This window comes from Pseudomonas fluorescens, assembly GCF_002837185.1.
Lineage (GTDB): Bacteria > Pseudomonadota > Gammaproteobacteria > Pseudomonadales > Pseudomonadaceae > Aquipseudomonas > Aquipseudomonas fluorescens_AM.
This window is the reverse complement of record NZ_KZ477999.1, coordinates 1-110,910: the sequence shown is the minus strand read 5'-3', so window position 1 is coordinate 110,910 and position 110,910 is coordinate 1. Positions and strand designations below refer to the sequence as shown.

Below are 110,910 nucleotides of genomic sequence, written 5' to 3'. Positions count from 1 at the left end.
CATCGAAAGCAGCGCGGTCATCGTGCCGTCGATCCGCTTCTCATCGCAAATGGTTGCACCGCCGCGGGGCAAGAGTCAGCCGGAGCCCGTGCCGACGCCTGTGGATGAAGTGTTAGTTGAAGAGCCGCCTCATTTGCCGGTCACGGTGCCCGAGGTGCCGCGCGAGCCCGTCGAATCCAGCGCGCCGATCGCTCAGGCAGAGCCCATCGAAATGCCGTCGCAACCCCACGCTCCAAAGGAGAAGACCTCCATTCTCGAGATAGACAGCACGCTGAGCAATCTGGCCAGGGTTGCCCAGGAACTCACACAGAAAAAACAGGCGGTCATTGAGCGCGAAGAGATGCTCGAACAGTGGCAGGCTCGACTGCAGCAACAGCAGAATCAGCAGGATGAAAGAAGCCGAGCGTTGGACCAGCACCATTCGCGCCTGCAGGAACAAGAGCTGGAGGTGAGCCAAAGGACCGAAAAAATGGTGCTGATGATGTCGCAGTTATCGCTGATGCGACAACGCCTGCAAGGCACGCTCGTTGAACTCGACCAGGTCCTCGACGGGCAGGGCTGAGTCACTGTCGGGCTGGCTACTTTGCGCCGTTGATTTATGATCGATCCCCGCCAGCCGACGCCAGGGTATGATGCCGTGGTCTGTCGACACTATTGGACATTGCCTGGGGATGTACGCGTTTGAGTACCAAGCTGATTACCAAAGAAGGCCATGAAGCGCTGAAAAAAGAGCTGGATTACCTTTGGCGTGAAAAGCGCCCGGACACCACGCGCAAGGTGACGTGGGCAGCCTCCCTGGGAGATCGCAGCGAAAACGCGGATTACCAGTACAACAAGAAGCTGTTGCGTGAGATCGATCGGCGGGTGCGCTACCTGCGCAAACGTCTGGAAGATATGCGCGTGGTGGAATACATGCCCGAGCAGGAGGGCAAGGTGTTTTTTGGTGCGTGGGTCGATGTCGAAAACGAGCAGGGCGAGACCAAGCGTTTTCGCATTGTGGGTTATGACGAGATCTACGACCGGATGGATTACATTTCTATCGACTCCCCCATGGCACGTGCACTGCTGCGCAAAGAGGTGGACGATGAAGCCATCGTACAGACCCCCGGCGGTGAGGTGTGCTGGTGGATTACCCGGATTGAATATGTGAAATAGCAACTGAGGGCCCTTGCTGGAGCAAGGGCCTTCAGCGTTTCAGCCCTCGCGCAGTACCGTCAGCGGGCTGGCGTTGAGCGCACGACGCGTGCCGAACACCCCGGCGGCACCGATCAGCGCCGCACCGATCACCGGCAACAGCAATAGCCAGGGGTGAGGGTGCCAGGTCAGGTCAAAGGCGTAGCGGTACAGCGCCCAGGTCACCAGTTCCGTGCCCAGTGCCGCCAGCAAACCACTGACCGCCCCCAGCAGGCCGAACTCGATGCGCCGGGCCTTGACCAGCAGCCTGCGCTCGGCGCCCAGCGCACGCAGCAGCGCACCTTGGCGGATCCGCTCATCCAACGTGGCCTGCAAGCCGGAAAACAGCACGGCCATGCCTGCAGCGAGCACGAACAGCAGCACGTATTCCACCGCCAGCGTCACCTGGGCAAGGATGCTGCGCAGCTGTTCCAGCAGTGCCTCGACCTGCAGGATAGTGACCGCCGGGAAGGCTCGGGACAGGTCGACGATCTGCTGGTCATGCCCGGGCGCCAGGTAGAAGCTGGTCAGGTAGGTGGTCGGCAAATCCTTCAAGGTGCCCGGTTGGAAGATCATGAAGAAGTTGGGCTGGAAGTTGTCCCAGTTGATGGTCCGAAGGCTGGTGACTCGTGCCTCGCGATTCTCCCCGCCAATGGTGAAGACCAGATGGTCGTTGAGCTTGAGTTTCAGGCTTTCAGCCACCTTGGCTTCCACCGAGACCCCAGGCATGCCATCGCCCGGTTGCGCCGTCCACCAGGTGCCCGCCGTCAGTACGTTACCCTGGGGTAAATCGGCGGCCCAGGTCAGGCTCAAGTCCCGTTGCACCGCGCGATCACCGCTGGAGTCCTTGCTGACGATCTCTTGTACGGGCTCGCCGTTGATGCTGATCAGCCGGCCGGGTACGACGGGATAAAGCGGTGCCGATTGCGCCTGAACTTCCAGAAGACGGGCGCCAAACGCCTCTTTGTCGGCCGGCAGGATATTCAGCGCGAAATAGTTGGGCGCATCCTTGGGCAACTGGTTCTGCCAGGTGTCGAGCAACTCGCCGCGCAACAGGGCGATCAAGCCCATGGACAGCAGGATCAAGCCAAACGCCAGGGACTGGCCGGCTGCCGCCAATGGGTGGCGCAGTAACTGGCCCAGGCCCAGGCGCCACGGCAGGGAGGCCCGTGCGAGTAACCGGCGCAGGCTTTGCAGTAACAACAGCAGTAAGCCACCGAGGATCAATGCCGCCACCACGCCGCCGCCCAGTAATGCGAAGGTCAACACCAGATCAAGGCTCAGGCGCCACATGATCAGGCCCAGGGCAAAGAGCGCCGCGCCGTAAACCATCCAGGTGCTCGAAGGGATCGGCAGCAGGTCGCGACGCAATACCCGCAATGGCGGCACCCGGCCCAGCGCTGCCAGGGGCGGGAGCGCGAAGCCGGCGAGGGCGACGAGCCCGGTACCGATACCGGCAACGGCCGGCAACAGCCCGCCGGGTGGCACGTCCGCCGGCAACAGATCGTGCAGGAAGTAGAACAGCCCGAATTGTGCGAGCCAGCCGAGGAGGGCGCCGGTCAGGCTCGCCAACAGGCCCAGTACGCTCAGTTGCAGACTGAACAGCAACATGGCTTCGCGGCGTGACAGCCCCAGGCAGCGCAGCAGGGCGCTGGCATCGAAGCGACGACTGGCAAAGCGGTTGGCCGACAGCGCCACGGCCACACCGGCCAGCAATACCGCCACCAGGCTGGCCATATTCAGGTAACGCTCGGCCTTGCCCAGGGCGCCGCCAATCTGTTGGTTGCCATCGCGCGAGTCCTGCAGGCGCTGGTTGGCCGCCAGGCCCGGCTTGACCAGGTCGCGGTAGGTTTGCAGCGACGTACTGCCGGGTGGGGCGCGCCACAGTTCGCGATAGCTTACGCGGCTGCCAGGCTGGAGCACGCCGGTGGCGTCCAGGTCCGCCAGGTTGATCATCACCCTGGGCGTGAGGCTGTAGAAATTGCCGGCGCGGTCGGGTTCATAGGTCAGTATGCGAGCCAGGCGCAGGGTTTTCATGCCGACGTCGATGCTGTCGCCGACCTTCAGGTCCAGTGCTGTCAGCAGCCGTGCTTCCACCCAGGCTTCGCCGGGTTTGGGGCCACCGCCTGGGGTTTCGGCACCAAAGGGCTCCCCCGTACTTTTGAGCTCGCCCCGCAGCGGGTACTGCTCGTTGACCGCCTTGATACTGGAGAGCTGGATGCCGTTGTCGGCCGCAATAACACTGGAGAATTCCACGATGCGCGCATGATCCAGGCCCAGTTCGGTGCCGGATCGGATTTGCTCGGGACGGGCCGGCGAGCTGCCTTCGAGTACCAGGTCCGCGCCCAGGAACTCGGTGGCGCGCAATAGCATGGCGCCGTTGAGGCGTGCGCCGAAATACCCGATAGCAGTGCTGGCGGCCACCGCCACCAGCAGAGCGAAGAACAACACGCGCAATTCGCCAGCGCGGGCATCGCGCAGTAATTGGCGCATGGCAAGACTGAACAGACGTAACAGCGGCAGGCGTGCCATCAAGGCTCCAGGGGCGCGACCATCAGGCCGGCTTCAAGGCGGATCAGGCGTCGGCAGCGATGGGCCAGGCGCTCGTCGTGGGTGACCAATACCAGGGTCGTGCCGCTCTCTTTATTGAGTTCGAACAGCAGGTCGCTGATGCGCTCGCCGGTATGGCTGTCGAGGTTGCCGGTGGGTTCGTCGGCAAACAGCACGTCCGGCTCGGCGGCAAACGCGCGGGCAATCGCCACGCGTTGCTGCTCGCCGCCGGAAAGCTGGCGTGGCGAATGGGTCAGGCGCTTGCCGAGGCCGACGCGCTCGAGCAGGTGCGTGGCGCGCTCGCGGGCATCTTTGCGGCCGTCGAGCTCCAGCGGCAGCATGACGTTTTCCAGCGCATTGAGGCTGTCGAGCAACTGAAAGGACTGGAATACGAAACCCACGTGTTCAGCACGGATACGCGCGCGTTGGTCCTCGTCGAGACTGCTCAGGGCTTGACCTGCCAGGGTGACTTCACCGCTGCTGGGCAGGTCAAGCCCGGCCAGCAGGCCGAGGAGGGTGGATTTGCCGGAACCGGAACTGCCGACGATAGCCAGGCTGTCGCCCTTGTTCAGTTCCAGGCTCAGTTCGTGCAGGATAGTCAGTTCACCTTCCGCGCTGGGAACCACTTTGCTGAGGTTCCGCGCGGTGAGAATACTTGCGCCCATGGAGAATCCGATGCGAATGTGGTTTTTGAGTGCTGGCCTGGCCTTGATGTGCATGGCCCAGAACGCAGCGGCGGGTACAGTCCTGATCGTTGGCGATAGTATCAGTGCCGGTTTCGGCCTGGATACCCGCAAAGGGTGGGTTGCCCTGTTGGAGCAACGGCTCAAGCAGGAGGGTTTTGACGATAAAGTGGTCAATGCGTCGATCAGTGGCGACACCAGTGCCGGGGGCCTGGCGCGGCTGCCGGCGGCACTTGCAGCGCATAAGCCGGAAGTGGTGGTGATCGAGCTGGGCGGCAACGACGGGCTGCGGGGTCAGCCGCCGGCGCAATTGAAACAAAATCTTGCCTCGATGATTCAGGCGTCCCAGGACAGCGGTGCCAAGGTGTTGTTGCTGGGCATGCAGATTCCACCCAACTATGGCAAGCGTTACGTCGACGCGTTCGCCAAGGTGTTCGGCGAGGTGGCAGAGGAAAAAAAGGTGCCTTTGGTGCCGTTTTTCCTGGAGGGAGTGGGTGGGCATCCTGACTTGATGCAAGCGGACGGCCTGCACCCGGCAGTCGCCGCCCAGGGCAAGTTGCTGGAAAATGTCTGGCCGACGCTCAAACCGCTGTTATGACGCTTTTCTACCGGCAGGCTTTCGGCTAAGGTGGCGCCCCCCCGATTTGGAGCCCCTGATGTCGCGTCCTGCCTGGTCCCTGTTTAACTACCAACTGATCGAGCCGGACGAGCAGCTGGATCTGTTCGCCTGCCAGGAAGTGCGAGTGCATCTGGTAGCGCGTCAACTGGAGTTGGGCGGCTCGATTGATCGCACGCTCTGCGGCACGTTATTGCCGGCGCAACCGCTCTGGTCGTCGGTGGACCGTTCGATCTTCCAGGATCAGCGGCTGTGCCCGTTATGCAGGGCAATTCTGGAGTCGCAAAAGCGCGGCACACCGCCGATCTGGCCGGAGCTGCGCTTCGAGCTCTAGCGCGGCCGGCTTGATGCCAGGCACTCGCTTCACGTATACAATCAGTTTTTTCCTACCGTCGTTCTGCGAAGGATTTTCCGGATGTTGTCGCGCCTTTCCGTCGTTACCTGCTGCCTGTCTTTCGCTGCGCTCTGTGCGGCCGGTCCGGCGTTAGCCTTGCAGTTGCCCTTGCCGCCGCCCGGTGAGGACATCGTCGGTCAGGTCCAGGTGATCAAGGCCAAATACGAAGACACGTTTGCCGACCTGGGCACCACGTATGACCTGGGCTATTCGGAAATGGTCGCCGCCAACCCGGGCGTCGATGCCTGGTTGCCAGGGGCGGGCACGGATATTGTGCTGCCGACACGGTTCATCCTGCCGCCGGGCCCGCGCGAAGGCATTGTGATCAACCTTGCCGAATATCGGCTCTACTATTACCCCAAGGGGCAGAATGTGGTTTACACCTTCCCGTTGGGGATTGGTCGTGAAGGCTGGGGGTCGCCCATTGCCCATACCAGCATCATCGCGAAGACGCCGAACCCCACCTGGACACCCCCGGCCTCGATCAAGGCCGAACATGCCGCCAATGGTGACCCGCTGCCCAACGTGGTACCTGCCGGCCCCGACAACCCGTTGGGCCCGTTCAAGTTCACTCTGGGCACGCCGGGTTATCTGATTCATGGCTCCAACATGAAATTCGGTATCGGTACGCGCACCAGCCACGGTTGCTTCCGCATGTTCAACAACAACGTGTTGGAAATGGCCAGCATGGTGCCGGTCGGCACGTCGGTGCGTATCATCAACGATGCCTATAAGTTCGGCAGCGCCGGCGGCAAGGTCTACCTCGAAGCCCATACACCGTTGAACGACGATGGCACGCCGTCGGTGGTCGACAAGCACACGGCGGTGATCAACGCCCTGCTCAAGCGTGAAGACCTGGCCAACAGCCTGCGGGTGAACTGGGATCAGGTGCGTGACGTGGTGGCGGCGGAGGATGGTCTGCCGACTGAAATCGGTGTGCCGGGTGGCGCGCCAGTGGCGGTGAGCACCCCCATCGATTTGCAGCAATAAACCCGATGTGAGTCCAGAAGCTTGCACGGGAGTTTCAGGCAAAAAAAAGCCGACCCATAAATGGATCGGCTTGATAACAACCCCGAAGGATTATTACTTGCGGCTTGCTTTTTCAAGCATGCGCAGAGCGCGCTCGTTAGCTTCGTCAGCAGTCTGTTGTGCTTTTTGAGCAGCAGCCAGCGCTTCATCAGCTTTACGGTAGGCTTCGTCTGCACGAGCCTGGGAGCGAGCTGCTGCATCTTCCGTTGCAGTCAGACGAGCTTCGGTTTCTTTGGAGACGCTGCTGCAACCGGTAGCCAGAACTGCGGCCAGAGCCAGAGCAGAGAATTTCAGAACGTTGTTCATCGTGTTCCCCTTCAAGGACTTTCTATTAGATGGCTACTGCCTCAGAGTGAGCAAATAGCCGGCGTACATACTACCCATTACTTGTAGTAAGTAAACTGACGTTGCGCAAGAAGCAAAAAAAATTCTTGTACCGAATCTGTTTTGGCTAATCTTTGGGAGGTTTGTATAAAAAGCAGCCGGCTTTTTTCATCCCGCTGAAGATTGGATCCAGGCTGAAAGGGCCGGCCCGCATGCCTCGAGCTTTGTAGATAGATGAAATTTTATATATCCAAGCGGGCACTTGCGTTGCGTCTGCGCGAGCCGCACCGGGTATCTTTTGCTCATCTAGAGGTGACTTTAACAGCGCCAGTTCGTCTCAAGCTGCAACTGCCGGCAATGTTCAGGCGTTCGGTCATCGGTTGATCGAGGCCCTTTCTAATAATCCACCCGTGGCAGGGGATGACGAGTGTGCCTTGAGCAATTGCTGAATGGGTGCCTACTATTCCCTACGTGCAGGTGTGAGCGCTCAGGGTTTTCTCGTTGTCGAAACCGGCACGGGGTGGCGTAGATGTTCCTTCGCCGGAAAAACAGCGGTAAGGTAGGGTCAATATTCAAGACCCGCGAGGAGTAGTGATGAGCGAGGCGTTGTCCATCCACCATGACCAGGCTGGTCATCAGTTCGAGACCAATGTGGACGGTCATCGTGCTTATCTGACCTATATGGACCTCGGGAAGCAGACCCTGGATATCTATCGCACGTTCGTGCCCAACGCGTTGCGTGGGCGTGGCATTGCGGCCGCGTTGACCGAAGAGGCGTTGAAGTTCGCCGAAGAGTCAGGCTATACGGTCATTCCGTCCTGCTCCTATGTGGAACGCTACATGGAGCGCCACCAGCGCCATGCCGCGAAGCTGTGAACGAACAGCCATAAAAAAACGCCGGGTTTAGCCCGGCGTTTTTGTGTGTGCCTGATTCAAAGACACGTGCGGCTTCAGGTGCGTTTGCGTTTGGGCAATACGTCCTTGAGCTTGGCGTGCATGCTGCGCAGGGTATTCTCGGTAGCGGCCCAGTCGATGCACGCGTCGGTGATTGACACACCGTACTGCAAGTCGGCCAGGTCTTTTGGAATGGCCTGGCAACCCCAGTTCAGGTGGCTCTCGACCATCAAGCCGATGATCGACTGATTACCTTCGAGGATCTGGTTGGCGACGTTTTCCATCACCAGCGGCTGCAAGGCCGGGTCCTTGTTGGAGTTGGCATGGCTGCAGTCGACCATGATATTTGGCTTGATGCCGGCCTTGTTCAACGCCTGTTCGCAGAGTGCGACGCTGACCGAATCATAGTTGGGCTTGCCATTGCCGCCGCGCAGCACGACGTGACCGTAGGCGTTGCCCTTGGTGGTGACGATGGACACGCCGCCTTCCTGGTTGATGCCCAGGAAGCGGTGAGGGCTGGAGACCGATTGCAATGCGTTGATCGCCACGGTCAAGCCGCCGTCGGTGCCGTTCTTGAAGCCCACGGCCGAGGACAGGCCGGAGGCCATCTCGCGGTGCGTCTGGGATTCGGTGGTACGCGCGCCGATGGCCGACCAACTGATCAGGTCCTGCAGGTACTGCGGGGAGATCGGGTCCAGCGCTTCGGTCGCGGTGGGCAGGCCCATTTCCGCCAGGTCCAGCAGCAGTTGACGACCGATATGCAAGCCGTCCTGGATCTTGAACGAGTCGTCCAGGTACGGGTCGTTGATCAAGCCTTTCCAGCCGACGGTTGTACGCGGCTTCTCGAAATAGACGCGCATCACCAGGTACAAGCTGTCGGACACTTCTGCGGCCAGCACCTTCAGGCGCTCGGCGTATTCGTGAGCAGCCTTGAGGTCGTGGATCGAGCAAGGCCCGATAACAACGAAGAGGCGGTGGTCGGTGCCGTCGAGAATGTCACGGATGACTTCGCGGCCCTTGGTGACGGTCTGCAGGGCAGCGTCGCTCAGGGGAATTTCGCGCTTGAGCTGATCGGGCGTGATCAGGGTCTCGTTGGATTCAACGTTAAGGTCATTGATCGGTAAATCAGCCATCGTGTTACTCGTCAGGGTCACGGGTGCCGGCCGCCAGCCATCCCCGTGCGGCGGAGCACAGCATAATTTGGATGCAGGGGGGAGGAACCTTAGCGCGTATTACGGGCTCGCGACAATGGGCAAAGGCCGCTTTAATCCAGCACTGGCTGCACAACTGCCTCGTGGGAGAACTCGCCGGCGTGGCGCGACACCCAATCGCGGGCCAGGGCTTCGAGTTGCTGGGGCGTGGGCTCGGCGGTTTCGTGCAGGCGGCAGTAGCGTTCGATCTGGCACACTTGCTCACCCATGCGCGCGCCGAACAGGGCATGTTCATCGGTAAAACTGATGCCGATGCGATAGCCCGCTTCTCCTTTGCGGCACCACGCGACATAGCCCGGATAGCGGGCGCTGGCGCCCAGGGAGGGGATAGACAGGTCGACCGCCGTGCCAGGACGCCAGGCACGCGGACAGTTGCAGGCGATGCCGCCGCGGCCGATAGTGCGCAGGCGTTGGCGAGGCAAGGGAGGAGACGGACGTTGGATCAATTCGACAGCGACATCATCAGGGTGAGGTAAAAAACGACCCATGTACACGGACTCCGAACACCGTCCCATGGACGGCAGTGGCAGCAGTATAGTGAAGGAACTGGAACTGACCGACCTGGATATCGACCAGCAATTGCTGGGATTGCCCGGGTGTTCGCTGGTAGTGTTTACCAGTGTCGGTTGTTCCAGTTGCCGCTGGGCGCGCCAGCAGTTGCCGAGCTGGCGCTTGCCGGTGGACCGACTGTGCTGGGTGGATGCCGGGCACAACGGCGGCGCGGTCGAACGTTACCAGATCTTTCATTTGCCCGCGCTGTTCCTCGTGTGCGAGGGTCAATTCTACGGGCAATTACAGACACGTCTTACGCAACCAGACCTGACCGACGCGGTAAACCACGCACTGACCCGTACCCCAGAGGATTTGCCATGACCGCCACTGCACACCCTTCGCCACGTATCGGCATCATTGGCACCGGCGCCATTGGCGGGTTTTATGGCCTGATGCTGGCGCGTGCCGGGTTCGATGTGCATTTTCTGTTGCGCAGCGAGTACGCGGTGGTCAGCAAACAGGGTCTGCGCCTCAACAGTAATGTGCACGGCAACCTGCACCTGCATCCGGTGCAGGCATATGCCCAGGCTGCGGATATGCCGCCGTGCGATTGGCTGCTGGTGGGTACCAAATCCACCGGCAATGCCGATCTGGCCCCGACCATCGCCCAGGTTGCGGCGCCGGATGCCAGGGTGGTGCTGTTGCAAAACGGACTGGATGTCGAGGACAGCCTGCGTGAACACCTGCCGGCGTCGCTGCACTTGCTGGGCGGCCTTTGCTACATCGGCGTGCATCGCGCCGCGCCGGGCGTCGTCGAGCATCAGGCGCTGGGGCGGGTCAACCTGGGCTATCACAGTGGTAGCGCGGCCAACGATGAAGCGCGGCAGCAGGCGATTGTCGAAGAAGGAGCCGGGCTGTTTCATCAAGCGGGTATCGAGTCTCAGGCCATGGCCAGCGTGCATCAGGCCCGTTGGCATAAACTGGTGTGGAATGTGCCGTTTAACGGCCTCTCGGTTTTGCTCGGCACCGGGACCCGCGCGCTGATGGCGGATGAATCCAGCCGTGCGCTGATTCAGGCGCTGATGGCCGAAGTGGTGCAGGGCGCTCACGCCTGTGGTCATGACATTGCTGCGAGCTACGCCGGGCAGATGTTTGCCATGACCGAAACCATGGACGACTACCTGCCCAGCATGTATCACGACCACGTGCACAAGCGTGCGTTGGAACTGGCGGCCATCTATGCGCGACCGTTGGCCGCCGCCAAAGCGGCCGGCTGCGAATTGCCGCGCATGCAGGCGCTTTACCAGGCCTTGTGTTTTATTGATCGGCACAATCGCTGATTCGGAGGCACTGACATGGTGAAGGGATTGAGCGACAAACTGGTGCTGGCGATTTCATCGCGAGCCTTGTTCGATTTGAGCGAGAGCCACAAGGTCTACCTCGCCGAAGGGGTGGAGCCGTATCGCCAATACCAGATCGAGCACGAGGAGGAAATCCTTGAACCCGGCGACGCCTTCCCGCTGGTCAAGAAACTGCTGAGCCTCAACGCCAGCCTCGGGCGGGCCCGTGTCGAGGTGGTATTGGTGTCGCGCAACAGCGCCGATACCGGTCTGCGAGTGTTCAACTCGATCCAGCATTACGGCCTGGACATTTCCCGCGCCGCTTTCGTTGGAGGGCGTAGTCCCTATCCGTATTTGGCCGCCTTTGGTTGCCATCTGTTTCTGTCGACCCATGCAGAAGATGTGCGCAGTGCGCTCGATGCCGGTTTTGCCGCGGCGACGATCCTCTCGGGTGGGGCGCGCCGGGCATCGAGCGAGGAACTGCGGATCGCGTTCGACGGCGATGCGGTGCTGTTCTCCGACGAGTCAGAGCGCGTCTATCAGGCCGGCGGGTTGGAAGCGTTCCAGGCCAGCGAACGAGAGTCGGCGCGCCAGCCGTTGCACGGTGGCCCGTTCAAGGGCTTCCTGGCGGCGCTCAACCTGTTGCAGCGTGAGTTCACCGACGAGGCATGCCCGATTCGCACGGCACTGGTCACCGCGCGCTCGGCGCCGTCCCACGAGCGGGTCATCCGTACCTTGCGCGAATGGGATATCCGCCTGGATGAATCGCTGTTCCTGGGTGGCCTGGATAAATCCGCGTTCCTGGAAGCATTCGCCGCCGATGTGTTCTTCGATGACCAGGCCGGCCATTGTGAGAGAGCCAGGGAGGTGGTGGCCACCGGGCATGTGCCCCATGGCATCAGTAATGAGTTGAAAATCCAGAGCCAGAGCTGAGCCGAACTGCTCGAGGCGCTGCTAAGCTCATCTAATCTCCGCCAGCCTGGCAACCCAGGGGGTTCTATGATTCGTTCGATGCTGTACGCCACGGATCTTGGCCTGTATGCACCGTATGTCATGCAACATGCCCTGGCGTTGGCGCGAACGTTCAAGGCGGATTTATATGTGATTCATGTGGTGGAGCCCATCGGGCTGTTCGCTGAATCGGTGTTGCAGAGCTACCTTGATGAAAAGGCCCTCAGCGAATGGCAGCGCCAGGGGTTGACCACGGTCATGGCGACGATCGAGCAGCGAGTGCTCGACAGCTTTCGCGAGGAACTGGGGGAAGGGGAGCAGGACCTGAAGTTGATTCGTTCGGTACGGGTGATCCAGGGGGACCCCTGCGAGGTGATTCTCGACCAACTGCATAAACTTTCCGTCGACCTGTTGATCGTAGGCAGTCATAGCCATGCAAGCGCAGCGGCTACACCGCTGGGACGTACCGCCGCGCGCTTGTTACAGCTGGCGAGCGTGCCGGTTTACCTGGTGCCATCGCTGCAACGTCGGCGCAGTGATGATATTGAGCGGTAAAAACGATAAAAAGTTCTAGATTTCTATATCTTACCTTTAATATAGTTATATACCGTCGCTGATACCCGTGGCGTCTATCTGCTTTGAGGGATTCATATGAAGCTTCAACAACTGCGCTACATCTGGGAAGTGGCGCACCACGACCTCAACGTTTCCGCTACCGCTCAAAGCCTCTACACGTCGCAACCCGGTATCAGCAAGCAGATCCGCCTGCTCGAAGACGAGCTGGGCGTGGAAGTATTCGCGCGCAGCGGCAAGCACTTGACCCGCGTCACTCCGGCGGGCGAGCGCATCATCACCACGGCCGGCGAGATCCTGCGCAAGGTCGAGAGCATCAAGCAGATCGCCCAGGAATTCTCCAACGAGAAGAAGGGCACCCTGTCGATCGCCACCACTCACACCCAGGCACGCTATGCCTTGCCGCCGGTGATCCGCGATTTTATCAAGCAGTACCCCGACGTGGCGTTGCACATGCACCAGGGCTCGCCGATGCAGATCGCCGAGATGGCCGCTGATGGCACCGTCGATTTCGCTATCGCCACCGAAGCCCTGGAGCTGTTCGGTGATCTGGTCATGATGCCGTGCTACCGCTGGAACCGTTGCGTGGTGGTGCCGCAGGGACACCCCTTGGCCAAGTTGCCAAAGCTGACCCTGGAAGCCTTGGCCGAATACCCGATCGTGACCTACGTCTTCGGTTTCACCGGCCGTTCCAAGCTTGACGAAGCCTTCAGCCACCGCGGCCTTACGCCGAAAGTGGTGTTTACCGCAGCCGATGCCGATGTGATCAAGACTTACGTGCGCCTGGGCCTGGGCGTGGGCATCGTCGCCAAGATGGCAGTCGACACTCAGCTCGATAAAGACCTGGTGGTGCTCGATGCCAGCGAGCTGTTCGAATCCAGCGTGACCAAGATCGGTTTCCGGCGTGGCACGTTCCTGCGCGGCTTCATGTGCGATTTCATCGAGAAATTTGCACCGCACCTCACCCGCGAAGTGATGGCCAAGGCGATCCAGTGCCATAACAAGCAGGAACTGGAAGAATTGTTCGACGGCGTTGAGTTGCCGGTTCACTAAACTGGCTCAGCGGGCCTCGGTCACGGTGAAATGCTGCCGGGTGCCCGCCACCAGAATCTCCACCTCGTCATCGACACGCTTGCCCAGCAGGCTTTTGCCCAGGGGTGAGCGCGGGGTGATGACGGTGACCGGTTGCCCGACCACATCGACCTTCAATCCCGCCGCATCCGGCGCCAGGAACAGCCATTGCTGGCGATCGTTCTCGTCTTGCAGGCCTAGCAGCGTACCGACTTCGATCCCGCGCTGATCATCGTAGGCGCGCAACGCCACGTTCTGGCACAGCGTCAGCGACTGCTTGATCTCTTCGACCCGCCTGGCCTGGCCGGCCGCCAGATAAGAAGCCTCCAACCCCAAGGTGTCGTACTTGTTTTCCGCGATGTTCTCTTCGTGTGTCGCGGTCTCGTAGGCGGTCTGCGCGGCGCGTTGAGCGATGTCGAGGTCGGCGCTGAGTTTTTCCAGGACCAACTGGAGGACGGCGTGTTTATTCATGATCTTCAATCACAGAATTGCAGGACATTGGCTTTGGACTTTTCATTCGGGGCGTTCTGGTCCTGTTGCAGCCAGAACTGGCATTTGGGGTTGGACAGGTTGCGCGCATTGTTTCGCGCCTGCTCCAGGGCTTGTTGCTGCTCCTGCTTCTGCAGGTTCTGCTGGTACTGCTCAAACATACGGTTAGGCGGCTGCGGTGCAGCAACCGGCGGTTTGCCCAACTGTTGAACCGCCTGGGCCACCGGCGCCAGGCTCTGCGGGAACAGGTAGCGCGAGGCCAGCCAGGTGGTCAGCGCGATGGCGATAAACCCCAGCCACACGCCTGCGGCAATGGCGATGCACAGTTTGAACAGCGACATCGGACGGTCAGACATGGGGGCCTCCTGGCTAGCATTGATGGCAAGTTGGCGATTGTCGCACAGCCACTGTGCAGAATAATCGTGATCAAGCCTTCTGCATCGGTGCATTTATGCGGACAATCGAGCCTTTGAGCACTGGAGCCCGGAATGAAAGCCCGCTGGGATATTTTTTGCAGCGTCGTCGACAACTACGGCGACATTGGCGTGACCTGGCGACTGGCCCGGCAATTGGTAGCCGAGCATGCGTGCGATGTGCGCCTGTGGGTCGATGACCTGCGCGCTTTCGAGCGCATGTGCCCGCAGATCGATGTCAGCCTGGAGCAGCAGTGGCAAGAGGGCGTCGATGTGCGCCACTGGCCGTGCGAATGGGCGCCAACCCCTGCGGCCGATGTGGTGGTTGCCGCGTTCGCTTGCCAACTGCCGGCTGACTATATGGAAGCCATGGCCGCGCGCGCGCGCACGCCGTTGTGGATGAACCTGGATTACCTCAGTGCCGAGGACTGGGTGGTGGGCTGCCACCGCCTGCCGTCGGTGAAGTTCAAAGGGGTGCAGAAGTACTTCTTTTTTCCTGGGTTTCGCCCAGGCACCGGCGGGCTGTTGCGTGAAGCAGGGTTACTGCAGCAGCGCCAGGCGTTTGAGCAGGATGCTAATGCGCAGCGCCAATTCCTGCAGACCCTGGGCGTGTTTCCGGTAGCCGATGCGCGGCTGATCTCGCTGTTCGCCTACGAAAACGCCGGGCTGGGCAGTTGGCTGGACGTGTTGTCGACAGACGCCCGTGCCACTCATCTGTTGGTGCCGGAAGGGCGCATCCTGGGCGATGTGCAACGCTGGCTGGGCGAGGAGGGGCTGACGGCGGGGGCGATTCATCAACGCGGGGCCTTGACCGTGCAGGTGCTGCCGTTCATGCGCCAGACTCAATACGACCTATTGCTGTGGTGCTGTGACCTGAATGCCGTGCGTGGCGAGGATTCGTTCGTGCGCGCCCAGTGGGCCGGGCGCCCGTTGCTGTGGCACATCTATCGTCAGGACGAAGACATTCACCTGGACAAGCTCGATGCCTTCCTCGAGCTGTACACCGCAGCCTTGTCGCCGGCGGCCAAGGCCGCACTGGTTACACTCTGGCAAGCCTGGAACACCGAGGGCGATATGGCCCAGCCGTGGAAAATGCTGCTGGAACACTGGCCGGAACTCAACAGGCATGCGCAAACCTGGTGTCTGGAACAGGCCTTGCAGGCCGATCTTGCGACGGCGCTGGTACAGTTTTATGAAAGTTGGATATGATACGCCACCTTGATTTTTGTAAATCCCATCCAAATTTCGGATATATGCAATGAAAACTGGTAAAGAACTGAAACCCGGTACAGTGATCCGTCTCGAAAACGACCCTTGGCTGGTTCAGAAAGCTGAGTTCACCAAGTCCGGTCGTAACAGCGCCATCATGAAGACCAAGCTGAAAAACCTGCTGACCGGTTACAAGACCGAGATCGTCTACAGCGCCGATGACAAACTGGACGACGTGATCCTCGACCGCAAGGAAGCGACCCTGTCCTTCATCAGCGGCGACACCTACACGTTCATGGACACCACCGACTACACCATGTACGAGCTGAACGCTGAAGATATCGAAGCCGTTCTGCCGTTCATCGAAGAAGGCATGGAAGACGTCTGCGAAGCTATTTTCTTCGAAGAGCGCCTGGTTTCCGTAGAGCTGCCGACCACGATCGTGCGTAAAGTTGCCTACACCGAAGGTTCCGCTCGCGGTGACACTTCCGGCAAGGTAATGAAGCCTGCCAAGCTGAGCAATGGTACCGAGCTGCAAGTGGCCGACTTCATCGAAATCGACGACATGATCGAGATCGACACCCGTGAAGGTGGTTCGTACAAAGGTCGCGCCAAGAAGTAATTCCTGCGCCGCGATACGAACGGAAAAGCCCGACCCTGTGTCGGGCTTTTTTATGCGTGCAGTGTTTACTTCAGGTGTTGCTTGAGTTCATCCGACGCTTGCAGCAAGGCAGAACGTACAGCGGGCACCTGGCTGACCACGTTGAGCAAACCGTAGTCGTGGATCATGCCGTTGTAGCGCACGGCAGTGACCGGCACACCGGCCTGATCCAGTTTGCGGGCGTAGGCTTCACCTTCGTCACGCAGTACATCGGCACCGGCGGTTTGCACCATCGCAGGGGGCAAGCCCTTGAGTTGATCGGTGGTGGCCCGCAGTGGCGAGGCATAGATCTCGGCGCGCTGGTTGGCATCAGTGGTGTAATTGTCCCAGAACCATTTCATCATGTTCCTGGTGAGGAAGTGCCCTTCGGCGTACTGGTTGTAGGAACCCGTATCGAAGTTGGCATCGGTCACCGGCCACAGCAGCAACTGGAACTTGATCGCCGGCGTGCCCTTGTCCTTGGCCATCAGGCTGACCACTGCGGCCATGTTGCCGCCGACACTGTTGCCTGCGACTGCCAGGCGCTTGCCATCGACGTTGATGTCCTTGCCGTGCTCTGCCACCCACTTTGTTGCGCCGTACGCTTGGTTGATCGCCACCGGGTAATGCGCTTGTGGTGATGGGGTGTAGTTGACGAAGACCGCCACCGCCCCCGAACCCACCACCAGGTCCCGCACCAGGCGTTCATGGGTCGGGTAATCCCCCAGCACCCAGCCACCGCCGTGGAAGAACATGAACACTGGCAACGTACCCTTGACCCCGGCCGGACGCACAATGGTCAGGTCCAGCGGCTGGCCGTCGACCTGAATGGTCTTCTGGCTCACATCCGCCTTTGGCAGGCTCAGCTTCACTGCGGCCTGGGCACCGGTCAGCACCGCGCGGGCCTGCTGGGGCGTCAACTGCTCCATCGGCTTGCCGGTGCCGGCGTTCAGTGCATCCAGGAACCCCTGGGTGGTGTGCTCCACGTCACCGGTGGCGGCGAAGGCCGTGCTGATGGACAGGGCGAGCAGGCTGCCGGTGAGCGCTTTGGCAAATGTGTTCATGTTCTTCTCCGATCAGGGCGGCAGTGGTTAGACGGTTACGTGCAGACGCACATCGACGTTGCCGCGAGTGGCGTTGGAGTACGGGCAGACTTGGTGAGCGGCGTCGACCAGCGTTTGCGCATCATCCTGGGCCAGGCCTGGCAGGCTGATGTGCAGGTCGATGTCCAGGCCGAAGCCGCCAGGGATCTGGCCGATGCCTACGTGGGCGGTGATCGCAGCGTCATCCGGGATTTTGCGTTTGGTCTGGCCGGCGACGAATTTCAGGGCACCGATAAAGCAGGCCGAGTAGCCGGCGGCGAACAGTTGCTCAGGATTGGTGGCCTGGCCGCCAGCACCGCCCAATTCCTTGGGCGTGGAGAGCTTGACGTCGAGGATGTTGTCACTGGAAACAGCGCGACCATCACGGCCGCCGGTGGCGGTGGCTACTGCGGTATAGAGCGTTTGCATGGTGTCGTCCTCTGGTTTTAGCGCTAAATGTTTGTGCGCTAAGTAGTTGGTGGGGCGAATGTATAGCGCTAATGTTTAGCGCGCAAGATAAATTCACAAATATTTTTCAGGCGATTGAAAATAATGTGGGAGGGGCGGTCGCACCGCCCCTCCCACATTTTTAGCGCGTTGCTGTGTTCAGAGTGTGTTCTGCAGGTTGCTGCGCAAAGTAATCAAATCCGCCTGCAGCTTGCGCAACTGCTCCAGGTCCAGCCCGCTGGCCCCCAGGATGCATTGCGGAATCCCCATGGCCTTGTCCTGCAGGGCCCGACCGGCAGCGGTCAGCTCCACCACCACCACCCGCTCATCTTCGCGGCTGCGGGTGCGGCTCAACCGGCCTTCGGCTTCCAGGCGCTTGAGCAGGGGCGTCAGGGAGCCGGGATCGGTGAGCAGGCGGTTGCTGATTTCACCCACGGTCAAACCGTCTTCTTCCCACAACACCATCATGGCCAGGTACTGCGGATAGGTCAGGCCGAGGGCCTGAAGGAGCGGTTTGTATACCTTGGTCATCAACAGCGAGGTGGAATGCAAGGCGAAACACAGCTGGTTATCCAGCATCAAGGATTCACAGGGAGTTGGATTTTTGCTCATGGCGGTGCCTCGAAAGCCGGTATGACAGGAATCTAGCGGGCAAATCTTTAATGCGCCAGATAATTCTGCGCGGACGGTCAGACCCGTCCGCTTTGCAATGCCAGATCCCAAGGTGGTATCGGGCTGAAACGGGACTTCAAGTATTCCAGCAGCAACCGGCTGCGTGCATTGGGTTGCTGTTCCAGGCGTAGTGCGTAGATGCCGGTGGTTTCCGGGCTGGGCAAGCCGTTTTCACAAAACAGTGGCAAGAGTTCACCGCGCACCAGGTATTCGCTGGCCAGCCACGTAGGCAGATGCGCAATGCCCAGCCCTGCCAGGGCGCCGGAGAGCAGGGCCTCGGCATTGTTGGCACTCATGCGGATACGACGAGGCCGATAGATGGCGCGGCGCCCGTCCAGTTCAAAGCGCCAGGCGAACATCGGCGCCAACCCGTCCCAGTCCAGGCCGTCGTGTTCGCTCAATTCCCGCGGGTGCGCTGGCATACCTCGGCTTTTCAGGTAAGCCGGGCTGGCGCAGGCAATGCGCACAATACTGGCCAGCGGCGTGGCGATCAGACGTGTGTCGGCAATATGCCCGGCGCGCAGCACCAGGTCGACCTTGCCCAGGTGCGCGCCCTGCATATCGACAAAGCTGTCGATCAAATGCAGCTGTACATCCAGCCCTGGGTACACCTGCAGGAAATCTGCAATCACTGGCGCCAAGTGCCGTCGCCCGAACGCCGCCGGTGCATCCACGCGGATCAGGCCTTCCGGCGCATGGCTCAGGGACACGGCTTCGGCGCGCGCCAGCTGCAATTCACCGACAATTCGTCGCGCCCGCTCGGCGAAGGCCAGGCCGGCCGGGGTGGGGACCACGGCATGGGTGCTGCGCTGGAACAGGCGGCTGCCGACTGAGTTTTCCAGGCTGTCGATACGCCGCGCCACTGCCGAGGGGGTCAGCGGACGGCGGCGCGCAGCGGCGGAAAAGCTGCCGCTTTCCAGCACATCGAGAAACAGGCTCAGTTGGTCGGTCAACGTATTGGGATTCATGGGTCCGTGCTTGTGCGAGTTTGGCACAGCCATTGTGCGTTGCTGTGCCTTTGCGCGCCATAGCCGACTGCGTAGCATGCAAGACTCAGGGTTTGTGGAGTAACGAGCGGTGTTGGATTTAGCGATGTACCTGGTATTGGGCGCGGCCCTTGGCACAGTAGGCGGCTTGTTTGGCATTGGCGGTGGGCTGATCGCCATCCCCGTGCTGGGTGTGCTGTTCGGGCTCGATCAGCAGATCGCTCAAGGCACCGCGCTGGTGATGGTGGTCCCCAACGTGATGCTGGCCCTGTGGCGGTATCACCAGCGCAACCGCATTGAGCTGCGCCATGCCTTGCCGCTGGGTGTGATGGGGTTCAGTTTTGCCTGGCTGGGTTCGATCTGGGCGGTAGGCCTGGATGCCGGCGCGATGCGGATCGGGTTTATCGTCTTTTTGGTGGTACTGGCAGCCTATAATCTGTTGCGCATGTTCACCCGTAACGCACCGCCGACGGCGCAAATGCGCTATTCCTGGCCGTGGCTGGGCGTACTCGGCGCAGCCTCAGGCGCCATGGGCGGATTGTTCGGTGTCGGGGGCGCGGTGGTAGCCACGCCGGTGCTTACCAGTGTTTTCGGCACCAGCCAGGTGGTCGCCCAAGGCTTGTCCCTTGCGCTGGCGCTGCCCAGCACCGGCGTGACCCTGGTCACTTACGCCTGGCATCACGAAGTGGACTGGCTGATCGGCGTGCCTTTGGCGGTGGGCGGCCTGCTCAGTATCAGTTGGGGCGTGAAAGTCGCTCATGCGCTGCCCGAGCGGGTGTTGCGTGGCCTGTTCTGCGGTTTTCTGGCGGTGTGCGCGGTGATGCTGACATTTAAAGTCTGAACCCTTCGAGAATGTACTCGGCCAGGCATTCGGTGATGGGCGACGTCATTTGCGGGTTGCGCAGCAAGCGCAGATTCATCGACGGCAAGGGCGGGAAGCCTTCGTCGCTGCCCAGCACGCGCAGGTCTTGGGACACCAGGCTTTCCATGCTGACCATCGCGGCCAGGCCGGCACTGACCACCGCCAGGATCGCCGCGCCATTGGAGCTGTGATAAGCCAGGCGATAATCCCGTCCAGCCATATCCAGCGCGGTCTGGGCCCACTGCGTGTAGAGGCAGTCGCCGCCGGAAACCGCCAGCGGCAGGGCCTCGTGCTCGTCTACGCAAAAACACGGCGCTGCGGCCCACACCATGCGTTCAGTGCGCAGGAATTCACCGAGATCGTTGCCGGGCTCGCGGCTGATGACGGTCAATGCCAGGTCCCTTCGCTGCATCAGCACCGATGACGACTCGCAGTGCAACTCGATCTGGATCAGCGGGTAGGCCTTGGAGAACTGCTTGAGAATGCCCGGCAGAAAGCGCATCACGTAATCGTCCGGCGTGCCGATGCGCACCAACCCCACCATATGCGGCTCGCGCAGGGTGTTGAAGACCTCGCTGTGCAGTTTCAGGATACGCCGCGCATACCCCAGCAACACCTGGCCCTCAGGCGTCAGCCGCACCTGACGGCCGTCGCGTTCGAACAGCTTGCGTTGCAGCACGTCCTCTTCCAGGCGTTTGATCTGCATGCTCACCGCCGATTGAGTGCGGTTGACCAGCTCCCCGGCTCGGGTAAAGCCGCCCTGATCGGCGATGGCGACGAAGGTGCGCAGCACTTCCGTGTCGATGCTCGGGTAAGTCGACAATTGATCAATCTCCGAGATGTGTTACATAAGAAACATTCGTTGGATTGATCATAGGCCCAGGCACACACTCGCGTCATCCCCACTGGAGGGCGAGAAGATGAAAGGTCAAAAAGATCATGGGGCGATGGCACGGTCGCCGTTGTCAGGGCTTCTTCACATTATTTCGCGTTGGCCGGCGTTGCATCGCGAACGCCGGATGCTGGCGGGCATGAGTGATGATGCGCTCAAGGATATCGGGCTCAACCGTATCGACGTGGAGCAGGAGATCCACCGGCATTTCTGGGATGACCCGCTGCGCAAGTGACCGGGGATGCAGTAGGGTAGGTGCGAGCATTCAAGGAGCTATCCATGCCCGCCATCCTCTCCTTTTCCCTCAAGCAGGCACGCCGCATGGCGCTGGCGGCCCAGGGGTTTTCCGGGCGCCAGCGGCCGGCGCAGATAAAAGCCGCACACCTCAACCGCCTGATCGAACGTCTCGGCGTGCTGCAGATCGACTCGGTGAATGCGCTGGTGCGTTCCCATTACCTGCCGCTGTTTTCTCGACTGGGCAATTATTCCCCCTTGATGCTCGAACAGGCCGCCTGGAGCCAGGGGCGGCGACGTACGCTGTTCGAATACTGGGGGCATGAGGCCTCGTTGCTGCCCATGGCGATGTACCCCTTGATGCGCTGGCGCATGGAGCGGGCCAGACAGGGGCAGGGGATTTACGCGCAAATGGCGCGGTTCGGGCGTGAGCGGCAGGACACTGTCCAGCGCGTTCTGCAGGCCGTCGAACAGCGCGGCGCATTAGGTGCGGGCAGTCTGTCGACCCGTGAGGAACGCGCCGGGCCCTGGTGGGATTGGAGTGATGAGAAACATGCGCTGGAATGGCTGTTCGCGGCCGGTCTGGTGACCGTGGCGGGGCGGCGAGGGTTTGAACGCCTATACGATTTGCCGGAGCGGGTGATCCCCGGCGACATCCTTCAAACCTTCGTGAGCGACGACGAGGCCCTGCGCGGCTTGTTGTTGCACAGCGCCAGCGCACTGGGCGTGGCCACTGAAAAAGACCTGCGCGATTACTTCCGCCTCGATCCCGTCGACAGCCGCCAGCGCCTGGCCGAGTTGGTCGAGGAAGGCCAATTGCTGAGTTGCCAGGTACAGGGCTGGAAGCAGTCGGCGTATTGCCTGCCCGAGCCGAAAGTGCCACGCAACGTGCCGACCAGCGCATTGCTGTCGCCCTTTGATTCGTTGATCTGGGAGCGTGCCCGTACCGAGCGCCTGTTCGATTTCCGTTACCGGCTGGAAATTTACACCCCACAACACAAGCGGGTGTACGGCTACTACGTCCTGCCGTTTTTGCACAACGAGCGGATCGCTGCGCGCATTGATTTGCGCGCCGAACGGGCCAACGGCTGCCTGGCGGTGCATGCGGTGCACGAGCAAGAGCAGGGCCTGGATGAGCCGGGCATGTTGGCGTTGGCGCTGAACCTGCGGCAGATGGCCGATTGGCTGGGGCTACAGCAGGTCAAGCTCAATTGCCAGCGGGCCAGTGCTGCGCGATTACGCTTGGCAATGCTCAAGATGGATGCTGGGCTTTAGGGCGCCATCGGGGGCAAGCCCCCTCCCACAGGGGAATACGCTCCACATGTGGGAGGGGGCTTGCCCCCGATTGGCGTCAGTCCAGTCGGCAACAATCTAGCGCTTGACCTGTTTCAAGGTTTCGGCAATCAGGAACGCCAGTTCCAGCGACTGATCGGCGTTCATCCGCGGGTCGCAGTGGGTGTGATAACGGTCCGACAAACCGTCCTCGGTGATCGGCCGCGCGCCACCGATGCATTCGGTGACGTTCTGCCCGGTCATCTCGATATGAATGCCGCCGGCATAGCTGCCTTCAGCCTGGTGTACCTGGAAGAACTCCTTCACTTCGCCAAGGATCTGCGCGAAGTCGCGGGTCTTGTAACCGCTGCTGGCCTTGATGGTGTTGCCATGCATCGGGTCGGAGCTCCACAGCACTTGCTTGCCTTCGCGCTGCACGGCGCGAATCAGCCCTGGCAGGTGGTCGCCAACTTTATTGGCACCCATGCGCGCGATCAGGTTCAAGCGGCCAGGGTCGTTGTCCGGGTTGAGAATGTCGATCAGACGGATCAGGTCGTCCGGGTTCATGCTCGGGCCGACCTTGACCCCGATCGGGTTGTTCACCCCGCGCAGAAACTCGACATGGGCGCCATCCAACTGACGGGTACGGTCGCCAATCCAGAGCATATGGGCCGAGCAAGCGTAGTAGTCGTTGGTCAGGCTGTCACGACGTACGAAGGCTTCCTCATAGTTGAGCAGCAACGCTTCATGAGCGGTGAAGAAGCTGGTCTCGCGCAGTTGCGGCGAATCGTCCATGCCGCAGGCGCGCATGAAGGCCAGGGTTTCGTCGATGCGGTCGGCCAGTTGGCTGTACTTCTCGGCCAACGCGGAGTTGGCAATAAAGTCCAGGTTCCACTGGTGCACCTGGTGCAGATCGGCGAAGCCACCCTGGGCAAAAGCGCGCAGCAGGTTGAAGGTGGCGGTGGACTGGTGGTAGCTCTGCAGCAGGCGGTCCGGGTCCGGTACGCGGCTCTTTTCGTCGAAGCCGATGCCATTGACGATATCGCCGCGGTAGGCGGGCAGGGTGATGCCGTCAATGGTTTCATCGTTGGACGAGCGCGGCTTGGCGAACTGGCCGGCCATGCGCCCGACTTTGACCACCGGGCAGCCAGCGGCGAAGGTCATGACAATCGCCATCTGCAGCAGCACTTTGAAGGTGTCACGGATTTTCGCGGCGGAGAACTCGGCAAAGCTCTCGGCGCAGTCCCCGCCTTGCAGCAGGAAGGCGCGACCCTGGGTCACTTCGGCAAACTGACGCCGCAATTCGCGGGCTTCCCCGGCAAACACCAGCGGCGGGTAACTGGCCAGGCTCTGCTCCACTTGCAGCAGGTGTGCGGCATCCGGATAACGGGGTTGTTGCTGGATCGGCAGGGCACGCCAGCTGTCGGGACTCCAGGGTTGGCTCATCATGCACTCGTTGGGTAGGTTGAGGTTCGGACGTCAATGTTAGCAGCAATTAGTGCGTGACCTGCTGGCTTCACTGGCTGACAATCGCGCACTTTGCTGTACAGCAACCCGTTAGGAGTAGTGATGAGCGAGGAGCGTGTCGAGCGCCTGCTGGCCGAAGTCCATGATGATTTCGGCATGATCCGTGTGCTGGAAGTGGCCGATTACCGTTTTCTCGAATTTGGCGACGCCATTGAGCAAAGTTGCGTGTTTACCGCCGACCCGAGCTGGCTGGAGTACGACTACACCCGCGCCATGTTGATCGGGGCGTTGTGCCATCAGCAGCCGGAAAGTGCGCTGTTCCTCGGCCTGGGCGCCGGCACGCTGACCCAGGCATGCCTCAAGTTCCTGACGCTTGACGATGTTGAAGCCATCGAGCTGCGCCCCGACGTACCGCGCCTGGCGATGGAGTATTTGGGACTGGACGATGATCCGCGCCTGTATATTCGCATCGGCGATGCCCTGCAATTGCTCGATAGCGCCGAACCGGCCGATCTGATCTTCGTCGACCTGTACACCGATGTGGGGCCGGGCGTCGGCCACCTGGCCTGGACGTTCCTCGAAAACTGCCAGAAGAAGCTCAACCCCGGCGGCTGGCTGGTGATCAACCAGTGGGCCACCGATGACGGCAAGCCGCTGGGCGCGGCATTGTTGCGCGGGTTGTATCACCGGCATTACTGGGAACTGCCGGTGAAGGAGGGCAACGTGATTCTGCTGGTGCCTTCGGAGCTGGATCAGGAACTGGACCTGGATGCGCTGGTGGTTCGTGCCGAAGCCTTGGCGCCGCGCTTGGGGTATTCGTTGCAGGCGTTGATCAAGGCGATTCGGCCGGCGACTTAAGTCGTCTGCTCTGGCGCCGTCGGGGGCAAGCCCCCTCCCACATTTTTTGGTTTGTGAATACATTCAAGTGTGGGAGGGGGCTTGCCCCCGATGAGGTCATCCCTGTCTACATTCAAATACCCTTGAACACCCCCGGCCGCTTCTCGATCATCGCCCGCACGCCTTCCTTGGCATCCTCGCTGTTGAGCAATTTATCCACCATCGGCGGCAGTGCGGCCGCCGCCACGGTCTCACCTTCCTTGCGTGCCAATCGCGCCGACATCAGCGTTGCCTGCACCCCAAGCGGAGCCTGGCGTGCGATGCGATTGGCCAACTCGATGGCGCGCGGCAGCAAGTCTTCGCTGGCCATCACTTCCTGCACCAGGCCCAGGCGCAGGGCTTCATGGGCGTCAAATTCATCGCCGGTCAGCAACCAGCGCATCGCGTTGCCCCAGCCGGCGATCTGATGAAAGCGTAACGTCGCGCCGCCGAACGGAAATATCCCACGCTGCACTTCCATCTGCGCGAAGCGAGTGTTACTGGCGCAAAGGTTGATATCCGCTGCCAGCATCAGTTCGATGCCAATGGTCAGGCAGTAGCCGTGGACGGCAACGATCACCGGCTTATTGACCCTGGGGCCTGCGAACACGCCCCAGGGATCGCAGCCGCCCAGGGGCGGTTGCCAGCCCCCGGCCATTACGCCGCTGACATTGGCCAGGTCGAGCCCGGCGGTGAAGTGGTCGCCATGGGCAAATACCACGGCAACCCGCGCGTCATCGTTTCGATCAAAATCGCCATAGGCCATGCTCAGTTCATTAAGCAGGTCCAGGTCGAAAGCATTGCGCTTGGCCACTCGATCCAGCCCCAACAGCAGGACATGACCCTGGAGTTCACGGCTGACGCGGCTGGTGCTGGCTTGATTCATCGGGTGTGCCCTCGGGCGCGGGTAAGGTTTCAGACCAAAGGACCGGTCTGGGCAGGTGAACCGTTTAAGCGTGATGACCAACAGGGCCGGGCTTTTGAAAAATAGACCCTGGCGCACTTATCTGCAAAGGCTGTGACACAGCACGGTTTCTCAGTGCTTTGCGATAAAAAAAGCTCCCTTTTTCAGCTATTTCCGGTATAGTGCGCGCCGGCCTTTAACCGGGCCGCGTTTAGGTAGCGCAATTCCCCGAAGTCAGCTTCGGCTGCACGTCCGCACAGCGGACTCTCCCTTGACGAATCTTTTTCATTCATTCGTTTTCGCAAATCCCCGCCGACAAAGCAGCCAGGGCGACTCTTGAGTCTCAACACGGCATGCGCAGCTTTGGAGCATGGGTCTTTGCGGATGCACTTAGAGGCAGACCCATGACCCAGGAAACCGGCGGCTTCGCCGCTTTTAATCTTAATCCGAACATTCTCGCCGCTGTCATCGCGACTGGCTACGAAGAACCTTCGGCTATTCAGCAGCAATCGATCCCGATCATCATGGCCGGCCAGGACATGATTGGCCAGGCGCAAACCGGTACCGGTAAAACCGCCGCGTTCGCCCTGCCTATCCTGCACTGCATCGATCCTGCCAAGCGCGAGCCGCAAGCCCTGATCCTGGCGCCAACCCGTGAGTTGGCGCTGCAAGTAGCAACCGCTTTCGAAACCTACGCCAAGCAAATGCCAGGTGTAACCGTTGTGGCCGTTTACGGCGGCGCGCCCATGGGCCCACAACTGAAAGCCATCCGTAACGGCGCACAGATCGTTGTCGCCACCCCGGGCCGTCTGTGCGACCACCTGCGTCGTGACGAGAAAGTCCTGTCGACCGTGAACCACCTGGTTCTGGACGAAGCCGACGAAATGTTGAAGCTGGGCTTCATGGACGACCTGGAAGTCATCTTCAAGGCACTGCCACCGACCCGTCAGACCGTGCTGTTCTCGGCCACCCTGCCGCAGTCGATCCGTGCCATTGCCGAACGCCATCTGCGCGATCCGCAACACGTCAAGATCCAGACCAAGACCCAGACCGTTACCGCGATCGAACAGGCTCACCTGTTGGTTCACGCTGACCAGAAGACCTCGGCTGTATTGAGCCTGCTGGAAGTCGAAGACTTCGACGCCCTGATCATGTTCGTGCGCACCAAGCAAGCGACCCTGGACCTGGCCAGCGCCCTGGAAGCCAAAGGCTACAAGGCCGCTGCGCTGAACGGTGACATCGCCCAGAACCAGCGTGAGCGCGTCATCGACTCCCTCAAGGATGGCCGCCTGGACATCGTTGTGGCGACCGACGTTGCTGCCCGTGGTCTCGACGTTCCACGTATCACCCACGTGTTCAACGTTGACATGCCGTACGATCCTGAATCCTACGTTCACCGTATCGGCCGTACCGGCCGTGCCGGTCGCGAAGGTCGTGCACTGCTGCTGGTGACGCCACGTGAGCGCCGCATGCTGCAAGTGATCGAGCGTGTAACCGGGCAGAAAGTTGCCGAAGTGCGCCTGCCGGATGCCCAAGCTGTTCTCGATGCTCGCATCAAGAAATTGACCAACAGCCTGGCACCCTTGGTGGCTGACGCTGAATCGACCCACGGCGACCTGCTTGACCGCCTGACCGCCGATATCGGTTGCACCCCGCGTGCCCTGGCTGCGGCGTTGCTGCGCAAAGCCACCAACGGTCAAGCCCTGACCCTGGCGGCCATCGAGAAGGAGCGCCCACTGGTGCCGAACAACGCGCCACGCGGTGATCGTCCAGAGCGTACCGGCGACCGTCCGGACCGTGGCGATCGTGAGCGTCGTGCTCCGGTTCCATTGGCCGAAGGTCGTGCTCGTTGCCGTACCGCGCTGGGCGCGCGTGACGGTATCGCGGCCAAGAACCTGCTGGGCGCTATCCTCAACGAGGGTGGCCTGGCGCGTGAAGCCATCGGTCGCATCCAGGTGCGTGACAGCTTCTCCCTGGTGGAGCTGCCGGAAGACGGTCTGGAAAAACTGCTGGCCAAGTTGAAAGACACTCGTGTTGCCGGTAAGCAGTTGAAGCTGCGTCGCTATCGCGAAGATTGATCCGCCTCCAGGCTGATTGATCGCACATAAAAAATCCCCGACTGGTTCGGGGATTTTTTTTGCCTGGGATTTATGGCCGGCACTCGGTTCTGGTGAGAGGGACTGCGTCAGCCAAAACGATAGATATCCATTCCAAGCGCACCCAGTGTGAAGCCCTGATGCGCCACGATGAAATCTCCGCCCACCCCCCGCGCGAAGTACAGCGGCAGCAAGTGCTCATCGCTGGGATGGCTGCGCACGGCGTGTGGCGCCTGGCGGCGATAGTCATGCAAGGCTGCGTCGTCATTGGCCGCCAGCTTGTCGACGACCCAGTTGCGAAACTCCAGCGCCCATGGCGTGATGGTCTCAGGCCCTGCGCGCCAATCCAACTCTCCCAGGTTATGGGTGATACTGCCGGAGCCGATCAACAACACACCTTGCTCGCGCAGGCCGGCGAGCGCCTGCCCGACCCGGCTCTGCAGGGCCGGGCCCATGCGGCTGGGCAGCGACACTTGCACCACCGGGATATCCGCCGCCGGGTACATCAGTGACAGGGGCACCCAGGTGCCATGGTCGAATGGGCGGCGCTCATCGATGTGCGCACTTAGGCCATCGGCATGCAGCAGTTCGACGATTTCAGCGGCCAGCCGTGGCTCGCCCGGCGCGGGATACTGCACGGCAAACAGCTCGCGGGGGAAACCCCCAAAGTCATGCCAGGTCTGGGGTGCGCTGCCGCCGCTGACCAGCAACTCCTGGCTTTCCCAATGCGCCGATACCACCACGATCGCCTGTGGGCGGGGCAGCTCGGCCGCCAGGCGTTGCAACGCCGGGCCGCTCGCGCCGGGTTGCAGGGCGAGCATGGGTGAACCGTGGGAGATAAACAGGCTGGGGAGCATAAGACGGGTCCTGGGCGTTAACATAGGCCCATCTTCAATCAGTTCATCGATCAAAATCTAATATAAGTTTTAACGCTTTTTGATCGAATTTTCGGAGTTATCCATGGAACCCAAGTTTTGGCAGGAGCGTTGGGCACGCAACCAGATCGGCTTTCATTTGCCCGAGGTTAACCCCTATCTGCAGCGGCATTGGCCGCAGTTAGGGTTGGCGGACGGGGCCAAGGTGCTGGTTCCGTTGTGTGGCAAAAGCCTTGATCTGGTATGGCTGGCCAGTCAGGGCTACCACGTGATGGGGGTGGAACTGTCCGAGCAGGCGGTTGAGACGTTTTTCAACGAGCAGGGGTTGGCGCCGCAGATCAGCAGACGGGGCGACTTCAAGGTGTACCAGACGAGCCTGATCGAAGTGTGGTGTGGCGATATCTTCGACCTCGATGCGCAGGCAGTTGCTGATTGCAGCGGCCTGTATGACCGCGCAGCGTTGATCGCGTTGCCGCCGTTGATGCGAGCCCAATACGCCGAGCGCCTCAATGCTTTGCTGGGCCGTGGCGCCAAGGGCCTGTTGGTTACGCTCGATTACGACCAGGTGCAAAAGGCCGGCCCGCCCTTTGCGGTCAGCGATGAAGAAGTGCGCGTGTTGCTGGGTGGGCATTGGGCATTGGACAGGCTCGAAGAAAAGGACATTCTCGGCGAAAGCTGGAAGTTTGTTCAGGAAGGTGTCACCCGCCTTGACGAGCGAGTTTACCGGTTGACCAAGGCCTGAATCGCGCCCACAAAAAAGGGGCGATTCAATCGCCCCTTTTGTCTTTCCCGATGCTGTCAGCCGCGACGACGCAAGGCGTCAATCCGCTCTTCCAGCGGTGGGTGGCTCATGAACATGCGCGCCAGGCCTTGCTTGATGCCGCCGTTGATACCGAAGGCGGTCAGGCTGTCCGGCATATGCACCGGCAGACCTTGTTCGGAGCGCAGGCGCTGCAGTGCGCCGATCATCGCGCTGGTGCCCGCCAGGCGTGCGCCGGCTTCGTCTGCGCGGAACTCACGTTTACGCGAGAACCACATCACGATGGCGCTTGCCAGGAAGCCCAGCACCAGCTCGGCGAAGATGGTTGCCACGAAGTAGGCGATACCGCGACCTTCTTCGTTCTTGAAGATCACCTTGTCGACGAAGTTGCCGATGATCCGTGCAAAGAACATCACGAAGGTGTTCACCACGCCCTGTACCAGTGCGAGGGTGACCATGTCGCCGTTGGCCACGTGGCCGATCTCGTGTGCAAGCACCGCTTTGACTTCGTCCGGCGAGAAACGCTCCAGCAGGCCCTGGCTGACGGCGACCAGTGCGTCGTTCTTGTTCCAGCCGGTGGCGAAGGCGTTGGCCTCATAGGCAGGGAAGATCCCCACCTCGGGCATTTTGATGCCTGCTTCTTGAGACAACTGCTCCACGGTTTGCATCAGCCATTGTTCATGGCGGGTGCGTGGTTGAGTGATGATCTGGGTACTGGTGCTCATTTTCGCCATCCACTTGGAGATGAACAGCGAGAACAGCGAACCGGCAAAACCAAAGACCGCACAGAAAATCAGCAGCTGATTGAGGTTCAGATCAACCCCGTTGGCCGCCATGAACCCATTGAAGCCAAAAAGGCTCAGGGTGACGCTGGCAATCAGTACGACTGCCAGGTTAGTGGCCAAGAACAGCAGGATGCGCATCATGGTTGTAGAATTCTCCTCATGCTTAATATGTCGCTTACTGCGGGGTATATAAGGTGCGGCCTGGGGTGATTCAACCGAGCGACTATTTCAAACTGTGTCCTACAGCGAAAATGTAGCGCCTTGAAGGGATTTTCCCACAACGAATCCCCTGTCGATTAGCCGCCAAGCGGGTCGTACAGCCCGTTAACACTGGGGCAGGGCGGCTGGCGCGACGCCATCGTTCGGTCCGAGCCCCGCCTTGCCAAAGAAGTGTTGCCAGATAATCGCTGTACGACCAAATGAAGGTCGTACTGCCGCATTTCCCTTACTGGCGATAGGACTTCAGGAAGTTGCCGATGCGACCGATGGCCATATCCAGTTCATCCACGCGCGGTAACGTCACCACGCGGAAGTGGTCTGGCCACGGCCAGTTGAACGCGGTGCCTTGGACTACCAGCAGCTTTTCCGACAGCAGCAGGTCGAGCACGAATTTTTCGTCGTTGAGGATCGGGCAGACTTTCGGGTCAATCCGCGGGAAAGCGTACAACGCCCCCATGGGCTTCACGCAACTGACGCCCGGGATTGCGTTGAGCAGCTCCCAGGTACGGTTACGTTGCTCCAGCAGGCGACCCTGAGGCAGGACCAGGTCGTTGATGCTCTGGTAGCCGCCGAGGGCGGTCTGGATCGCGTGCTGGCTCGGCACGTTGGCGCACAGGCGCATGTTGGCCAGCATATCGATGCCTTCGATATAGCTCTGGGCGTTGTGCTTGGGCCCGGAAATGGCGATCCAGCCGGAGCGGAAGCCCGCCACACGGTAGGACTTGGACAAACCGTTGAAGGTCAGGCACAGCAGGTCGGGTGCCAGGGAGGCGGTGCACACGTGGACGGCGTCATCGTAGAGGATCTTGTCGTAGATCTCGTCGGAGAACACCACGAGGTTGTGTTGGCGCGCCAGTTCAAGCATGCCCAGCAGCACTTCCCTGGAATACACGGCGCCGGTGGGGTTGTTCGGGTTGATGATCACCAGGGCCTTTGTGTTCGGGGTGATCTTGGCCTTGATATCGGCCAGGTCAGGGAACCAGTCGGCACCTTCGTCGCAGAGGTAATGCACCGGGTGGCCACCGGCCAGGGTCACGGCGGCGGTCCACAACGGGTAGTCCGGTGCGGGTACCAGCACTTCGTCGCCGTTGTTGAGCAGGGCCTGCAGCGACATCACGATCAGCTCGGACACGCCATTGCCCAGGTAGATGTCTTCAATCCCTACGCCTTCTACCTGCTTCTGCTGGTAATACTGCATCACCGCCTTGCGTGCGCTGAACAGGCCTTTGGAGTCGCTGTAGCCCTGGGCCGTGGGCAGGTTGCGGATCACGTCCTGGAGGATTTCGTCGGGCGCTTCGAAACCAAAGGGCGCCGGATTGCCGATGTTCAACTTGAGGATGCGGTGGCCTTCCTCTTCCAGGCGTTTGGCGTGCTTGAGCACCGGGCCGCGAATGTCGTAGCAGACGTTGGCGAGCTTGTTCGATTTGCTGACCTGCATGGCGATGTGATCCTGAAAATGAACGATCCAGACGGCGTGGGCACTACCGTACTGTGAATCCTGCGCGGCCCGCACCTTAAATACGTTTGAATGCCGGTGGCGCGGGTGCCAGACTGGCGTTTTGAAGAGGCGCAATCATACGTGCCGCCTGATCCACGGAAAAGACACAGATCAGGGTTTTTCAGTTGCCGAGGTGTACCCATGGAAAAGCTGCAGAAAACCGTTGAAGAATGGAAAGCCATGCTCGATCCGGAGCAGTACAACGTGTGCCGTCTCAAGGGCACGGAGCGACCTTTCAGCGGCAAGTACAACGAAACCAAGACCGACGGTGTGTATCACTGCATTTGCTGCAATGAGCCGCTGTTCGATTCCACCGCCAAGTTCGATTCAGGCTGCGGCTGGCCCAGCTTCTACGAGCCGATTGCCGACAGTGCCATGGTCGAGATCCGCGATGTCAGCCACGGTATGATCCGCACCGAAGTCACCTGCGCCAAATGCGATGCACACCTGGGGCATGTGTTCCCGGACGGCCCGCCGCCAACCGGCCTGCGTTACTGCATCAACTCCGTTTGCCTGGATCTGGTGCCGCGCTGAGAAAGCACGTGTTTGGCCAACATGTGGGAGGGGCGGTGTGTCAATCAACCTGTGTATGGGCTGACACGCCGCTATCGGGGGCAAGCCCGCTCCCACATGGAATCCTGGGTTTATGGCACGTCATCATTCCGGCTTATTAGTTTGTACACAATTCAATTGCGTACTATCTTTCTGCTTCCCCTTTGCCAGAGTCACTGCCATGAGCGACAACCTGCTGAGCATCCCTTGCACCACGATCAAGGGTGAGCAAAAGACCTTGGCCGATTTTGCCGGCAAGGCCATCCTGGTGGTCAACACCGCCAGCAAATGTGGTTTCACCCCGCAGTACAAGGGCTTGGAACAACTCTGGCAGCAATACAAGGACCAGGGCCTGGTGGTGCTGGGTTTTCCGTGCAATCAGTTCGGCAAGCAGGAGCCGGGCAATGAAGGCGCGATAGCCGAGTTCTGCGAGCTGAACTTCGGCGTCAGTTTTCCTTTGTTCAAAAAGATCGACGTCAACGGCAGCGACGCCCACCCGCTGTTCGTGCAGCTGAAAAAGCAGGCACCGGGGCTGCTGGGTTCGAAGCATATCAAGTGGAATTTCACCAAGTTCCTCATCGGGCGTGATGGCAGGCAGGTCAAGCGTTTTGCACCAACCACCAAGCCTCAGGATCTGAGCCAGGAGATCGAAGCGCTGCTCAAATGACCGATGCCGGCCCACGTCAGAGGTTTGTCGTCTCAGGCACCCACAGGTCCAGCAGGGCCTTGAGTTCCTCCCGGCGAAACGGCTTGGCCAGGTAATCATTCATCCCCGCCGCACGGCAACGCTCTCGTTCCTCGGACAGGGCGTTGGCGGTCAAGGCAACGATCGGCAGGTCTGGCCAGCGACCGCTCTGGCGAATCTGCCGGCTCGCTTCGTAGCCGTTCATCACGGGCATGTTGCAGTCCATCAACACCATATCGAAACGCTGGTCCTCAAGACATTTGAGGGCTTCGCCACCATGGGCGGCCACAATGACCTCGCAGCCGAGCTTGCCGAGCATGCCTTTGGCCACCAGTTGATTGACCGGGTTGTCCTCCACCAGCAGGATGCGCGCGCGATGGCTGAGGGATGTGACGTCGATTCGGACCGGGTCCGGGATCAGTTGCGTGTCGCTGTGCAAATTACGCTGCAGGATCTGATACAGCGCGTTACGGCTCAACGGGCGGGCTTGCTGTTGCAGCGGTGCCAGGGTCGCGACTTCCTCGCCAGGCATGAAGTTGCCGTAGGCCGTCACTACCAGGATCGGCGCGGTGATGCCCGGCCGCAGGCGGAACAGGCACTCCGGGCAATCGGTGATCAACAGGTCGGGATGCTGGCCGCTCAGGTCGTCTTCCATGGAATAACAACGCGGCGTCAACCCCCAGTGGGGCAGCAGCGTGGTGAGCAACTCTCCCAGGCCACTGCTTTGGTTGGTAATGACGATCACATCCCCCGCCAATGGCACTTGAGCCATCGCCGGCAAGTGGGTGGGCAGCGGGAGGTCGACGCAGAACTGGCTGCCGAAGCCGACCTCCGAACTGATGCTCAAGCGGCCCTGCATGGCCTCGCACAGGTTATGGGTCAATGCGAGCCCCAGGCCCGTGCCGCCAAACTGGCGCGTGATACCGGCGCCGGCCTGGGTAAACGGCTGGAAAATCTTGACCTGCGCGTCCTGCGCAATGCCGATGCCGGTATCGCAGACCTCGATGCGTACTCCATCGCCGTGTTGGCTCAGGCGCACATCCACGCGGCCGAAACGGGTGAACTTCAAGGCATTGGACAGCAGGTTACTGACGATTTGCCGTACCCGCGTCGAGTCGCCAATCACCTGGGCAGGAAACAGCGGGTCGATCAGGCAGGTCAGTTCCACACTGGGCGCGGCGTTTTGCGACAACAGGTTGGCGGTATCTTCCACCAGTGAGCCGAGGTCGAACGGGATACGCTCAAGCTCCAGTTGACCCGCGTCGAACTTGGACAGGTCGAGGATATCGTTGAGCAATTCCACCAGGACTTTGCCGGAGTCGTGGGCGATGGACAGTTGCTGGCGCTGCTCGGCGTTGAGCGTGCTGTCCAGCGACAGGGCAATCATGCCCAGCAGGCCATTGAGCGGGGTGCGGATTTCATGGCTCATATTGGCCAGGAACGCCGCCCGCGCCTGGGCCATTTCCAGTGCGGTCAATCTGGCCGCCTCCAGTTCATCATTGAACTGGCTCAAGCGTTGGTTGCTGGTCTTGAGTTCGAGGGTGCGCGCAGAAACGATGTCTTCGAGCTGGCCCAGGTATTGGGTGAGACGATCCTCGGCATGGCGACGCTGCTGAATCTCGGTCTCCATGTTTTCGAACTGCTGGTTGGCAACGGTGACCAGCACGCCGATTTCGTCATGCTCATGCCCCGGCGGGCAGTCCAGGCGCGCCTGTCTGCGTGTGCTCAACGCTCGAATAATGCGCACCAGCGGTTGGGTGAGCATGACGTAGAACAGGCCCAGCAGGATCCCGGTCAGCAGCAGGCTGCGGATAAAGCCGTTGAGCAGCGTGACCTCGGCGCGGCGCAGGAAGCGGCTGCCGAACGCGTAGGTGTCTACATCAAGGCGCAGCACGCCGAGGGATTCGTTGGGCATGTGGCTGAGGTACAGACGGTCTTCGAATTGACGGTTGGCGCCAAACAGAAAATCGCTGACGGGCCGATAATGGCCTTCCTTGCGCGGCCGGTCCACGTCGGCCAGCACCACGCCGTTGTTATCGATCAACTGGGCGTGAACAATGGCAGGGGAATGCAGCAGGCCCAGGGTCAGTTCCTGGGCGAGTTCGGCATCGATGTTATAGGCGATGCGCGATGCGGGGTTGTGGCTGATTTCGATCAGCGAGCGTATTTCACGGTTGATGGATGCGTCTTCGCTGGCATAATCAATGCCGATTTGGATAAGACTGAGCAAGGTTCCCAAGACGAAACCGACCAGCACAGTCAATCTGGCTTGTTTATAAGACAAGCGGTGGGCGAACTTGATATCCATCGAGTGTTGAACCACTTCACGTTTCCCTTCGCCCGGCAAGCATAGCTGAACATCCACCAATGCTGACTTGCCCGGCATGAATCGAATTTCGCAGCCATGTGCGGTCTGCCACAGGGTTGCCAATACGCCATCTTTTACAAGAACTTGCCAGAGGAATAGATGTGGATTCTCGATTGAATGCCTTTCTTGAACGGGCTGACGCAGTGCTCGCGCGCCTGGAACCCCTGCTACCCGCTCCGCGCCAAGCCATTGACTGGAATCACTGCCTGGCCGCACGCTGGCAGCGCGAAGGCCGCACAGGCTTCCTGTTGCCGCTGCAAGTCAGCCTGGACATGCGCCTGTCGGACCTGATCGGCGTCGACAAGCAACGAGAAACGCTGGCGCGTAACACCCAGCAGTTTCTTGACGGCTTACCCGCCAACCATGCGCTGCTTTGGGGTTCGCGTGGTACCGGCAAGTCCTCCATGGTCCGCGCTTTGCTCGCCCAGCATGCCAAGGCCGGCCTGCGCCTGATCGAAATCGAGCGTGACCACCTGGCCGACCTGCCGCGCGTGGTCGAGCAACTGCTCAAACTGCCGCAGCGTTTCATTCTGTTCTGCGACGACCTGTCGTTCGAGGCAGGCGAAGGCGACTATCGTGTGCTCAAGAGTGTACTGGATGGCTCCCTGGAGCAGGCGCCGGAAAACGTGTTGCTGTACGCCACCTCCAACCGCCGTCACCTGGTGCCGGAGAACCAGAGTGACAACGACAATTGGAAGCGCGTGGATGGCGAACTGCACCCGAGCGAGGCGGTGGAAGACAAGATCGCCTTGTCCGACCGTTTTGGCCTGTGGCTGTCGTTCTACCCGTTCACCCAGGAGCACTTCCTGAATGTGGTGGAACACTGGATCGGTGAGCTTGCAGGCAAGGCCGGCCTGCAGTGGCAGCGCGATGAACAGCTCGACATTCTTGCCGTGCGCTGGGCTACCGGGCGCGGTAACCGCAATGGCCGCTGCGCCTATCAGTTCGCCCGTTACTGGGTGGGTCTCACATTGCTGGAGCGTCAACCATGATCGATTTGCAACAGGCCGGCACCGGCCTGGATGGCTATGCTTTGCTATGCGCGCAGCTGGAATCGCTGCTGGCCGATGAGCGGGATTTCATCGCCAACAGCGCGCAATTCTCCGCGTTCCTGTTCAATCAACTGGACGACCTGAACTGGGCGGGTTTGTACCTCAATCGTAATGACGAGCTGGTGCTTGGCCCATTCCAGGGCCAGATTGCCTGTGTGCGGATTCCTTTCGGGCGTGGCGTGTGTGGCGCCGCCGCCGCGACCCGGCAGACCCAGCGAGTGGAAGACGTGCATGCGTTTGCCGGGCACATTGCCTGTGACAGCGCGTCGAACAGCGAATTGGTGGTGCCGCTGGTCAAGAACGGCCAGTTGATTGGCGTTCTTGATCTCGACAGCCCGTCGCTGGCTCGTTTTACGCCTCAGGACCAAGTAGGTATCGAACAGCTGGCGGCTATTTTCCTGCGCTTGACCGATTGCTGAGCGCGCGGGGAATGCCACTCAGTTAAGCGTACACCGCCGTTGTAGGAGCGAGCTTGCTCGCGAAGAATGTCAACGATAACGCGTGCTTGCTGAATGAACGCGGTGCCTGTGAGTTTTTCGCGAGCAAGCTCGCTCCTACACTGGGCGAGCCGTGCATCCTATTGGCTGTCCAGTTCATGCAGTTGAACGTGTAGCGCCCGTTCCAGCTCAAGCATGAGCTTCTCCAGGGATTTGATACCCGCCTCGACCACTCGCCGATCGTCGTCGCGCGAGCAGGCTTGCTCCAGGGCTTCGCATTGCCCGGCCAACGCATTGGCTTGAACGATGCGTGCGGCCCCCTTGATCTTTTGGGCTTGTTCGATGATGTCCATGGATGACGCCTTGCGATCCAGTAGCGCGATGAGTGCCTGACGATCATGAACGCTGCTGGTCAGCAGTTCTTCGAGCAACCGTCGACTCAGCTGCGGATCTCCTCCCGTCAGCGCGTCCAGGCACTCCAGGTCCAGCCGCTGGCTCGTGGGTTGCGGTGTGATCTGCGCCAGTTGCCGCTCCAGTATCGTGAGACTGATGGGTTTGAACAGGCAGTCATCCATGCCCGCTTCCACGCAGCGTTGTCTTTCTTCCGGTTGGGCATTGGCGGTAAACCCCAGTACCACGCAGGGTGCCAACTGTTCGCGTTGCTCGTATTCACGAATGGAACGGCTTAACTCGTAGCCATTCATGATGGGCATGTTGCAGTCGGCGATCACCAGATCGAACTGTTCCTGGCGCCAGGCCTGGAACCCGGCGGCACCGTGCTCGGCGGCGGTGAATTGATGGCCCAGGTAGCCCAGTTGCTGGCACATCAGCAGGCGGTTCGCCGGGTGGTCATCTACCACCAGCACATTGAGTACCGGGGTAGAGGCCGGCCTGGCTGGCGCATGCTTGTCCACGGTCGTGACCGGATGCAGGCGCGGCATTTTCAGGTTGACGTGTACCTGGGTGCCGACCATGGGCACGCTGCTCAGGCTTAACTGGCCGTTCATCATTGCGCAGAGGCTGCGGCAGATCACCAGGCCCAGGCCGGCGCCGCTTCTGGCCAGGTGCCCGGAGTTGTCGGCCTGGGCGAATGGCTCGAACAGGCGCAGTTGGTCGTCGCGGTTGATGCCTATGCCGGTGTCTTCCACGACCAGCTTCAGTTCGACCTGTTCCGGTGTCTGGCTCGGTTGCACCTCCACCTTGATCTTCACCTGTCCATGTTCGGTGAACTTGATGGCGTTGCTCACGAGGTTGGACAGCACTTGCTTGAAGCGCAGCGGGTCTATCAAGACTTCGATGTCGTTCAGGTCGGGCTTGAATTCCAAGAGCAGGCTGAGGGTTTTCTGGCGTGCTAGACCATCGAAGACACGCACCACGGACTCAATCACTTCCCGCAGATTGACGCGCTCCGGCGCCAGGCTCAGACGCCCGGACTCAATGCGCGCGATATCGAGAATATCGCCTATCAGCTCCAGTAGATCCTTGGCCGAGTTGTACGCGACTTCTATCGCCGGACGGTCGAGATGCCCCTGGTCGGCGCGCTTGAGCGTCAGTTCCAGCATGCCGATCACGGCGTTCATCGGCGTGCGGATCTCGTGGCTCATGGTGGCAAGGAAAGTGCTTTTGGCACGGTTGGCCTCATCGGCGCGTTCTTTGGCAGCACGCAGCTCATCAAACAACTGGCGCCGTTCACTGATGTCGATCCAGCCGCCAATGATGCCCTGGACTTCGCCGATGGAATCGCGGTAGGGCAGGATCCAGTGGTAGATCGTCAGCTTCCTCTCATAGATATGCAGCGAACGGTCCAGGATCAATGGCGTGCCCTCAGCCACCACCCGCAGGTAATCGGCATGGTACTGCGCTGCTTCGGGCGCCAGGGCCATGCTCATCTGGGTCACGCTTTTGCCGATGACATCCTCTCGCTTGACGTCGAATGTCTGCAGGTAGCTGTCATTGCAGGTTTGCAGCAAGCCGTTACGATCGCGTACATAGATGGGGTGTGGCGTTTCGTTGACCAGCGCGCGCATGAACTCGAACTGATCGTTGAGGGCGCGCTCGGCCATTTTTCGTTGCCTGATCTGGCGGCGCATGTAGGCGTTCCAGGTCAGCGAAACCAGGAGCAACAACCCGGTACCGATGACGATCCTGGCAATCAGTTGGTTGTAATTGCGCCAATAGCTGTCGGACTCGACGGTGTAGCCGCGCCAGCGACTGTTGATCACGCCCATTTCATCCGGGGCGATACTGAGCAGCGCTTTGTCGAGGATCGAGCTCAATTCGGTGGCATGGCGTGATGTGGCCAGGGCGAACGTTGCCGGGCTGGTGCCGATGGTGGTAGTGATCTGCAGCTTGTCCTGGAAAACTTTCGAGGACAGGAAATAGTTGGCGATCAACAGCGTGTTCACGGCGCCGTCCACTTGCCCTTGTGCGAGCAACTCGGATGCCCTGAAGGTATCGCCGGTTTCCACCAGTTGAATCCGGGGATAGTCCTTGCGCAAAGTATCGACCAGCGGGGTACCTTGGGTCACCGCCAGGCGCTTGCCCGTCATCTGCTCCAGGTTCAAGGGCGCTCCAGGCTCTTTGCGGGTCAGCAGCACATAGGAGTTTTCCAGGTACGGGCGGCTGAAACTCAACTGCGCCTCCCGTTGGTTACTCGGTACGATGGCCCCGATCATGTCGACCTTCTGTGTGGCGACCTGCTCGATCATAGCGTCGACCTCACGCCCACGCTGAACCGCGAAACGCAAGCCGGTACGCAAGCGAATGAGTTCAAGAAGGTCGGCGGTGATACCGCGAAAGTTGCCTTCGGCGTCGAAGAAGGTGAGGGGGGCAAAGGTTTCGTTGACGATGACCTTCACCACCGGATTCGCCTTCAACCAGCGTTCTTCGCGCGCGGTCAATTGCAGTTTCTTGTCGGTCAGGAGGATATCGCTGCCGGCGCTCCAACGCTTGGCGATGCCGTCACGTTCGTTGATGGGCACAGCCGCCAGCACCGTGTCGACGATGCTCAAGAGAATGAGGTTGTCGTTGCGCAGGGCAAAGCTGAAACCATAAGCTTCATGCTTGCCGAAATTGGCCATGCGAATGTTCTTGAGGTAGCCCTTGTTAATCATGAAATGGGTGGAAATGGTGTCGCCAAGAAACACATCCGCCTGGTCGAATGCCACGGCATTCAGCGCATTCTGATAAGAGGGATAGGGGCGGATATCCGCCTTGGGGTACAGCTTCTCCACCTCTTCGAGGGGCAGATAATGGTAAACCAGGCTCAAGCGCAACCCTTCCAGGCCATTGCTGAGACTACGGTTTTCTCCTTCGCGAGTGACCAGTACCGGCTGGTCCACGGCATAAGGTGCCGACAGAGTGAGATGGGGGTTTGCGGCCTCGAAGCCATTGGAGGAGCCCAGCAAGTCAATGTCGCCGGCTTCAAGGGCTTGAATGGCGGACAACCGTGAAGGGTAACGAAGAACCTTGACCGGTATGTCGAGCGCCTTGGCCAGCAGACCCGCATAATCTGCCGTGAGGCCCTCGTAGTCGCGTCCACTGGAGGTGAGGTCGAACGGCGGGTAGTCAGGCGCGGCAGTACCCAGTACCAGCTCGCGCTTGTACCGCAGCCACTGGCGCTGGGTCCTGTCCAGTCGAGTGTCCAGTTGAACGGTTCCCGCGCGACTCAATAAGGTGAAATGTTGTGGGGTGATGGAGGAGTCCGCGAGCACGGCAGTGCTGAAGTACAGGCTGGCACTCAATATGAACAAGTAGTCCTTGATACGGCTGGGCATCCGCTTTCTCACACTAGCGCGTTTCGTTTTGCCATCTCGATGAGCTCAACTAAAGATTGGGCTTTTAGTTTTTGCATTAACCGCTTTTTATAGGTGCTGACTGTTTTATTGCTCAGGAACATGCCTTTGGCTATTTCTTTGTTAGTGCGACCTTGTGCAAAAAGTTGCAGGACCATAAGTTCACGGTCGTTAACGGCTTTGAACAGTTCCAATTCCTGGGTGTCTGCACCTTCCGTTCCATTTGCATTCAATGCCTGGCTGGGGAAGTAGTTGTAACCGGATAGTACGGCACGAATAGCGCTCAGCAGTTCGGTCAGGTCGCCTTCCTTGCAGACGTAACCGTCAGCGCCCGAGCGCATGCAGCGCGTGGCAAACAGAGTTGGGCACTGGGCCGTGAGCACCAGGGTTTTCATCGAAGTGTTCATGGCGTTGAATCGGCAGAGTACTTCGAGGCCGTCAAGTTTCGGGATGCTGATATCCAGAATGACCAGGTCGGGCAGGCATTCGCGGACCATTTGTATGGCATCGCATCCGTTATCCGTTTCTCCAACGACTTTGTAGCCTTCATGTTCCAGTAACATTCTGATGGCAAGCCGTATAACGGGGTGGTCGTCGATAATAAAAGCGGTGTTCATAATCAAATTCCATGCAGGTGCAAATAAAGCGGTCACATTAGCTCAGAAGAAGCGGCAGCAGCATGAAGCGGGGGGCGAACAAGTACAAAACAGGAAGTTTCCTACATCAAAAAAGGTATAGGCCTACAAGGTGATAGGTAGTTGTGACACCTGATGTGTGGGTTTTCAGGGTGTCTGGCGTGGCTAACGGTAAAATGAGTTTTACCACGGCGGTCAGGTTATTTTTCGCAGTTGATAAGGTTAAAAGTCTTACTTTGATAGGCGTTAAATCAAGATCATTAAACTTTCAAGTTCATCTCTTTTCAACGGTTTTAACAAACAGCCTAGTAGTGGAAGGTTGCGCTGTGCAGCCTGTGTGGTCAGTTTGAGCAATTCCGCCGCTGGTAGTCCGCTCAATAGAATCGCGCTGGTAATAAATTGACCGCGGCTGGCGATTTCCACCAATTCCAGACCGGGCAGGTCAGGTAGGCATTGGTCGCATAACATCAAGTCGTAACAGAATTCGGACTGAATCATTGTGCGTATGGCCTGCTCCGCATTTTCCACGGGGGTGAGTTGGTCGAAACCGAAGCTTCTCAGCAAGCACTGGGTGGCCAGGAGTTGAAAGGGATGGTCCTCCACCAGAAGAATACGAAGGGGGTGTCTGGGCATAAAGAGCACACAGTAAGTCAAGCATCGATGGGAGCGTAGGAGTTGCTCGTCTGGTCCACGGGGGCGTGCGTGATTATTCCTCGGGAATATGTACGAATTCGATCAGGCCGCTCTGTTCCCGTCGTAGGGCAATTCCTTTAGGGCGCAGAGTGGCTTGATCCAGATGTTACTGAGGACTGGAACGGCCTGTCATTTCCCGCGCCATCTCGGTGGCATAGCTGTCGGTCATGCCAGCGATAAAATCGATCATGCGCAGGAACGAGGCATGCAACGACCACGCGGGGTCGGGCGCGCTGTTGCCCAGCAAGTCGAGAATGCGCCGGTTCTTGAACGATGGCGTACGTCCGCCGTGTTGCTCCAGGGCCGCACCGCAAAACGCGTTCAGCAGAACCTCCAGGGTGGTGTAGGCGCCGATTTCATGCAGGGTCTTGCGCTTGTCCTGGAAGATTTTCTTGCGCGCCATGTCCTTGGCATCCAGTACACAACGCTTTGCCGGACCGTGCATGTGCTCAACCAGATCGCCAGGCAGGGTGCCGGCAAGCAGAGCGTCCTGCTGTTCGACGAAGGCGCGCGCCGCCGCGTTGGTCAGGTGCTCGATAGCCTTGCCACGCAGGATTGCCAGCTTGCGACGGCGGGAGTCTGACGCGCCCAGCTGTCGATACGTCTGCGGCAGGTCATCACCCACCAGGTCGAGCAGCAGTGACTCGACTTCGGCGTACTCCAGCAACTCCATTTCCAGGCCATCTTCCAGATCAATCAACGCATAGCAGATGTCGTCGGCGGCCTCCATCAAGTACACCAGCGGGTGGCGGGCCCAGCGTTGTTCCTCCAGTTGAGGCAGGCCGAGTTTTTGCGCGATCTGTTCCAGAATCGGCAGCTCACTCTGGTAGCAGCCGAACTTGTGTTTCTTGTAGCCCAACGAGTCCGCGTGGCGGGCAGTCCAGGGGTACTTGAGGTAGGTGCCCAAGGTGGCATAGGTCAGCCGCGTGCCACCGTCGAATTGGTGATATTCAAGCTGGGTCAGTACACGGAAGCCCTGGGCATTGCCTTCAAAGTTGAGGAAGTCATTGCGCTCGGCGCTGCTCATGTCATCCAGCCAGCCGCGCCCGGCGGCCTGTTGGAACCAGTGGCGAATGGCGTCTTCGCCGGAGTGCCCGAAGGGCGGGTTGCCGATGTCATGGGCCAGGCAGGCCGACTGCACCACCATGCCCAGATCGCTTGGGTCGCACCAGTCGGGCAGGGCTGCGCGCAACGTTTCGCCGACGCGCATGCCAAGGGAGCGCCCCACACAACTGACTTCCAGCGAGTGGGTCAGTCGCGTGTGGATATGGTCGTTGCTTGTAACCGGGTGCACTTGAGTCTTGCGGCCCAGACGACGGAAAGCGCCGGAGAAAATAATGCGGTCATGGTCTTTGTGAAAAGGACTGCGGCCCAGTTCTTCAGGGCTGTGCAGCGGCTTGCCAAGACGTTCGCGAGTCAACAGGGTGGGCCAATCCAAGGCGGGTACGCTCCGTACGGTGAATGACAGTTGCAGCTTCCCGTTTCCATGCTGGCGGGGCAAGCGCAAATGTTGAAGACGATTGTTTCGATGGCGATGACCAGCAGGCACTGACCGCCGTTGCGCACATGGCCCGGCGGTCAGGTCGTGGTATTGGGCAAGCGGGGCTTATCGTTTGCGCGAAGCGCCTTGCATGGCCAGTTTGATCAGCGGAATCAACCCGGCTCCAAGCCGTACCAGGCGCGTTACGCTGCTGATACTGCCGCCTTTGGCGCCCTTGCCGGTAAAGAACCCCATCAGGGTCACCGCCGCAACGCCCCACAGCGGCGCGTGCTTGATGCCCAGGCTGTCCTGCCAGTTGTGACGCATGTCGCGCACTCTGTGCAGGGGCGCCATGAGTTGCTGGGATTCATGACGGATTTCCTGACGGTGCATTTCCATGCGCAGGCGAATCAACGCCTTGCGCATTTCCCGACGGGACGTGTTTTGCGGTTCAGGCAGGCTCATGGCAACAGGCGCTCCCGATCATTGGCCAGTTCTTCGAGGGTGGCATGGAACGGCGTGGACTCATCGAACACCGCCGCTTTCAAGCGTACCCCGCAGAACACTGCGGCCAGGCTGTAGAACACACACAGACAAATGATGCCGGTGAGGCGGTAGCCGGTGTCCCACACCAGGATCATTACCAGTGTCGATAACCCTACCAACAGCAGCAGGGCAAACACCAACGCCAGGCCGGCGAACAGCAGAAGGCTGACGGTACGTGCCTTCTGTTCCTGTAACTCGATGCCGAAGAGTTCGACATGGCTGTGCAATAAGCCGAGCACGGCGGCGCCCAGGCGGCGGGAGGTGGTACCTGCGCCCTTTGACGAGCTGGATTCGTCCATAGCCATGATATTAGCGCCTGGTAGCCAGCAGACCGATCAAAAAGCCTACGCCGGCAGCGATGCCGACGGACTGCCACGGGTTGGCCTGCACGTAGTCTTCCGTCGCGGTGATTGCCGCCTGGCCGCGCTCACGCAGGGAGTCTTCGGTCAACTGCAGGGTTTCGCGAGCCTTGAGCAGGCTTTCATGGATCCTGGTGCGCAGCTCATCAGCCTGGTCACCGGCCAGGACGGCGGTGTCGTCCAGCAACCTTTCGGTATCGGCGACGAGGGTCTGAAAATCCGCCATCAGTATTTCTTGAGCAGTCTTTGCTGATTTACCGGCCATGGTTATCTCCGTGTGGCTGTTCTGTACGTGTGGTTTCGAGTCGCGGGGTTTGCCGAAGGTTCACTGCGATTGTGTGGTACAGCTTTTGCTTTGCCTTGGTGCGCACGCCCTGAGGGCTGCGCTGAATCCGGGCGGTCGAGGCGCAAGCCTTGAAAAACCTTACCCTAATTAACTGAAACTCGTGCAAATACCCTGTCGCGGATCGCCGGTTGTGTCGAGCGCTGCGCTAAAGCGGTTCACGGCCTCTGAAGAAGGCCTGGCGCTTTGGTGCCAATTTAGTGCGAGCAATCGCGGTTTGAACCGCTTTGGTGCTTTTTGCCTTACTGCAGGCCTGCCGACCTCCATGGAAAATTTGCAAAGTGCGGTGGACACGCTTGTCCATAGCTCCAACACACTGTTCATCCTGATTGGCGCGGTCATGGTCCTGGCCATGCACGCCGGGTTTGCCTTCCTGGAAGTCGGCACGGTGCGCCAGAAGAACCAGGTCAACGCATTGTCGAAAATCCTCAGTGACTTCGCGATCTCCACCCTGGCGTATTTCTTTATAGGCTACTGGATCTCCTACGGGGTCAGTTTCATGCAGCCGGCGGCGGTGATCAGTGCGGATCATGGCTACGGCCTGGTGAAATTTTTCTTCCTGCTGACCTTTGCCGCGGCGATCCCGGCGATTATTTCCGGAGGGATTGCCGAGCGTGCGAAATTCGCGCCTCAGCTGTGTGCAACGGCCCTGATTGTGGCGTTCATCTACCCGTTCTTCGAAGGCCTGGTGTGGAATGGCAATTTCGGCCTGCAAGCCTGGCTGCTCGCGACCTTTGGCGCCAGCTTCCATGACTTCGCCGGATCGGTGGTGGTGCATGCCATGGGCGGTTGGCTGGCGCTGGCGGCGGTGTTGTTGCTCGGGCCGCGCAACGGGCGCTACCGCGAAGGGCGGCTGGTGGCGTTTGCTCCCTCAAGCATTCCGTTTCTGGCGCTGGGCTCGTGGATTCTGATCGTGGGCTGGTTCGGCTTTAACGTGATGAGCGCGCAGACCCTCAATGGCGTCAGCGGCCTGGTGGCGGTCAACTCGCTGATGGCGATGGTCGGCGGCACCGTCGCTGCGTTGGTGATCGGTCGCAATGACCCGGGCTTTCTGCACAACGGCCCGCTGGCCGGGCTGGTGGCGGTCTGTGCCGGTTCCGACCTGATGCATCCGGTGGGCGCGCTGGTCACCGGCGTGGTCGCGGGGGGCTTGTTCGTGTGGTGCTTCATGGCCGCCCAGGATCGTTGGAAGATCGATGATGTATTGGGTGTATGGCCGCTGCATGGCCTGTGTGGCGTATGGGGCGGGATTGCCTGCGGCCTCTTCGGGCAGACGGCCCTGGGTGGGCTGGGCGGTGTGAGCCTGATCAGCCAGTTGATCGGCACCGCCCTTGGCGTTGCCGTCGCGCTGATCGGCGGCCTGCTGGTGTACGGGGTGATCAAGCGCGTTTGCGGGCTGCGCCTGAGCCAGGAAGAGGAGTATTACGGTGCGGACCTGTCGATCCACAAGATCGGCGCGGTCAGTCAGGATTGATCCGTGTGCGCCGACCGAGCAGTGTTGGGCTTAGAATGGTGACGTGTTTTTCCATCCGAGAGCCTTTGCCATGCCTGCTGAATGCCAGCTGTTCGGCACCCTGGGTTGCCATCTGTGTGAAATTGCCGAAGCCGAAATCATGCCGCTTGTCGAACGCGGGTTACTCGTGGAGCTGATGGATATCACCGCTCCCGTTGACCTGACGGAGGTCTACGGCCTGCGGATTCCGGTGCTCAGGCGGGTGGATACGGGGGCTGAGCTGGACTGGCCGTTCGACACTGAGCAGGTGGTTGCTTTCCTGCGCTGACGTTTATGCGATGGCGGGTTTCCGAATATTACGTTACTGTATGTTTGTACAGCGATTGAATTGAGGGAACGCCCGTGGTGAATGTCGAACAATTGAAAAGCAGCGTCAATCGCATGTCCGCCGACGTCGTGCGCGATGCGGTGAACGAGCTGCGCCTGGATGGCCTGGTCACGGAAGGCAAGACGCCCTTCAACAAAGTGCATTTCAACACCTGTTTTGCGGAAATCGAAGCGCTGTTCCAGCGTGCCGGTTATCACAAGCAGCTGGATGTCGTGGGCTATCAGGGCCTGCTCTACGCGCTCTATGACCCGGGCCGTTGGGAGGCCGTGGACGTACTGCGCTGGCTCAAGGAGTTTACCGAGGCGGCGAGCGCTTCGCCGGTTTTGCGCGTGCAACTGGCCAAGGCCTGAGATATCTCCTAGGCTCAATCCCGCGCCATGCGGGATAATGCCCGCCTGTTTATTCCAGGCTTTGAGCATCTGCATGTCCACTTCCGGTTTTTCCCCTTCACAGCACCAAGCCAGCACCTTGTACCTGCCGCCTGGACCGTGGGTGACGGTGCTCGATTGCCTGTGCGAGCACTTCCCGGCGATTGCCCGTGAACAATGGCTGGACCGCATTGCCCGTGGGCGGGTGCTGGATAGCAATGGGCAGCCCATCAGGCTGGACCTGGCCTACAAGGAAGGCCTGTGCATCTATTACTTTCGTGAAGTGCCCAACGAGAAAGTGATTCCGGTACAGGAAACCATCCTGTACGCCGATGAGCATCTGGTGGTAGCCGACAAACCGCATTTTCTACCGGTGACCCCCGCAGGCGAGTATGTCGAACAGACGCTGTTGCGCCGTTTGATCCGGCGTCTGGACAACCCCGCCCTGGTGCCCCTGCATCGTATTGACCGGCATACCGCAGGGCTGGTGCTGTTCTCGGCCAATCCCGCCAGCCGCGCGGCTTATCAGCAACTGTTTCCCACGCGGCGTATCGATAAATTCTACGAAGCCATTGCCCCGGCCTTGCCTGGCCTGGCATTTCCCCTGGTGCACAAGAGCCGGCTGGTGGACGGTGAGCCTTTTTTCCGCATGCAGGAAGGCCCCGGTGCCAGCAATACCGAAACGGCGGTGCAGGTGCGCGAAAAGCACGGCGATCTATGGCGCTACGGCCTGTTCCCGGTCACCGGCAAGAAGCACCAGCTGCGTGTGCACATGACTGCGCTTGGGGCGAGTATCTGCAATGATCCGTTCTATCCCGATGTGATCAAGGACGCCGAGGACGATTACGCCAACCCGCTCAAGTTGTTGGCCCAGGGCGTGCGTTTTATCGACCCGATCAGCGGCCAGGAACGCACCTTTGGCAGTGAAATCACTCTGGACTGGTAAGTGCCGGAAACGACAAGGCCCGCGCGAGGCGGGCCTTGTGGGCAAGCGGTAAGGCTTACAAGTCTTTAACGGTGCGAACCTGATCCTTGTTGATGCGGGTGCGCTTGCCGTCAAGCTGTTGGAATTCGTAGAAGCCCGAATCTTCATCAAATTTCGGGGTGTCGACGGCCTGGATTTCGCGACCGTCATTCAGGGTGATCACTGTCGGCGAGGCGCAACCGGCGAGGGTGGCGAGGCCCAGTGCAAGCATGAGAGCGGCGATGGTCCGTTGAGTCATGAGTTTGTCTCCGAGAGAATACTTTTAAAATGCTGACCTTGTGACGTGTGCAACGCCGGCAAAGTTCCTGATGCAAGCCTCATTCTGACACGCCAGGCCTTGTGTGCAACAGGTCCGGTGTATTGAGATTCGCCAGGCGAGGGTCATCGGCCGGGCATTCCAGGCCCACGGCGCCCAGCTGCAGCAGGATTTTACGCGGGCTGCGTTCGCCGGCTTTCCAGGCCCGTTCCACCTGATCCTTCAAGGCGACAGGGATGATGCAGAGCAAGGGTTCCCAGAACTCGCCATGGCGCACCATCACCGGAACCTGCCGGTTGAGTCGTGCGGTCGCACGCAGGTCGGTCAGCAATCGCGCATCGATTTGCGGTACATCACAGGGCAGGATCAGCAGATGCCCATGACGTGCGGCGAAGAGTCCCGCACGGATACCGGCAAGTGGTCCGGGAAAGTCCGGGCTCTCGTCGCTCACCAGTTGATCGGCATAGGCCGCATACCGCCCATGGTTGCGGTTGCACGAAATGATCAGGTCGTCCGTGAGCGGTCGTGCCAGGCGTTGCAGGTGCGCAATCAAGGGCTGGCCGCGCCACTCCAGCAGGCCTTTGTCCTGGCCACCCATGCGCTGGCCACGACCGCCGGCCAACAACAGAATCGAGCAGGGCAGGGGTAAGGATTCAAGGGGCATGAGGGTTCCGCTGCGGCAGGTAAACAGAGGCTTGTGATATAACATCGGGCTGTTCCTTCGACAACCGGACCGTGCCATGAAAGCCAAGGCTGATGCGCCTTTCGTACCTCTGAATATCGCTGTATTGACCGTCAGCGACACCCGCACCCTGGACACCGACACCTCGGGCCAGGTCTTCGTCGACCGCCTGACCGCCGCCGGCCACATCCTGGCCGAGCGTGTGCTGCTCAAGGACGACCTTTACAAAATCCGCGCCCAGGTCGCCCACTGGATCGCCGAAGACGTGGTGCAGGTGGTGTTGATCACCGGCGGCACCGGCTTTACCGGCCGCGACAGCACACCCGAAGCGGTGAGCTGCCTGTTGGACAAGCAGGTCGATGGGTTTGGTGAGCTGTTCCGCCAGATCTCCGTGGCCGATATCGGCACCTCCACTGTGCAATCGCGCGCCCTGGCCGGCCTGGCCAACGGCACCCTGGTGTGCTGTCTGCCGGGCTCCACCAACGCCGTGCGCACCGGTTGGGACGGCATCCTGGCCGAACAACTGGACAACCGTCATCGGCCATGCAATTTCGTGCCTCACCTCAAGCAGGCCGAGCCCTGTGAAACCCGTGGATAAGCCCGGCAAAACCGGCGCCTTGATGCCGGTGGAAGCGGCCTTGCAGCGTTTGCTGGACATGGCCGACGCCGCGCCGATCCTCGAGCGCGAAACAGTACGCCTGGCCGAATGCGATGGCCGCGTACTGGCACAGGACCTGGTCTCCACCCTCGACCTGCCACCCTGGCCCAACAGTGCCATGGATGGCTACGCCCTGCGCGTCGCGGACTGGGCCGGCGCGCCATTGCCGGTCAGCCAACGTATTTTCGCTGGCAATGCGCCCGAGCCGTTGGTGCCCGGCACCTGTGCGCGCATTTTTACGGGTGCTCCGGTGCCTCAGGGTGCGGACTGCGTCGAAATGCAGGAAAACGCGATCATTCACGGCGATGAGCGGGTGGGTTTCAGCGAGCCGTTGCAAGCGGGCCAGAACATCCGTGCGCAAGGCCAGGAAACCACGGTCGGCGAGTTGGTGTTGCCGGCAGGTACGCGTCTGGGCCCGATCGAACTGGGCCTGGCTGCGTCGCTGGGGCGTGATCGCCTGGACGTGGTGCGCCGTGTGCGTGTGGCGGTGCTGTCGACCGGCGATGAGCTGATCGAGCCTGGGTTGCCCCTGGGGCCGGGCCAGATCTACAACAGCAACCGCCGCGTGCTGTGCAGTTGGCTGACGCGCATGGGCTGCGACGTGATCGATGCCGGCATTCTGCCGGACGACCTGGAACAGACCCGCACACGGTTGGCCGGGTTGGGCAACGTCGACTTGATCCTGTCCACGGGCGGAGTGTCGGTGGGCGAGGCGGATTTTCTGGGCATTGCCTTGCGTGAAGAGGGCGAGCTGGCGCTGTGGAAACTGGCGATCAAGCCGGGCAAGCCGCTGACCTTCGGGCATTTTCGTGGCGTGCCGGTGATCGGCCTGCCAGGCAATCCCGCGTCGACCCTGGTGACCTTTGCCCTGTTGGCACGGCCTTACCTGCTGCGTCGTCAGGGTGTGGAGGACGTGCAGCCCCTGCGTTTCGAAGTGCCGGCCGGGTTCGTCTGGGCCAAGCCCGGCAACCGTCGCGAGTACCTGCGCGGGCGCATCGAGCAGGGCAAGGCAATCATCTACCACAACCAGAGCTCCGGTGTGCTGCGCAGCGCAGCGTGGGCTGAAGGATTTGTGGAGGTGATGGAAGGGACCACATTAGCCGTCGGCGACCGAGTCAATTTCATTCCCCTGAACGAAGTCCTGAACTGACCTGGATCTGAATGTGGGAGGGGGCTTGCCTAAGGCTTTTTGTAGGAGCGAGCTTGCTCGCGAAAAACTCACAGGCGCTGCGTTCATTCAGAAAGCACGCGTTATCGTTGAGGTTTTTCGCGAGCAAGCTCGCTCCTGCAGACGGCGATGTACGCTTGACTGGCCGGTAGCTTGTGGATTACTCAGTAATCATCCCCACGCTCAGTGACATCGCGCTCCACCGGTCCCGCATCCGGGTCGTACCCCGCTGGAAACTTGCCCTTCAGCGTCCACGCAAACGCGATGATCTCTGCCACCGTGCGGTACAACTCCTCTGGAATACTGTCCCCCAGTTCCATGCGCGCCAGCAGCTTCACCAACTCGGCATTTTCATAGATGGGCACTTCGTTTTCCCGCGCCAGCTTGAGGATCGCTTCAGCCAGGGCCTCGTCGCCCTTGGCGGTCAGGGTGGGCGCTTGTTGGCCGTCGTACTTGAGGGCAATCGCCTGGCGGGGAGGGGCAGGGTTCTTCATGCGGTTTCATCCACCCAGCGTTGTTCCAGTCCGGTTTTTGGCCCGCGTGGCGGCGTGCCGAGGTGGCAATCCAGGTCGCCAACGTCGAGCCCGGATGCCACCAGGCGCTCGCGCAGGCTGCCCAGGTGATTTTCGATCAGGCTGGCGGTGAAGGCGCGGGTCGCCCACAACTGGCTGGAGAGTTTGCCCTGGGTCAATTGCGCCTGCACCTGCAACGGCCCCAGCGGCTCCATATCGAACGCCAGTTCGACACGCCAGAGCATGTGCCTGGGGTCTTTGCGGTCTTTGCGCTCGGGCTGCTCCTTGTCGGGCGTTGGCTCCTCGCGCTGGAACTTCACCTGCAAAGGGACGATGTCCTGCAGGTTGCGCATCGGAATTTCCAGTTGCCAGGTAGTTTGCAGGCGGCCGTCGGCGGTGGTGCCGGTCTGTTCCAGGCTCGACAGCTGATGGCTCTGCAATCGGGCGATCGCCCCGGCGGCCAGGCGCAGCAGGTTTTCCAGGTCGCTTTCGCCTTCCAGCTTGGCCATCAGCCGCTCGGGTAGCGGAAAACTGACCGGGGCCTGCCGCGCGCTGACCTGGCCCAGCGTGTTCAGTGGGCTGCGTACAAAATTGGGCAATACCTGGGCCAGCGTGTTGGCCGCAAGAATGGCGTTCAGGTTGGTACTGGCGGGCAGGGCAGGCAATAAGTCCGCGACAAGGCGCAGCAGTGCGCCCTTCATGTCCAGTGGTGGTATCTGGGGATTCTGCCCTGCGAGTAATCTGGCTTCCAGAAAGGCGCCGCTGTTCTGGATCACTTGAGCCAGGACTTTGGGGTTGCTGACCTGCGCCAGGTCGGGCAACGCAGCGAGCAGACGGTCGGCGGCGGCGCGCAGGTCGGCGGACGTGCTGTCGCCACGGGGCAGGTTTTGCAGGGCGGTGAAGACCGCATCCAGTGAGCCCTGGCGACTTTGCTGGGTCGACAGTTGCTGGGTGACCGCCAATTGATCCTTGAGCCCGCTCAGCGGCACAAAATTCAGGGTTTGCGCGTTCTGCACCACAGCGCTGAGCAAACTGCCCACGCGCAGCGGTTGTGGGCTTTCCACCGTCAGTGTCGCGCCGGCCAAGGCGTTATTGAGCACCGTCACCAACGAACGATAGATCGCCGGTTGCGCCGTGCCCTGGGGCAGCATCTGAGTGGTCAGTACCTTGGCTTGCAGCAGCGTACCTTCCGGTACCTTGGCGGTATCGATGTGGGTGAGGGCGGCGACGTTCGCACTGAAGGCCTGTTGCAGGCTGAGGGCCAGGTTGCCCGCCGGCGTCTGGCTCACCGCCACATTGCTGCCCAAGGGCAAGGGCTGGGCGCTGCTGGCCTGCACCAGCGTCTGGCGGCCGCCGTCCAGGGTCAGCTTGAGCAGCAACTGAAAGGCTTCACCGCCTTGTTTAAGGGCGATGACTTCGGCATTCGCGGTTTTCCCAGGATCGATCAGCCCGATCTGCGGCTCCAGCAGTTTGAGCAGTGCCCCAGGCGCAGGCGCGGGGCTTTGCCCGGCTGCCGGGGTGGGAGGAAGCGTAGGAAGGTTGATCTCGCCGGTCATCGTGTGCATCGTCTCTGGGGAAATTGCTCTCTTTAGCGTAGGGCATCGCATGTTAGCGTAGGGCATCGCATGTATAATGCCGCCCGTCTGCAAAGAGAGCGCTAAAAACCTCACAACTATTTGATCCAGCTCTCTAAAATCGGTCGCCAAAGCCGTTATTGTGCTCCTTTCTATAACGGCCGCTGCACCGCCGACTTGAACCGTAAAGGCCCGCGATCTTTTGACCAGCCCTCTTCTTGAAGCCGTAGCGCTCTCCTGTGAACGCGACCTGCGCCTGCTGTTCGAGCACCTCGACCTGCGCCTGGCGGGCGGTGACATGGTGCAGGTCAGCGGGCCCAACGGCAGCGGCAAGACCAGCCTGCTACGGTTGCTGGCCGGGTTGATGCAGCCGACGGCCGGAGTTGTGCGCCTCAACGGCAAGCCCCTCGCCGAGCAGCGCACGGCACTGGCGCGCAGCCTCGTGTGGATCGGCCACGCCGCCGGTATCAAGGATGTGCTCACTGCCGAAGAAAACCTCGGTTGGCTCAGCGCCCTGCATCACCGCGCCAGCCGCGACGCCATCTGGCAGGCCCTGGCCGCCGTGGGCCTGAAGGGCTTTGAAGACGTTCCCTGCCACACCCTGTCCGCCGGCCAGCAGCGCCGTGTGGCCCTGGCGCGCTTGTATCTGCCGGGCCCGCCGCTGTGGATCCTCGACGAACCCTTTACCGCGCTCGATAAACACGGTGTCGCCCAGCTCGAGGAGCACCTGGCGAGGCACTGTGAGCAGGGCGGCACGGTGCTGCTTACCACCCACCACAGCTTGACCCGCCTGCCCGCCGGTTACCGTGACCTGGATCTGGGAAGGTGGTCGGCATGAGCGTATTCGCCCTGTTGGTCGCCCGCGAAGCACGGCTGTTGTGCCGGCGTCCGGCGGAACTGGCCAACCCGCTGGTGTTCTTCGCCATCGTGATCGCCTTGTTCCCGTTGGCGGTCGGTCCCGAGACTAAACTGTTGCAAACCTTGTCCCCAGGACTGGTGTGGGTCGCGGCGCTTTTATCCGTGCTGCTCTCGCTGGACGGGCTGTTTCGCAGTGATTTCGAAGACGGTTCCCTGGAACAGTGGGTCCTTTCGTCGCACCCGTTGCCACTTCTGGTATTGGCCAAGGTGCTGGCACACTGGGCTTTTTCCGGTCTCGCGCTGGTCTTGCTTTCGCCGTTGCTGGCGCTGATGCTGGGCTTGCCCGTCGAATGCTTGCCGGTGCTGCTCCTGTCCTTGTTGCTCGGTACGCCGGTGCTCAGCCTGTTGGGGGCGGTGGGCGCAGCGTTGACCGTCGGTTTGAAGCGCGGTGGCCTGTTACTGGCCCTGCTGATTCTGCCGTTGTACATCCCGGTTCTGATCCTCGGCAGCGGCGCTTTGCAGGCCGCGTTGATGGGGATGCCGGCGACCGGTTACCTCCTGTGGCTTGGCAGCCTGGCCGCCCTGGCGGTAACCCTGACACCCTTTGCCATAGCGGCCGGCCTGAAGATCAGCGTCGGCGAATAATGAGGTCTGGCCAGGCGTGACACGCTTGGCCAGTAAAGACCCTACGCTTCTTGCCGCGACAAGAAGCAACCGTGAGAAACAGCAATGAACTGGACCTGGTTTCACAAGCTCGGCTCGCCCAAATGGTTCTATGGCATCAGCGGCAAGCTGCTGGCGTGGTTGAGCGTCGCCGCCGTGTTGCTGATCGGCATCGGTCTGGTCTGGGGCCTGGCCTTTGCGCCACCGGACTATCAGCAGGGCAACAGCTTTCGCATCATCTATATCCATGTGCCCGCCGCCATGCTGGCGCAGTCCTGCTACGTGATGCTCGCGGTATGCGGCATCGTCGGCCTTGTGTGGAAGATGAAGCTCGCCGACGTTGCCCTGCAGTGTGCCGCGCCCATCGGCGCGTGGATGACTGCCGTGGCGCTGGTCACCGGCGCGATCTGGGGCAAACCCACCTGGGGTTCGTGGTGGGTGTGGGATGCGCGGCTCACGTCGATGTTGATCCTGCTGTTCCTGTACTTCGGCCTGATCGCCCTGGGCAATGCAATCAGCAACCGCGACAGCGCCGCCAAGGCCTGCGCGGTGCTGGCGATTGTCGGCGTGATCAACATCCCGATCATCAAATACTCGGTCGAGTGGTGGAACACCCTGCACCAGGGCGCCACCTTCACCCTCACTGAAAAACCGGCGATGCCGGTGGAAATGTGGGCGCCGCTGTTGCTGATGGTGTTGGGCTTTTACTGTTTCTTCGGCGCGGTGCTGCTGATGCGCATGCGCCTCGAAGTGCTCAAGCGTGAAGCCCGCACCCGTTGGGTCAAGGCTGAAGTCCGAGCCAGCCTGGGAGCGCGTGGATGAGTTTTGCTTCTTTCAGTGATTTTCTCGCCATGGGCCACCACGGCCTGTATGTCTGGACGGCCTATGGCATCTGCCTGGCGGTGCTGGCCCTCAACGTCGCCGCGCCGCTGCTGGCCCGTAAGCGTTACCTGCAACAAGAGGCGCGTCGTCTGCGCCGGGAGACCGATAAGTGAATCCGTTGCGCAGAAAGCGTCTGTTGATCATTCTCGCCATCATGGCCGGCGTCGGCATTGCCGTGGGGCTGGCCTTGAGTGCCCTGCAGCAGAACATCAACCTGTTCTACACCCCGACCCAGATCGCCAATGGCGAAGCGCCGGTCGATACGCGCATCCGCGCCGGCGGCATGGTCGAGAAGGGCTCCTTGAAGCGTTCCGCAGACTCGCTGGATGTGAGCTTCGTGGTCACCGACTTCAGCAAATCTGTGACCATCACCTACCGCGGCATCCTCCCGGACCTGTTCCGCGAAGGCCAGGGCATCGTCGCCCTGGGCAAGCTCAACGCCAGTGGCGTGGTGGTGGCCGATGAAGTACTGGCCAAGCACGATGAAAAATACATGCCGCCCGAGGTGACCAAAGCCCTCAAGGACAGCGGCCAATCCGCCCCAACCCCTGCCAAGGAGGGCTGAGTCATGAGCGCCGCTTTGTTTATTCCGGAACTCGGCCAGTTGGCGATGATCCTTGCCCTGTGCTTTGCCATCGTTCAGGCCGTGGTGCCGTTGCTCGGCGCCTGGCGCGGTGACCGCCTGTGGATGAGCCTGGCGCAGCCGGCCGCCTGGGGGCAATTCGCGTTCTTGCTGTTCGCCTTCGGTTGCCTGACCTACGCGTTCATGACCGACGACTTTTCCGTCGCCTATGTCGCCAATAACTCCAACAGCGCATTGCCCTGGTACTACAAGTTCAGCGCCGTGTGGGGCGCCCACGAAGGTTCGCTGCTGCTGTGGGCGCTGATCCTCGGCGGCTGGACCTTCGCCGTGTCGGTATTCTCCCGCCAGTTGCCGCAGGTCATGCTGGCGCGGGTGCTGGCGGTGATGGGCATGATCAGCATCGGTTTCCTGCTGTTCCTGATCATGACGTCCAACCCGTTCAGCCGCATCCTGCCGCAGATCCCCGTGGACGGGCATGACCTCAACCCACTGCTGCAAGACATCGGCCTGATCGTGCACCCGCCGATGCTCTACATGGGTTATGTCGGCTTTTCCGTAGCCTTCGCCTTCGCCATCGCCGCCTTGCTCGGCGGGCGTCTCGATGCGGCCTGGGCGCGCTGGTCGCGGCCATGGACCATCGTCGCCTGGGCCTTCCTCGGCATCGGCATCACCCTCGGTTCGTGGTGGGCTTATTACGAACTCGGCTGGGGCGGCTGGTGGTTCTGGGACCCGGTGGAAAACGCCTCCTTCATGCCCTGGCTGGTCGGCACCGCGCTGATTCACTCGCTGGCCGTTACCGAAAAACGCGGCGTGTTCAAGAGCTGGACCGTGTTGCTGGCCATCGCGGCATTTTCCCTCAGCCTGCTCGGCACATTCCTCGTGCGTTCCGGGGTGCTGACGTCGGTGCACGCGTTTGCTTCCGACCCTGCGCGCGGCGTATTCATCCTGATCTTCCTGCTGTTTGTCGTCGGCGGTTCGCTGACCCTGTTCGCCCTGCGCGCGCCAGTGGTCAAGAGCCAGGTCGGCTTCAACCTGTGGTCGCGGGAAACCTTGCTGCTGGGTAACAACCTGGTGCTGGTGGTGGCGGCGTCGATGATTCTGCTCGGCACCCTGTACCCCCTGGTGCTGGATGCCTTGAGCGGCGCCAAGCTGTCCGTCGGCCCGCCGTACTTCAACGCCTTGTTCATTCCGTTGATGGGCCTGCTGATGGTGGTGATGGCGGTCGGTGTGCTGGTGCGCTGGAAAGACACTCCGGTGAAATGGCTGGGCGGCATGCTGATGCCGGTGCTGCTGGGCAGTGTGGCCCTGGCCGTGATCGCGGGGGTTGCCTACGGCGACTTCAACTGGGCGGTGCTCGCCACGTTCCTGCTCGCTGCCTGGGTGTTGCTGGCCGGCGTGCGCGATATCGCCGACAAGACCCGCCACAAGGGCCTGATCAAAGGCTTGCCGACCTTGACCCGCAGCTACTGGGGCATGCAGATCGCCCACATCGGCATCGCTGTCTGCGCCCTGGGCGTGGTGCTGTCGAGCCAGAACAGCGCCGAGCGCGACCTGCGCCTGGCTCCCGGCGAGTCCATGGACCTGGGCGGTTACCAGTTCATCTTCGAAGGCGCCAGGCACTTTGAAGGGCCGAATTTCACTTCAGACAAAGGCACTGTACGCGTGGTGCGCAACGGTAAGGAAATCGCCGTGCTGCACCCGGAAAAACGCCTGTACACCGTGCAGAGTTCGATGATGACCGAGGCGGGTATCGATGCCGGTTTCACCCGTGACCTGTACGTGGCGTTGGGTGAACCCCTGGGCGACGGCGCCTGGGCGGTACGCGTGCATGTGAAACCGTTCGTGCGCTGGATCTGGTTCGGCGGCTTGCTTACCGGGTTGGGTGGTGTACTCGCGGCGCTGGACCGGCGGTATCGGGTCAAGGTCAAGAGCCGGGTACGTGAAACCCTCGGCATGGGAGCGGCAGTATGAAGCGTGGGTTGATGGTGTTGCCGCTGGCAGCATTCCTGGTGGTGGCGGTGTTCCTCTATCGCGGCTTGTACCTGGACCCGGCCGAGTTGCCGTCGGCCATGATCGGCAAGCCGTTCCCGGAATTCTCGCTGCCCACTGTGCAGGGCGACAAGCAGCTGACCCGCGCCGACCTGCTGGGCAAACCGGCGCTGGTCAACGTGTGGGGCACCTGGTGCATCTCCTGCCGCGTCGAACACCCGGTGTTGAACAAACTCGCCGAGAAGGGCGTGGTGATCTATGGCATCAACTACAAGGATGACAATGCAGCAGCCTTGAAGTGGCTGGCCGAATTTCACAACCCGTACCAGCTGGATATTCGTGATGAAGACGGCAACCTGGGTTTGAACCTGGGCGTATACGGCGCCCCGGAAACCTTCTTTATCGATGCCAAGGGCGTGATCCGCGACAAGTACGTCGGCGTGATCGACGAGGGGGTGTGGCGCGAGCAATTGGCGGCCAAATACCAGGCCCTGGTCGATGAGGCCAGACCATGAGGCGCCTGTTAGCTGCCGTGGTCCTGGCGCTGGGCCTGGCCGGTGTGGCCCACGCCGCCATCGACACCTATGAATTCGCCAACGACGGTGAGCGCGAGCGTTTCCGCGAGCTGACCAAGGAACTGCGCTGCCCCAAATGCCAGAACCAGGACATCGCCGACTCCAACGCGCCCATCGCCGCCGACTTGCGCAAGGAAATCTTCCGCATGCTGGGGGAGGGCAAGGACAACCAGCAGATCATCGACTTCATGGTCGACCGCTACGGTGATTTTGTGCGCTATAAACCGGCGCTTACCGGCAAGACCGCGCTGCTCTGGTTCGGCCCCGCCGGGCTGTTGCTGACCGGCGTAGTGGTCATGGCCGTCATCGTGCGCCGTCGCCGCGCCGGGCCTGCCGATGGCAGCGACGCGCTGTCCCCCGAAGAGCGTAAACGTCTCGACCAACTGCTGGACACCAAGACCGATGATTGATTTCTGGCTTGCAGCCGGCCTGCTGCTGTTGATTGCCCTGAGTTTCCTGTTGATCCCTGTCCTGCGCGGCCGTCGTGCCCAACGCGAAGAGGATCGCACCGCGCTGAACGTGGCGCTGTATCAAGAGCGCGTTGCCGAACTGCAAGTGCAGCGCGACGAAGGCGTCCTGAATGCGGCGCAACTCGATACCGGCCGCGCGGAAGCGGCGCGTGAATTGCTGGCCGATACCGAAGGTGTGCAAACGCCGCGCGAATCACGCCTGGGCAAGCCTCTGCCATTGTTGGCGGCGTTTCTTGTGCCGGTGCTGGGCGTTGCGCTGTACCTGCATTATGGCGCGAGCGACAAGGTCGAGCTGACCCGCGAGTTCTCCCAGCCGCCGGTGTCGATGGCCGACATGACGCAGCGCCTGGAACGTGCCGCGGCGGCCCAGCCGGATTCAGCTGAAGGCCTGTACTTCCTCGGCCGTGCCTACATGGCCCAGGATCGCTCCGCCGATGCCGCCAGGGTGTTTGAGCGCAGCGTTGCCTTGGCCGGTCGCCAGCCCGAGTTGCTCGGGCAGTGGGCCCAGGCGCAGTATTTTGCCGACAACAAACAGTGGTCGCCCAAGGTTCAGGCGCTGACCGACGAAGCCTTGAAGCTCGATCCAAAGGAAGTCACCAGCCTCGGCCTGCTCGGTATTGCCGCCTTTGAAGGCCAGCGCTATCAGGAGGCTATCGATTACTGGAATCGTCTGCTGGCGCAACTGCCGCCCGAAGACAATTCCCGCGTTGCGCTGCAAGGCGGTATTGATCGCGCTGCGCAGAAGCTCCGGGAGAGCGGCGGCACTGTCGCGCAAAAGGCCGTGCTGAAAGTGCGCGTGGACCTGTCCGCCGAAGTGAAAGCCAAGGCCCTGCCGGGCGACAGCGTGTTTATCTTCGCCCGCGCCGTCAGCGGCCCGCCTGCGCCGCTCGCGGCCAAGCGGGTCACCGTTGCCGAGCTGCCGGTCACCGTCGAACTGGGCGATGCCGACGCGATGATGCCGCAGTTGAAACTGTCCAACTTCCCTGAAGTCCAACTGGTTGCGCGCATATCCCGGGCAGGTGTTCCAACCGCTGGCGAGTGGATCGGCCGCAGCCAACCCTTGGCCAGCACCGCCACTGCGCTGCAGCAGCTGACCATCGACAGTCCGGACAAGTAATTTGAGGAAACGCCCATGACCGCATTTGCACGTATGACCCTGCTCAGCCTCGTATTGGGCCTGAGTGCCTGTGCGGTCCACCGGCCACCTCCCGGGCCCACTGGGCCGACCATCCCGCCGTCGGGCCCGTCGACCCAGCCCGACACCAAGCCCTCCGGCCCGGTTACCCCGCCGCCCAAGCCAGTGCCGAGCAAATCGCCGACTTTCGCCCCACCACCGGGCGCCGCCAGCCACTGGGACGGCAAGATGCAGGTGTACGTCCTCGACGACCAGCCCGACACCTTCTACCGCCAGCGCACCTATTACCGCTGGAGTAACGGCTGGAGCCGCTCCATCAGCCCCAATGGGCCGTGGGAAGAGACCAGCGTGCAAGGCGTTCCGCCTGGGTTGAGCAAGCAGTACGCGCAATGACAAAAGGCGACCCTCGGGTCGCCTTTTTCTTGCCTCTGATTGATCGTTCCCACGCGTGGGAACGATCTTGTTATCAAGCTACAGGACACTCCCGGTTCAACGCCTCATTCACCAACAACTGTGCAATTTCCATCATCTGCACGACCGCCAGCACCTGCTTGCGGCCTGATCCATCCAGATGCTCGGCGCAGTCGTACGCACAGACTGTCGCCGACTCCAGCATTTCGCTGGCGTTGCTTAACGCCGCTTCGGTGCCGAGGCCGGGGCGGACGGTGAAGATGAGGTTGGGTGAGGTTTGTGAAAGGTCATCCGGGCGGAATGATGGGGGATTTGGCGTAACCTTTTTCATGCAGTCAGTCTCCATTCAGTTGGAGCTCACCACATCCGCGACCAAGCAGAAGGGTGGTGAGCTGTACGCAGGTTGGTCGACCAGGGAATGGAAACCCGGCAGGGCCCTGAGCCCTCCCGCGCACAGCCCGCCATAACGCGAGCACAAGAATGCCGCTTGCGCGGCACTGTGCGCCATTCTAACCCAGGCGACCAAGCCTGATCGCTGATGAGCAGCGACTGCGAGAGGCTAACGGTGCGTTATAGCAACTGCAAGCCACGCAGATCGTAGGAAAGTTCCTGGCTGGCTCAGCCGTTGCGCCGTCTGAGTGGTGACGAGCAAGCAGCGCAGCCATCCACCGCTGTCACCGCTCACCCTTTCCCGGTAAGGTGACCACCGCCGGCCTGGCTGCCGGGCAATCGCTGGATATACTCTGCGGTACCGGGCAAACCGGCACAGGGGCCAACCCGTGCGAAAACAAGCAAAGAGAGTGGTGTGATGGCAGGCAGGTTGATCTATCTCATCGGACCCTCAGGTTCGGGCAAGGACAGCCTGCTGGATGCCGCGCGTCCACGGTTGGCCGAGCATGGCTGCCGCATTGTGCGTCGCGTGATCACGCGCTCGGCCGAAGCGGTGGGTGAAGCGGCCCAAAGTGTAAGCCAGGAACAGTTCGCGCTGATGCAGGCTGAAGGCGCGTTTGCCCTCAGTTGGCAGGCCAATGGGTTGTCCTACGGCATTCCCAAGGAGATTGACGAGTGGCTGGCGGCCGGGGAGGACGTGCTGGTCAACGGCTCGCGTGCGTACCTGGCGCAAACCCGTGAGCGTTATCCGACACTGCTGGTACTGCTGCTGACCGTTGATCAAGCCGTACTGCGCCAGCGCCTGGTCGCGCGCGGGCGTGAGTCCCTGGTGGACATCGAGGAACGCCTGGCGCGCAACGCGCAGTTCACCGAGGCGCTGATCGCCGCCAATGGCGCGGGTTTGTTCGTGCTGGATAACTCCGGCCCGCTGGAACACACGGTCGCCCGTTTGCTGTGTTGCCTGGACCACGCGCACTCGGCTTGAGCCTGAAGCGGCGCCGAACCTCTCATCAATATCCGGTAAAACAACCGTCAGTCAGGCTTGGCCATTCTGTGCTTGAATAAATATAACTCTAGGGTTACGTTTATTCAGTCCGAGCCAAGGAGGCGACGGTGCAAAGCAGGCTATTGATCAAGGAATTGCTGGAAGCGGGCTGGGTGCTGGATAGGGTCACCGGCAGCCATCACCTTTTCACCCACCGCTATAACCCGTACACGATACCGGTGCCCCATCCGAAGAAGGATCTGCCGTTGGGCACCGTCAGAAGCATCAGGAAACGCGCCGGGCTGTTTCAGTTTTAAGGAGAGCATGCATGCAATACCCAATCTGTATCGAATGGGGCGATGACTTCACCGCCACCGGTATCCAGATCCCCGATATTCCGGGCGCCGTCACCGCCGGGGACAGTTTCGAAGAGGCCTACAACGCGGCCGTGGAAGTGGCGCACCTCATGCTGCATGAGATTGCCGCAGAGGGCGGGGTGATTCCAATGCCAACCTCGGTCGCCACTCATCACGCCCATGAAGGCTACGCCGGTATGGGCTGGGGTATGTTGGAGCTGGATATCTCGCCCTATCTGGGCAAGACCGAGAAGGTCAATGTGACCTTGCCCGGTTATGTGATCCAACGCATCGACCGTTACGTGCGTGAACACAACGTCAAAAGCCGCTCGTCATTTCTGGCGGATGCGGCTTTGGAGAAGTTGGTGCGTTCTTAAGCGTTGGCGACCGCTACCTGCCGCGACGCACTGAGGAACCGCAACAACGCCACCAGCGGGAATGCACTGCCCACCAGCATCACGCCCAGCCAACCGCCGTGTTCATACACACTGCTGGCAATCGCCGAGCCGAAGGCACCGCCGATGAAGATGCTGGTCATGTACAGCGCGTTCAGGCGGCTGCGACTATGGGCGTCGAGGGCGTAGACGGCACGCTGGCCGAGCACCATGTTCATCTGCACGCAGAAGTCCAGCACCACGCCCGTTACCGCCAGGCCGATCACGCTGTACAGCGGGTGCACGAAGGCCGGCAGGAAACTCAGCGCGCCCAGCAGCATGGCCAGCAACGAGGCGCGGTGGGTGTGACCGGCATCGGCCAGGCGCCCGGCGATAGGCGCGGCGATGGCGCCGATGGCACCGACCAGGGCGAAGATCGCGATCTGGGTCTGGCTGAGGCCGTGGTTGCGCACCAGTTCCAGTGGCGCGGCGGTCCAGAACAGGCTGAACGCGGCAAACATGCAACCTTGATAAAACGCACGCTGGCGCAGTACCGGCTGCTCACGCAGCAAGGTACCCAGCGAACCCAGCAACTGGCCGTAGCTGGCGCTGTGCGTCGGTTGACGCTTGGGAATGGTCAGCATCAACACCACGCTGATAAACGCCATCAACGCCGCCGCCGCCATGAACATCGCCCGCCAGCCGAAGTGGTCCGCCACCACGCTGGACACCGGCCGCGCCAGCAGAATGCCCAGCAGCAGGCCGCCCATGATGCTGCCCACCACCCGGCCACGTGACTCGGCAGGCGCCAGGTGTGCGGCCAACGGGATCAGGATCTGCACCGACACCGAGCTGAAGCCGATCAGCAGCGACACCAGCAAAAACAGGTTGGGCTGCTCGGTGAACGCGGCGCCCAACAGGCTGGCGATGGCCACCACGGTGGTGACGATCATCAGCCTGCGATTTTCCAGCAGGTCCCCCAGCGGCACCAGGAAGAACAGGCCCAGGGCATAGCCGATCTGCGTGAGCGACACAATCAGGCTGGCCATGGCCGGCGTGAGGCCGATGTCCGGGGCGATCAGTTCGATGATTGGCTGCGCGTAGTAGATGTTGGCGACGATGGCGCCGCAGCAAAACGCAAACAGCATGACCATGCCGCGGGTCATGGTGCCGGTAGCGTGGGGGGTAGCATTCATGGGGTTCTCATGCAGGCGAAGGACGATGGAATGAGAGAATAAAGACATCGGCCGACAGTGAGTAGGCCGCTTGTGGTGATAACTGTCATGCCGCGAAATAATGACTCGATATAATTATCTGTGGGAGGGGGCTTTGTAGGAGCAAGAGCTAGGCGCCCCCCTCGCTCCTACAGACTGGTATCAGGGCAAGCCCTCTCCCACAGTCATGGCGGTGTTTATCCAGCCGGAACGCTTACTGGCCGGTGTAAATCTGGTCAAACACCCCGCCATCGTTGAAGTGGGTTTTCTGCACGGTGCGCCAGTCACCAAAGGTCTTCTCCACCGACAGGAAGTCGACTTTCGGGAAACGGTCGGTGTACTTGGCCAGCACGTTGGGGTCACGCGGGCGCAGGTAATTGTTGGCGGCGATTTCCTGGCCTTCAGGCGACCACAGGTACTTCAAATAGTCTTCGGCGGCTGCGCGGGTGCCTTTCTTCTCGACCACTTTGTCGACCACCGACACCGGCGGCTCGGCCTCGGCGGACACGCTTGGGTAGATCACTTCGAACTGATCACGACCGAACTCACGGGCGATCATTTCCGCTTCGTTCTCAAAGGTCACCAGCACGTCGCCGATCTGGTTGGTCATGAAGGTGGTCGTTGCAGCCCGGCCACCGGTGTCGAGTACCGGCGCTTGTTTGAACAGCTTGCCGACAAAGGCCTTGGCTTTTTCTTCATCGCCGCCGTTTTTCAGCACATAGCCCCAGGCCGACAGGTAAGTGTAGCGGCCGTTACCCGAGGTCTTCGGGTTGGGCACGATCACTTGTACGCCATCCTTGAGCAGATCCGGCCAATCTTTCAGGGCTTTCGGGTTGCCCTTGCGCACGATAAATACAGTGGCCGAGGTGAACGGCGCACTGTTGTTCGGCAGGCGGGTGACCCAGTTGTCCGGCACCAGCTTGCCGTTGTCGGCCAGGGCGTTGATGTCGGTGGCCATGTTCATGGTAATCACGTCCGCCGGCAGGCCGTCGATCACCGAGCGCGCCTGTTTGCTGGAGCCGCCGAAGGACATCTGCAGGGTCAGCTTGTCATTCGGGTGCTCGGCGTCCCAATGCTTCTGGAAGGCGGCGTTGTAGTCCTTGTAGAAATCACGCATCACGTCATAGGAGACGTTGAGCAGAGTGACCGGAGCCGCCTGGACGGCGCCGGCCAAGGCCAGGCCGGCGGCCAGGAGGGAGGCGCTGAGGATGTTTTTCACTGCTCATTCCTTGTTGTTCGAGAGACGGGGGGAGGCACAATGCCAGCGACTATAGCCGGGGCTGCATAGCCGCTTAAAGATTAAAAAGAACTTTGCTTATTCCACTTTCTTAAAGAGGTTGCTGCCACAGCGTGAGCAAAACGCTGCATTCGGCTCGTGACTGTTCTTCTTGCACACCGGGCAGTCGGTCTGCAGCTGTTCACCGCGCATGGCACTGGCCAGCTCGGCGGTGAATATTCCGGTAGGCACGGCAATAATCGAGTAACCGGTGATCATCACCAGCGAGGAAATGACCTGGCCCAGGGGAGTCTTGGGCACGATATCGCCAAAGCCCACGGTGGTGAGCGTCACGATCGCCCAATAAATGCCCTTGGGAATGCTGGTAAACCCGTGTTCCGGGCCCTCGATCACGTACATCAGGGTGCCGAACACCGTCACCAGGGTGCACACGCTGACCAGGAATACCACGATCTTCTGCTTGCTGCCGCGCAGTGCCGCCATCAGGTAGTTGGCCTGCTTGAGGTACGGACTGAGCTTGAGGACGCGGAAGATCCGCAGCATGCGGATGATGCGGATGATCAGCAGGTACTGCGCGTCGCTGTAGTACAGCGCAAGGATGCCGGGAACGATGGCAAGCAGATCCACCAGGCCATAAAAGCTGAAGGCGTAGCGCAATGGCTTGGGCGAGCAGTACAGGCGCAGGCCGTACTCGATGGCGAAGATCAGCGTGAAGCCCCACTCGATATAGGCCAGCACGTCAGCGTAGTTCTGGTGGACTTCGTCGATGCTGTCGAGCATCACGATCACCAGGCTGGCGAGGATGATCAACAACAGGATGCCGTCAAAGCGCCGCCCGGCGACGGTGTCGCTTTGGAAAACCATCACGTAGAGCCGCTGGCGCCAGTCGTTGTTGCTGTCCATAAATCCCGCTCGAATTGAATATCGGCAAAGCCTAGGGGGATTCGTACGGACTGTCCATGCGCGGTTTGCGCAGTATTCGCTGGCTGGCGCGCACCAGCCAGCAGGTCAGAATGAATGGCGCGGTCAGCGCCGGCAGGTGCAGTGCGGCGAAGCCGGGTGTGAGCATGATTGCCAGGACGATGCCGATCAGCGGCAACCAAGGCTCGCGGCGCGCCTGGCTCAATGCCAGGGCGGCGAGCGCTGGGTTATAGCTGTGCAGACCGAGCAGGGCGCCGCTGGTTTCGCCCGGCAGCAAGGCGACCAGCACGCCGGCGATGGCGCCGGTCAGTGCCCACACAGCGGCGCGCCGGTCAGACAGCAGCAGGCCGAGCGCAATCAAGGCCCCGGCCACGGGCTGATCCAGCAGCATCACTTGCGCCAGGCCGGTAAACGGCGCAGCGATTACCGTCAGGGTATCGGGCTCGCTCAGGGCCAAGGTAGCGGGGGCGATGTTGCCCAGCAATAACCAGCCCAGGACGACAAAGGGTGTGGTGTAGGCGGGCAGATCCTGGGGTTGGGCGGCGTATTTCGACCACTGCCGCACCAGCATTGCGCTCAAGCCGCCACAGGACAGGATCAGCGGCGGCACCAATGTCGACCAGGCGAAGTGGTGGCTGATCAACAAGCCCAGCAATACGCCGTTGTAGCTGTACAGTCCGGCCTGGCGTTCAGCCTTGGGGTAGCCGCGTCGCTGGGCCGTGAGCAAGCCCGCGAGGCCGCCCAGCAAGGCGCCGCCGAGCAAAGCCGGCGCGCCGACCAGGATCGCCAGCAGGCACAGCAGGCCGCACAGCGGATGGCGCTGGAGGAAGATCTGGCTGAAGCCGTTGAGCAGGGCTTCGGCCCAGTCGGGGCAGGTTGGATTGTGCATTGGGGGGCGTCAATGAGACCGAGTTGTGCCTATCGGGGGCAAGCCCCCTCCCACATTGGCCTGCATTCACAATCGCAACTATGTGAACCCAATCAAGTGTGGGAGGGGGCTTGCCCCCGATGAGGCCCGAACAGACGTTAAATCAGGGTTTCGATACGCAAGGAATTGGTCGACCCCAACTGCCCGAACGGCACCCCCGCAGTAATCACCAAGGTATCCCCACGCTGCGCCATGCCCTGGGCCTGGGCGATCTCAAGCGCGGTGGAACACACCTCATCCACCTGTCGAAGCCGATCATTGACCACCGAGTGCACCCCCCACGCCACGCTCAAGCGCCGCGCCGTGGACAGGTTCGGCGTAAGCGTGAGGATCGGCGCCACCGGCCGCTCCCGTGCCGCGCGCAGGCTGGAGGCGCCCGACTCGCTGTAGTTCACCAGGACCGCCACCGGCAGGATGCTGCTGATACGGCGGATCGCGCAGCTGATGGCGTCCGACACCGTGGCATCCGCCCCGGGCCGGCTCACATCCAGCTGGGCCTGGTAATCCGGACCGTTTTCCACTTGGCGGATGATCTTGCTCATCATCTGCACGGCTTCCAGCGGGTATTCGCCCGAGGCGGTTTCGGCCGACAGCATCAGCGCATCCGCACCTTCAGCCACCGCATTGGCCACGTCGGTGACTTCGGCGCGGGTCGGTGCTGGAGAGAAACGCATGGATTCGAGCATCTGGGTCGCCACCACCACGGGTTTACCCAGTTGGCGGCAGGTTTGGATGATGTCCTTCTGGATGTGCGGCACGCTCTCGGCCGGCACTTCCACGCCCAGGTCGCCGCGGGCCACCATGATCGCATCGCTCAATTGGGCGATTTCGCGCAATTGTTGAACCGCCGAGGGCTTCTCGATCTTGGCCATCAGGAATGCCCTGTCGCCGATCAGTGCGCGGGCTTCGCGGATATCTTCCGGGCGCTGCACGAACGACAGCGCCACCCAGTCCACGCCCAGCGCCAGGCCGAAGCTCAGGTCGCGACGGTCCTTGGCGGTCAGCGGGCTGAGTTGCAACAGTGCCTGGGGCACATTCACGCCTTTGCGGTCGGACAGCTCGCCACCATTGAGCACGGTGGTGTCGATGGCGTCAGCGTGACTGGTGATGACGCGCAGGCGCAGCTTGCCGTCGTCCAGCAACAGGTCCATGCCGGGCTCCAGTGCCGCGATGATTTCCGGGTGGGGCAGGTTGACCCGACGTTGATCGCCCGGTGTTTCATCCAGGTCCAGGCGCAGCGCCTGGCCGCGCACCAGTTGTACCTTGCCCTCGGCAAAGCGCCCGACGCGCAACTTGGGCCCTTGCAGGTCCATGAGGATGCCCAGCGGGTAATTCAGCTGGCGCTCTACCTGGCGAATCCACTGGTAGCGCTGCGCGTGATCGGCGTGGTCACCGTGGCTGAAATTGAGGCGAAAGATATTCACCCCGGCCTGCACCAGCTCGCGTATCTCGTCGATCCCATCGGTGGCCGGGCCCAGGGTGGCGAGGATTTTGACCTTCTTGTCAGGCGTCATGTTTGGCAGTCTCAAGGATCAGGATGGCGCGCAAGTCGTTGACGTTGGTGCGGGTCGGCTCGGTGATGATCAAGTCGCCCAGGGCGGCGAAATAGCCGTAGCCGTTGTTGTTATTCAGCTCATCGCTGGCGCTCAGGCCCAGGGCTTCGGCGCGGCGGTAGCTGCACGGGGTCATGAGCGCGCCGGCGTTGTCTTCCGAGCCATCGATGCCATCGGTGTCGCCTGCCAGGGCGTACACGCCAGGCAGGCCCTTGAGGCTGTCGGTGAGGCTGAGCAGAAATTCCGCGTTGCGCCCGCCACGGCCATTGCCGCGTACGGTGACGGTGGTTTCGCCGCCGGAGAGGATCACGCACGGCGCCGCCAGTGGCTGGCCGTGCTGCACGATTTGCCGGGCGATGCCGGCGTGCACCTTGGCCACCTCGCGCGCTTCACCTTCGAGGTCGCCGAGGATCAGCGGGCTGAAACCGGCCTGGCGGACTTTTACCGCCACCGCTTCCAGGGATTGCTGCGGCCGGGCGATCAATTGGAAGTGGCTGCGGGCGAGCAGCGGGTCGCCGGGCTTGACGGTTTCCGAGGCGGGATCCTGCAGCCAACTGCGCACCGAGGCGGGGACGTCAATGCCATAGCGCTTGAGGATTGCCAGGGCCTGCTGCGAGGTACTGGGGTCACCGACGGTAGGGCCGGAGGCAATTACCGTGGCCAGGTCGCCCGGCACATCGGAAATTGCGTAGGTATAAACCGTGGCCGGCCATGCCGCCTTGGCCAAGCGCCCGCCCTTGATCGCCGAGAGGTGCTTGCGCACGCAGTTCATCTCGCCAATGGTGGCGCCGGACTTGAGCAGGGCTTTGTTGATGCTTTGCTTGTCGGCCAGGGTGATGCCGTCGGCGGGCAGGGCGAGCAAGGCGGAGCCGCCACCGGAGAGCAGGAAGATCACGCGATCGTCTTCGTTCAGATCGCTGATCAGTTCCAGCACGCGCTTGGCCACGGCCAGGCCGGCAGCGTCGGGCACGGGATGCGCGGCCTCGACCACTTCGATTTTCTTGCACGGTGCGCCATGGCCGTAGCGGGTGACGACCAGGCCGCTGACCTCGCCCTGCCAGCTGTTCTCCACGACCAGCGCCATGGCGGCTGCGGCCTTGCCGGCGCCGATCACGATCACACGGCCGCTGCGGTCGGCGGGCAGGTAAGGTTCAAGGACTTGCCGGGGGTGGGCGGCGGCGATGGCTGTGGCAAACAGCTCACGAAGCAGGTGTTGCGGATCGGCCGACATAGGCGGGCTCCCGGGGATTCTTGTTATTAGAGATGCAACAATCCAGCGATGAAATGAGGGCCGAATGTGGGAGGGGGTTTGCCCCCGATAGCAGTGTTTCAGTCACATCACCTATACCTGATACACCGCAATCGGGGGCAAGCCGCCTCCCACACTGGATTGCATTTCAAGGTGGGTTACTTGTCGCGAATCGAGAAGTTCGCCATATGCTCCAGGCCCTTGATCAGCGCCGAGTGGTCCCAGTTACCGCCGCCAAGCGCGGCGCAGGTGCTGAACACTTGCTGGGTGCCGGCGGTGTTCGGCAGGTTGATCCCCAACTCCTTGGCCCCGGCCAGGGCCAGGTTCAGATCCTTCTGGTGCAGGTTGATGCGGAAACCCGGATCGAAGGTGCCCTTGATCATGCGTTCGCCATGCACTTCGAGAATCTTCGACGACGCAAAGCCGCCCATCAGCGCTTCACGCACCTTGGCCGGGTCCGCGCCATTTTTCGAGGCGAACAGCAGTGCTTCGGCCACCGCCTGGATATTCAGCGCGACGATGATCTGGTTGGCAACCTTGGCGGTCTGGCCATCGCCGTTGCCGCCGACCAGGGTGATGTTCTTGCCCATGGCCTGGAACAGCGGCTGGGCGCGCTCGAAGGTCTGCGGCTCGCCACCGATCATGATGCTCAAGGTGCCAGCCTTGGCGCCGACTTCACCGCCGGACACCGGTGCATCCAGGTAGTGCGCGCCGGTCTCGTTGATCTTTGCCGCGAACGCCTTGGTGGCGGTGGGGGAGATCGAACTCATGTCGATCACCACTTTATTGGGCGACAGGCCGGCGGCTACACCGTCGGCACGGAACAGCACGTCTTCGACCTGCGGGGTGTCCGGCACCATCACGATGATGAATTCGGCTTCCTGGGCGACTTGCTGCGGGTTGGCCAGCGCCACCGCGCCAGCAGCGATCAGCTCGGCCGGCGCTTTGCCGTGATGCTCGGAGAGAAACAATTGATGTCCTGCTTTCTGCAGGTTGGCGGCCATGGGTTGGCCCATGATGCCGGTGCCGATAAATCCGATTTTAGCCATGATGAAAGTCCTCTTTTTTATTCGGTAGGCAGACTTGTTGAGGTCTGCCAGACACGGCAAGTCCAATGTGGGAGGGGGCTTGCCCCCGATAGCGGTGCATCAGCCGGCACATCTGTTGAATGAGACATTGCTATCGGGAGCAAGCCCCCTCCCACATTTTTTGTGTTGTGTCTGTTAGATGGCGTTATGGGTTTTGAGCCAACCCAAACCCGCTTCGGTGGTGGTCAACGGCTTGTATTCACAGCCAACCCAACCTGCGTACCCGATGCGGTCCAAATGCTCGAACAGGAACCGGTAATTGATCTCCCCCGTTCCCGGCTCGTTACGCCCCGGGTTATCTGCCAGCTGGATATGGTTGATGACCCCCAGGTGCGTCGCCATGGTCCGCGCCAAGTCGCCTTCCATGATTTGCATGTGATAGATGTCGTATTGCAGGAACAGGTTGTCACTGCCCACCTGCTCGCGAATCGACAGGGCCTGGGCGGTGTTGTTCAGGTAAAAGCCTTGGATGTCGCGGGTGTTGATCATCTCCATCACCAGCCTGATGCCCGCCGCCTGCAACGCGTCGGCGGCGTACTTGAGGTTGGCGACGAAGGTCTTTTCCACGGTTTCGTCATCCACGCCTTGCGGCCGGATACCCGCCAGGCAGTTGACCTGGGTATTGCCCAGCACCTGGGCGTAGGCGATGGCCAGCTTGACCCCGGCGCGAAACTCCTCGACCCGGTCGGGGTGGCAGGCCAGGCCGCGCTCGCCTTTGGCCCAGTCCCCGGCCGGCAGGTTGAACAGCACCTGGGTCAGACCGTTGGCGTCGAGCTGCGCCTTGATGTCGGCTGAACTGAATTCATACGGGAACAGGTATTCCACACCTTCGAAGCCCGCATCGGCGGCCGCTTTGAAGCGGGCAAGGAAATCCTGTTCGGTAAACAGCATGGACAGGTTGGCGGCAAAGCGCGGCATAGGGTTCTCCTTAATCGAGCAGGGAAATGGCGGTCGGTGCGTCGTTGCCGACCAGGGCCAGGTCTTCGAATTCGTTGACGGCGTTGATCTCGGTGCCCATGGAAATATTGGTCACCCGTTCCAGAATAATCTCAACGATCACCGGCACCTTGAATTCTTCGATCATTTGCTGGGCGCGGCGCAGCGCCGGCTGGATCTGGCTCGGCTCGAACACACGCAACGCCTTGCAACCCAGGCCCTCGGCGACGGCCACATGGTCGACGCCATAACCGTTGAGTTCCGGTGCGTTGAGGTTGTCGAAAGACAACTGCACGCAGTAGTCCATTTCAAAGCCGCGTTGCGCCTGGCGGATCAAACCCAGGTAGGAGTTGTTCACCACCACGTGGATATACGGCAGCTTGAACTGCGCGCCGACTGCCAGCTCTTCGATCATGAACTGGAAATCATAGTCGCCGGACAACGCCACGACTTTGCGGCTCGGGTCGGCCTTGACCACGCCAAGCGCCGCCGGAATGGTCCAGCCCAGGGGGCCCGCCTGGCCGCAGTTGATCCAGTGGCGTGGCTTGTACACATGCAGGAACTGCGCGCCGGCAATCTGCGACAGGCCGATGGTGCTGACGTAGCAGGTGTCTTTGCCGAACACCTGGTTCATCTCTTCGTACACTCGTTGCGGCTTGACCGGTACGTTGTCGAAGTGGGTCTTGCGATGCAGGGTGGCCTTGCGCTGCTGGCAGTCGTGCAGCCAGGCGCTGCGGTCCTTGAGCTTGCCGGCGGCTTTCCACTCGCGGGCCACTTCAATGAACATCGTCAGCGCGGAACCGGCGTCGGACACGATGCCCAGGTCCGGGGTGAACACGCGCCCAATCTGCGTGGGTTCGATGTCGACGTGAATGAATGTGCGGCCTTCGGTGTACACCTCCACCGAGCCGGTGTGACGGTTGGCCCAGCGGTTGCCGATACCCAGCACCACGTCCGACTTGAGCATGGTCGCGTTGCCATAACGGTGGGACGTCTGCAGGCCGACCATGCCCACCATCAGCGGGTGATCGTCGGGGATGGTGCCCCAGCCCATCAAGGTCGGGATCACCGGGATACCCGTCAGCTCGGCGAATTCCACCAGCAACTCGCTGGCATCAGCGTTGATGACCCCGCCGCCGCTGACCAGCAAGGGGCGCTCTGCCTGGTCGAGCAGGGCCAGGGCCTTTTCCACCTGGATGCGGGTGGCCAAAGGCTTGGCCAGGGGCAGCGGTTGGTAGGCATCGATGTCGAACTCGATCTCGGCCATCTGCACGTCGAACGGCAAGTCGATCAAGACCGGGCCGGGGCGGCCGGAGCGCATTTCATAGAAAGCCTTCTGGAACGCGTAGGGCACTTGGCCCGGTTCCAAGACGGTGGTCGCCCACTTGGTCACCGGCTTGACGATGCTGGTGATGTCCACCGCCTGGAAGTCTTCCTTGTGCATCCGGGCACGCGGCGCTTGCCCGGTGATGCACAGGATCGGGATCGAATCGGCCGAGGCGCTGTACAGGCCGGTGACCATGTCAGTGCCCGCCGGGCCCGAGGTGCCGATGCACACGCCAATATTGCCGGCCTTGGTGCGGGTGTAGCCCTCGGCCATGTGTGAGGCGCCTTCAACGTGGCGAGCAAGGACGTGATCGATGCCACCCACCTTCTGCAAGGCCGAATACAGCGGGTTGATCGCGGCGCCTGGGATACCGAAGGCGGTGTCCACCCCTTCACGGCGCATCACCAGGACGGCGGCTTCGATTGCTCTCATTTTGCTCATGGTTTTGGTGCCTCTTGCGTTTTGTAATTGTATACAAGTGGTGTCAGGGCAAAGTGTATTCACGGCGAGCGGCGTAGGTCAATGCATTTTATATGCTGACTTTTTCGTTCGTCCGAATCGCTTTTTTCGACGTATGGAAGGTTTGTTTGAAAATATTGTATACAAAAACAAATATCATTGTGTTCTATTTGTTCGATGCGGCATCTGATCAAACAGACGCTCCAACGTATTCCCAATAACAAGAAGGACGGCACCATGAGCGCTTTAACCTTGAAGATTGCCACCCAACTGGCCAGCCAGGCCCTCGCTGCGGGCCGCACCATTGCCGCCGCGCCGCTGACCATTGCAGTGCTCGACAGTGGCGGGCACCTGGTCGCCCTGCAGCGCGAAGACGGCGCGAGCCTGCTGCGCCCGCAGATCGCGATCGGCAAAGCCTGGGGCGCGATTGCCCTGGGCAAAGGCTCACGCCTGCTGGCGCTCGATGCGCAGCAGCGGCCGGCGTTTATCGCAGCGCTGAACAGCCTGGGGCAGGGCAGTGTGGTGCCGGCGGCGGGCGGGGTGTTGATTCGAAATCAGGATGGCGTGGTGCTGGGGGCGATCGGGATCAGTGGGGACACGTCGGATATTGACGAACAGTGTGCGATCACGGCGATCGAGGGGGTGGGGTTGAGGGCGGATGCGGGGGTGTCGGCTTAAAGTACTGAGTGACTGTCAGGGCCTCATCGGGGGCAAGCCCCTTCCCACAGTTGACCGCATTCTCAAAGTGAACATCGGTGAAGTGTGGGAGGGGCTTGCCCCCGATTGGCACAGGCACCTCAGTGCGTCAGTCCGGCTCACACCCCTTGAGCACCAACCGAATGATCGTCTGCGCCGCCGCCTCATAATCGGCCTCATCCAACTTGGCCTTGCCCGTCACCGCAGAGATCTGCCAGTCGAAATCCGCATAGGTCTGGGTCGCCGCCCAGATGCTGAACATGAGGTGATTAGGCTCGATCTTCGCGATCAGGCCGCGCTCCACCCAGTCCTGGATGCAGTCGATATTGTGCCTGGCCTGGGCATTGAGCTGTTCGACCTGCTCGGCGCTCAGGTGCGGCGCGCCGTGCATGATTTCACTGGCGAACACCTTGGAAGCAAACGGCAGGTCCCGGGATATGCGGATCTTGGAACGAATGTAGTTGCTCAGTACTTCCTTGGGATCGCCATCGGCGTTGAAGGGCGTGGAGGCAGCCAGGATCGGCTCGATAATGCTCTCAAGCACCTCGCGGTAGAGGTTGTCCTTGGACTTGAAGTAATAGTAGACGTTGGGCTTGGGCAGCCCGGCCTTGGCGGCGATGTCGCTGGTTTTGGTCGCGGCGAAGCCCTTGTCGGCAAACTCCTCGCTTGCCGCCCGCAGGATTTTTTCTTTGTTGCGCTCGCGAATGCTGCTCATAAACCAGAGGTTTCCTTGCCATGACAGGCGGTTGCGCATGGTAGCACCGGCCATCCGCGCGCCTCAACAATGTGCCCGCTAAGCACTGCGCCGCGCTATGCTCGCCTCATCTATCACTTAACGGATACCCGATTCATGGCAGGAAGCAGCTTGTTGGTTTTGCTCGACGATATCGCCGCGGTACTCGATGACGTTGCACTGATGACAAAAATGGCGGCGAAGAAGACCTCGGGTGTGCTCGGCGATGACCTGGCGCTCAATGCCCAGCAAGTCTCCGGCGTGCGCGCCGAGCGGGAAATTCCCGTGGTGTGGGCGGTGGCCAAGGGCTCGTTCGTCAACAAGTTGATCCTGGTGCCGACCGCACTGTTGATCAGCGCTTTTGCCCCTTGGGCGGTGACGCCACTGTTGATGCTGGGCGGCGCCTACCTGTGTTTCGAAGGGTTCGAAAAACTCGCGCACAAATTTCTGCACAGCAAGGCGCAAGACCAGGCCGAACACGCGCAGTTGAGCGAAGCGGTGGCCGACCCGGCGACTGACCTGGTGGCCTTCGAAAAGGACAAGATCAAAGGCGCGATCCGCACCGACTTCATTCTGTCGGCCGAAATCATCGCCATCACCCTCGGTATCGTGGCCGATGCGGCGTTGACGCAGCAGGTGATCGTGCTGTCGGGCATCGCCATTGTCATGACCGCAGGCGTTTATGGGCTGGTGGCGGGTATCGTCAAACTCGATGACTTGGGGTTGTGGCTGACACAGAAACCGGGGCAAGTGGCGCGCAGTATTGGCGGCGCCATCCTGAGTGCCGCGCCTTATATGATGAAAAGCCTGTCGGTGATCGGCACGGCGGCGATGTTCATGGTCGGCGGCGGTATTCTCACCCATGGCGTGCCGGTGGTGCATCACTGGATCGAAACCGTCAGCCAGAACAGCGGGGCGCTGGCGTGGCTGATGCCGACGTTGTTGAACGCGGTGGCGGGGATTATTGCAGGGGCTGTGGTGTTGGCCGTGGTCAGCGTGGTCGGCAAGGTTTGGAAAGCGTTCAGGGCATGAAGTAGCAGGCATAAAAAAGGCCATTCGATTGAATGGCCTTTTTTTGTGGTCAGGAGATGATCGTTCCTTTGCTCCGCGTGGGAACGATCTAAGGGGCGCTGTTTACTCGGCAATCTGCAACTTGCGCGATTCGGTGTAGATGTACCGCACCTTCTCATACTCGAACGGCGAGTTCATCTGACCATAGCGGAAGCTGGTCTGGTAGCGCTTGTCCACAGCGCGCAATGCCCAGATTTCCGGGTGGTTGGAGCTGACTTCGGACACATTGAGGAAGTTGATCTGCGATTCTGCGGTGTAGTCCACCAGCAATCCGGTGGTATCGCGCAGGTTCGACGGGCCGAAGATCGGCAGCACCACATAGGCCCCGCCGGGTACGCCGTAGAAGCCCAGGGTCTGACCGAAGTCTTCGCTCTGGCGCGGCAGGCCCATGGCGGTGGCCGGGTCCCACAGGCCGGCGATGCCGATGGTGGTGTTGACCAGCAGGCGTCCGGTGGTTTCCAGGGAGCGATGGCCCTTGAGTTGCAGCAGGCTGTTCAACAGATTGGGCACGTCGCCCAGGTTGTTGAAGAAATTGCTCACGCCGGTGCGCAGGAAACTTGGGGTGACGTAGCGGTAACCGTCCACCACCGGCAGGAACACCCACTGGTCGAAGCGATAGTTGAAGTGATACACACGGCGGTTCCACGACTCCAGCGGGTCGTAGACGTTGAGTGCGGTCAGCGACGAGCGCTCGAATTCACGTTGGTCTAGACCTGCGTTGAACTTGAGTTTGGTCAACGGTTCCTTGAACCCGTCGGCATCGACCTTGACCGGTTCGTGGGCCTTGCTGTTGTCGGCATTGGCCACGCCTGCGCACATCAGTGCGGCAAGCAGCAGAAGATATTTAGCCACGGAAGAACTCCAGCATGGCGTCGGCGTTGACGCGGTAATTGAGGTTGCCGCAGTGGCCGCCCAGCGGGTAGACGGTCAAGCGATCGCCGAAGGTTTTACGCAGGAAACCCAGGTCGCCCGGGCCGAGGATCACGTCGTCGGCGTTGTGCATCACGGCGATTTTCGGGCTGGCGTGCAGGTAGTCCTTGAGCGCATACAGGCTCACCTGGTCCACCAGTTGCAGCAGACTGCCGCCGTCGGAACGGGCGCGCCACATCGGGATCACCTGTTCGGTGAGGTAGCAGTCGAAGTCGCATTGCAGGGCACGCTTGAGGAACGGCGTGAGGCTGGTGCCTTCGGTGATCGGGTATTTCGGCGGGATGATCAGGCCGCGGCGGTTGATCAGGTCCGAGGTAAAGGCGATGTCGGCGGCAGAGAAGCGGAACGAGGTGCCGATCAGCATGGCCATCTGTTCGTTGGTCAGGTGCTGCTTCGATTGCTGGAAGTCGTAGAGCAGGGCGTCATTGAGGTCGATGTAGCCCTTTTGCTGGAAGTAGCGGGTCAGCTTGCTCAACACCAGCTCATAGAAGGTGGTGGTGTTGTTGATGCCCTTGACCTCGGTCTGGACCAGCTTGTCGAGGTTGGTGATCGACGTGTAGAGGTTGACCGGTGGGTTGAGCAGCAGCACTTTCTTGAAGTTGAAGCTGCGACGGGTTTCGTCGAGCTTGCTGACAAAAGCTGCATCCAGGGCGCCCAGGCTGTAGCCGGTGAGGTAGAAGTCGGTCACCGGCAACGAAGCGTTCTGCGCGCGCACGGCTTGCATCACGCGGTACATGTCTTCGGCGTCTTCCTGGGTGATACCCGGGGTGGCGAAGCGCGACGCGGCGCTGATGAAGTCGAAGCTGGTCGGCGATGACAACTGCACCACGTGGTAACCGGCCTGGTAATACAGTTTCTTCAGGTATTCGTTGATGCTGCTGTCGAAGCGCGCACCGGTGCCGGCGATCAGGAAGATCAACGGCGCGGCGCGGTCCTGCTTGGCGATGCGGTAGGTGAGTTTCTTCACCGCCCAGAAGTTGTCCGGCAGGCTGAACTCGCGCTCGGGGCGCATGTTCAAGGTGTAATCGGATTGATTGATCTCCTCGTCAGTCGGCAACGTGGGCCGAAGATCGGGCGGCGTGGTGGCGATGGTCGCTTCGAACGGGTTCGTCAAAGGGTAGCCATAGCTGGCCTGGTCGATATCGACGGCCAGTGCTGACGCACTCAAAAAAAGGCTGCCCAGTAAGGCAGCACAGCGCAAGGAACGGAGCATGACTTAATCCCTAAGAGGAAAGGTGCTGAATGAAATTCGCAGGCTATGACCACCGCGTTGCCCCCGAAGTGCCAGCCTTCGGCACGAAAAGTCGGAAATAAACGTCGGAATCGGGGTAATAGCTGGCAGAAGATACACTTTGCCACGCATTGATGAACAGATATCTGCGCAGACACCTTGCTAACGGCCGCTGTGGGATTAAGCTGAGCGCCGTTTTTGCCTATCGGAGTGCCTTATGTCCCGTCGTTTGCCATTGATCCTGCTGCTTATCGCCCTGCCGTTATGGTTGGCGGCCAGTTATGCCGCGCGGTATGGCTTCATGGAGGACGGGCAGTGGGTCGGCATTTGTGCTGATGAAGCCAGTCGCTGGGAATGCCAGGTGCGTTCGAACCTTGGGTTGATGATCCACTTCAAGGTGCTGGGTTGGGCGGCGCTGGCCACATCAATACTGGCGTTTATCGTGCCGGGGCGTGCGGGTTGGGCCTTGGCAGTCTTGGCGATGGTGTTCGGGTTGCCGGCACTGGCGTTGTACAACACCACGTTTGCGGTGTTTGCAGTAGTGATTGCGGGGTTGCGGTTGGTCAGGAAGCCTCGCGCTGTCTGACAGGGCCAATCGGGGGCAAGCCCCCTCCCACATTTGGAATGCGGTCAAGTGTGGGAGGGGGCTTGCCCCCGATGGCGGTGTCAGGCCCTGCGCACCCGCAGACAACGCCACAAAGCCACAACCATAAGCACGCTCACCACCGCCCACCCCCAAGCCTGCTGATTCAACAATCCCTCACGGTACAACTGCGGCGCAATGCCGGCACCGATGATGAAGGCCAGCAGCGCAATTTCCCGACGCGGTCCGGTCACCGGGCGCACCAGGTACACCAGGGCCGGCAGTACCAGTGCCGCGCTCGGAAAGCTGCGATAGCGCGGGTCAAACACCAATGCGAGCATCATCACCGCGCCGGCAAACCCGGCAATCGCCACCAGCCAGCCCGCCCGCTGCTCCAGCCAGTTGAACGCTCGCTCACGCCACCCATCACGGACGCCGAGCGCCAGGGCAGCGTGGGCCAGTACCAGCAGGTTCAACCCCACCAGCAAGCCGGCCCACACCCACTCATCATTAAAGCGTGCAGTCACGCGGGTCAGTTCGGCCCAGGTGCCGATGGAGCACGCCGCGATCGCGCCGAGCAATGGCAGTGCAAGAGCCGCGCGGGTCGTATGGACCCGTCCGCCCAGCACCAAGGTACCCAACAGGATGATCCCGCCCACTCCCAGCCATAGCGGCCAGTACGGCACATTGGTCACCGGCCCTGCGAGGATGCCTTTGTCCTGGCGGTCTGCATCGAACAGCCCCCAATAACCGCCCACGGCACCTTCACTGGCGCGCTTCCACGGCTGGTCAAAGGCTTCAATCAGGTTGTAGCGCCAGCCATTGGCTTCGGCCATGGCGACAAAGCCGCGCATGAACCTGGCTTCATTGACCCGGCTCGGCACGGCGGTTTCGCGCTGACGTCCTTCACTGGGCCAGCCGGTTTCGCCAATCAGGATGTCCTTGGGCGCGAACTTGTGGCCGAAGGTCTGTCGTACATCGCCTACGTGCTTGAGCGCCTGGTCGATGCCGGACGGCTCATCTTCCCAGTACGGCAGCAGGTGGATGGTCAGGAAGTCCACCGCCGGAGCGATCTCCGGGTGCTGCAGCCAGAATTCCCAGACATCGGCGTAGGTGACCGGCTGCCTGATCTGGCGTTTGACGGCCTGGATCAGCGTCACCAGTTGCCTGGCGGTGACTTCCTTGCGCAACAGCGCTTCGTTGCCGACGATGACCGAGGTCACCACGTCCGGGTTGGCATTGGCTGCCGTGATCAACTCGTCGATTTCCTTTTGAGTCGCCACCGGGTCGCTGCTCACCCAGGCTCCGGCCATCACCTTCAGGCCATGCTTGCGCGCCATCTGCGGCAAGGCTTCGAGGCCGGTCATGGAGTACGTGCGAATGCATTCAAAGCGTGTGGCCAGCAGGGCCAGGTCGGCGTCCATGCGCTCGGGACGCAGCTTGAACGGCTGGTCGAACGGCGATTGGTCCTTGTCGAAGGGCGTATAGGACGCACATTGCAGCTTGTGGCTGGCGCTCGCCACATCCGGCAGCACCACGGGCCGGCCGAGGCCATACCAGTAGCCGACAAGGGCGAGCACACCCAGGATCAACGCAAGAAAATAGGGCAGGACGGGGAAGCGGGCAGTCGCGGGCATGGTCGGCTTATCTGGGAGAGCAAAGGCGCGCATCTTACCCGGATTTGGCCTGTGCCAGTGCGGCTGCATAATTTTGACATGCAAACTTCGGGCGTGATTCTGACGATAACTCCTACAAAACGTCCTGCTGGCTATGTGATGTCGTTTCCTGCTCAACCAAGGTCGCTGACAGAGCAGGGCAAAGGCCTACGCAGGTTGATGATAAAACTGTCAGTACTCCACTGATGCCTCAGCAACCGGCTCGATGCGCGTGAAGGGGGCGCGGTGCACCGTATAACAACAGGTTGACGTCGCTCGGCATTCGTCGGGCGCAGCACTTTCGGGGAAGTACTATGAAGATGCGACGACTCTTGGGCGCAGCTGCCACGCTGGTAGTTGCGATGGGCTCCACACTGGCCAGTGCCGACAGCAAAACCCTGAGCATCGGCTATGTGGATGGCTGGTCCGACAGCGTGGCCACCACCCACGTGGCGGCAGAAGTGATCAAGCAAAAGCTCGGCTACGATGTGAAGCTGCAAGCGGTCGCCACCGGGATCATGTGGCAGGGTGTGGCCACCGGCAAGCTCGACGCCATGCTGTCCGCCTGGCTGCCGGTGACCCACGGTGACTACTGGACCAAGAACAAGGACAAGGTGGTCGACTACGGCCCCAACTTCAAGGATGCAAAAATTGGCTTGATCGTGCCGGAGTACGTCAAGGCCAAGTCCATCGAAGACCTCAAGACCGACACCACCTTCAAAAACAAGATCGTCGGTATCGACGCCGGTTCAGGCGTGATGCTCAAGACCGACGAGGCCATCAAGCAATACGGGCTCGACTATAAACTGCAAGCCAGCTCGGGCGCCGCAATGATCGCCGAACTGACCCGCGCCGAAGACAAGCAGGATTCCATCGCGGTCACCGGTTGGGTGCCGCACTGGATGTTCGCCAAGTGGAAGCTGCGTTTCCTGGATGATCCAAAAGGGATTTATGGTGCTGCTGAAACCGTCAACAGCATCGGCAGCAAGGGCCTGGAGAAGAAAGCACCGGAAGTTGCGGCCTTCCTGAAGAAATTCCAGTGGGCCTCCAAGGATGAGATCGGCGAAGTCATGCTGGCCATTCAAGAAGGCGCCAAGCCCGATGCCGCGGCCAAGGATTGGGTGGCCAAGCACCCTGAGCGCGTAGCCGAGTGGACCGCTGAATAAAAGCCACTGCTGTAGCCCTGTGGGAGGGGGGCTTGCCCCCGATAGCGGTGTGTCAGTCAATGATGCTCTGACTGAACACTCGCCATCGGGGCAAGCCCCCTCCCACATTGCTTTTATTCGGCCTCAAGTTTTTCTGCGTCCCAGCAAACCCTCGCTACACTCGATCTACTACTAAGGTCGTCTGGAACCCTTTCCACAGCCGCATACAGTGGATACGTTCCAATAATAAAAAAGCTGTGCTGCGAGGATAAAAACAATGAACGACAGCATTTACCTCTCGATTCAAAACAGCCCGCGTTTCAAGGAGCTGGTCAGGAAAAGGGAAAGGTTCGCCTGGATTCTCTCGGCGATCATGCTAGGGCTTTACTCCGGATTCATCCTGTTGATCGCCTACGGGCCACAAGTGCTGGGGGCCAAGCTCAGCCCTGGTTCATCCATCACCTGGGGCATCCCTATCGGGGTCGGGCTGATTGTCTCGGCCTTCATCCTCACCGGCATCTATGTACGACGCGCCAACGGCGAATTCGACGACCTGAACAATGCGATTCTCAAGGAGGCTGCGCAATGATCCGTCGTCTATTGGCCGTGTTCGGCGCTTCAGTCTTTGCGCCCGCCGTTTGGGCGGCAGATGCATTGACCGGTGAAGTGCACAAGCAACCGCTGAATATTGCAGCGATCCTGATGTTCGTGGCCTTTGTCGGCGCGACGTTGTGCATCACCTACTGGGCTTCCAAACGTAACAATTCGGCGGCCGACTACTATGCGGCCGGCGGCAAGATCACCGGTTTCCAGAACGGCCTGGCGATTGCCGGCGACTATATGTCGGCCGCGTCCTTCCTGGGGATTTCCGCGCTGGTGTTCACCTCCGGTTATGACGGCCTGATCTACTCGATCGGCTTCCTGGTGGGCTGGCCGATCATTCTGTTCCTGATCGCCGAGCGCCTGCGCAACCTGGGCAAGTACACCTTTGCCGACGTGGCGTCCTATCGCCTGGGGCAAACCCAGATCCGCAGCCTGTCGGCCTGTGGTTCGCTGGTGGTGGTGGCGTTCTACCTGATCGCGCAGATGGTCGGCGCGGGCAAGTTGATCCAACTGCTGTTCGGCCTCGATTACCATGTGGCGGTGATCCTGGTGGGTATCCTGATGTGCCTGTACGTGCTGTTCGGCGGCATGCTGGCGACCACCTGGGTGCAGATCATCAAGGCGGTGCTGCTGCTGTCCGGTGCCTCGTTCATGGCGCTGATGGTCATGAAGCACGTCAACTTCGACTTCAACATGCTGTTCTCCGAGGCGATCAAGGTTCACCCCAAAGGTGAAGCGATCATGAGCCCCGGCGGCCTGGTGAAAGATCCGATCTCGGCGTTCTCCCTGGGCCTGGCCCTGATGTTCGGTACCGCTGGCCTGCCGCACATTCTGATGCGCTTCTTCACAGTGAGCGATGCCAAGGAAGCGCGTAAGAGCGTGTTGTATGCCACAGGCTTCATCGGCTACTTCTATATCCTGACCTTCATTATCGGCTTCGGTGCGATCCTGCTGGTCAGCACCAACCCGGCGTTCAAGGACGCGGCCGGCGCCTTGCTCGGCGGCAACAACATGGCGGCAGTGCACCTGGCCAACGCGGTGGGCGGCAGTATCTTCCTGGGCTTCATCTCGGCCGTGGCCTTCGCCACCATCCTTGCGGTGGTTGCCGGCTTGACGCTCGCGGGTGCATCGGCGGTGTCCCACGACCTGTACGCCAGCGTGATCAAGAAAGGCAAGGCCAACGAGAAGGACGAGATTCGCGTGTCGAAGATCACCACCATCGCCCTGGCGGTGCTGGCTATCGGCCTGGGGATCCTGTTCGAAAGCCAGAACATTGCGTTCATGGTCGGCCTGGCGTTCTCGATTGCCGCCAGCTGTAACTTCCCGGTGCTGCTGCTTTCCATGTACTGGAAAAACCTCACCACCCGTGGCGCCATGATTGGCGGCTGGCTGGGCCTGATCAGTGCCGTGGGCCTGATGATTTTGGGTCCGACCATCTGGGTCTCGATCCTGCACCATGAAAAAGCCATCTTCCCGTACGAGTACCCGGCGCTGTTTTCGATGATCATTGCGTTCGTGGGCATCTGGTTCTTCTCCATCACCGACAAGTCGGCGGCGGCAGAGAAAGAGCGTGCGCTGTACTTCCCGCAGTTTGTGCGTTCGCAGACGGGCCTGGGGGCGAGTGGGGCGGTTAACCACTAAGCTTTTAGAGGGATAAGGAAATGCCCCGGTTGAAAGGCCGGGGTATTTTTTTGTCTGCAGGTTTGTGGTGCCTGGTCTGGCCCCATCGGGGGCAAGACCCCTCCCACACTGGATTGGGTTCACACATCTGAACGTGTGAATACAGTCAAATGTGGGAGGGGGCTTGCCCCCGATTAGGCCAGCTCAGGCAACACAAATAAAAACGGCCTCCACTAAGGGAGGCCGTTCTCAACACAGCTTGCAGCTAAATGCTTACTTGCGATCTTCCAGCTTGGTGATATCACGCGACTCGTAGCCGGTGTACAACTGGCGCGGACGGCCAATCTTGTACGGGCTCGAGAGCATTTCCTTCCAGTGGGAGATCCAGCCCACGGTCCGCGCCAGGGCGAAGATCACGGTGAACATGCTGGTTGGAATGCCGATCGCCTTGAGGATGATCCCCGAGTAGAAGTCGACGTTCGGGTACAGCGAGCGTTCGATGAAGTAAGGGTCGGTCAGGGCGATCTCTTCCAGGCGCATGGCCAGTTCGAGTTGCGGATCGTTCTTGATGCCCAGTTCCTTCAACACTTCGTCGCAGGTCTGCTTCATGACGGTGGCGCGCGGGTCGCGGTTCTTGTAGACCCGGTGACCGAAGCCCATCAACTTGAACGGGTCGTTCTTGTCCTTGGCCTTGGCGATGAACTTGTCGATGTTGGACACATCGCCGATTTCATCGAGCATGGTCAATACGGCTTCGTTCGCACCGCCGTGGGCAGGGCCCCACAGTGCGGCAATGCCGGCGGCGATACAGGCGAACGGGTTGGCACCCGAAGAGCCGGCCAGGCGTACGGTAGAGGTGGAGGCGTTCTGCTCGTGGTCGGCGTGTAGGATGAAGATCCGATCCATGGCCTTGGCCAGCACCGGGCTGATCGGTTTGATCTCGCACGGCGTGTTGAACATCATGTGCAGGAAGTTTTCCGCGTACGTCAGGTCGTTGCGCGGGTACATCATGGGTTGGCCCATGGAGTACTTGTAAACCATTGCGGCCAGGGTCGGCATCTTGGCAACCAGGCGGATCGCGGAAATTTCGCGATGCTGCGGGTTATTGATGTCCAGGGAGTCGTGATAGAAGGCCGACAGGGCGCCGACCACACCGCACATGACGGCCATCGGGTGGGCGTCGCGACGGAAGCCGTTGAAGAAGGTCTTCAACTGCTCGTGAACCATGGTGTGGTTCTTCACGGTGCTGACGAACTGGGCTTTCTGCTCGGCTGTTGGCAATTCGCCATTTAGCAGCAGGTAGCAGGTTTCCAGATAGTCCGACTGTTCGGCGAGTTGCTCGATCGGGTAGCCGCGGTGAAGCAGAATGCCATTGTCGCCATCGATATAGGTGATCTTCGACTCGCAAGAGGCGGTCGACATGAAGCCTGGGTCGAAAGTGAAACGGCCCGTGGCCGTCAGGCCCCGTACGTCGATAACATCGGGACCAACGGTGCCGGTTAAAATGGGCAGCTCGACGGGGGCTGCGCCCTCGATGATCAACTGCGCTTTTTTGTCAGCCATGTGGCCTCCTATTTATGCTTCAAATCATCAGACAGACCCCCCACGCAGGGCCCGCACCACTATAGTGAGATAAATTCAGATGTCAATTTGCCTAAAGTCTTGCTCCAGAAGGCTTTAACCGTACTTTTTCGTCGAAATTGCCTGCCATTTACGCCTTTTATCCCGCCAGCGCAATCAGCTATTAGGGTGAGGTGTGCGCGTTGTCATTAGTAACCTAACTGTCTATACTCGGCCACCGACCGCCAAGGGCTTTTGGGCTTGCTTTCATTGGGGGTCGCACTCCCTGGGTGGTGCTTACCTGACCAGTCGCACTCCCCAACAACTTTGCCCTGATTGTTAGGGGCTCTTCAGTGTGAAAAAAAGCCGTGAATAGCCAACGACCTGTAAACCTAGACCTAAGGACCATCAAACTCCCCATCACCGGCGTTACGTCGTTCCTGCACCGTGTTTCCGGCATCATCCTGTTCCTGGGCCTGGGCATCATGCTTTACGCATTGAGCAAATCCCTGGGTTCCGAGGAAGGTTACGCCGAGGTGAAGGCATGCTTGACCAGCCCACTGGCCAAGTTCGTAGCGTGGGGCCTCCTGTCCGCTCTGCTGTATCACCTGGTAGCCGGTGTGCGCCACTTGATCATGGACATGGGCATCGGTGAGACGCTGGAAGGCGGCCGCCTGGGCTCGAAAATCATCATCGCCATTTCCGTGGTGCTGATCGTTCTGGCAGGAGTTTGGATATGGTAACCAGCGTAACGAATCTGTCGCGTTCGGGCCTCTATGACTGGATGGCACAGCGTGTGTCTGCGGTCGTTCTCGCGGCTTATTTCATTTTCCTGATCGGATACCTCGTCGCAAACCCGGGCATCGGCTATGAGCAATGGCACGGCCTGTTCGCCCACAATGCGATGCGAATCTTCAGCCTGCTGGCCCTTGTAGCCCTGGGCGCTCACGCCTGGGTCGGCATGTGGACCATCGCGACCGACTACCTGACGCCAATGGCGCTGGGCAAGTCCGCGACCGCAGTCCGTTTCCTCTTCCAGGCAGTATGCGGCATTGCGATGTTCGCTTACTTCGTCTGGGGTGTGCAGATTCTTTGGGGTATCTGATTCATGGCTAACATTCCAACTATTTCATTCGACGCCATCATTATTGGTGGCGGCGGTGCCGGCATGCGCGCTGCGCTGCAGCTGGCCCAGGGTGGCCACAAGACCGCTGTGATCACCAAGGTGTTCCCGACGCGTTCGCACACCGTATCGGCCCAGGGTGGCATCACCTGCGCCATCGCCTCCGCCGATCCGAACGATGACTGGCGCTGGCACATGTACGATACCGTCAAGGGTTCCGACTACATCGGTGACCAGGACGCTATCGAGTACATGTGTCAGGAAGGCCCGGCCGCGGTGTTCGAGCTGGACCACATGGGTCTGCCGTTCTCGCGTACCGAGCAAGGCCGTATCTACCAGCGTCCATTCGGCGGCCAGTCGAAGGATTACGGTAAAGGCGGGCAGGCTGCCCGTACCTGCGCCGCGTCCGACCGTACCGGTCACGCGCTGCTGCACACCCTTTATCAGGGCAACCTGAAAGCCGGTACCACGTTCCTGAACGAGTACTACGCTGTCGATCTGGTGAAGAACGGCAAGGGCGAGTTCGTCGGTGTGATCGCCATCTGCATCGAAACCGGTGAAACCACCTACATCCGCGCCAAGGCTACGGTCCTGGCGACCGGCGGTGCAGGCCGTATCTATGCCTCCACCACCAACGCCCTGATCAACACCGGTGACGGCGTCGGCATGGCGCTGCGTGCAGGCGTGCCGGTACAGGACATCGAAATGTGGCAGTTCCACCCGACCGGCATCGCCGGCGCCGGTGTACTGGTGACCGAAGGTTGCCGTGGCGAAGGTGGCTACCTGATCAACAAGCACGGCGAGCGTTTCATGGAGCGTTATGCTCCGAACGCGAAAGACCTCGCCGGTCGTGACGTTGTGGCCCGTTCGATGGTTAAAGAGATCATCGCCGGCAACGGTTGTGGCCCGAACGGCGACCACGTGCTGCTCAAGCTCGATCACCTGGGCGAAGAAGTGCTGCACAGCCGTCTGCCAGGTATCTGCGAGCTGTCCAAGACCTTTGCTCACGTCGATCCGGTGGTTGCTCCGGTTCCGGTGGTCCCGACTTGCCACTATATGATGGGCGGCGTGCCGACCAACATTCATGGCCAGGCGATCACCCAGAATGCCGACGGCGTGGACGAGATCATTCACGGCCTGTTCGCGGTAGGCGAAGTGGCTTGCGTATCGGTTCACGGTGCCAACCGCCTGGGCGGCAACTCGCTGCTCGACCTGGTGGTATTCGGCCGCGCTGCCGGCCTGCACCTGGAAAAAGCCCTGACCGACGGCATCGAATACGATGATGCCACCGACGCCAACATCGAAGCTGCCCTGGCGCGCCTGAACGCTCTGAACGAGCGCACTGACGGCGAAGACGTGGCAACCCTGCGTCGCGAGCTGCAAAGCTGCATGCAGAACTACTTCGGTGTATTCCGTACCGGCGAATACATGCAGAAGGGTATCGCCCAACTGGCCGACCTGCGCAAGCGCATCGCCAACGTCAAGATCAACGATAAGAGCCAGGCGTTCAACACCGCTCGTATCGAAGCCCTTGAGCTGCAGAACCTGCTGGAAGTGGCTGAAGCGACGGCGATCGCCGCCGAGGTTCGCAAGGAATCCCGTGGTGCACACGCCCGTGAAGACTTTGAAGACCGTGACGACGAGAACTGGTTGTGCCACACCCTGTACTTCCCGGGTGACAAGCGCGTGACCAAGCGTGCCGTGAACTTCTCGCCGAAGACGGTACCGACGTTTGAACCGAAGATTCGGACTTACTAAGGGTGGCTGCCATGTTGAAAGTCAGTGTTTATCGCTACAACCCTGATCAGGACGCCGCGCCGTTCATGCAGGAATTCCAGGTCGATACCGGCGGTAAAGACCTGATGGTGCTGGATGTCTTGGCACTGATCAAAGAGCAGGACGAAGGTTTCTCCTATCGTCGCTCTTGCCGTGAAGGTGTGTGCGGTTCCGACGGCATGAACATCAACGGCAAAAACGGCCTGGCGTGCATCACGCCGCTGTCGGCCGTGGTCAAGGGCAACAAGCTGATCGTTCGTCCACTGCCAGGTTTGCCGGTTATCCGTGACCTGGTCGTCGATATGAGCATCTTCTACAAGCAATACGAGAAAGTTAAGCCGTTCCTGCAGAACGACACGCCGGCTCCGGCCATCGAGCGTCTGCAGTCCCCGGAAGAGCGCGAAAAACTCGACGGCCTGTACGAGTGCATCCTGTGCGCTTGCTGCTCGACGTCCTGCCCGTCCTTCTGGTGGAACCCGGACAAGTTCCTGGGCCCGGCTGCGCTGCTGCAAGCCTACCGCTTCCTGGCAGACAGCCGTGACACCAAGACGTCCGAGCGTCTGGCTTCACTGGATGACCCGTTCAGCGTATTCCGCTGCCGCGGGATCATGAACTGCGTCAACGTATGTCCCAAAGGCCTGAACCCGACTAAGGCCATTGGTCACATCCGTAACATGCTGCTGCAGAGCGGCGTGTAACTGACGTTGCAGTAAAAGCAGGACCGTTGTGCCCGTAAATGCTGCGGCGCAGGCTTCAACCGGCGCCGTAGTTTTAACTTGAGCAGCGACTTACAAAGCCGCGGCTCTTATTTTGAAGAAATGAGACAAGCAGGGGCATTCGGGTTGGTACCCGAACTATCAGCGTGATCCTAGTGGCTTGTTCTGGTCGCTGCACTTGGCCTTTTGCAAGCAAACTCGGTGTTTTCGCCGGTGGTGTCCCCAAATCGAGGGTGACCAAGCATGCAAGAAAGCGTGATGCAGCGCATGTGGAACAGCGGCTATCTTTCAGGTGGTAACGCTGCCTATGTGGAAGAGCTTTATGAGCTCTACCTGCACGACCCTAACGCTGTGCCAGAAGAATGGCGCACCAAATTTCAGACGTTGTCTTCAGACGGCAACGCTGCCACCGATGTATCGCATGCTGCGATTCGCGATCATTTCGTGCTGCTGGCAAAGAACCAGCGCCGCGCCCAACCGGTTTCCGCCGGCAGCGTGAGCAGTGAGCACGAGAAGAAGCAAGTTGAAGTACTGCGACTGATCCAGGCTTACCGGATGCGCGGCCACCAGGCGGCCCAGCTTGACCCGCTGGGGCTCTGGCAGCGTCCTGCACCTGCTGACCTGTCGATCAATCATTACGGCTTGACCAATGCCGATCTTGATACGACCTTCCGTGCCGGCGACCTGTTCATCGGCAAAGAGGAAGCGAGCCTACGCGAAATTCACGAAGCGTTGCAGCAGACATATTGCCGCACCATCGGCGCTGAGTTCACGCACATCACCGATTCCGAGCAGCGCCAGTGGTTCCAGCATCGCCTGGAAGGCGTGCGTGGCCGTCCGGTATTGTCCGCCGATGTGCGCAGCCATCTGCTCGAGCGTGTGACTGCCGCTGAAGGTCTCGAAAAATACCTGGGCACCAAATACCCGGGCACCAAGCGTTTCGGCCTGGAAGGCGGCGAAAGCCTGATTCCGATGCTCGACGAACTGATCCAGCGTTCCGGTTCCTACGGCACCAAGGAAGTCGTGATCGGCATGGCTCACCGTGGTCGCCTGAACGTGTTGGTCAACACCTTCGGCAAGAACCCGCGCGAGCTGTTCGACGAGTTCGAGGGCAAGAAGAAGGTCGAGCTGGGTTCCGGTGACGTCAAGTACCACCAGGGTTTCTCGTCCAACGTAATGACCACCGGCGGTGAAGTTCACCTGGCCATGGCGTTCAACCCATCCCACCTGGAAATTGTTTCGCCGGTGGTCGAGGGGTCGGTGCGTGCGCGCCAGGATCGTCGTAACGACGCCACTGGCGAGAAGGTCCTGCCGATTTCCATCCACGGTGACGCGGCATTCGCCGGCCAAGGCGTGGTCCTGGAAACGTTCCAGATGTCGCAGACTCGCGGCTTCAAGACCGGCGGTACCGTTCATATCGTCATCAACAACCAGGTTGGCTTCACCATCAGCAACCCGCTGGATGCGCGCTCCACCGAGTACGCCACCGACGTTGCCAAGATGATCCAGGCGCCGATCCTGCATGTGAATGGCGATGATCCGGAAGCTGTACTGTTCGTGACCCAATTGGCGGTCGACTACCGCATGCAATTCAAGCGTGATGTGGTCATCGACCTGGTGTGCTACCGCCGTCGCGGTCACAACGAAGCGGACGAGCCAAGCGGCACCCAGCCGTTGATGTACCAGCAGATCACCAAGCAGCGCACCACCCGTGAGCTGTACGCCGAAAGCCTGACCAAGGCCGGTGTGTTGGATGATGCACGTGTCCAGGCGAAGATCGACGAATACCGCAACGCGCTGGATAACGGCCTGCATGTGGTGAAAAGCCTGGTCAAGGAGCCGAACAAAGAGCTGTTCGTTGACTGGCGTCCGTACCTGGGTCACACCTGGACCGCGCGCCATGACACCAGCTTCGACTTGAAAACATTGCAGGAGTTGTCTGCCAAGTTGCTGGAAATCCCTGAGGGGTTTGTGGTTCAGCGCCAGGTTGCCAAGATCTACGAAGACCGTCAGAAGATGCAAGCCGGCGGCCTGCCGATCAACTGGGGTTACGCCGAAACCATGGCGTACGCAACCCTGGCGTTCGAAGGTCACCCGATCCGCATGACCGGCCAGGACATCGGCCGCGGTACGTTCTCGCACCGTCATGCCGTGTTGCACAACCAGAAAGACGCGGGCACCTACATCCCGTTGCAGAACCTGTACGAAGGCCAGCCACGTTTCGACCTGTACGATTCGTTCCTGTCCGAAGAAGCGGTACTGGCGTTCGAATACGGCTATTCCACCACTACGCCTAACGCGCTGGTGATCTGGGAAGCCCAGTTCGGCGACTTCGCCAACGGTGCCCAGGTGGTTATCGACCAGTTCATCACCAGCGGCGAGCACAAGTGGGGCCGTCTGTGCGGTCTGACCATGCTGCTGCCGCACGGTTATGAAGGTCAGGGTCCTGAGCACTCCTCGGCCCGTCTGGAGCGTTACCTGCAGCTGTGCGCCGAGCACAACATCCAGGTGTGCGTGCCGACGACCCCGGCGCAGATCTACCACTTGCTGCGTCGCCAGGTCATCCGTCCACTGCGCAAGCCACTGGTCGTGCTGACGCCGAAATCGCTGTTGCGTCACAAACTGGCCGTTTCGACCCTGGAAGATCTGGCCGAAGGTTCGTTCCAGACCGTTATTCCGGAAATCGATACGCTGGACGCCGCCAAGGTCACTCGCCTGATCCTGTGCAGCGGCAAGGTCTATTACGATCTGCTGGAAAAACGCCGTGCCGAAGGCCGCGAAGACATCGCCATCGTGCGTATCGAGCAGCTTTACCCGTTCCCGGAAGATGACCTCATGGAGATCATCGCGCCTTACACCAACCTCACGAATGTGGTGTGGTGTCAGGAAGAACCGATGAACCAGGGCGCGTGGTACAGCAGCCAGCATCACTTGCGTCGCAGCATCGGCAACCACAACAAGGCCCTGGGCCTGGAGTATGCCGGTCGTGATGCGTCTGCTGCACCTGCCTGTGGTTATGCGTCGATGCACGCCGAGCAGCAGGAAAAACTGCTGCAAGCTGCTTTCACTGTTTAACGCCTTCGCGCTGACTGAAACCGAATTTTAAGGACCTACAGATAATGGCTATCGAAATCAAAGCCCCGTCATTCCCGGAATCGGTTGCCGATGGCACCGTTGCCACCTGGCACAAGAAACCAGGCGAGGCCGTCAAGCGTGACGACCTGATCGTCGACATCGAAACCGACAAGGTCGTGCTCGAAGTGCTGGCCGAAGCCGACGGCGTGCTGGGCGCAATCGTGGCAGAAGAGGGTGCTACCGTCCTGTCGAACCAGGTACTGGGCTCGATCGAAGAGGGCAGCGCTGCTGCTCCTGCTCCTGCTGCCGCCGCTGCACCGGCTGCCGCTTCCGCACCTGCCGCCCCTGCGGCTGCGGGTGGTGAAGATCCAATCGCTGCACCGGCTGCTCGCCAGTTGGCTGAAGAGAACGGTATCAACCTGGCGTCCATCAAGGGCACCGGCAAAGATGGCCGTGTCACCAAGGAAGACGTGGTGGCTGCGGTTGAAGCCAAGAAAAACGCTCCGGCTGCCGCACCTGCCAAGGCTGCCGCTCCTGCTGCCGCCGCGCCTGTGTTCGCTGCCGGCGACCGTACCGAGAAGCGCGTACCGATGACCCGTGTACGTGCCACCGTGGCCAAGCGCCTGGTTGAAGCACAATCGAACATGGCGATGCTGACCACGTTCAACGAAGTCGACATGACTGAAGTCATGGCGCTGCGTTCGAAGTACAAGGATCTCTTTGAGAAGAGCCACAACGGCGTACGCTTGGGCTTCATGTCGTTCTTCGTGAAAGCGGCCACTGAAGCGCTGAAACGCTTCCCGGCAGTCAACGCGTCCATCGATGGCGCCGACATCGTCTACCATGGCTATGCAGACATCGGCGTTGCCGTGTCCAGCGACCGTGGCCTGGTGGTTCCGGTTCTGCGTAACGCCGAGCTGATGAGCCTGGCCGAAATCGAAGGCGGCATTGCCGGCTTCGGCAAGAAGGCCCGTGACGGCAAGCTGACCATCGACGAGATGACCGGCGGTACGTTCACCATCACCAACGGTGGTACCTTCGGTTCGATGATGTCGACGCCGATCGTCAACCCACCGCAAGCCGCGATCCTGGGCATGCACAACATTATCCAGCGTCCGATGGCCATCAACGGCCAGGTCGTGATCCGCCCAATGATGTACCTGGCGCTGTCTTACGATCACCGCCTGATCGATGGTAAAGAAGCCGTGACGTTCCTGGTGACCATCAAGAACCTGCTGGAAGACCCGGCTCGCCTTCTTCTGGATATCTAAAAAGCAGCTGCAAGTTTCAAGCTGCAAGTTCCAAGCTCAAAGCGAGCGATTGGTGCTTCAACTTGTAGCTTGCAGCTTCTAGCTTGCAGCTAAAAAGGGAACCTTTTTATGACACAGAAATTTGACGTTGTAGTGATTGGTGCAGGCCCCGGCGGCTATGTTGCCGCCATCAAGGCCGCACAACTGGGCCTCTCGACTGCTTGCATCGAAAAGTACACCGACAAGGAAGGCAAACTGGCGCTGGGCGGTACCTGCCTGAACGTCGGTTGCATTCCTTCCAAGGCGCTGCTGGACAGTTCCTGGAAATTCCACGAAGCCCAGGATGGTTTCGCGATCCACGGTATCAACCATGCCGGCGTGACCATGGACGTGCCCGCGATGGTCGGCCGTAAAGCCAACATCGTCAAAGGCCTGACTTCCGGCGTTGCCACCTTGTTCAAGGCCAATGGCGTGACTTCCCTGCAAGGCCACGGCAAGCTGCTGGCCGGCAAGAAAGTTGAAATCACCAAGCCGGACGGCTCGGTTGAAGTCATCGAAGCCGAAAACGTGATCCTGGCACCCGGTTCGCGTCCAATCGACATTCCACCGGCTCCAGTCGACCAGAACGTGATCGTCGATTCGACCGGCGCCCTGGAGTTCCAGGCCGTACCTAAGCGCCTGGGCGTGATCGGTGCAGGCGTTATCGGCCTGGAGCTGGGTTCGGTATGGTCCCGCCTGGGTTCGGAAGTGACCGTGCTCGAAGCCCTGGACACCTTCCTGCTGGCTGCCGACACCGCCGTGTCCAAGGAAGCCTACAAGACCCTGACCAAACAGGGTCTGGACATCAAGCTGGGCGCGCGCGTGACCGGTTCCAAGGTCAACGGCGAAGAAGTTGTCGTGACCTACACCGACAAGGAAGGCGAGCAGACCATCACCTTCGACAAGCTGATCGTAGCCGTGGGTCGTCGCCCCGTGACCACCGACCTGCTGGCTTCCGACAGCGGCGTGAGCATCGATGAGCGTGGTTTCATCCACGTTGACGATCACTGCGCAACCACCGTGCCGGGCGTTTACGCGATCGGCGACGTGGTTCGTGGCATGATGCTGGCCCACAAGGCTTCCGAAGAGGGCATCATGGTTGTCGAGCGCATCAAGGGTCACAAGACCCAGATGAACTACGACCTGATTCCATCGGTTATCTACACCCACCCGGAAATTGCATGGGTCGGCAAGAACGAACAGCAGTTGAAAGCTGAAGGCGTTGAAGTTAACGTCGGCACCTTCCCGTTTGCCGCTTCTGGCCGTGCCATGGCAGCCAACGACACCGGTGGTTTTGTCAAAGTCATCGCTGATGCCAAGACTGACCGCGTATTGGGCGTCCACGTGATCGGCCCAAGCGCTGCAGAACTGGTTCAGCAAGGCGCTATCGGTATGGAATTCGGCACCAGTGCCGAGGACCTGGGCATGATGGTCTTCTCCCATCCGACCCTGTCCGAAGCGTTGCACGAAGCAGCGTTGGCAGTGAATGGCGGCGCCATCCACATCGCCAACCGCAAGAAGCGCTAAGCGAGATAATAAGAAACCACGGCGGAGTTGCCCGTCGTGAGCCTTGCGAGCAAGACTCACCGCGGAATATCCGCTGGACGCAGCCTTGTGCAGCTTTACGGGCCATAAGCCCCGCAGGTTGCGCAAGCAGCAGTCACAGGTGGCGCGGCACTCATAATGAGCGCAGCGCCGAATGCGCAGTACCTAACGAAGACGGTAAAAAGCATGAATCTTCACGAGTATCAGGGTAAGCAGCTGTTCGCTGAATACGGCCTGCCAGTTTCCAAGGGCTACGCAGTAGACACCCCGGAAGCAGCAGCAGAAGCTTGCGACAAAATCGGCGGCAGCGAGTGGGTTGTCAAAGCCCAGGTCCACGCCGGTGGTCGCGGTAAAGCGGGCGGCGTTAAGCTGGTTCGCAGCAAAGAAGACGCCAAGGCCTTCGCACAGCAGTGGCTGGGCAAGCGTCTGGTGACTTACCAGACTGATGCCAATGGCCAGCCAGTCACCAAGATCCTGGTTGAATCGTGCACTGATATCGCTAAAGAGCTGTACCTGGGCGCTGTCGTTGACCGTTCGAGCCGTCGCATCGTGTTCATGGCCTCCACCGAAGGTGGCGTGGACATCGAGAAGATCGCTCACGAAACCCCAGAAAAAATTCTGAAGGCCACTATCGATCCACTGGTTGGCGCTCAGCCATTCCAGGGTCGCGAGCTGGCGTTCCAGCTGGGTCTGGAAGGCAAGCAAGTTGCCCAGTTCGCCAAGATCTTCGTCGGTCTGGCCAAACTGTTCCAGGATCACGATCTGGCCCTGCTGGAAGTGAACCCGCTGGTGATCAAGGCTGATGGCGATCTGCATTGCCTGGATGCCAAGATCAACATCGACGCCAACGCCATGTACCGTCAGCCAAAGCTGAAGACTTTCCACGATCCGTCGCAAGACGATCCGCGCGAAGCGCACGCTGCCAAGTTCGAACTGAACTACGTAGCCCTGGAAGGTAACATCGGCTGCATGGTCAACGGTGCCGGCCTGGCCATGGGTACCATGGACATCGTCAACCTGCATGGCGGCAAACCAGCCAACTTCCTCGACGTAGGCGGTGGTGCTACCAAAGAACGCGTGACCGAAGCGTTCAAGATCATCCTGTCCGACTCCAACGTCGCTGCAGTACTGGTCAACATCTTCGGCGGCATCGTTCGTTGCGACATGATTGCCGAAGGCATCATCGGTGCAGTGAAAGAAGTCGGCGTTAAAATCCCGGTTGTTGTTCGCCTTGAAGGTAACAACGCTGAACTGGGCGCTAAAGTACTGGCAGAAAGCGGTTTGAACATCATCGCGGCTACCAGCCTGACCGACGCTGCTCAACAAGTTGTCAAAGCTGCGGAGGGCAAATAATGAGCGTCCTGATCAATAAAGACACCAAAGTTATCTGCCAGGGTATTACCGGTTCGCAAGGTAGTTTCCACACCCAGCAAGCCATCGAGTACGGCACCCAGATGGTTGGTGGCGTAACACCGGGCAAAGGCGGCACCGAGCACCTGGGCCTGCCAGTGTTCAACACCGTGAAAGAAGCAGTAGAAGCCACTGGCGCCACCGCCAGCGTGATCTACGTTCCAGCTCCTTTCTGCAAGGACTCGATCCTGGAAGCGGCCTTCGGCGGCATCAAGCTGATCGTGTGCATCACTGAAGGCATTCCTACCCTGGACATGCTGGACGCCAAGGTCAAGTGCGACGAGCTGGGTATTACCCTGATCGGCCCTAACTGCCCAGGCGTGATCACCCCAGGCGAATGCAAGATCGGCATCATGCCGGGTCACATTCACTTGCCAGGTAAAGTCGGTATCGTTTCCCGTTCCGGCACCCTGACCTACGAAGCTGTGAAGCAGACCACTGACGCCGGTTTCGGTCAGTCGACTTGCGTCGGCATCGGCGGTGACCCGATTCCGGGCTCCAACTTCATCGACATCCTGAAGCTGTTCCAGGAAGACCCGAAGACCGAAGCGATCGTGATGATCGGCGAGATCGGCGGTTCGGCTGAAGAAGAAGCGGCTGCCTACATCAAGGCACACGTGACCAAGCCGGTTGTTTCCTACATTGCTGGTGTGACTGCCCCTGCGGGCAAGCGCATGGGCCATGCTGGCGCAATCATCTCCGGCGGCAAAGGCACTGCAGACGAGAAATTCGCTGCGCTGCAAGACGCAGGTGTGAAAACCGTGCGTTCGCTGGCAGACATCGGCAAGGCCCTGGCCGAGCTAACAGGTTGGGCCGTCAAGTAAGCCTCGCGCTTAGCTGACGCTTCACCCCACAAAGGCCACCTTCGGGTGGCCTTTGTGCGTTCTGGGCTCAGCAACCTAGCTGAGGCTGATAGAGATCCAAATGTGGGAGGGGGCCTGCCCCCGATTGCGGGGTGTCAGTCATGATGATGTGACTGAACCACCGTTAATGGCGGCAAGCCCCCTGCCACATTTGATCGCATTGTCAGATTAAGTATGAAAACGCGACATTTGAATGTCGCTTATCGGACAGTACGCCCCGCAACAGTGCGTTTGCCAGCCTAATTCTGTACCCTAGCCGCCTCTTTATGCGCTCGCCTCCCAAAAGGAAGCTGCGCGCCAGACCGGTCGGTCCCCATCAGGGCCGGCAGTATTTCCCTCATCCATAGGGAATCCCCCTCTAAATTCCGATTCAGTAGTGTGGTATTTCCTCAAAATGAAAGTGTTGAAAAGCCAGGATATCCTGGCGTTGGGCTTCATGACGTTTGCCCTGTTCGTGGGCGCCGGCAATATCATCTTCCCGCCTATCGTGGGCTTGCAGTCCGGGCCTCACGTCTGGATGGCGGCCCTGGGGTTCCTGATTACGGCAGTCGGCCTGCCGGTCGTCACCGTGATCGCGCTGGCCAAGGTCGGCGGCGGTATGGATGCGTTGAGCAGCCCCATCGGCAAGATCGCCGGTGGCCTGCTTGCGGCAGCGGCGTACCTGGCGGTAGGGCCGCTGTTCGCCACGCCGCGTACGGCCACCGTCTCGTTCGAAGTGGGCCTGGCGCCGCTGACTGGCGAAAGCCCGCTGGCGCTGTTTCTTTACAGTTCGGTGTACTTCCTGGTGGTGTTCTTTGTCTCCCTGTATCCGGGTCGACTGTTGGATACCGTCGGTCGTTTTCTCGCGCCGCTGAAGATCATCGCGTTGGCCATCCTCGGCATTGCCGCGTTTGCCTTGCCGGCCGGTGACGTCGGTGTCGCCACGCCGGAATACGTTGCTGCGCCGTTCTCCCAGGGCTTTATCAATGGCTACCTGACCATGGATACCCTTGGCGCGCTGGTATTCGGCATCGTCATCGTCAACGCGATTCGCTCCCGTGGCGTCGAGTCGCCCAAGCTGATCACGCGTTACGCGATCATTGCCGGGCTGATTGCCGGTGTGGGCCTGGCGCTGGTGTATGTCAGCCTGTTCCGTCTGGGTTCAGGCAGCCATGCGGTGGCCGCTGGTGCCAGTAACGGTGCTGCGGTGCTGCATGCGTATGTACAACATACCTTCGGTTCCCTGGGCAGCGGCTTCCTCGCTGTGCTGATCTCCCTGGCGTGCCTGGTCACCGCCGTGGGCCTGACCTGTGCCTGTGCCGAGTACTTCAGCAAAATCCTGCCGCTGTCCTACAAGACCCTGGTAGTGATCCTGGCGCTGTTCTCGCTGTTTGTGTCCAACCTGGGCCTGACCAAGCTGATCGCGTTCTCCATTCCGGTGCTTACTGCGATCTACCCGCCGTGCATCGTATTGGTGGCGTTGAGCTTCTGTAAGGGTTTCTGGCAGGAACAGGGGCGTATCGTCGGTCCGGTGATGCTGGTGTCGTTCATCTTTGGTTGCATCGATGCACTCAAGGGGGCGGGCCTGGCGGATTGGATGCCAGCGCAGTTGATGCATCTGCCGCTGAGCGAGCAAGGCCTGGCGTGGCTGGTGCCGTCGGTGATGATGCTGGTGGTCGCTGTCGTGGTTGACCGCGTGCTCGGTAAGCGCAGCGAAGCCATCGCTTAAGATTTTTGTTCGTACGCTGTAACCAGGAATGCCCCGTATCAGCCGATACGGGGCATTTTTATTCGGGGCAGAACAGTCGCCTGTTGCCGGCCCTAGTCTTTGGCGAAGTCAATGATCCACTTCTTCATCGCGTCATCCACCGTGCCGGCGCCTCCTTCAACCAACGTGTAGCTGCCATCAGCCATAACATCAACACCCGAGGCCCCGGCCATCTCGAAGGACACTCCCTCGGTGCTGATCAAATCCAGCAGCGGTTGCCGGCCACTGCTGTCTGTTTGGCTCAAGGTTGTTGCCAGGCCGATTTTGGATTCAGAAAGGGATCCGCCGACCAGTATTACTTTGTCACCGCTTTTCAATGAGGCTTGTAGTTCTCTTACTGCATCAAAGCCCTTGCGGCCGTTCAAGGGGGCTTCCAGATTGCTGCCCTGCAAGTGCATCAGTGTTCGGGTGTTGTAGGTTTTGCCATTCCAGCCTGACAACACAGCGAGCGCTGAACAGTCCGAGAGGCCGCGAGTGGATAGGGTGGATTCGCCTCCCTGGATAGTTTTCGACATACCCATTTCCACCGACGTTGCAGGCACGGGCACAGCAGAGCGTCCAATGGTTGTCCTTAGCTGGTCCGGTAGCTTGAGCCCTCCCGGCAAACCGATGGGTGCCCACTCGCCATTCCCTTTGCTCAGCAGCGTGGCCACTCGTTGTCCCGTCTGCGGATTTACAACGTTTACATACCCCGATTCGAATTTAAATGCCGGGCTTACCTCATAGGGCCTGTTGATCCCTGAGTTATCGGTGTAACGAATCAGCCATTTGCCGGCAATCTGCTGCGGCCCAGTGGCGCGCACGGGGATCGCTGCCAGTAGCTGATTATCCAGCGCATGAGCGCCGAGATCCCCACGGTTTAACGTCTGTGCAGTGTGGGCCGGGGTTGGCGATTGGATCGGGATGCGTGAGGGGAGGCCCTCCGATAACGTAACCGGAACCGGCGCGAGGTGATGGCTTGGGGCACCAGCAGTAGCTGGCGAGATTGCCAGGCGCTGTTGGGGCGTGTGCGCAGGGGCTCTGAATACCGGGCGCAACCGGGTCCTTCTGAGTAAAGGAATACCCGACGCGGCCATGGCGAAGTCGGTGTACACCGCGCCCCATTGCCCCGGTTGGGTGAGGAGCCTGGGCAGGCTTCGTCCGGATGCACGCAAGGCCCTTAACGCAGCCTTGGAGAGTCTGGTGAGGGCTGAAATACCGGGGTTGACCGGGGTCAGGCTCAGCAACAGTTGGGACATATCTGCGGCGAACATCAGCTTGTTGACCGTGGAACGGGCCGATACATCTGCGCTGGTGGTCATCTGAACCAGGGCTCTTGCTCTGAGCAACTCCAGCTCCTGCATGTACAGGCTGTCACTGATGCTCCCTTTGATTGGGTTTAGCCTGATGCCCGCTTCATGATCGGCTGCGAATGTCTTGAGCCATCTGCTGATCCCAGGCAAAAACAGGTCGTCGTAAATACCATACCGATCAGCCGGTGATACCCGTTGGTCCATGTAGGTTTTCCACTGCGCAGTGTTGAGCAGCTCGTCAAGTTGATCCTCGTCCACAATCTCTCTGAAAGGGCGTCCGTCGGGAGCATCCGGGCTGTACAGGACAAGGGAGGGGTGGTTGGTCGGTTTGATCACCAGCATGCCCTGGACGGGTTTGCCGTCCACGGCCACGCTGTGCGAGACGATAGACGCACCCTTGACGATTGGCCAGGTGGTGGAATCGTCATGCTCAAGTGTTGCTTTGATCCACTGTTCGGCGATCTTTTGCTTGTTCAGGTAGGCGTCGGGATCCAGGCTGGTGATGAACGCGTCCTTGGCCATCCTTGCCTTTTGAAGTTCTTTCCAGGCGTTGGGTAGTGCTTTAGCTTCGTCGGAAGTGGCGGTGGGGCTGAGTTTTTCATCCAGTAGCTTAAGGTATTGGCCGCCCACATCGGTTTGACTGATCAGCTCCTCAAGGAAGGTTTTATCCAATGTCAGCAGGTAGTTTGCGTTGGCATCGACCACCCGAGCGGTCCAGGTGCTCGTCAGCGAGTTATCCTTCCATGGCGCTGTGTTCATTAGGGCCATTTCGGTCAGCGACGTGTTGTCGATCTTCGGCTTTGGGGCGTTTTGGGTGCCTGACAAGCCGCTATTGCCCGGCGGCTGTGTTGTTATCTGAACCATCACGTTGTCAGGGTCTATTTGCGCATTCGGGTAGCGGTCCTGCAGTTTGACTTTCAACGCCTGGGCCAGTAACTGTTTGGCGAAAGTGTTCAGGGAAGGGATGCTTCCCAATAATGGTTGCAAGTGCGCAAGGCTTTTGTGTTCCGCTTCGTCCAGTTCCCTGTAGGTCGTTTCTTGTTCGAGGGTCAGTTCCTTGAGCCATTGCGGCTGCAGTTTGTTGTTCAGCTGTTCATTGCGTGCGAGCAAAGCGTTACTGCCGTCGAAATGCAGTGAAAGGTCCGCCGCATCATTGACGGATGCGACAGTTTCGGCAGAAAGCAGCGAGGGTGTACGAGCGGATTGCGTGGCAGTCTGCGCTTCGGCGAAGCCGTACTGCATGGCGTCATTGACCTCGTCCGCCTGGCGCTGCAACAACTGGGGAAGGGTTTGCGCCACGACGTCGCCGGTGACGGGAGCGAACCCCAGCAGTAAGTCATCGCCCCATTGAGGGGCGCGACTGTGTTCTACCGACACCGGCAAACTTTTGAGTAATTGGTTGGCCTTCTCGCCGCCGTTATTGATCCTCTGCATCAGTTCTTCGCGGGCGTGGCCGGCGCTCGCGAACTCCTCAAAACCTTCTCCGGGGGTATACAGCACCACAGGTCCAGTGGTGTCATCCAGTCCGATGCTTCTGGTGTCACTGGCGGTATAAGGCGCCTCGGCCGACGACCCGTCACTGCGGGTGATAAGAAAGCAACCGGCTAAAAGGGCACCGTTGGCGCAGTTGTCATCTATTCGGATGGGATACACCCCGGGACGGTCCCCAGCGGGAAGTTCGCGTTCGCGTACCTCGAGGGTCGGGTACTGAAAAGCGGTATCGATCAGCTTTTTGCCCGTCTCGCTGAGGGTGCCGTCTTCAAACCGTAACGCCGCCTCGGTAGAGAGCATTTGCCGGTGCAGGCCGAGTAATTGGGCCAGGCGTGAGGGCTGTTTGAAGGGGCCCTCGGGAGATCTGTTCCAGTAGCTACTGAGCGCCTCGGGGAAGCGGGTTGCGATATTTTGTGCAAGCGTCAGCAGGGAGCCCTGATGCTCCAGCGTGTTCTGGGCCCCCCCTGCAGGTCCGTTATTGTAAAAGACGATTTGCGTGTCAGCACCGTGTTCTTCAGCGTTAGGCGAACCCGTGACGGCGTTCACGTGGATTTGCGCGACCTTATTGATCAATGCCTGCGATAAGGTTTGTGTAGAAATCAACACCGGCTCTGCCGGCGGTTGAGTTCGATAGGTGTTGACGAGGATGACATCGGGGTCGATTGGCTTGAGCTGGGGAAAGGCTTTTGTCAACTGAGCCTGGATGAAGCGTTGGAGCGTCATCTGGTGACTGAGCAAATCAGTAATCTTGCGGTTGTATGTCTGATGCAGCTCAATCAATTGGAGCTGCGCAGCGACTGGGTCTGCTCCCGTCGTATCGGCGGCGACCGGCGTTATGCCGCCTACCTCAAGCTTTATCCGATCATCGGGGGCTAATCCGAGCGGCCTGGGCTGATTGTGATTCGATAAAGCTACTTGTGGTGTCCTCGATTCAGAAGCTGTACTGACGGACAGTTGGGTTTCTTGTGGCGCGGGTGTCTGGCGGGGGGAGAGAGAAGTCGAGTGCATTGAAATCCTACGAATAGAGAGTAGTTCCTTCTGTCTGAGAATGAGTGACCAGGGCTTCGTGCCAGGGCTTAACTAAGTGATAAAAGGCGTCCTGCTGGTTCCCGGGCCGAGCTTGTGTACATCGTGAAACAGGAATTGTCATAAAGAACAGGCAGTGCGGTCGGGTTTTTGATATTTGTTCCAGATCTTTCAGGACACCGCAGGCCCTGTTGCAGTGACGGTAGAACGGGGGCCGCCGTCATAGGCTCGCTGATGATCCCACTGGGATGCACGGAATTCACCTTTAAAAGGACCCGCATGTCGTTCGTCGAAACCAACCTGATCCACCTTCTAGCCGCTCTCTGGTTTGTTATCTGCTGGGGCGGCTATACCCGCTACGCTACTTGGAAAGCCCGTGACACCGCCTGCCTGGCCAGCGTTTTGCACCTGTACCGCGAAGACTGGATGCGCCGCATGCTGCTGCGCGATAACCGCATCGCCGACGCCAGTGTGATCGGTAACCTGGAGCGTAACGCCTCGTTCTTCGCCTCCAGCACGTTGATCATCCTCGCCGGCATCCTGACGGTGCTGGGTGCCTCGGAGCGAGCGGTGTCATTGCTGGCGGATATCCCCTTGGTACAGCAGGCCTCCCAAGGCATGTCGGAGATCAAGTTGCTGTGCCTGGCGCTGGTGTTTGTCTACGCCTTTTTCACCTTCAGCTGGTGCATGCGCCAGTACAACTTCGCCGCGGTGCTGGTGGGCTCGGCACCGATGATTGGTGAGCGGCATGTGTCTGAGCAGGAGCGCAATGCATTTGCCTTGCGCGCGGCGCGGGTGATTTCGATGGCGGCCAACCAGTTCAACTTTGGCTTGCGGGCGTATTACTTCGGCATGACCATGCTGGCCTGGTTCGTCAGCCCGTGGTTGTTCATGTTGATGAGCAGCGGGGTGGTGTTAGTGCTTTACCGCCGTGAGTTTCACTCCGACGTTTTGCAGGTGATGGTGTATACGCCGACGAATATGCAGGCCCCGGATCCCGCGAAAGACAGCGTGACTAAAAGCCTGGAGAAAACAGCAGACAAAGAAAAGCCCGCTCTATAAGCGGGCTATCTTCTACAGCACTACAGCTTTACACCCTGCGATTACTGCTTGGCAGGCTCTGCAGGTGTAACAGGTGCGGCAGGTGCAGCTTCTTTAGCGGCGGCAGCATTCGATTCAGCCTGGGCTTTGGCAGCTTCAGCGTTTTCTTTTGCAGCGTCGTTCACTTTATCCTGTGCTTTCGCCATGTCTTGCTGAGCTTGCTCAGAATGTGCGGCGGCGTCTTGGGCTTTGTCTTCGGATTTCTTGTCGCAGGCAGCCAGGCCGAGGGCAGCGGCCAGCATCATGGAAATAGCTAATGTCTTGCGCATGGGTGTTTCTCCTTATTGAAGATATCTACTGGCCTTTCGAACTCAAGGGGCCAGCATTAGTTCCTTTTGTTCCACAGATATAAAAAGCTTTTTCGCCAGGAACTTTCCAAATTATTACCTATCCTGCCCATCCACACTAATAAGAATTTAAAAAATATGACCCAGACCCCCTTGTTAGACCGAGCCACCCGCTTTGTTTCGGCGCTTCGCCACTGTCAGGTACTGGGGGTAACGGTCCATGCCGCGACAGGGGAGGGCATGACGCTGGTGTTGCCCTATGGCGCGCACATAGTGGGTGATCCCCGCAGCGGCATCATCCACGGTGGCGCGCTGACGTCATTGATGGACACCGCCTGCGGCCTGGCCACGCTGTGCGTATTACCCGAGTTCGAGGTATGCCCAACCCTGGATTTGCGCATCGACTACATGCACCCCGCCGAGCCGCATAAGCCGGTGTATGGTTTTGCCCAGTGCTACCGGGTAACCACCGATGTGATCTTCACCCGCGGCTTTGCCTACCAGGACGACCCGCAGCAGCCCATTGCGCATGTGGTGGGTACATTCATGCGCATGGGCAAGCGTCTCAAGGGCACCCAGGGACTGGGCAGCGCGATCAAGGGAGAGCAGGCATGACCCATCGATTCAAGACGCGTCTGGAGCAAGCGCTTGAGTGCGGCGATTATGCGGCACTGCTCGACCTGGTTCCCTACGCAAAGCTGATCGGCGTCGAATGCACACGCTCAGGGGACGAGCTGTTGTTTCGCCTGCCGGCCAACAGGAACAATATTGGTAACCCTATATTGCCGGCGCTGCATGGCGGGGTCATCGCCGGCTTCATGGAACTGTCGGCGGCTTTGCACTTGCTTGTGTTCACCGGTGCCCCTGGCCTGCCGAAAATCATCGACTTTTCCCTGGATTACCTGCGCGCCGGCCAGTTTCGCGACACCTACGCCACCTGCCAGGTGTGCCGCCAGGGCAGGCGCGTCGCCAACGTGGCGGTCACCGCCTGGCAAACGACTCCCACCGAACCGATTGCCACCGCTCGCGCCCATTTCAAGATCGAGGAATTGCCGCTCTTGAAATCCCGGTCTTAGCCCCCAACTTTGATGACAACCCGCCGCCAACCCTTTCGGGCGCGGCCACTGCCATCCAATTGGAGTTTGATGACCATGAGTGTGGAAACTCAAAAGGAAACCCTGGGCTTCCAGACCGAGGTGAAGCAACTGCTGCACCTCATGATCCATTCGCTGTATTCCAACAAGGAAATTTTCCTTCGCGAATTGATCTCGAACGCCTCTGACGCTGTCGACAAATTACGTTTCGAAGCCCTGTCCAAGCCTGAGTTGCTGGAAGGTGGCACCGAACTGAAAATCCGTGTGAGCTACGACAAAGACGCCAAAACCGTCACCCTCGAAGACAACGGTATCGGCATGAGCCGTGAGGACGCGATCACCCACTTGGGCACCATCGCCAAATCCGGCACCGCAGATTTCATGAAGAACCTGTCGGGCGACCAGAAAAAAGATTCTCACCTGATCGGCCAATTCGGCGTGGGTTTCTATTCGGCGTTCATCGTCGCCGACAAGGTTGAAGTGTTCAGCCGCCGTGCCGGCCTTGACGCCAGCGAAGGCGTGCACTGGGCGTCCAAAGGTGAGGGCGAGTTTGAAATCGCCACCCTCGACAAGCCTGACCGTGGCACTCGTATCGTGCTGCACCTCAAAGATGGCGAAGATGAATTCGCCGATGGCTGGCGCCTGCGCAACATCATCAAGAAGTACTCCGACCACATCGCCCTGCCGATCGAGCTGCCGAAAGAGCAAACGGCTGGCGAAGGTGAAGAGGCGCCGGCCGAGGAATGGGAAACCGTCAACCGCGCCAGTGCCCTGTGGACCCGTCCGCGTACCGAGATCAAGGACGAGGAATACCAGGAGTTCTACAAGCACATCGGGCACGACTACGAAAACCCGCTGAGCTGGAGCCACAACAAGGTTGAAGGCAAGCTGGAATACAGCTCGCTGCTCTACGTGCCGGCCCGTGCGCCGTTTGACCTGTACCAGCGCGAAGCGCCGAAGGGCCTGAAGCTTTACGTACAACGTGTGTTCGTGATGGACCAGGCGGAATCGTTCCTGCCGCTGTACCTGCGCTTTATCAAGGGTGTGGTCGACTCCAACGACCTGTCGCTGAACGTGTCGCGGGAGATCCTGCAAAAGGACCCGATCATCGATTCCATGAAGTCGGCGCTGACCAAGCGCGTACTCGACATGCTGGAAAAACTGGCGAAGAACGAGCCGGAGAAATACCAGGGCTTCTGGAAAAACTTCGGCCAGGTCATGAAAGAAGGCCCGGCGGAAGATTTTGCCAACAAGGAAAAAATTGCCGGCCTGCTGCGTTTTGCTTCGACTCAAGGTGATGACGGCGAACAGGTTGTGTCGCTGGCCGACTACCTGGCACGTGCCAAGGAAGGTCAGGACAAGATCTACTACCTCACTGGCGAAACCTACGCTCAGGTCAAGAACAGCCCGCACCTGGAAGTCTTCCGCAAGAAAGGCATCGAGGTACTGCTGCTGACCGACCGTATCGATGAGTGGCTGATGAGCTACCTCACCGAGTTCGACGGCAAATCCTTTGTGGACGTGGCACGCGGTGACCTGGACCTGGGCAACCTGGACTCCGAGGAAGACAAGAAAGCCGCCGAGGAAGTCGCCAAGTCCAAAGAAGGCCTGGTTGAGCGGATCAAGACCTCCCTGGGTGAGGCTGTCAGCGAAGTGCGGGTTTCCCATCGCCTGACCGACTCTCCGGCGATCCTGGCCATTGGCGAGCAGGACCTGGGCATGCAGATGCGTCAGATCCTTGAAGCCAGCGGCCAGAAGGTGCCGGATTCCAAGCCGATCTTCGAATTCAACCCGGCTCACCCGCTGATCGAGAAACTCGACGCTGAGCAGAACGAGGAGCGCTTTGGCGACCTGTCGCATATCCTCTTTGACCAGGCGGCCCTGGCCGCTGGCGACAGCCTCAAAGACCCGGCCGCGTATGTGCGCCGACTGAACAAGCTGTTGGTTGAACTGTCGGTTTGACACCGTTGTAGAAAAACCCGCTTCGGCGGGTTTTTTCGTTTGTAGCAGCGAGCTTGCTCGCGAAAAACGTCACCGATAACGCGCACATCCTGAATCAACGCGCTGCCCTGAAGTTTTTCGCGAGCAAGCTCGCTCCTACCGTTGTATTACGGCTTCTGCGTGTACTTCAACTGGAGAAAATGATGAGCCAAGTTACCGTACGTTCCGTGGTCTATCAGCTTGATGGCCAGACCTATGAAAGCCGCCTGGCGTTCGATGCCAGCCACCAAGGCCCGCTGCCGGGGCTGCTGATGGCGCCGAACTGGATGGGCGTGAGCGCGGGAGCCGAAGAGATCGCCAAGAGCGTCGCCGGCAAAGGCTACGTGGTGCTGATTGCCGACTTGTATGGGCAAACTGTGCGGCCGACCAATGGCGATGAGGCCGGCGCGGCGATGATGCCGTTGAAAAATGATCGCCCGATGTTGAACAAGCGTATGCAAGCGGCCTTTGAACAACTGCAACGCCAGACCGAGGCAACGGTTGATACGTCGAAGCTGGCGACCTTCGGTTTCTGCTTCGGCGGCTGCTGCTCTCTGGAATTGGCGCGCACCGGTGCGCCGCTGAAGGCGGCTATCTCGTTCCACGGCACCCTCGACACGCCGAACCCGGCGGATGCGAAAAACATCAAGGGCTCAGTGCTGGTGCTGCATGGCGCCTCCGACCCATTGGTACCGAAAGAACAACTGCCGGCGTTCGAAGATGAAATGAACGCAGCGGGTGTGGATTGGCAGTTGCTCAGCTACGGTGGCGCGGTGCATTCCTTCACTGATCCCCATGCCAATGTGCCGGGCAAGATGATGTATGACGCCAGGACCGCGGCGCGGGCGTTCCAGTCGATGCATAACTTGCTGGATGAAGTGTTCGAGGGCTGATTCTTCAGCGCCTGTTCGGGCCTCATCGGGGGCAAGCACCCTCCCACATTTGAAGGCATTTACAATTCAAGTGTGGGAGGGGGCTTGCCCCCGATCGCTATCTGACAGGCAACTCAATCCTTTCTGACTCACCGGGCACCGTCGGCCAATCCCCAGCCGCCCATCGCTGCCGCGCCCGCTCGATCACCGCCGGATCACTGGCCACGAAATTCCAGTTGATCCGCCGCGGCCCATCCAGTGGTGCGCCACCCAACACCACGGCATGGCACTCGGTTGCGGCATACAGCGTCATCTCCTGCCCGGCAGGCAGCACCACCAGGCTATGCACCGCCAGAGCCTCGCCGTCGAGCTGCGCGTCACCCGCCAATACATACACCGCGCGTTCCTCATGCTCATCGGGGATCAGCAGGGTAGTGGCTGTCTGCATGCGCACCTCGGCATACAGCGTGGGCGACAGCACCGGTACGGGTGACGTGAGGCAAAACCCGCTGCCGGCGATCAGGCGCACCTGCACGCCGAGGTTGTCGCTGACCGGCAAACTTGCCGCCGGGTGGTGGCTGTAGTGGCCCGGGCCGGTTTCGTGGTCCTTGGGCGACGCCAGCCACACCTGCAACCCGTGCAGGTTGAAACCGCTGGCCTTGACCGCCTCGGGTGTGCGCTCGACATGGGCAATCGCACTGCCGGCAGTCATCCAGCTGACCTCGCCAGCCTGTACCACCTGGTCGGAACCCAGGCTGTCCTTGTGCTGCAACGTGCCGTCGAACAGATAGGTGAGGGTAGACAGCCCGATATGGGGATGCTGGCGGATATTCATCCCGCTGCCCGGTGCATAACGGGTAGGCAGCATATGGTCGAAAAACACGAAAGGCCCGACGCTGCGGCATTCACGCGAGGGCAGCGGGCGCAGGATAGGCTGGCCTTCCACATCTTCGCGGCGCGGGCGGATGACGGTGAGGGTGGTCATGGGGTTACATCCCTGTCTGAGCGGGTTCGATGACGCTGAGCATAACCCGCTCGACCGGACGTTGGCGTTATTGGCTGAAGGCGCCTTCCGAAAGTGTTGTCTCGATGCTGACTTCGGCGGTGGTCATCAATTTGTGCACCGGGCACTTGTCGGCGACACGGTGCAGCTCATCGCGCTGGGCGTCGGTCAGCACGCCCTTGAGGGTCAACTTGACGTTGAGCCTGTATTTACCTTTTTGCTCTTCGGCGGCGTCGTGGGTAACTTCTACCGTTACGCCGGTGAGCGGGATGTCTTTCTTCTGCGCATATAGCCTGACGGTCAAGGCTTTGCAAGACGCCAGCGCGGCGTCGAAATAGTCGTGAGGCGAGGGGGCGGAGTCGTCACCCCCCAGGCTCTTGGGCAGGTCGGTAAACAGCTCGTGGTTGTTGACAGTGACGCTGTGACGAAAGTTTTCAGCGTTCAACGTATTGACGGTAACAGGCATGGCGAACCTCACAGGGCTTTGGATGACGGTCATGCAGTAATAGAACATGCCGGCACCTGGGTGTTCCAGATTTTTGTCCCTGCTGAACCCTGATACGCGGGGCAGGGTCTACCCGTATCAGTTCCTGTCGAGGTATCACCGTGCTTTGGACCCGTGTGAGTTTTACCCTGATGCTCGCCGCCAGCAGTCTTGCCGTGCAGGCCCGCGACTATGCCTACAGCGACGCCCACCTGCATTACGTGGATTTTTTCCAGGAAACCGCGGGCATGGACAAGCTGCTCAAGGCCATGGCGGACAATCGCATCGAGCATGTGATGATTTCCGGCATTCCCGTGGCCAAGAAATGGCACGAGGATGAACCCAAACGCCCGCGCTATTATGCAGGCGACGATGCCGATGCCTATTGGTACAGCGCCACCGATGTCATCGTCGCCGCTGCGGTCAACAAGCTCACCCCTGAACAGCGCCGGCACTTTCATCCGTTCCTGGCCGGTTTCAATCCTAACGACAAGAATTCCGCCGCCCACATCCAGCGCATGCTCGACCTCAACCCAGGGCTGTGGCAGGGCATCGGCGAAGTGTTTACCCGCCACGATGATCTCACCGCGCTGACCTCGGGTGATACGCCGCGCGCCAATAATGAAGCCATGACGCGCATCTATCATTTGGCGGCGGAGAACGACCTGCCGGTAATGCTGCACTCCAACATCACCTCCAAGCGCGAGCGCAACCCGTTGTACCTGGCCGAAGTCGAGCAGCCATTGCGCAACCACCCGCACACGCGGTTTATCTGGGCCCACGCCGGTACCAGCAAGGAAATCCACCGCCATCAGGTGCAAATGGATTTCCTGCTGCCCACGTTGAATCGCCTCCTTGAGGCTTACCCCAACCTGTATATCGACCTGTCCTGGAGCATGCTCACGCCCTATCTGCTGGATGATGCGGGCAAGCCCAGGCCGGAGTGGGTCAAACTGGTCGAGCGGTTCCCTGATCGATTCATGCTGGGCTCTGACGTGGTAGGGCGCTTCAACAAGCTGGGTAAGGAAATGCGCCGTTTTGATCCCTTCCTCGATGCATTGCCTGAAGATGTTGCCCACAAGGTGGCGCGGGATAACTTTCTGGCCATCCTGCCCAAGTCGACCCGCAATGAGGGCACTCATTGAGGTCGGGTTTTAGTGTTGTGTAATTGAGGTGATCCTATCGCGCATAGGTATCTTCACAACTGTGTAGCGCCCAACGCAAACCACGATGCGAAGCGAGCTGCTCTTGATCTTGATCTGCTTTTGATCTCAGGCGCCCCGTTAAACCACGCTGGCCGAACGCAGGCTTGAATCCGTGGGTAACCCGGCAGGACGCCGGGTTAGCCGCACTGGGCCA

The 110,910-nt window shown here is 60.3% G+C and carries 112 protein-coding genes (1 of these 112 only partly in view); 64 read left to right on the top strand and 48 right to left on the bottom strand.

The window, feature by feature from the left end:
* Both CIB54_RS15885 and greB read left to right on the top strand, forming a co-directional pair.
* Positions 1-562 carry the 3' portion of a hypothetical protein gene (locus tag CIB54_RS15885; protein ID WP_101220240.1) on the top strand. Its footprint begins 443 nt before the window's first position, so only the last 562 of its 1,005 coding nucleotides appear in the window; the start codon falls outside the window, past its left edge; the stop codon is at positions 560-562.
* A gap of 119 nt (positions 563-681) precedes the next feature.
* Positions 682-1,155, top strand: a complete 474-nt coding sequence (gene greB / locus CIB54_RS15880; RefSeq protein WP_065892558.1) for a transcription elongation factor GreB — start codon at positions 682-684, stop codon at positions 1,153-1,155.
* A 39-nt stretch (positions 1,156-1,194) separates the two neighbouring features.
* Here the strand turns inward: greB and CIB54_RS15875 are convergent, their stop codons facing one another.
* Entirely contained in the window at positions 1,195-3,705 is a 2,511-nt protein-coding gene (locus tag CIB54_RS15875; protein ID WP_065949198.1) for an ABC transporter permease, read from the bottom strand.
* Positions 3,705-4,388, bottom strand: a complete 684-nt coding sequence (locus CIB54_RS15870) for an ABC transporter ATP-binding protein (RefSeq protein WP_065885127.1) — start codon at positions 4,386-4,388, stop codon at positions 3,705-3,707. Before CIB54_RS15870 ends, CIB54_RS15875 begins: the two co-directional genes overlap by 1 nt.
* Before the next feature lie 10 nt (positions 4,389-4,398).
* Here CIB54_RS15870 and CIB54_RS15865 point away from each other — a divergent pair, with 10 nt between their 5' ends.
* The 3 genes from CIB54_RS15865 (at position 4,399) to CIB54_RS15855 (ending at position 6,406) form a co-directional block, all read left to right on the top strand.
* Positions 4,399-5,004 carry an arylesterase gene (locus CIB54_RS15865; protein ID WP_162515438.1) on the top strand — a complete coding sequence of 202 codons (606 nt, stop codon included), beginning with the start codon at positions 4,399-4,401 and terminating at the stop codon, positions 5,002-5,004.
* A 58-nt stretch (positions 5,005-5,062) separates the two neighbouring features.
* The gene (locus CIB54_RS15860) at positions 5,063-5,356 is read left to right on the top strand and encodes a hypothetical protein (RefSeq protein WP_057722836.1); all 294 of its coding nucleotides are present in this window, start codon (positions 5,063-5,065) and stop codon (positions 5,354-5,356) included.
* 81 nt (positions 5,357-5,437) lie between these two features.
* On the top strand, positions 5,438-6,406 hold the full coding sequence (locus CIB54_RS15855; RefSeq protein WP_065949196.1) for a L,D-transpeptidase family protein: 969 nt from the start codon (positions 5,438-5,440) through the stop codon (positions 6,404-6,406).
* Positions 6,407-6,499: 93 nt separating this feature from the next.
* Here the strand turns inward: CIB54_RS15855 and oprI are convergent, their stop codons facing one another.
* Positions 6,500-6,751, bottom strand: coding sequence for an outer membrane lipoprotei OprI (gene oprI, locus CIB54_RS15850; RefSeq protein WP_003172710.1), 252 nt, complete (start codon positions 6,749-6,751; stop codon positions 6,500-6,502).
* Between the two features lie 612 nt (positions 6,752-7,363).
* Between oprI and CIB54_RS15845 the strand changes: the two genes are divergently transcribed.
* Positions 7,364-7,645: a GNAT family N-acetyltransferase gene (locus CIB54_RS15845; RefSeq protein ID WP_003233387.1), complete on the top strand. Its 282-nt coding sequence runs from the start codon at positions 7,364-7,366 to the stop codon at positions 7,643-7,645.
* Positions 7,646-7,719: 74 nt separating this feature from the next.
* Here CIB54_RS15845 and CIB54_RS15840 read toward each other — a convergent pair whose 3' ends face one another.
* Together CIB54_RS15840 and CIB54_RS15835 are read right to left on the bottom strand one after the other, a co-directional pair.
* Complete coding sequence (locus CIB54_RS15840; RefSeq protein WP_065949195.1) at positions 7,720-8,796, bottom strand: 3-deoxy-7-phosphoheptulonate synthase; 1,077 nt, start codon at positions 8,794-8,796, stop codon at positions 7,720-7,722.
* A 131-nt stretch (positions 8,797-8,927) separates the two neighbouring features.
* Positions 8,928-9,362, bottom strand: a complete 435-nt coding sequence (locus tag CIB54_RS15835; RefSeq protein ID WP_101220238.1) for a PilZ domain-containing protein — start codon at positions 9,360-9,362, stop codon at positions 8,928-8,930.
* On the opposite strand from CIB54_RS15835, the gene CIB54_RS15830 reads away from it, so the two are divergent.
* The 5 genes from CIB54_RS15830 (at position 9,361) to cysB (ending at position 13,283) form a co-directional block, all read left to right on the top strand.
* Complete coding sequence (locus tag CIB54_RS15830) at positions 9,361-9,747, top strand: YbbN family protein (RefSeq protein ID WP_065949193.1); 387 nt, start codon at positions 9,361-9,363, stop codon at positions 9,745-9,747. The genes CIB54_RS15835 and CIB54_RS15830 overlap by 2 nt on opposite strands.
* Positions 9,744-10,706: a putative 2-dehydropantoate 2-reductase gene (locus CIB54_RS15825; protein WP_101220237.1), complete on the top strand. Its 963-nt coding sequence runs from the start codon at positions 9,744-9,746 to the stop codon at positions 10,704-10,706. The genes CIB54_RS15830 and CIB54_RS15825 overlap by 4 nt, the downstream gene beginning before the upstream one ends.
* 15 nt (positions 10,707-10,721) lie before the next feature.
* Entirely contained in the window at positions 10,722-11,639 is a 918-nt protein-coding gene (locus CIB54_RS15820) for a 5'-nucleotidase (RefSeq protein WP_101220236.1), read from the top strand.
* A gap of 66 nt (positions 11,640-11,705) precedes the next feature.
* Positions 11,706-12,212 (top strand): universal stress protein, encoded by a 507-nt coding sequence (locus tag CIB54_RS15815; protein ID WP_065949190.1) that lies wholly within the window; start codon positions 11,706-11,708, stop codon positions 12,210-12,212.
* Positions 12,213-12,308: 96 nt separating this feature from the next.
* Positions 12,309-13,283, top strand: coding sequence for an HTH-type transcriptional regulator CysB (cysB, locus tag CIB54_RS15810; protein ID WP_017849520.1), 975 nt, complete (start codon positions 12,309-12,311; stop codon positions 13,281-13,283).
* Positions 13,284-13,289: 6 nt separating this feature from the next.
* Here the strand turns inward: cysB and CIB54_RS15805 are convergent, their stop codons facing one another.
* Positions 13,290-13,772, bottom strand: coding sequence for a GreA/GreB family elongation factor (locus CIB54_RS15805; RefSeq protein ID WP_101220249.1), 483 nt, complete (start codon positions 13,770-13,772; stop codon positions 13,290-13,292).
* Between the two features lie 5 nt (positions 13,773-13,777).
* Positions 13,778-14,146, bottom strand: coding sequence for a hypothetical protein (locus CIB54_RS15800; RefSeq protein ID WP_101220235.1), 369 nt, complete (start codon positions 14,144-14,146; stop codon positions 13,778-13,780).
* A gap of 132 nt (positions 14,147-14,278) precedes the next feature.
* Here CIB54_RS15800 and earP point away from each other — a divergent pair, with 132 nt between their 5' ends.
* Positions 14,279-15,412: an elongation factor P maturation arginine rhamnosyltransferase EarP gene (gene earP / locus CIB54_RS15795; RefSeq protein WP_101220234.1), complete on the top strand. Its 1,134-nt coding sequence runs from the start codon at positions 14,279-14,281 to the stop codon at positions 15,410-15,412.
* A gap of 49 nt (positions 15,413-15,461) precedes the next feature.
* On the top strand, positions 15,462-16,034 hold the full coding sequence (locus CIB54_RS15790; RefSeq protein WP_065872731.1) for an elongation factor P: 573 nt from the start codon (positions 15,462-15,464) through the stop codon (positions 16,032-16,034).
* A gap of 65 nt (positions 16,035-16,099) precedes the next feature.
* On the opposite strand, the gene CIB54_RS15785 is transcribed toward CIB54_RS15790, so the two are convergent.
* The 4 genes from CIB54_RS15785 to CIB54_RS15770 form a co-directional block, all read right to left on the bottom strand.
* Positions 16,100-17,116 carry an alpha/beta hydrolase gene (locus CIB54_RS15785; protein WP_065949187.1) on the bottom strand — a complete coding sequence of 339 codons (1,017 nt, stop codon included), beginning with the start codon at positions 17,114-17,116 and terminating at the stop codon, positions 16,100-16,102.
* Positions 17,117-17,143: 27 nt separating this feature from the next.
* Complete coding sequence (locus CIB54_RS15780) at positions 17,144-17,563, bottom strand: organic hydroperoxide resistance protein (protein WP_065949186.1); 420 nt, start codon at positions 17,561-17,563, stop codon at positions 17,144-17,146.
* 177 nt (positions 17,564-17,740) lie between these two features.
* The gene (locus CIB54_RS15775) at positions 17,741-18,193 is read right to left on the bottom strand and encodes a MarR family winged helix-turn-helix transcriptional regulator (RefSeq protein WP_065949185.1); all 453 of its coding nucleotides are present in this window, start codon (positions 18,191-18,193) and stop codon (positions 17,741-17,743) included.
* Between the two features lie 77 nt (positions 18,194-18,270).
* Positions 18,271-19,221: a LysR family transcriptional regulator gene (locus tag CIB54_RS15770; protein ID WP_101220233.1), complete on the bottom strand. Its 951-nt coding sequence runs from the start codon at positions 19,219-19,221 to the stop codon at positions 18,271-18,273.
* Between the two features lie 109 nt (positions 19,222-19,330).
* Between CIB54_RS15770 and CIB54_RS15765 the strand changes: the two genes are divergently transcribed.
* Positions 19,331-20,080, top strand: a complete 750-nt coding sequence (locus CIB54_RS15765) for a sulfite exporter TauE/SafE family protein (RefSeq protein ID WP_065949183.1) — start codon at positions 19,331-19,333, stop codon at positions 20,078-20,080.
* Here the strand turns inward: CIB54_RS15765 and CIB54_RS15760 are convergent.
* Entirely contained in the window at positions 20,070-20,924 is an 855-nt protein-coding gene (locus tag CIB54_RS15760) for a LysR family transcriptional regulator (protein WP_065949182.1), read from the bottom strand. The two genes, CIB54_RS15765 and CIB54_RS15760, sit on opposite strands and share 11 nt — an antisense overlap.
* 97 nt (positions 20,925-21,021) lie before the next feature.
* Here CIB54_RS15760 and CIB54_RS15755 point away from each other — a divergent pair, with 97 nt between their 5' ends.
* The gene (locus CIB54_RS15755; protein ID WP_065949181.1) at positions 21,022-21,228 is read left to right on the top strand and encodes a DUF1127 domain-containing protein; all 207 of its coding nucleotides are present in this window, start codon (positions 21,022-21,024) and stop codon (positions 21,226-21,228) included.
* A gap of 44 nt (positions 21,229-21,272) precedes the next feature.
* On the top strand, positions 21,273-22,502 hold the full coding sequence (locus CIB54_RS15750) for a winged helix-turn-helix domain-containing protein (protein WP_101220232.1): 1,230 nt from the start codon (positions 21,273-21,275) through the stop codon (positions 22,500-22,502).
* A gap of 96 nt (positions 22,503-22,598) precedes the next feature.
* Here the strand turns inward: CIB54_RS15750 and CIB54_RS15745 are convergent, their stop codons facing one another.
* Positions 22,599-23,945, bottom strand: a complete 1,347-nt coding sequence (locus CIB54_RS15745; RefSeq protein ID WP_065949179.1) for a class II 3-deoxy-7-phosphoheptulonate synthase — start codon at positions 23,943-23,945, stop codon at positions 22,599-22,601.
* Between the two features lie 123 nt (positions 23,946-24,068).
* On the opposite strand from CIB54_RS15745, the gene CIB54_RS15740 reads away from it, so the two are divergent.
* The gene (locus tag CIB54_RS15740) at positions 24,069-24,824 is read left to right on the top strand and encodes a spermidine synthase (protein WP_101220231.1); all 756 of its coding nucleotides are present in this window, start codon (positions 24,069-24,071) and stop codon (positions 24,822-24,824) included.
* A gap of 112 nt (positions 24,825-24,936) precedes the next feature.
* On the opposite strand, the gene CIB54_RS15735 is transcribed toward CIB54_RS15740, so the two are convergent.
* The gene (locus tag CIB54_RS15735; protein ID WP_065949177.1) at positions 24,937-25,728 is read right to left on the bottom strand and encodes a crotonase/enoyl-CoA hydratase family protein; all 792 of its coding nucleotides are present in this window, start codon (positions 25,726-25,728) and stop codon (positions 24,937-24,939) included.
* Positions 25,729-26,150: 422 nt separating this feature from the next.
* On the opposite strand from CIB54_RS15735, the gene CIB54_RS15725 reads away from it, so the two are divergent.
* Positions 26,151-27,824 carry a DEAD/DEAH box helicase gene (locus tag CIB54_RS15725; RefSeq protein ID WP_065885148.1) on the top strand — a complete coding sequence of 558 codons (1,674 nt, stop codon included), beginning with the start codon at positions 26,151-26,153 and terminating at the stop codon, positions 27,822-27,824.
* Positions 27,825-27,931: 107 nt separating this feature from the next.
* Here CIB54_RS15725 and CIB54_RS15720 read toward each other — a convergent pair whose 3' ends face one another.
* Positions 27,932-28,699, bottom strand: a complete 768-nt coding sequence (locus tag CIB54_RS15720) for a DODA-type extradiol aromatic ring-opening family dioxygenase (protein WP_101220230.1) — start codon at positions 28,697-28,699, stop codon at positions 27,932-27,934.
* Between the two features lie 103 nt (positions 28,700-28,802).
* Between CIB54_RS15720 and CIB54_RS15715 the strand changes: the two genes are divergently transcribed.
* Positions 28,803-29,459 carry a thiopurine S-methyltransferase gene (locus CIB54_RS15715; RefSeq protein WP_101220229.1) on the top strand — a complete coding sequence of 219 codons (657 nt, stop codon included), beginning with the start codon at positions 28,803-28,805 and terminating at the stop codon, positions 29,457-29,459.
* Between the two features lie 56 nt (positions 29,460-29,515).
* Here the strand turns inward: CIB54_RS15715 and htpX are convergent, their stop codons facing one another.
* On the bottom strand, positions 29,516-30,403 hold the full coding sequence (gene htpX / locus CIB54_RS15710) for a protease HtpX (RefSeq protein ID WP_065885152.1): 888 nt from the start codon (positions 30,401-30,403) through the stop codon (positions 29,516-29,518).
* Between the two features lie 304 nt (positions 30,404-30,707).
* Complete coding sequence (locus tag CIB54_RS15705; protein ID WP_065885153.1) at positions 30,708-31,919, bottom strand: pyridoxal phosphate-dependent aminotransferase; 1,212 nt, start codon at positions 31,917-31,919, stop codon at positions 30,708-30,710.
* 201 nt (positions 31,920-32,120) lie between these two features.
* Between CIB54_RS15705 and msrB the strand changes: the two genes are divergently transcribed.
* Together msrB and CIB54_RS15695 are read left to right on the top strand one after the other, a co-directional pair.
* Positions 32,121-32,513 (top strand): peptide-methionine (R)-S-oxide reductase MsrB, encoded by a 393-nt coding sequence (gene msrB / locus CIB54_RS15700; RefSeq protein ID WP_065949173.1) that lies wholly within the window; start codon positions 32,121-32,123, stop codon positions 32,511-32,513.
* A gap of 199 nt (positions 32,514-32,712) precedes the next feature.
* On the top strand, positions 32,713-33,198 hold the full coding sequence (locus CIB54_RS15695; protein WP_065949172.1) for a glutathione peroxidase: 486 nt from the start codon (positions 32,713-32,715) through the stop codon (positions 33,196-33,198).
* A gap of 16 nt (positions 33,199-33,214) precedes the next feature.
* On the opposite strand, the gene CIB54_RS15690 is transcribed toward CIB54_RS15695, so the two are convergent.
* Positions 33,215-35,524: a hybrid sensor histidine kinase/response regulator gene (locus tag CIB54_RS15690; RefSeq protein ID WP_101220248.1), complete on the bottom strand. Its 2,310-nt coding sequence runs from the start codon at positions 35,522-35,524 to the stop codon at positions 33,215-33,217.
* A gap of 161 nt (positions 35,525-35,685) precedes the next feature.
* On the opposite strand from CIB54_RS15690, the gene CIB54_RS15685 reads away from it, so the two are divergent.
* Positions 35,686-36,576: an ATP-binding protein gene (locus CIB54_RS15685; RefSeq protein ID WP_065949171.1), complete on the top strand. Its 891-nt coding sequence runs from the start codon at positions 35,686-35,688 to the stop codon at positions 36,574-36,576.
* On the top strand, positions 36,573-37,055 hold the full coding sequence (locus tag CIB54_RS15680) for a GAF domain-containing protein (protein ID WP_101220228.1): 483 nt from the start codon (positions 36,573-36,575) through the stop codon (positions 37,053-37,055). Before CIB54_RS15685 ends, CIB54_RS15680 begins: the two co-directional genes overlap by 4 nt.
* Positions 37,056-37,213: 158 nt before the next feature.
* Here the strand turns inward: CIB54_RS15680 and CIB54_RS15675 are convergent, their stop codons facing one another.
* The 7 genes from CIB54_RS15675 to CIB54_RS15645 all read right to left on the bottom strand — a co-directional run bounded on the left by CIB54_RS15675 (position 37,214) and on the right by CIB54_RS15645 (position 44,845).
* Positions 37,214-40,849, bottom strand: a complete 3,636-nt coding sequence (locus CIB54_RS15675) for a transporter substrate-binding domain-containing protein (protein WP_101220227.1) — start codon at positions 40,847-40,849, stop codon at positions 37,214-37,216.
* An 8-nt stretch (positions 40,850-40,857) separates the two neighbouring features.
* Positions 40,858-41,484 carry a response regulator transcription factor gene (locus CIB54_RS15670; RefSeq protein WP_065949168.1) on the bottom strand — a complete coding sequence of 209 codons (627 nt, stop codon included), beginning with the start codon at positions 41,482-41,484 and terminating at the stop codon, positions 40,858-40,860.
* Positions 41,485-41,748: 264 nt separating this feature from the next.
* Positions 41,749-42,135, bottom strand: coding sequence for a response regulator (locus tag CIB54_RS15665; protein ID WP_065949215.1), 387 nt, complete (start codon positions 42,133-42,135; stop codon positions 41,749-41,751).
* 166 nt (positions 42,136-42,301) lie between these two features.
* A complete protein-coding gene (locus CIB54_RS15660) occupies positions 42,302-43,633 on the bottom strand; it encodes a deoxyguanosinetriphosphate triphosphohydrolase (protein WP_101220226.1) in 1,332 nt (443 codons plus the stop codon).
* Between the two features lie 168 nt (positions 43,634-43,801).
* The gene (locus CIB54_RS15655) at positions 43,802-44,140 is read right to left on the bottom strand and encodes a hypothetical protein (RefSeq protein WP_065885162.1); all 339 of its coding nucleotides are present in this window, start codon (positions 44,138-44,140) and stop codon (positions 43,802-43,804) included.
* Positions 44,137-44,526 carry a phage holin family protein gene (locus tag CIB54_RS15650; protein WP_101220225.1) on the bottom strand — a complete coding sequence of 130 codons (390 nt, stop codon included), beginning with the start codon at positions 44,524-44,526 and terminating at the stop codon, positions 44,137-44,139. The genes CIB54_RS15655 and CIB54_RS15650 overlap by 4 nt, the downstream gene beginning before the upstream one ends.
* Before the next feature lie 4 nt (positions 44,527-44,530).
* A complete protein-coding gene (locus CIB54_RS15645) occupies positions 44,531-44,845 on the bottom strand; it encodes an ElaB/YgaM/YqjD family protein (protein ID WP_065885163.1) in 315 nt (104 codons plus the stop codon).
* Between the two features lie 343 nt (positions 44,846-45,188).
* On the opposite strand from CIB54_RS15645, the gene CIB54_RS15640 reads away from it, so the two are divergent.
* The 4 genes from CIB54_RS15640 to CIB54_RS15625 all read left to right on the top strand — a co-directional run bounded on the left by CIB54_RS15640 (position 45,189) and on the right by CIB54_RS15625 (position 48,078).
* A complete protein-coding gene (locus tag CIB54_RS15640) occupies positions 45,189-46,397 on the top strand; it encodes an ammonium transporter (RefSeq protein WP_065949164.1) in 1,209 nt (402 codons plus the stop codon).
* 70 nt (positions 46,398-46,467) lie between these two features.
* Positions 46,468-46,704: a glutaredoxin family protein gene (locus CIB54_RS15635; protein ID WP_065949163.1), complete on the top strand. Its 237-nt coding sequence runs from the start codon at positions 46,468-46,470 to the stop codon at positions 46,702-46,704.
* A 74-nt stretch (positions 46,705-46,778) separates the two neighbouring features.
* On the top strand, positions 46,779-47,114 hold the full coding sequence (locus tag CIB54_RS15630) for a transcriptional regulator (RefSeq protein WP_065949162.1): 336 nt from the start codon (positions 46,779-46,781) through the stop codon (positions 47,112-47,114).
* 73 nt (positions 47,115-47,187) lie between these two features.
* A complete protein-coding gene (locus CIB54_RS15625; RefSeq protein ID WP_101220224.1) occupies positions 47,188-48,078 on the top strand; it encodes a pseudouridine synthase in 891 nt (296 codons plus the stop codon).
* A gap of 55 nt (positions 48,079-48,133) precedes the next feature.
* Here the strand turns inward: CIB54_RS15625 and CIB54_RS15620 are convergent, their stop codons facing one another.
* Positions 48,134-48,355 carry a YgdI/YgdR family lipoprotein gene (locus CIB54_RS15620; RefSeq protein WP_005786486.1) on the bottom strand — a complete coding sequence of 74 codons (222 nt, stop codon included), beginning with the start codon at positions 48,353-48,355 and terminating at the stop codon, positions 48,134-48,136.
* Positions 48,356-48,434: 79 nt separating this feature from the next.
* Positions 48,435-49,037: a molybdenum cofactor guanylyltransferase MobA gene (mobA, locus tag CIB54_RS15615; protein WP_101220247.1), complete on the bottom strand. Its 603-nt coding sequence runs from the start codon at positions 49,035-49,037 to the stop codon at positions 48,435-48,437.
* Between the two features lie 76 nt (positions 49,038-49,113).
* Here mobA and moaB point away from each other — a divergent pair, with 76 nt between their 5' ends.
* Both moaB and glp read left to right on the top strand, forming a co-directional pair.
* The gene (moaB, locus tag CIB54_RS15610) at positions 49,114-49,653 is read left to right on the top strand and encodes a molybdenum cofactor biosynthesis protein B (protein ID WP_101220223.1); all 540 of its coding nucleotides are present in this window, start codon (positions 49,114-49,116) and stop codon (positions 49,651-49,653) included.
* Complete coding sequence (gene glp / locus CIB54_RS15605; RefSeq protein WP_101220222.1) at positions 49,637-50,863, top strand: molybdopterin molybdotransferase MoeA; 1,227 nt, start codon at positions 49,637-49,639, stop codon at positions 50,861-50,863. Before moaB ends, glp begins: the two co-directional genes overlap by 17 nt.
* Positions 50,864-51,045: 182 nt before the next feature.
* Here the strand turns inward: glp and CIB54_RS15600 are convergent, their stop codons facing one another.
* Positions 51,046-51,375, bottom strand: coding sequence for an EscU/YscU/HrcU family type III secretion system export apparatus switch protein (locus CIB54_RS15600; RefSeq protein WP_065949158.1), 330 nt, complete (start codon positions 51,373-51,375; stop codon positions 51,046-51,048).
* The gene (locus tag CIB54_RS15595; RefSeq protein ID WP_065949157.1) at positions 51,372-52,949 is read right to left on the bottom strand and encodes a flagellar hook-length control protein FliK; all 1,578 of its coding nucleotides are present in this window, start codon (positions 52,947-52,949) and stop codon (positions 51,372-51,374) included. The genes CIB54_RS15600 and CIB54_RS15595 overlap by 4 nt, the downstream gene beginning before the upstream one ends.
* A 220-nt stretch (positions 52,950-53,169) precedes the next feature.
* On the opposite strand from CIB54_RS15595, the gene ccmA reads away from it, so the two are divergent.
* From ccmA to CIB54_RS15545, 10 genes are all read left to right on the top strand, one after another.
* A complete protein-coding gene (gene ccmA / locus CIB54_RS15590; RefSeq protein ID WP_065949156.1) occupies positions 53,170-53,805 on the top strand; it encodes a cytochrome c biogenesis heme-transporting ATPase CcmA in 636 nt (211 codons plus the stop codon).
* On the top strand, positions 53,802-54,470 hold the full coding sequence (ccmB, locus tag CIB54_RS15585) for a heme exporter protein CcmB (protein ID WP_065949155.1): 669 nt from the start codon (positions 53,802-53,804) through the stop codon (positions 54,468-54,470). Before ccmA ends, ccmB begins: the two co-directional genes overlap by 4 nt.
* A gap of 84 nt (positions 54,471-54,554) precedes the next feature.
* Complete coding sequence (locus tag CIB54_RS15580; RefSeq protein ID WP_065949154.1) at positions 54,555-55,310, top strand: heme ABC transporter permease; 756 nt, start codon at positions 54,555-54,557, stop codon at positions 55,308-55,310.
* Complete coding sequence (gene ccmD, locus CIB54_RS15575) at positions 55,307-55,483, top strand: heme exporter protein CcmD (protein ID WP_057722744.1); 177 nt, start codon at positions 55,307-55,309, stop codon at positions 55,481-55,483. The genes CIB54_RS15580 and ccmD overlap by 4 nt, the downstream gene beginning before the upstream one ends.
* Positions 55,480-55,935, top strand: coding sequence for a cytochrome c maturation protein CcmE (ccmE, locus tag CIB54_RS15570; protein ID WP_065894757.1), 456 nt, complete (start codon positions 55,480-55,482; stop codon positions 55,933-55,935). Before ccmD ends, ccmE begins: the two co-directional genes overlap by 4 nt.
* A 3-nt stretch (positions 55,936-55,938) precedes the next feature.
* Positions 55,939-57,924 carry a heme lyase CcmF/NrfE family subunit gene (locus CIB54_RS15565; protein ID WP_101220221.1) on the top strand — a complete coding sequence of 662 codons (1,986 nt, stop codon included), beginning with the start codon at positions 55,939-55,941 and terminating at the stop codon, positions 57,922-57,924.
* Positions 57,921-58,457: a DsbE family thiol:disulfide interchange protein gene (locus CIB54_RS15560; protein ID WP_065949151.1), complete on the top strand. Its 537-nt coding sequence runs from the start codon at positions 57,921-57,923 to the stop codon at positions 58,455-58,457. Before CIB54_RS15565 ends, CIB54_RS15560 begins: the two co-directional genes overlap by 4 nt.
* On the top strand, positions 58,454-58,927 hold the full coding sequence (locus CIB54_RS15555; RefSeq protein ID WP_065949150.1) for a cytochrome c-type biogenesis protein: 474 nt from the start codon (positions 58,454-58,456) through the stop codon (positions 58,925-58,927). Before CIB54_RS15560 ends, CIB54_RS15555 begins: the two co-directional genes overlap by 4 nt.
* Positions 58,920-60,104, top strand: a complete 1,185-nt coding sequence (gene ccmI, locus CIB54_RS15550; protein ID WP_101220220.1) for a c-type cytochrome biogenesis protein CcmI — start codon at positions 58,920-58,922, stop codon at positions 60,102-60,104. The genes CIB54_RS15555 and ccmI overlap by 8 nt, the downstream gene beginning before the upstream one ends.
* 15 nt (positions 60,105-60,119) lie before the next feature.
* On the top strand, positions 60,120-60,515 hold the full coding sequence (locus CIB54_RS15545) for a hypothetical protein (RefSeq protein WP_101220219.1): 396 nt from the start codon (positions 60,120-60,122) through the stop codon (positions 60,513-60,515).
* Between the two features lie 73 nt (positions 60,516-60,588).
* On the opposite strand, the gene CIB54_RS15540 is transcribed toward CIB54_RS15545, so the two are convergent.
* Positions 60,589-60,864: a DUF6124 family protein gene (locus CIB54_RS15540; RefSeq protein WP_101220218.1), complete on the bottom strand. Its 276-nt coding sequence runs from the start codon at positions 60,862-60,864 to the stop codon at positions 60,589-60,591.
* Between the two features lie 477 nt (positions 60,865-61,341).
* Here CIB54_RS15540 and phnN point away from each other — a divergent pair, with 477 nt between their 5' ends.
* The 3 genes from phnN to CIB54_RS15525 all read left to right on the top strand — a co-directional run bounded on the left by phnN (position 61,342) and on the right by CIB54_RS15525 (position 62,641).
* Positions 61,342-61,908 carry a phosphonate metabolism protein/1,5-bisphosphokinase (PRPP-forming) PhnN gene (phnN, locus tag CIB54_RS15535; protein ID WP_101220217.1) on the top strand — a complete coding sequence of 189 codons (567 nt, stop codon included), beginning with the start codon at positions 61,342-61,344 and terminating at the stop codon, positions 61,906-61,908.
* Between the two features lie 128 nt (positions 61,909-62,036).
* Positions 62,037-62,225, top strand: coding sequence for a type II toxin-antitoxin system HicA family toxin (locus CIB54_RS15530; RefSeq protein WP_065934378.1), 189 nt, complete (start codon positions 62,037-62,039; stop codon positions 62,223-62,225).
* Between the two features lie 11 nt (positions 62,226-62,236).
* Positions 62,237-62,641, top strand: coding sequence for a type II toxin-antitoxin system HicB family antitoxin (locus CIB54_RS15525; RefSeq protein ID WP_065949146.1), 405 nt, complete (start codon positions 62,237-62,239; stop codon positions 62,639-62,641).
* Here CIB54_RS15525 and CIB54_RS15520 read toward each other — a convergent pair.
* From CIB54_RS15520 to gcl, 9 genes are all read right to left on the bottom strand, one after another.
* A complete protein-coding gene (locus CIB54_RS15520) occupies positions 62,638-63,834 on the bottom strand; it encodes an MFS transporter (RefSeq protein ID WP_101220216.1) in 1,197 nt (398 codons plus the stop codon). The genes CIB54_RS15525 and CIB54_RS15520 overlap by 4 nt on opposite strands.
* Before the next feature lie 232 nt (positions 63,835-64,066).
* Positions 64,067-65,071 carry a sulfate ABC transporter substrate-binding protein gene (locus CIB54_RS15515; protein WP_065898042.1) on the bottom strand — a complete coding sequence of 335 codons (1,005 nt, stop codon included), beginning with the start codon at positions 65,069-65,071 and terminating at the stop codon, positions 64,067-64,069.
* 96 nt (positions 65,072-65,167) lie between these two features.
* A complete protein-coding gene (locus CIB54_RS15510; protein ID WP_065949143.1) occupies positions 65,168-65,992 on the bottom strand; it encodes an ion transporter in 825 nt (274 codons plus the stop codon).
* Between the two features lie 31 nt (positions 65,993-66,023).
* Positions 66,024-66,899 (bottom strand): urea transporter, encoded by an 876-nt coding sequence (locus CIB54_RS15505; RefSeq protein WP_101220215.1) that lies wholly within the window; start codon positions 66,897-66,899, stop codon positions 66,024-66,026.
* A gap of 137 nt (positions 66,900-67,036) precedes the next feature.
* On the bottom strand, positions 67,037-68,452 hold the full coding sequence (gene pyk / locus CIB54_RS15500) for a pyruvate kinase (protein WP_101220214.1): 1,416 nt from the start codon (positions 68,450-68,452) through the stop codon (positions 67,037-67,039).
* Complete coding sequence (locus tag CIB54_RS15495) at positions 68,442-69,722, bottom strand: glycerate kinase type-2 family protein (protein ID WP_101220213.1); 1,281 nt, start codon at positions 69,720-69,722, stop codon at positions 68,442-68,444. Before CIB54_RS15495 ends, pyk begins: the two co-directional genes overlap by 11 nt.
* A gap of 176 nt (positions 69,723-69,898) precedes the next feature.
* Positions 69,899-70,789, bottom strand: coding sequence for a 2-hydroxy-3-oxopropionate reductase (locus CIB54_RS15490; protein WP_101220212.1), 891 nt, complete (start codon positions 70,787-70,789; stop codon positions 69,899-69,901).
* Positions 70,790-70,963: 174 nt separating this feature from the next.
* Positions 70,964-71,746, bottom strand: a complete 783-nt coding sequence (gene hyi / locus CIB54_RS15485; protein ID WP_101220211.1) for a hydroxypyruvate isomerase — start codon at positions 71,744-71,746, stop codon at positions 70,964-70,966.
* 10 nt (positions 71,747-71,756) lie between these two features.
* Positions 71,757-73,532 carry a glyoxylate carboligase gene (gcl, locus tag CIB54_RS15480; protein WP_065949137.1) on the bottom strand — a complete coding sequence of 592 codons (1,776 nt, stop codon included), beginning with the start codon at positions 73,530-73,532 and terminating at the stop codon, positions 71,757-71,759.
* A 255-nt stretch (positions 73,533-73,787) separates the two neighbouring features.
* On the opposite strand from gcl, the gene CIB54_RS15475 reads away from it, so the two are divergent.
* Positions 73,788-74,228, top strand: a complete 441-nt coding sequence (locus CIB54_RS15475; protein WP_101220246.1) for a GlcG/HbpS family heme-binding protein — start codon at positions 73,788-73,790, stop codon at positions 74,226-74,228.
* Positions 74,229-74,355: 127 nt separating this feature from the next.
* Here the strand turns inward: CIB54_RS15475 and CIB54_RS15470 are convergent, their stop codons facing one another.
* Complete coding sequence (locus CIB54_RS15470) at positions 74,356-74,961, bottom strand: TetR/AcrR family transcriptional regulator (RefSeq protein ID WP_065949212.1); 606 nt, start codon at positions 74,959-74,961, stop codon at positions 74,356-74,358.
* A 135-nt stretch (positions 74,962-75,096) separates the two neighbouring features.
* On the opposite strand from CIB54_RS15470, the gene CIB54_RS15465 reads away from it, so the two are divergent.
* Complete coding sequence (locus CIB54_RS15465; RefSeq protein ID WP_065949136.1) at positions 75,097-76,011, top strand: DUF808 domain-containing protein; 915 nt, start codon at positions 75,097-75,099, stop codon at positions 76,009-76,011.
* 102 nt (positions 76,012-76,113) lie between these two features.
* Here the strand turns inward: CIB54_RS15465 and CIB54_RS15460 are convergent, their stop codons facing one another.
* A complete protein-coding gene (locus CIB54_RS15460) occupies positions 76,114-76,902 on the bottom strand; it encodes an MlaA family lipoprotein (RefSeq protein WP_057722699.1) in 789 nt (262 codons plus the stop codon).
* Positions 76,895-78,193 carry a serine/threonine protein kinase gene (locus CIB54_RS15455; RefSeq protein WP_065949135.1) on the bottom strand — a complete coding sequence of 433 codons (1,299 nt, stop codon included), beginning with the start codon at positions 78,191-78,193 and terminating at the stop codon, positions 76,895-76,897. The genes CIB54_RS15460 and CIB54_RS15455 overlap by 8 nt, the downstream gene beginning before the upstream one ends.
* 235 nt (positions 78,194-78,428) lie before the next feature.
* Between CIB54_RS15455 and CIB54_RS15450 the strand changes: the two genes are divergently transcribed.
* A complete protein-coding gene (locus CIB54_RS15450) occupies positions 78,429-78,797 on the top strand; it encodes a hypothetical protein (RefSeq protein ID WP_065949134.1) in 369 nt (122 codons plus the stop codon).
* An 80-nt stretch (positions 78,798-78,877) separates the two neighbouring features.
* Here the strand turns inward: CIB54_RS15450 and CIB54_RS15445 are convergent, their stop codons facing one another.
* Complete coding sequence (locus CIB54_RS15445; RefSeq protein ID WP_101220210.1) at positions 78,878-80,431, bottom strand: glycoside hydrolase family 17 protein; 1,554 nt, start codon at positions 80,429-80,431, stop codon at positions 78,878-78,880.
* Between the two features lie 332 nt (positions 80,432-80,763).
* Here CIB54_RS15445 and CIB54_RS15440 point away from each other — a divergent pair, with 332 nt between their 5' ends.
* The 3 genes from CIB54_RS15440 to CIB54_RS15430 all read left to right on the top strand — a co-directional run bounded on the left by CIB54_RS15440 (position 80,764) and on the right by CIB54_RS15430 (position 83,838).
* Entirely contained in the window at positions 80,764-81,615 is an 852-nt protein-coding gene (locus CIB54_RS15440; protein WP_101220209.1) for a glycine betaine ABC transporter substrate-binding protein, read from the top strand.
* Positions 81,616-81,871: 256 nt separating this feature from the next.
* Positions 81,872-82,183, top strand: a complete 312-nt coding sequence (locus CIB54_RS15435; RefSeq protein WP_057014105.1) for a DUF485 domain-containing protein — start codon at positions 81,872-81,874, stop codon at positions 82,181-82,183.
* Complete coding sequence (locus tag CIB54_RS15430; RefSeq protein ID WP_065949131.1) at positions 82,180-83,838, top strand: cation acetate symporter; 1,659 nt, start codon at positions 82,180-82,182, stop codon at positions 83,836-83,838. Before CIB54_RS15435 ends, CIB54_RS15430 begins: the two co-directional genes overlap by 4 nt.
* Positions 83,839-84,090: 252 nt before the next feature.
* On the opposite strand, the gene gltA is transcribed toward CIB54_RS15430, so the two are convergent.
* On the bottom strand, positions 84,091-85,380 hold the full coding sequence (gene gltA, locus CIB54_RS15425) for a citrate synthase (RefSeq protein ID WP_012723087.1): 1,290 nt from the start codon (positions 85,378-85,380) through the stop codon (positions 84,091-84,093).
* A 365-nt stretch (positions 85,381-85,745) separates the two neighbouring features.
* Here gltA and sdhC point away from each other — a divergent pair, with 365 nt between their 5' ends.
* The 10 genes from sdhC (at position 85,746) to brnQ (ending at position 98,882) form a co-directional block, all read left to right on the top strand.
* Positions 85,746-86,120, top strand: a complete 375-nt coding sequence (gene sdhC / locus CIB54_RS15420; protein WP_003172804.1) for a succinate dehydrogenase, cytochrome b556 subunit — start codon at positions 85,746-85,748, stop codon at positions 86,118-86,120.
* Positions 86,114-86,482 (top strand): succinate dehydrogenase, hydrophobic membrane anchor protein, encoded by a 369-nt coding sequence (gene sdhD / locus CIB54_RS15415; protein ID WP_003233245.1) that lies wholly within the window; start codon positions 86,114-86,116, stop codon positions 86,480-86,482. Before sdhC ends, sdhD begins: the two co-directional genes overlap by 7 nt.
* Positions 86,483-86,485: 3 nt before the next feature.
* Complete coding sequence (gene sdhA / locus CIB54_RS15410) at positions 86,486-88,258, top strand: succinate dehydrogenase flavoprotein subunit (RefSeq protein WP_065949130.1); 1,773 nt, start codon at positions 86,486-86,488, stop codon at positions 88,256-88,258.
* Positions 88,259-88,269: 11 nt separating this feature from the next.
* A complete protein-coding gene (locus CIB54_RS15405) occupies positions 88,270-88,974 on the top strand; it encodes a succinate dehydrogenase iron-sulfur subunit (RefSeq protein WP_003172807.1) in 705 nt (234 codons plus the stop codon).
* 261 nt (positions 88,975-89,235) lie between these two features.
* The gene (locus CIB54_RS15400) at positions 89,236-92,067 is read left to right on the top strand and encodes a 2-oxoglutarate dehydrogenase E1 component (RefSeq protein WP_101220208.1); all 2,832 of its coding nucleotides are present in this window, start codon (positions 89,236-89,238) and stop codon (positions 92,065-92,067) included.
* A 44-nt stretch (positions 92,068-92,111) separates the two neighbouring features.
* On the top strand, positions 92,112-93,338 hold the full coding sequence (gene odhB, locus CIB54_RS15395; RefSeq protein WP_065949128.1) for a 2-oxoglutarate dehydrogenase complex dihydrolipoyllysine-residue succinyltransferase: 1,227 nt from the start codon (positions 92,112-92,114) through the stop codon (positions 93,336-93,338).
* A 108-nt stretch (positions 93,339-93,446) separates the two neighbouring features.
* Complete coding sequence (gene lpdA / locus CIB54_RS15390; RefSeq protein WP_065949127.1) at positions 93,447-94,883, top strand: dihydrolipoyl dehydrogenase; 1,437 nt, start codon at positions 93,447-93,449, stop codon at positions 94,881-94,883.
* Between the two features lie 204 nt (positions 94,884-95,087).
* Positions 95,088-96,254, top strand: a complete 1,167-nt coding sequence (gene sucC, locus CIB54_RS15385; RefSeq protein WP_003190011.1) for an ADP-forming succinate--CoA ligase subunit beta — start codon at positions 95,088-95,090, stop codon at positions 96,252-96,254.
* Positions 96,254-97,135, top strand: a complete 882-nt coding sequence (gene sucD, locus CIB54_RS15380) for a succinate--CoA ligase subunit alpha (protein WP_065884237.1) — start codon at positions 96,254-96,256, stop codon at positions 97,133-97,135. Before sucC ends, sucD begins: the two co-directional genes overlap by 1 nt.
* 433 nt (positions 97,136-97,568) lie before the next feature.
* Entirely contained in the window at positions 97,569-98,882 is a 1,314-nt protein-coding gene (brnQ, locus tag CIB54_RS15375; RefSeq protein ID WP_065949126.1) for a branched-chain amino acid transport system II carrier protein, read from the top strand.
* 92 nt (positions 98,883-98,974) lie between these two features.
* Here brnQ and CIB54_RS15370 read toward each other — a convergent pair whose 3' ends face one another.
* Positions 98,975-102,712: a dermonecrotic toxin domain-containing protein gene (locus tag CIB54_RS15370; RefSeq protein ID WP_157829719.1), complete on the bottom strand. Its 3,738-nt coding sequence runs from the start codon at positions 102,710-102,712 to the stop codon at positions 98,975-98,977.
* A 297-nt stretch (positions 102,713-103,009) separates the two neighbouring features.
* On the opposite strand from CIB54_RS15370, the gene CIB54_RS15365 reads away from it, so the two are divergent.
* The gene (locus CIB54_RS15365) at positions 103,010-103,792 is read left to right on the top strand and encodes a DUF599 domain-containing protein (protein ID WP_065949124.1); all 783 of its coding nucleotides are present in this window, start codon (positions 103,010-103,012) and stop codon (positions 103,790-103,792) included.
* 41 nt (positions 103,793-103,833) lie between these two features.
* Here the strand turns inward: CIB54_RS15365 and CIB54_RS15360 are convergent, their stop codons facing one another.
* Positions 103,834-104,100: a hypothetical protein gene (locus CIB54_RS15360; RefSeq protein WP_065949123.1), complete on the bottom strand. Its 267-nt coding sequence runs from the start codon at positions 104,098-104,100 to the stop codon at positions 103,834-103,836.
* Between the two features lie 156 nt (positions 104,101-104,256).
* Between CIB54_RS15360 and CIB54_RS15355 the strand changes: the two genes are divergently transcribed.
* The 4 genes from CIB54_RS15355 (at position 104,257) to CIB54_RS15340 (ending at position 108,085) form a co-directional block, all read left to right on the top strand.
* On the top strand, positions 104,257-104,733 hold the full coding sequence (locus CIB54_RS15355; RefSeq protein ID WP_065949122.1) for a PaaI family thioesterase: 477 nt from the start codon (positions 104,257-104,259) through the stop codon (positions 104,731-104,733).
* Positions 104,730-105,194 carry a PaaI family thioesterase gene (locus CIB54_RS15350; protein ID WP_101220206.1) on the top strand — a complete coding sequence of 155 codons (465 nt, stop codon included), beginning with the start codon at positions 104,730-104,732 and terminating at the stop codon, positions 105,192-105,194. The genes CIB54_RS15355 and CIB54_RS15350 overlap by 4 nt, the downstream gene beginning before the upstream one ends.
* A gap of 75 nt (positions 105,195-105,269) precedes the next feature.
* Positions 105,270-107,174: a molecular chaperone HtpG gene (htpG, locus tag CIB54_RS15345; RefSeq protein ID WP_101220245.1), complete on the top strand. Its 1,905-nt coding sequence runs from the start codon at positions 105,270-105,272 to the stop codon at positions 107,172-107,174.
* 182 nt (positions 107,175-107,356) lie between these two features.
* The gene (locus tag CIB54_RS15340) at positions 107,357-108,085 is read left to right on the top strand and encodes a dienelactone hydrolase family protein (RefSeq protein ID WP_101220205.1); all 729 of its coding nucleotides are present in this window, start codon (positions 107,357-107,359) and stop codon (positions 108,083-108,085) included.
* Positions 108,086-108,182: 97 nt separating this feature from the next.
* On the opposite strand, the gene CIB54_RS15335 is transcribed toward CIB54_RS15340, so the two are convergent.
* Together CIB54_RS15335 and CIB54_RS15330 are read right to left on the bottom strand one after the other, a co-directional pair.
* On the bottom strand, positions 108,183-109,049 hold the full coding sequence (locus CIB54_RS15335) for a pirin family protein (protein WP_101220204.1): 867 nt from the start codon (positions 109,047-109,049) through the stop codon (positions 108,183-108,185).
* A 67-nt stretch (positions 109,050-109,116) separates the two neighbouring features.
* Entirely contained in the window at positions 109,117-109,533 is a 417-nt protein-coding gene (locus CIB54_RS15330) for an OsmC family protein (protein WP_065949210.1), read from the bottom strand.
* 170 nt (positions 109,534-109,703) lie between these two features.
* On the opposite strand from CIB54_RS15330, the gene CIB54_RS15325 reads away from it, so the two are divergent.
* A complete protein-coding gene (locus tag CIB54_RS15325) occupies positions 109,704-110,696 on the top strand; it encodes an amidohydrolase family protein (protein ID WP_065949209.1) in 993 nt (330 codons plus the stop codon).
* Positions 110,697-110,910 lie beyond the last annotated feature (214 nt).

What these genes read in the sequence shown, in the direction of transcription:
- CIB54_RS15785 (WP_065949187.1), bottom strand. Translation starts at nt 17,116, where the DNA reads ATGAACACATTTGCCAAAGCGCTCACCGGCAGCCTGCTCGCCCTGTCC.
- CIB54_RS15770 (WP_101220233.1), bottom strand. Translation starts at nt 19,221, where the DNA reads ATGAATCCCAATACGTTGACCGACCAACTGAGCCTGTTTCTCGATGTG.
- CIB54_RS15465 (WP_065949136.1), top strand. Translation starts at nt 75,097, where the DNA reads ATGGCAGGAAGCAGCTTGTTGGTTTTGCTCGACGATATCGCCGCGGTA.
- CIB54_RS15800 (WP_101220235.1), bottom strand. Translation starts at nt 14,146, where the DNA reads ATGTCTGACCGTCCGATGTCGCTGTTCAAACTGTGCATCGCCATTGCC.
- CIB54_RS15325 (WP_065949209.1), top strand. Translation starts at nt 109,704, where the DNA reads ATGCTCGCCGCCAGCAGTCTTGCCGTGCAGGCCCGCGACTATGCCTAC.
- CIB54_RS15835 (WP_101220238.1), bottom strand. Translation starts at nt 9,362, where the DNA reads ATGGGTCGTTTTTTACCTCACCCTGATGATGTCGCTGTCGAATTGATC.
- CIB54_RS15745 (WP_065949179.1), bottom strand. Translation starts at nt 23,945, where the DNA reads ATGAGCCAACCCTGGAGTCCCGACAGCTGGCGTGCCCTGCCGATCCAG.
- CIB54_RS15780 (WP_065949186.1), bottom strand. Translation starts at nt 17,563, where the DNA reads ATGCAAACGCTCTATACCGCAGTAGCCACCGCCACCGGCGGCCGTGAT.
- cysB (WP_017849520.1), top strand. Translation starts at nt 12,309, where the DNA reads ATGAAGCTTCAACAACTGCGCTACATCTGGGAAGTGGCGCACCACGAC.
- lpdA (WP_065949127.1), top strand. Translation starts at nt 93,447, where the DNA reads ATGACACAGAAATTTGACGTTGTAGTGATTGGTGCAGGCCCCGGCGGC.
- ccmD (WP_057722744.1), top strand. Translation starts at nt 55,307, where the DNA reads ATGAGTTTTGCTTCTTTCAGTGATTTTCTCGCCATGGGCCACCACGGC.
- CIB54_RS15695 (WP_065949172.1), top strand. Translation starts at nt 32,713, where the DNA reads ATGAGCGACAACCTGCTGAGCATCCCTTGCACCACGATCAAGGGTGAG.
- CIB54_RS15755 (WP_065949181.1), top strand. Translation starts at nt 21,022, where the DNA reads ATGAAAGGTCAAAAAGATCATGGGGCGATGGCACGGTCGCCGTTGTCA.
- ccmB (WP_065949155.1), top strand. Translation starts at nt 53,802, where the DNA reads ATGAGCGTATTCGCCCTGTTGGTCGCCCGCGAAGCACGGCTGTTGTGC.
- CIB54_RS15330 (WP_065949210.1), bottom strand. Translation starts at nt 109,533, where the DNA reads ATGCCTGTTACCGTCAATACGTTGAACGCTGAAAACTTTCGTCACAGC.
- CIB54_RS15650 (WP_101220225.1), bottom strand. Translation starts at nt 44,526, where the DNA reads ATGGCTATGGACGAATCCAGCTCGTCAAAGGGCGCAGGTACCACCTCC.
- ccmI (WP_101220220.1), top strand. Translation starts at nt 58,920, where the DNA reads ATGATTGATTTCTGGCTTGCAGCCGGCCTGCTGCTGTTGATTGCCCTG.
- CIB54_RS15715 (WP_101220229.1), top strand. Translation starts at nt 28,803, where the DNA reads ATGGAACCCAAGTTTTGGCAGGAGCGTTGGGCACGCAACCAGATCGGC.
- CIB54_RS15705 (WP_065885153.1), bottom strand. Translation starts at nt 31,919, where the DNA reads ATGCAGGTCAGCAAATCGAACAAGCTCGCCAACGTCTGCTACGACATT.
- CIB54_RS15405 (WP_003172807.1), top strand. Translation starts at nt 88,270, where the DNA reads ATGTTGAAAGTCAGTGTTTATCGCTACAACCCTGATCAGGACGCCGCG.
- CIB54_RS15815 (WP_065949190.1), top strand. Translation starts at nt 11,706, where the DNA reads ATGATTCGTTCGATGCTGTACGCCACGGATCTTGGCCTGTATGCACCG.
- CIB54_RS15830 (WP_065949193.1), top strand. Translation starts at nt 9,361, where the DNA reads ATGTACACGGACTCCGAACACCGTCCCATGGACGGCAGTGGCAGCAGT.
- CIB54_RS15475 (WP_101220246.1), top strand. Translation starts at nt 73,788, where the DNA reads ATGAGCGCTTTAACCTTGAAGATTGCCACCCAACTGGCCAGCCAGGCC.
- CIB54_RS15495 (WP_101220213.1), bottom strand. Translation starts at nt 69,722, where the DNA reads ATGTCGGCCGATCCGCAACACCTGCTTCGTGAGCTGTTTGCCACAGCC.
- pyk (WP_101220214.1), bottom strand. Translation starts at nt 68,452, where the DNA reads ATGACGCCTGACAAGAAGGTCAAAATCCTCGCCACCCTGGGCCCGGCC.
- msrB (WP_065949173.1), top strand. Translation starts at nt 32,121, where the DNA reads ATGGAAAAGCTGCAGAAAACCGTTGAAGAATGGAAAGCCATGCTCGAT.
- sucD (WP_065884237.1), top strand. Translation starts at nt 96,254, where the DNA reads ATGAGCGTCCTGATCAATAAAGACACCAAAGTTATCTGCCAGGGTATT.
- CIB54_RS15645 (WP_065885163.1), bottom strand. Translation starts at nt 44,845, where the DNA reads ATGGCCGGTAAATCAGCAAAGACTGCTCAAGAAATACTGATGGCGGAT.
- CIB54_RS15640 (WP_065949164.1), top strand. Translation starts at nt 45,189, where the DNA reads ATGGAAAATTTGCAAAGTGCGGTGGACACGCTTGTCCATAGCTCCAAC.
- CIB54_RS15450 (WP_065949134.1), top strand. Translation starts at nt 78,429, where the DNA reads ATGTCCCGTCGTTTGCCATTGATCCTGCTGCTTATCGCCCTGCCGTTA.
- CIB54_RS15335 (WP_101220204.1), bottom strand. Translation starts at nt 109,049, where the DNA reads ATGACCACCCTCACCGTCATCCGCCCGCGCCGCGAAGATGTGGAAGGC.
- CIB54_RS15545 (WP_101220219.1), top strand. Translation starts at nt 60,120, where the DNA reads ATGACCGCATTTGCACGTATGACCCTGCTCAGCCTCGTATTGGGCCTG.
- gltA (WP_012723087.1), bottom strand. Translation starts at nt 85,380, where the DNA reads ATGGCTGACAAAAAAGCGCAGTTGATCATCGAGGGCGCAGCCCCCGTC.
- htpG (WP_101220245.1), top strand. Translation starts at nt 105,270, where the DNA reads ATGAGTGTGGAAACTCAAAAGGAAACCCTGGGCTTCCAGACCGAGGTG.
- sdhA (WP_065949130.1), top strand. Translation starts at nt 86,486, where the DNA reads ATGGCTAACATTCCAACTATTTCATTCGACGCCATCATTATTGGTGGC.
- CIB54_RS15600 (WP_065949158.1), bottom strand. Translation starts at nt 51,375, where the DNA reads ATGAAGAACCCTGCCCCTCCCCGCCAGGCGATTGCCCTCAAGTACGAC.
- CIB54_RS15665 (WP_065949215.1), bottom strand. Translation starts at nt 42,135, where the DNA reads ATGCCCAGACACCCCCTTCGTATTCTTCTGGTGGAGGACCATCCCTTT.
- CIB54_RS15490 (WP_101220212.1), bottom strand. Translation starts at nt 70,789, where the DNA reads ATGGCTAAAATCGGATTTATCGGCACCGGCATCATGGGCCAACCCATG.
- CIB54_RS15370 (WP_157829719.1), bottom strand. Translation starts at nt 102,712, where the DNA reads ATGCACTCGACTTCTCTCTCCCCCCGCCAGACACCCGCGCCACAAGAA.
- CIB54_RS15435 (WP_057014105.1), top strand. Translation starts at nt 81,872, where the DNA reads ATGAACGACAGCATTTACCTCTCGATTCAAAACAGCCCGCGTTTCAAG.
- htpX (WP_065885152.1), bottom strand. Translation starts at nt 30,403, where the DNA reads ATGATGCGCATCCTGCTGTTCTTGGCCACTAACCTGGCAGTCGTACTG.
- CIB54_RS15595 (WP_065949157.1), bottom strand. Translation starts at nt 52,949, where the DNA reads ATGACCGGCGAGATCAACCTTCCTACGCTTCCTCCCACCCCGGCAGCC.
- CIB54_RS15740 (WP_101220231.1), top strand. Translation starts at nt 24,069, where the DNA reads ATGAGCGAGGAGCGTGTCGAGCGCCTGCTGGCCGAAGTCCATGATGAT.
- CIB54_RS15470 (WP_065949212.1), bottom strand. Translation starts at nt 74,961, where the DNA reads ATGAGCAGCATTCGCGAGCGCAACAAAGAAAAAATCCTGCGGGCGGCA.
- CIB54_RS15440 (WP_101220209.1), top strand. Translation starts at nt 80,764, where the DNA reads ATGAAGATGCGACGACTCTTGGGCGCAGCTGCCACGCTGGTAGTTGCG.
- CIB54_RS15825 (WP_101220237.1), top strand. Translation starts at nt 9,744, where the DNA reads ATGACCGCCACTGCACACCCTTCGCCACGTATCGGCATCATTGGCACC.
- CIB54_RS15580 (WP_065949154.1), top strand. Translation starts at nt 54,555, where the DNA reads ATGAACTGGACCTGGTTTCACAAGCTCGGCTCGCCCAAATGGTTCTAT.
- CIB54_RS15790 (WP_065872731.1), top strand. Translation starts at nt 15,462, where the DNA reads ATGAAAACTGGTAAAGAACTGAAACCCGGTACAGTGATCCGTCTCGAA.
- odhB (WP_065949128.1), top strand. Translation starts at nt 92,112, where the DNA reads ATGGCTATCGAAATCAAAGCCCCGTCATTCCCGGAATCGGTTGCCGAT.
- CIB54_RS15845 (WP_003233387.1), top strand. Translation starts at nt 7,364, where the DNA reads ATGAGCGAGGCGTTGTCCATCCACCATGACCAGGCTGGTCATCAGTTC.
- CIB54_RS15680 (WP_101220228.1), top strand. Translation starts at nt 36,573, where the DNA reads ATGATCGATTTGCAACAGGCCGGCACCGGCCTGGATGGCTATGCTTTG.
- CIB54_RS15520 (WP_101220216.1), bottom strand. Translation starts at nt 63,834, where the DNA reads ATGAATGCTACCCCCCACGCTACCGGCACCATGACCCGCGGCATGGTC.
- oprI (WP_003172710.1), bottom strand. Translation starts at nt 6,751, where the DNA reads ATGAACAACGTTCTGAAATTCTCTGCTCTGGCTCTGGCCGCAGTTCTG.
- CIB54_RS15525 (WP_065949146.1), top strand. Translation starts at nt 62,237, where the DNA reads ATGCAATACCCAATCTGTATCGAATGGGGCGATGACTTCACCGCCACC.
- CIB54_RS15510 (WP_065949143.1), bottom strand. Translation starts at nt 65,992, where the DNA reads ATGGACAGCAACAACGACTGGCGCCAGCGGCTCTACGTGATGGTTTTC.
- CIB54_RS15675 (WP_101220227.1), bottom strand. Translation starts at nt 40,849, where the DNA reads ATGCCCAGCCGTATCAAGGACTACTTGTTCATATTGAGTGCCAGCCTG.
- CIB54_RS15635 (WP_065949163.1), top strand. Translation starts at nt 46,468, where the DNA reads ATGCCTGCTGAATGCCAGCTGTTCGGCACCCTGGGTTGCCATCTGTGT.
- CIB54_RS15505 (WP_101220215.1), bottom strand. Translation starts at nt 66,899, where the DNA reads ATGCACAATCCAACCTGCCCCGACTGGGCCGAAGCCCTGCTCAACGGC.
- CIB54_RS15860 (WP_057722836.1), top strand. Translation starts at nt 5,063, where the DNA reads ATGTCGCGTCCTGCCTGGTCCCTGTTTAACTACCAACTGATCGAGCCG.
- CIB54_RS15735 (WP_065949177.1), bottom strand. Translation starts at nt 25,728, where the DNA reads ATGAATCAAGCCAGCACCAGCCGCGTCAGCCGTGAACTCCAGGGTCAT.
- moaB (WP_101220223.1), top strand. Translation starts at nt 49,114, where the DNA reads ATGAAAGCCAAGGCTGATGCGCCTTTCGTACCTCTGAATATCGCTGTA.
- CIB54_RS15875 (WP_065949198.1), bottom strand. Translation starts at nt 3,705, where the DNA reads ATGGCACGCCTGCCGCTGTTACGTCTGTTCAGTCTTGCCATGCGCCAA.
- CIB54_RS15655 (WP_065885162.1), bottom strand. Translation starts at nt 44,140, where the DNA reads ATGAGCCTGCCTGAACCGCAAAACACGTCCCGTCGGGAAATGCGCAAG.
- CIB54_RS15865 (WP_162515438.1), top strand. Translation starts at nt 4,399, where the DNA reads ATGCGAATGTGGTTTTTGAGTGCTGGCCTGGCCTTGATGTGCATGGCC.
- CIB54_RS15840 (WP_065949195.1), bottom strand. Translation starts at nt 8,796, where the DNA reads ATGGCTGATTTACCGATCAATGACCTTAACGTTGAATCCAACGAGACC.
- CIB54_RS15365 (WP_065949124.1), top strand. Translation starts at nt 103,010, where the DNA reads ATGTCGTTCGTCGAAACCAACCTGATCCACCTTCTAGCCGCTCTCTGG.
- mobA (WP_101220247.1), bottom strand. Translation starts at nt 49,037, where the DNA reads ATGCCCCTTGAATCCTTACCCCTGCCCTGCTCGATTCTGTTGTTGGCC.
- brnQ (WP_065949126.1), top strand. Translation starts at nt 97,569, where the DNA reads ATGAAAGTGTTGAAAAGCCAGGATATCCTGGCGTTGGGCTTCATGACG.
- CIB54_RS15725 (WP_065885148.1), top strand. Translation starts at nt 26,151, where the DNA reads ATGACCCAGGAAACCGGCGGCTTCGCCGCTTTTAATCTTAATCCGAAC.
- CIB54_RS15565 (WP_101220221.1), top strand. Translation starts at nt 55,939, where the DNA reads ATGAGCGCCGCTTTGTTTATTCCGGAACTCGGCCAGTTGGCGATGATC.
- CIB54_RS15620 (WP_005786486.1), bottom strand. Translation starts at nt 48,355, where the DNA reads ATGACTCAACGGACCATCGCCGCTCTCATGCTTGCACTGGGCCTCGCC.
- CIB54_RS15670 (WP_065949168.1), bottom strand. Translation starts at nt 41,484, where the DNA reads ATGAACACCGCTTTTATTATCGACGACCACCCCGTTATACGGCTTGCC.
- CIB54_RS15870 (WP_065885127.1), bottom strand. Translation starts at nt 4,388, where the DNA reads ATGGGCGCAAGTATTCTCACCGCGCGGAACCTCAGCAAAGTGGTTCCC.
- phnN (WP_101220217.1), top strand. Translation starts at nt 61,342, where the DNA reads ATGGCAGGCAGGTTGATCTATCTCATCGGACCCTCAGGTTCGGGCAAG.
- earP (WP_101220234.1), top strand. Translation starts at nt 14,279, where the DNA reads ATGAAAGCCCGCTGGGATATTTTTTGCAGCGTCGTCGACAACTACGGC.
- CIB54_RS15455 (WP_065949135.1), bottom strand. Translation starts at nt 78,193, where the DNA reads ATGCTCCGTTCCTTGCGCTGTGCTGCCTTACTGGGCAGCCTTTTTTTG.
- gcl (WP_065949137.1), bottom strand. Translation starts at nt 73,532, where the DNA reads ATGAGCAAAATGAGAGCAATCGAAGCCGCCGTCCTGGTGATGCGCCGT.
- hyi (WP_101220211.1), bottom strand. Translation starts at nt 71,746, where the DNA reads ATGCCGCGCTTTGCCGCCAACCTGTCCATGCTGTTTACCGAACAGGAT.
- CIB54_RS15750 (WP_101220232.1), top strand. Translation starts at nt 21,273, where the DNA reads ATGCCCGCCATCCTCTCCTTTTCCCTCAAGCAGGCACGCCGCATGGCG.
- CIB54_RS15430 (WP_065949131.1), top strand. Translation starts at nt 82,180, where the DNA reads ATGATCCGTCGTCTATTGGCCGTGTTCGGCGCTTCAGTCTTTGCGCCC.
- CIB54_RS15400 (WP_101220208.1), top strand. Translation starts at nt 89,236, where the DNA reads ATGCAAGAAAGCGTGATGCAGCGCATGTGGAACAGCGGCTATCTTTCA.
- CIB54_RS15820 (WP_101220236.1), top strand. Translation starts at nt 10,722, where the DNA reads ATGGTGAAGGGATTGAGCGACAAACTGGTGCTGGCGATTTCATCGCGA.
- CIB54_RS15625 (WP_101220224.1), top strand. Translation starts at nt 47,188, where the DNA reads ATGTCCACTTCCGGTTTTTCCCCTTCACAGCACCAAGCCAGCACCTTG.
- CIB54_RS15805 (WP_101220249.1), bottom strand. Translation starts at nt 13,772, where the DNA reads ATGAATAAACACGCCGTCCTCCAGTTGGTCCTGGAAAAACTCAGCGCC.
- CIB54_RS15355 (WP_065949122.1), top strand. Translation starts at nt 104,257, where the DNA reads ATGACCCAGACCCCCTTGTTAGACCGAGCCACCCGCTTTGTTTCGGCG.
- sdhD (WP_003233245.1), top strand. Translation starts at nt 86,114, where the DNA reads ATGGTAACCAGCGTAACGAATCTGTCGCGTTCGGGCCTCTATGACTGG.
- CIB54_RS15340 (WP_101220205.1), top strand. Translation starts at nt 107,357, where the DNA reads ATGAGCCAAGTTACCGTACGTTCCGTGGTCTATCAGCTTGATGGCCAG.
- CIB54_RS15560 (WP_065949151.1), top strand. Translation starts at nt 57,921, where the DNA reads ATGAAGCGTGGGTTGATGGTGTTGCCGCTGGCAGCATTCCTGGTGGTG.
- sucC (WP_003190011.1), top strand. Translation starts at nt 95,088, where the DNA reads ATGAATCTTCACGAGTATCAGGGTAAGCAGCTGTTCGCTGAATACGGC.
- CIB54_RS15350 (WP_101220206.1), top strand. Translation starts at nt 104,730, where the DNA reads ATGACCCATCGATTCAAGACGCGTCTGGAGCAAGCGCTTGAGTGCGGC.
- CIB54_RS15360 (WP_065949123.1), bottom strand. Translation starts at nt 104,100, where the DNA reads ATGCGCAAGACATTAGCTATTTCCATGATGCTGGCCGCTGCCCTCGGC.
- CIB54_RS15855 (WP_065949196.1), top strand. Translation starts at nt 5,438, where the DNA reads ATGTTGTCGCGCCTTTCCGTCGTTACCTGCTGCCTGTCTTTCGCTGCG.
- CIB54_RS15540 (WP_101220218.1), bottom strand. Translation starts at nt 60,864, where the DNA reads ATGAAAAAGGTTACGCCAAATCCCCCATCATTCCGCCCGGATGACCTT.
- CIB54_RS15445 (WP_101220210.1), bottom strand. Translation starts at nt 80,431, where the DNA reads ATGCCCGCGACTGCCCGCTTCCCCGTCCTGCCCTATTTTCTTGCGTTG.
- CIB54_RS15720 (WP_101220230.1), bottom strand. Translation starts at nt 28,699, where the DNA reads ATGCTCCCCAGCCTGTTTATCTCCCACGGTTCACCCATGCTCGCCCTG.
- CIB54_RS15775 (WP_065949185.1), bottom strand. Translation starts at nt 18,193, where the DNA reads ATGAGCAAAAATCCAACTCCCTGTGAATCCTTGATGCTGGATAACCAG.
- CIB54_RS15555 (WP_065949150.1), top strand. Translation starts at nt 58,454, where the DNA reads ATGAGGCGCCTGTTAGCTGCCGTGGTCCTGGCGCTGGGCCTGGCCGGT.
- CIB54_RS15690 (WP_101220248.1), bottom strand. Translation starts at nt 35,524, where the DNA reads ATGGATATCAAGTTCGCCCACCGCTTGTCTTATAAACAAGCCAGATTG.